The following is a 115,343-nucleotide window of genomic DNA, read 5'->3' as shown; positions in this document are numbered from 1 at the left end:
CTCCGATGTGGCGGCGTTCATCGCGCCGAAGTCGAAGTTCGACAAGGAGGCGGAAAAGCGCAGTTTCAGCTGCTATCTGCCGGGGCGGACGCTGCCGATGCTGCCCGCCGCGCTGACCGCCCGGATCAGCCTGCAGGCCGGGCAGGTTTCCAACGCGCACACGGTGTTCCTGACGGTGGAGCGGTCAAGCGGGAAAATCCTGAGTTTCCGCCGCGCCCATACGAAGATCAAAGTCGATCACCGGCTGAACTACGAGGAGGTGCAGGAATTCATCGATCACGGCACCGCCCCGGCGGACTGGTCGAAAAATTTGCAGTCCAAACTCAAACAATTGGTCGAAATCACCCGCAAGATGCAGGCGTACCGCAAAAAGACCGAGGATTTCATCGATCTGGCGTTGCCGGAGGTGCGGATTCTGTGCGATGAAAAGACCAACAGGATCGTCGGGCTGGTCAGCAAGGTGCCGCGCGAATCCGAAAACGTGGTCGAGGAGTGCATGCTCGCGGCCAATTCGGCGGTCGGAACCCAGCTCGGCGAGATCAGTGTGGCAGGGCTGTACCGGGTCCACCCGGAGCCGGAAGCGGAAAAGATCGAGGAGTTCACCGCGAATATGCAGGAGATGTTCGGCATCACGCCGGGCGACCTTTCCAGCCGCAAGGCGTGCAACGCATTCCTGAAGAGTCTGCCGGACGATCCGAAGCGGCCGATCATCCTGAGCCAGTTGCTCCGTTCATTGCCGCGCGCGTATTATCTGGAAAAGCCCGCGCTGCACTTCGGGCTGGGGAAGGGGAGATATTGTCACTTCACAAGTCCGATCCGGCGCTATCCGGACCTGATCGTGCACCAGCAGCTGTGGAACTACGACACCGGGGCGCGGACCAGATCCACCGCGACGCTTGCCAAGGTGGCGCTGGACTGTTCGACGAAGGAAGAGAACAACGACAACGCCTACTTTGCCGCGAACGACCGGCTGAAGCTGCGCTTTTTGCAGGAGAAGCTCGAAGCGGGCGGCGACCTGACTTTCGACGGGGTGATTGCGAAGGTGACTCCGGCGGGCTTGCAACTGGATGTGAGCGAGCTGGGCATCTACGGCTTCATCCCGAATGAGCAGCTCAAGGGCAGCTCTTACAAGAACGAACACGCGCGCCGCCGGGAGGCGGAGAGCGCGGAGTGGAAGCCCGGCAAAACGATGCGGGTGCGGCTGGCGTCGATCGACTTTGTGCGGGGAAGCGCGGTGTTCGTGCCTGCCGGGCGGTGACGGGTATTCCGCGTCGGCACGTTGCCGGTCGTGGTTCCGGGGCGGAAACGCCGGTCGCCGGGGGGATTGACGCATACAGCGCCAACTTTCCGGACGGCAGGCTTTTCCCGTTCATATAACCGATGAATCCGAAAGGGGAAACTTACAATGTGGAAGAAACTTATCATCGGCCTTGCCGCCTCCGGAGCAGTTCTGCTGTTGAACGGTTGCCTGAGCGTACCGATTGTGAACCTGAAAACCGAAAGCTGTCCCTGTGGAGCGCGGAATCAGCAGGAACGGCAGGTTTCTGCCGAAGTGCTGGCGCTGATGCGGCAGGAGGCCGAGTTATTGGAGTCGCTGGCGCAGGTCAGGGAGGGGGGCTATAAAGCGGGTAACATGCCGCTGAACGAATTGCAGCAGAGCCGGTTGAATGCGGCTTTGGCGCGTCTTGCTTTCTGGCGGGCGGAACGGGGACTGCCGGAGAAGCCGGGCGCTGCGGAAGCCTGGATTGAGTTTCTGAATAAACAGGCTGTTGCAGAAGATTTGGAGACGAAATATCAGAGTGGTTCCGTTACGCAGAGCGAATTGATTCCGGTACAGGCTGCTGCGAAACATGCAGAACGCAAATTCAGGGAGCAGCCGAAAGCGGTTCGGGAAAATGTGAACTTCGTGAAAGCTGCCGACGCGTGGAAAGTCGCACCGGATATGGCGACGCTTCGGGCGATGTTCGAGGCGGAAACCGCCGCCGGCGAGCTACCGGAAGCGGAGAAGTAGCGCGTTCCGGTTGGTCTGCCGCCGAATTGTTTTTTCGCGCCTGCCCGGATATGGGAAGCCTGCCGTTTTGAAGGCAGGCGAGTCTTGTGGTCTCCGACCCTTGTGCGCTGCGGTAGGCAAGGCGTCCTTGCAGCCCGACCGGATACTTCCCGGGGGTAAGTACAGCTTATGAATCTGTCATACCCATTATTAAACCCCGGTTTTGTAATTTTTACGCAGTAAAAATACCGAACCAGGCGCCGGCACCTTGCCGGTCTGGGGGCCCGGGGGGCGAAGCGCCCCCGGCCGCCGGAGGCAGGTGTTACCGCTTATTGGCGGATGGTTTGGCGGAGAGGCCGGGGATTTTCAGCGGTTGCCGTTTCGGCGTGCTGTCGACCATCGGCTTGGCGATGAAGCGCCCTCCGGCAAGCTGGTTCAGCAGCGAACTGGGCATTTCCCGGGTGTAGCGGATACGCCGCACCTCTTTCTGGCCGCCTTCAAGCGGCTCCGCGACGATCAGCACGCCGAATTTGTCGATATTGTACCGCTTGACCAATTCGTCGCAGTAGGTTTTCTCGCGGGTGGAGAGCTTGCTGATGTCGGCGGGATAGTCGACCAGCAGCAGCACGTAATTGTTTTCGACCGGCTTGAAGGTCGGCTGCGCCAAGACGCGTTTCAGGTTGTCGCTGGTGATGTCGCCCTCTTTCAGAAACACGATCAGCAGTTGTTTTTCCTCCTTGCGCGCCTTTTCCCCCGCGGTGCTGATATCGACTTTCCAGGAGAGGCCGTAGGCCTCCTTGTCATACTGGCGCTGCATGTGGTAGATCAGCCAGTCGCCGTTGAGCCAGCACCAGTACAGGCCGACGGCGAGGACGATCAGAAAGACGCCCCAGATGATCCGTTTGACCAGAATATCCAATCCGGCGATTGTAACTCCCATTCAGCTCCTCCTTTATAATGTATATAATAGATAACATTCTGATTATTATTGTGTTACCTGAAAATCAGGCTGCATGCGGTTAATTATGGCTGATTTTTCCGGCTTTGTCAAGGGGGTGGGAGGGAATTTTTCGGAAAAAAGTGGTGTTACGGGGGATTTTCGCCGGAAAACCCCGGAAAACCAGGCTCCGCCGCTTGACTTTTCCGGCAATCGGAGGGATATTCTGCTGAATACTTTTTCCCGTAACGTAAGGCGGCGGCTTCAAGCAAAAAAGAAATTTCAGCATGGCGGACTATCACTATCTCGACGGCGTTCACGATCTCTCGCTCCCGGACTGGGGGCCTTACTCCAAAAAGTATTTCGGAATCTCCCACCTCGCCGACCGCGCCAGGGGCATGCGGTTCGACTTCACGGTGATGCCGGGCGTCTACCGGCGGCAGCTCGGGATTCCCGACGTGCTGCGGCCCGCCGGCTACCTGCCGTGGAGTGTCGCGCCCGACCTTCAGGACTACGCCTACCGCCAGCAGCTCGAAGCGAAAGACCGCATCTATGCGGATATCTCCTTCGCCCGGTGGGAGGAACACCTGCGGGTGGTCCGCTGCCGCTGCGTGAATCACGGGGTGCTGGACAGCGCTTTCGCGGTCCACTTCATCGCAAGTTTGGAGGCTCCGCCTGAAAAGACGGTCGAACCGGTCCTGCCGGAGAACTGCGTCTGGATTGATGCGCTCGACCATGTCGGGCTGAACCGGGTGAAGATGCGGCCGCAGGACGGGCTGGTGTTCGACGCGCTGCGCCGGGGCGAGCGGCGCGAATCCGGTACGGTACGGGGCGGCTGTATCGGGGGATTCGGACAGGAGGACGGGGACGTTCTGCTGCTGCCGCTTCCGGCGGGATTGCCGGAAAAGGTTGACGTGGCGCTGCGCTGCAAGGTCGCGGCGGGCGAACGGCTCGGCATTGCGCTGAACGGAGTTTCCCGCATGGCGGCCGGTACGGGCGAGTGGGAAATCGTGGAGTTCAAACAGATTCCGACTGCCGCCGGAGTGGTGGAAATCCGTTCCGCCGGAGGCGCGGAGCTGGCGGTGGACGGCGTCTCGGCCGGGAAGGGGGCGGCGGAAGTGTCGTTCATCCCCGCCCGCGAGAATGTGACGCCGGAGATTCAGCCCGGTCCGGTGCCGAACTCCCGGATGATCGGATATGAAGCCTGCAAACAGGTCTACGGTGTCTGGTGGAGTTTCGATTCCGATTTCGTGGTCCACTACCGCTCGGAGCGGATGAACGACCTGCTGCTTTACGACGATTGCATTCACCAGCCGTTCTTCGGCGGCAGCCGTCTCGGAAACGGCAGGGGGCAGGACTGGGTGGATCTGGTGATGCAGCCGCTGACTGCCGCGCCGGATGGCTGGAGCGATGTGTATGCGGTCGTCTGCGACGGCAGCCGCGAGGAGGTGGAAGCCTTCCTGCGCCGCGCCGCGGCTGAATGCGATGAACTGCCGGAGCTGGTCGCCGCGTCGCAGCGGCGCTACTGGTCGCCGGAGCCGGTCGAGATGGGGCGCAAATTCTGTTTCAGCCAGGAGCGGCTGGCGTCGGTCACGCTGACCAACGTGGTCTACCCGACCTATTTCAAGGGGCGGAATGTGCGGCATCATACGCCGGGGCGGCGCTGGAACAGCCTGTACACCTGGGACTCCGGCTTCATCGGCCTCGGATTGCTGGAGCTGGGCAAGCGTCTCGCGGTCGAAAACCTGAATGCGTACCTGACCGAACCCGGCGACGACGAATGCGCGTTTATCCATCACGGTTCGCCGGTGCCGGTGCAGTTCTATTTGTTTTCGGAGCTGGCGAACCGGACGGGAGATACGGAGCTGATCCGCTATTTCTATCCGAAACTCAAACAGTATTATGAATTTATGGCGGGCCGTTCCGCAAGTTCGACCATGCGCGGCCCGAACCGCGACGGACTGATCCGCAGCTGGGACTATTTCTACAATTCCGGCGGCTGGGACGACTATCCGCCGCAGTGGTTTGTGCGCGAAAACAACCTGCGCGATCCCGCGCCAGTGATCGGCAGCGCCCATGTGATCCGCTGCGCCCGGATTCTGGCGGCGGCAGCCCGCGAGGCCGGTTTCGATGCGGATACGGCGATGTACGAAACCGATATCGCAAGCCTTTCCATGCTGCTGCAGGAATATTCGTGGGACGGTGAGGCCGGTTATTTCAGCTATGTCCGGCACGACGCGGAGAACCGCCCCGCCGGAATCCTGCGTCATCCCCCTACCGGAACCAACTTCAATATGGGGTTGGACGGCGCCGCGCCGCTGCTGGCCGGAATCTGCACTCCCGCTCAGAAAGCCGGACTTTGGGAAAAACTGTCAAGCGAAGAACACTGCTGGACGCCTTTCGGCCTTTCGACGGTGGATCAGGCCGCGCCCTACTTCCGGCTCGACGGCTACTGGAACGGTTCGATCTGGATGCCCTATCAGTGGTTTTTCTGGAAAGCCGCGCTCGACGACGGGCAGGCCGACTTTGCATGGCGGATCGCCGAAACCGCGCTTGGAGTCTATGAGAAAGAGTGCCGCGACTCCTACGGCTGTTACGAACAGTTCAGCGTGGTGTCGGGGCGCGGCACCGGCTGGCATCACTTCTCGGCGCTGTCGGACCCGGTTCTGTGCTGGTTCGGCGCGTACTTCGTGCCGGGGCGCCTGACTGGCGGGCTTGATACGAGAATCCGCAACCTGAAAACCGGCGATGACTGCTGGTCCGCCGATATCGAAATCGACGGCCCCGCGGATGAAACCAGCACTCTGGTCGCCGTGATCGGCGGCGGCAGCTGGCGGGCGGAATTCAGCGGCAAACCGCTGCCGGTTCGCGACCGGTTCCCCGGAACGGTCGAAATCGACCTGCCGCGCGCCTCCGCCGGTTCCCTCCGCCTCCACCGTTGCTGACGGCGGAGTTTACCTCCGGCGGCCGGTGGCGCTTCGCTCCCCGGTCCCCCCGACCGGCAAGGTGCCGGTGCCGGGTACGGTTTTGAATTTTTACTGCGTAAGAATTGCAAAACCGGGGTTATCATCTATCAGTTTATTTACTCTACCGGCGGTACTTGCCACCGGAGGTAATTGTGCGCTATGCGCCCAGCTACCGGAGGTGCGATTGAAAATCAGGCCGCGTAGCGCACAAGGTCTGCCGCCCGTGAGGGCGGGCGGACCCGCCTGCCTTCAAAACGGCAGGCTTCCCATGCGATTCGCCTCCGGCGTAACGATGACGATTTTCCGGTGATCCAAAAACGGCGGCAATTTTTTTATTTGCCTCTGAAAACATAAGTGCATAAAAGGTCAATCAAGATGCGTAAAGAGTCAATGACTTCATGTTGCTTCCGATGTATAATATAAATGGAACCGGGAGCCGGAGTTTTCTGTGAAACCTTTTTTCCGTGAATGAGCGCCAAAATCTATTAACTGTTGAAAGGGATGGACTTATGTTCTGTATTGCTCCGAAGGTTGCAGGAATGCTTTTGCATGCCGTGCATTCAAATCGACATGCCGCTCTATGCGGAAGAGAGAGGCACGCGCGCGGAAAAGCGGCGATTGCCGCCGCCGTCCGGATGAACCGCCGTTCAAGGCCGGTATGTGCAAAATTCACTTTGATTGAATTGTTGATCGTGATTGCAATTATCGCGATTCTGGCGGGCATGCTGCTGCCGGCTCTGAACAAGGCGCGGGGAAAGGCGAGGGCGGCGAAATGCACTTCGAATCTGCGGCAGATCGGAACCTCATTTATGGCATATTCGGGGGATTTCGGAGATTACATGATGATCGCGGACATTCCGTCGGATGACGGCGCCGGTTACTACTCGTGGGTCAGGATTCTGTTTGACCGGGGCTATGTGCCGGGACGGTTCGACAAAAATTTCAACTCCGAACTGGGGGCGAACAATTCAAAGGGGGGAATCTTCCGCTGCAACGACCACATCGACCAGCAGCCGAGCTACGCGATCAATACGGGGATCACCGCCGGGCCGACTTCGCAGTTCTACCGGCGGAATGCCGATTCCGCCGGCAATATGATCTGTTACTTCTATAAAGTCAACCAGATCAGGCGGCCGAGCCGGTGTCTGTACGCGACCGACAGCGAGAGGGCGACGCCGAGTGCGAGCACCTATTGGACGAACCGCAAGGCGTTCCGGGATGTTCAGGACGCGATACCGGCGTTCCGCCATTCGCGGCGGTCGAATATGCTGATGGCGGACGGGCATGTGGAGTCGTACAGCCGCGGTGAAATTCCGACGATGGGGAATATACGCACCGATGATTATTTTTTCATCGCACGGGGCAATTGATTGAAACTTGATTCGATAACCGGGAGAACAATATGAAATTATGGTTGACGGTGTGCTGTTGCGTGCTGATGGCGGCGGCTTATGCGGAGATGCGGATCTACCGCCTGAGCGAGTTCGGGCCGGTCGGAACGGCCGGAGAAGCGAAAGCAGCGATCCGAAAAGCGGCGGCGGCGTTGAAAACGGGCGGGATTCTGGTGGTGGACGACGCGGTGGCGGCGGCGTTCATGCCGGAAAGCGTTCCGCAGGGACGGCTGGGGGAACCGGGCGTATTCATCATCGATCTGCGGCGGGGAAAACTGCGGATGGTTCCGCCTTCGCTGGGCTTCCGCATCCCGCAGAATCCGAACGGCTATTCGGCGTTCATGCTGGACCGGACGATCGATCAGGGAGCGATGAATGTGCACGGCCTGAATTCGATTCTGCGCATCTCGGATCAGGTCGTCAAGGGGACGACCTCCTACTTCCAGTACGTCGGGCGGACCGAAAAGACCGGTGACCCGGAAACCGTGAAGGTTCACGTCCCGACGGTCAAAGGACTGTACGCCGGGCTGGAGCTGATCGCGCAGATGGGCAAGGAGAGCGTCGCGTACAGCGAAAAAAGGTTCAGTTCGCAGTTGACCGCCCGGGTGGAGGAGATCGGGCTGGACGGTGCGACGGATCACTGGATCATCCTGCGCAAGACCGATCCCGCCGGGGCGTGGGGTGAAGTGGTCAGTTTGTTCAACAAGAGCAGCGCCAACAGCATTCTGATCAGCGAGGTGAACCACGCCGACCAGGAGAATTTCGGGACGATTTCGATCGACAAGCACGCATACGGGCAGGGGGACAATTTCGGAGTCGGCATCACCTATATGTACATGGGCAATGTGATGTCCACCCGTGCCGACGAGTGCGGCAACGCCTACACCGCGAACATCTGGCATCGGCTGAACTCCTTTATCGGCAAAGTGGAGCAGTACGATGCGAAAACCGGAATTCTGCAATACGATGCGGCGGCTTCCAACGCCGGCACGCTGGGGACCTCGCGGCCGCTGATCAACCTGAATCCGAAGAAATGGATCACCTCCGGCAAAATCGCGGTGGAGGCGAACTATTCCGAGGGCGGCGCGATCGATCCGAAAGGCTACGTGCGCGGTGTCAACACCGGCTGGACTCCGGAGATCGTCGGGCGCTTCCTTGCGGTGGACGAACCGGAGGAGTACGCGGGCAATCCGCCGAAGGGCTTCTGGAAGGGGGCGCTGAAAGGACGCAAGGTGCGCCGCTGGTGGTACATCCGCAAGTACGAAAAGGTCAACGGCGAGGATCGGCTGTGGGTGGAACGCGTCTGCTACACCGTGTCCGACAACGCGACGCCCACTCTGATCAACGAGCGGAACTACCGCCGGGAGCTGGCGTACATTATCGCTCCCGGAGCGATGGTGGCCGATGTGAGCCGGGGCTTGCCGGATATCCGCAAACACGAGTTCAAGGGCGATTCCGTGAAGCCGGGAGTTTCGCGGCTGCTGGTGCTGGCGCCGGGAAAGGACGGCGCGGCGACCTTCGCGCCCGGCGATCCGGTGGAGCAGGCGGTGGGAGCCGATCCGAGCCATCCGAACGGCTACCGGGTGCGGCACCGCGAGGCGATGCCCTCCGGTTCCGGCAACAGTTACAGCTTCTACTCGGTCAACAACGGCGCGTATCCGGTGCGGGCGGCGCTGCGCGTGGACGGTTGGCATGACCGGATGCAGGTGGCGCACCACAGCAAATATTTCCATATCATCGACGTCGGAACGAGCTGCGACTACGGTATCCGGTTCCGCGACGCCGTGAAAAAGGCGGCGCTGTATATGGAAAAGCCGGGGCACAGAATCGCGTGGAAGACCGCCTCCGGCAATGTGGCGCTTTCCGCCGTGCCCGGCGCGCTGTCGCTGAACGGCGGCGGCCTCGCGAAGGTGAAAAGCATCGCCGCGACAGAGAAGGCAGGCGCCAACCTGCGCGGGATCGACGTGAAGATTCCGGCGGGGGTGAAGAGTTTCGAGGTGAAGTTCCCGCAGGCGGAGCCGGACGGCCTCTATTCGCTGACCGTCCAACCCAACTGGCTCTGCCGCTGGGCCGTCACCGCGAAAACCGCGCAGGGTTTCACCGTGGCGTTCGATGAAGCGGCAAATTCCAACTCAACGATTGACTGGCAGATGATACGATGAAAACGATGGTGTATCCGGAGCGGCGGCTAGAAGTGCGGGCCGAATATGACCTTCTGGTGTGCGGGGCGGGAATGGCCGGCATTGCGGCGGCGGTGAACGCGGCCCGCGAGGGGCTGAAGGTCGGGATGATTGAATATTTCGGGAAGCCGGGCGGCGTGCCCGTCTCCGGGCTGCTGGGGGTGGTTTCCGGCTACGGCTGCGGCGAAGAGCGCATCACCTCGGCTTTCATGAACCGGCTGCGGGAACGCGCCGTCGCCGTCGGCGGAGTCAACGAGCGGAACGGCTATCTGATGTTCGACCCGGAGAAGCTCAACCGGATTTTGCTGGAACTGCTCGAAGAGTACGGCATTGACCTTCACTTGTACACCCGGCTTGTCGACGCCGTGCGCGAGGGGGAGGCGCTGCGGTATGCGGTGGTGGCCTCCAAGGCCGGAATGGGGGCGCTGGAAGCCGGGGTTTTCGTGGACGCCACCGGCGACGGCGATCTGGCGGCGATGGCCGGATGCCCGTTTGAAATGGGCCGGGAGTCCGACGGCAGAGTGCAGTCCTCCTCGCTGACGTTTCAGGTCAGCGGAGTGAAGGCGGCGGAGGTACCGCAGACCATGCCCGAGATGAGCGCGATCTGGCGGAGCTTCCCGCAGCAGGTCCCGATTGACCACATGGTGATCAAGTACATGCCGGAACGCAACGGATTGCTCGACGGGATCGTCAACATGACCCACATTCCGGACTGCAATTCCCTGAATCCCGCCGATCAGGTGCGCATCCGGCGGGAGGGGACCCGGCAGGCGTTCTGGATTCTGGAGTTCCTGCAAAAACATGTGCCGGGCTTTGAACACGCCTATATTTCCGCGACCGCCGAACAGCTCGGCGTGCGGGAGACCCGGCGGATTCTCGGAGATTACGTGCTGACCGAGGAGGATGTCCTCTCCGGCCGGGATTTCCCGGACGAAATCGCCCGCTGCTGCTGGGGAATCGACGTGCATAATCCGACCGGCACGCACACCGGCATCGAAAGGCCGATCCGGCGGACCTACGGCATCCCCTATCGCTGCATCACGCCGCGCGGCATCAGCAACCTTTACATCGCCGGAAGGCCCATCTCGGCCACCCACCGGGCGTTTTCATCCTCGCGCATCAACAGCACGTGCATCATGATCGGGGAGGCGGTGGGGCTGGCCGCGCCGTCGGCACTCCGGCAGCGCGACACGCGCAAGGCGGATGTCGCCGCCGTACAGGAAAAGCTGGTACGGGAGGGAACTTCGGTTCACCGCTCCGAACGCTGATGGCGCTTGCGGTACTCCTGCGGCGTCATGCCGGTCTCGCGCCTGAAGAGCCGGTGGAAGTATTCGACGCTGCCGAAACCGGCGCGCTGGGCGGCGATGCGGGCGGAAACTTCGGCCCGCTGCAGGGTGTTGATCGCATAATTCAGCCGCTGCCGGTTGACCAGTTCGGTCAGCCCGGCGTCGAAATACTCCTTCAGCAGCCGGCTGGTCCGGGATTCGCTGAGGTTCAGGAATTCCGCCAGCATCCCGAGCGTGATCCCCTTGTTGAAGTTCGTGGAGATGAACTGCTCGATCAGCGCTTTGCGCCCGGCGGGAGCCGCCGCCGGAGGCTGCTCCATGTCGCGGATGATCTCCGAAATGCAGCACGAGAGCATATAACCGAGGTTGGCGAGATGTTCCATGCCCTGCCGGTCGAGCGGGGGAAGCTGTTCCGGCACCGGGCGGGGCAGCCCTTTCGGCGTGGTGATCAGCGAATCCGGCGGCAGCGGCGCGGCGGCGCGGAACGGGCCGAGAAAAACCACGCCGCACAGCGCGCCCTCCTTCCGGACCGGCACCACCAGTTCGAGCACCTGAAACGGGCAGAGTTTGAAGAATTGCCCCGGATGGAGTTCGAGATGGCGGACCACGGCGTTCCGGTCGAACCGGATGCAGCGCTGCGTCTGCTCCGGGAACATCTTCTTCATGGACATGCAGTACCGGTTCTGGTGGAAAAGCGGCACATCCGGGATGTATTCGAGGATATGCCGGTAGAAGTCGTGAAAACAGATGCGGCATGCGCCGAGGGTTTCCACGGTTTCGAGAATGGATCTCAACTGTTTTTCCGGATCGGTTCTCATTGCTGTTTCGTATTGCGACTTTCCTGAGGGTTATGTCCGATTTGAAAGCGCAGATGAATCTCCGCACTCCAAAGGGGGCAGTCTGCCTTTTTAAATTTTTTCCGATCATTCTGGGCGAATCGCGGCCTGATTTGCAGTCCGGCAGCGTGATAAGCCAATCCAATAATCCCGGTTTTGAGATTTTTGCGCAGCAAAAAGCTCGAAACCGTACCCGGCACCGGCCCCTTGCCGGTCGGGGGGACCGGGGGACGAAGCGCCCCCGGCCGCCGGAGGCAAAGTCGTCCGGGGAGGCCCTGCCGCTTTCGCGGCAGGCGGGTCTTGCGGCCTTGCGGCCTCCAGACCTTGTGCGCTATGCGGCCTGATTTTCAATCAGGCACCGGTAGCAGGGCGCATAGCGCACAATAACCTCCGGTGGCAAGGGCACTTCGTCCCTTGACCCCGACCGGCAACGTGCCGGTGCGGTAAAATGTGCATAGAGCCAATTCAACCCATTATTAATAATCCCGGTTTTGAGATTTTTGCGCAGCAAAAAGCTCGAAACGGTACCCGGCGCCGGCACCTTGCCGGTCGGGGGGACCGGGGGGCGAAGCGCCCCCGGCCGCCGGAGGCAAAGTTCCGGCAACCGGTTTCACCGGATGACGGTGAGGTCGGCGGGCAGTTGCGGCGTGGCGCCGTGCTGCGAGCAGACGTAGGTGGCGACCAGGTTCGCGTGGCGGTTGATCACGGCGAGCGGCAGTTTTTTCAGAAGCCCGGTGATCAGCACGGCGGTGAAGGAGTCGCCCGCGCCGACGGTGTCGACCCGGCGTTCGAGCGGCGCGGCCGGTTCGTGGTTGAATTCGGTGCGGCTGCAGAGGTCCGCGCCCTCCGGGCCCCGGCTGAGGGCGACCAGCTCGATGTTGTCCGCGAGCAGCGCCGGAATCAGTTTTTCCGGGGCGATGCCGCAGATCTGCGCGAGGATCGGCAACTCTTCATCGTTGAGCTTCAGGATGTTGGCCATTTTGATGCTCTCTTTGATGATTTCGGGCGTGTACCACGGCGCGCGCAGATTCACGTCGAAAACGCGCAGGCAGCCGGGAACGGTGGAGGCGACGAATTTGCGGATCGTCTCCGCCGAAGCTCCGCGCTGTCCGAGCGAGCCGAAGCAGACCGCGTCGAGGGTGGCGGCGAAGGCTTCGAGTTCAGGCGTGAGATTCAGGTGGTCCCATGCGGAATCCGGCGCGAAACGGTAGGAGGCTTTTCCGGCGGCATCGAGCGTGACCAGCACTTCGCCGGTCGGATGGGAGTTGTATTGAATCCAGCCGGTGTCCACGCCGAGCGCGGCGATTTCGCGGACGGCGCGCTTGCCGAGCTCATCTTCGCCGACGGCGGTGACCAGTCTGGACTCCGCTCCGAACTGCGCGAGCATCGCGGCGACGTTCCCCGGAGCGCCTCCGAGGCGGTCGAGGCCGGGGAAGCGGTCGAACAACAATTCTCCAATGGCGGCGGTTTTCATTTGGTTTTACCTCCAGATCGTTTGCAGCGGCCGGAGCGTGACGGCCGCAAGCGGCCCTCCCTGCGGCACGCTGATCACAGGTTCGGGGCGGCGCTGGATCGGGAGCGGCAGCCAGAAGCGCCCTTCGGATTCAAAAAGTTCCAGCGTATTGCGGTCAAGCCACGCCCGCCAGCGCAACGGCTTTTCTGTATGCGGAAGCGGATACTCGCCCGCATTGCAGCGCAGCACTCCGGCGGCGGAGTCGATCCACAGATCGGTCCCGGCGATATTCAGCATGACGCCGTGAAGCGGCGTTTCAAACTCCAGCTCCCACAGTTCGCCGTCGGCGTTCACGGTGGAAACGTCGCGGAACTGCTGTGCTTCGCCGGCGCGCAGCAGCCGGGTTTCCGCCGCCGGATGGACCCGCAGTTCTCCGCCAACCAGCTTGAGTTCGACCGGAAGCGTCATCGACTGCGAGAACGCGTCGCCGCGGATATAGTCCTGCTGCCACGCGATATAGAGGCGGCGGTCGTCCGGCAGGTTTTTGAAGGTCTGCCCGGCATATCCCCCCTTGAGGCCGCTGCGGTGCATGAAAATTCCGGTGTGTTCCACCTGAAAACGGCCGTCGGCGATGTCGCCGACGAGGTAGTTGCCGTTGGCTTCGAGGATCGCCCAGCGGAGCTTCCCGTCAGTTTCGTCGGCGATCTGGAACAGCTCCGGGCACTCCCGGCCGCCGTTCGGAATCCGGAAGAGAGCGGTTTCGCGCCAGTTCAGCAGGTCGGCGGATTCGAGCAACGCGAAGTCGCCGCGCTCGTCGCCGAGATAGAGCGCCATCCGCCACGTGCCGGAGGCCGGGTCGAAGGCGACCGAGGGATCACGCTCCTCGCCGCCGTGCAGGTTCGGCACCACCGGATTGCGGGCGTATTTGACGACGGTTCTGCCGCCGTCGAGGCTGTAGGCGAGATTCTGGGTGAAGGGCTTTCCGGCGCAGGTGTAGAAGAACAGCAGCGGCGGAGAAGCCGGATCGACTCCGAGGCCGGTCAGATTCTGCTCGTCGACCACGGCGCAGCCGGAAAACATGGTGCCGGATTCATCCGGGTACAGCGCGATCGGCTGTTCCTGCCAGTGGATCAGGTCGGTGCCGGTCGCATGGCCCCAGTGCATCGGCCCCCAGTGGACCGCCGCCGGGTTGTGCTGGTAGAACAGATGGTAAGTCCCCTGATAAAAGCAGAGGCCGTTGGGGTCGTTGAGCCAGCCTTTGCGGCTGGAAAAGTGGAACTGCTGCCGTTCCGGTTCCTGATAGGCCATATTGAAAACTCCTTTAACGGTAGGATGACGGGGGGCGCCCGAAACGCTCCCGGAACTTCCGGGTGAAATAGGAAATATCGCTGAAGCCGCAGCTGAATGCAATTTCAGGGATGGTGAAGCTGCTGCTTTCGAGCATACTGCACGCATAGTCGAATTTGAGCTGGTTCAGATACTCCTTGAGGGTCATGCCGTAGTCCTGCCGGAAGATGGTGGAAAGGTAGTTCGGCGTGCAGCCGACCGCGCGCGCGATTTCCGGCACGTCCGGGAAACGGGTCGGGAAGTTATCCGCCAGATAATGCTTGGCCTGCCGTGAGAGTGGATTGACCGACGGGTCCGGCTCGTAAACCCGTTCCGCCGGCTGCGGCCGGTCGCGCAAATCGAGGCGCGCCTTGGCGAGCGCGGCAGCGGCGAGGGTGCGGCTGATCCGGTCTGTTTCGGCGGAATCCCCGGAGCGGGCCAGCGGCAGCGCCTTCAGGAGGTCGGCGTAAAATGCGTTGCCGTCGAGCATCAGACGCCGGCGGATGCGGGGCAGCTTGCCGTCGCGGGCGGGGCACCACGCAAGATGCAGGCTCGGCGTGCGGTCTGTCGCCATCAGCACCAGGTTGCGGAACTCCCGGCAATCCGGCGAGGTGATCTCCTCCTCATGCACCATGCCCGCCGGAACCAGCAGCAGATCGCCGGGACCGATTTCAATCTCCTGTTTCAGGAAGCGGAAGCGGCAGCGGCCCCGGACCTGCAGAAAGAGTTCACTGAACAGGTGATAGAAGCCGGTCGGAGTTTTCTCCCATCGCCCGTCGGGGCGGGGGATCAACAGCCGCCCCCTGCCGGATTGCAGCAACCCGATGAAGGCGGCGAGCGCCGGATCGAATTCCGGGTCGAGCCGGTCGTCACACCTGTCGCCGTCCGGCAGCCGGATGAAAAGTTTGTCGAGAAGCTCCATGAAAACCGTTCCGGAATCGTAGTTTTGTCCTGTCCATCCTTAAGATATTGCGGTTTCCGATAAATGCAACCCCCGGCCGTAAAAAATCGCCGGAGCCTTTGAGCCCTTCCGGTTTGCTGACGATGGCAATCAGACTGTTCCTCTCTCAGGATGGTTCATTGCTTTTGCTTCTTGATTTTGGCGGAGCCGGAAGTGTGGACCTGCAATTCCGGGGAGCCGGAGTAGAGGAGCTGTGAAGCTCCGCCGGCGCGGACTGTCAATTGCCTGGCGGCGTCGAGCTTTGCGGTGCAACTGCCGCTGAGTTGGATTTCAGCGGATTCGCAACTGCGGACGGCGGCATTGGAACAGCCGCTCTGTTCCATGAAAAGTTCCTGAAGATTGCCGCTGAAAGTGAAATTTGAGCTGCCGGAGGAGTGTACTGTCATTTTCCGGGCGGTTTCACAGTCCCGGATGGTGGCGCTGGAACAGCCGCTCTGTTCGAGATGAAGTTCCCCGATGTTGCCGTTGAAAGTGAATTCCGTGCTGCCGGAGGTGCGGACGGTGGCTTTTTCGACATTTCCGCCGAGGGTGAGCCGGGAGATGCCGCTTGCCTGAAGCTGAATTTCCGGGGCCGCAAATCCGGGAATTGAAGCGGTGGTGCTGCCGGAGAAGCTCCACTCGGTTTCCCGGGTGATTTTGCCGGTGACTTCGAGGTCGGAGATGCCGGAGAAGTTCAGTTTCTCGGGCATCTGTTTTAATTGCAGGCGCAGTTGCGGTTCCCGGCTTGGCTGCAGATTGTGTAAGGGGGTGACCTGCAACCGGCCGCTGCCGGATTTGATGGCGAGTTCCTCCAGCAGGTTTTCATCGATGACGATGGTGCATTGATTCCGGTCGGCATTCGGATCGAGCGTGATTTTCCAGTAACCTGCCGTCGTCAACCGGGAAATATCACCGGGATCGAAGGTTTTTTCTGTGATGATTCCGTTGCCGGTGATGACGGCGATGCCGCTGCAGCCGGCCAGAAAACAGCCCGCGGCGGTCACGAGGGCAAGGGCGAAAAGTTGTTTCTTCACAGTGCATTCCTTCTTTTGATGACTCGGAAATTTCCGGATGTCTGCCAATGTACCATACGGAACCGGTAATTACAAGCAGCATGATTGTTTTTTTCAGTCAGCGGCCCAGTGCGACGGTCACCAATCCTGCCAGCAGGAGAATGAGCCCGGTCAGTTCGGGACGGGTGATGCGTTCTTTGAGAATCAGTACGCCGAGCAGTACGCCGACCGGCAGGCTCATCTGGCGGAACGCCTGCACGAAACTGACGTTGGTGACTTCGCCCATCGCCAGCATCACCAGAATATAGGCGGCTGCCGCCGCGACTCCGCCGGCATAAGGCTCCCAATGGCGGAACAGCTCGCGGTTGAAGTCGGCCCGGTTGCGTTTCCGTACCAGAATGGAGAGGCTCAACAGTGAAAACAGCACCAGTTCGCGCAGATTGCTGTAGGCGACGGCTCCGGCAACCCGGCCCGTATGGCCGTATTCGTTGACCAGCCGGATGCCTTCGCTGTCGAAGATGGTATAGCCGGTGGTGCCGAGCGCCGCGAGCAGCACGCCGCCGAGGGCGGGATTCAGGTAGTTGGAGAGCCGGAAGCCGGAGAATTTTTTCAGCGGCATCAGCAGGCAGCCGAGGAAGATCAGCCCCATCCCGCCGAGGGCGGCGGCGGAGGGGCGCAGCCCGATTCCGAAGACGACCGTGACCAGTGCGGTCAGCAGCACCGGCACCGCCCGCGCCAGCGGATAGGCGAAGGAGACGCCGCTGTGCCGGTACGCGATCGAAAGCCCGGTCGAACAGAGCGCCCCTGAAGCGCCGCCGCAGAATACATAGATATAGAATCTTGCGGGCAAGGCGCCGTAGTCTACTCCCGCATAGAGCGCCGGGATCAGCGTCGCGAGGAACGCGGAGCCGGAAACCAGCAGGAAAAGCGCCGGCACCGGATTGCGGCTCTTGGCGAGGAAGTGCCAGCCGGCATGCAGCAGCACCGACAGCAGGATCAGGAAGAAGGCGGTGACGGTCATGGTGAAAGATACTCCGTGATTGTTTGATCATATTATATCCTAAAATAGAAGCGGAAAACCGGAAAACAAGCGGGCGTTTATTGCTTTTTTCCGGAAAAAATCGCTCCGATCATTTTTATTGACCGTTCGATCATAAAACGGCTTGCATTTTGTTCCCGGCGGCGTATACTATACTTTGAAAAAAGGAGGATGCCGAATGAAGGCTGCGGAACGGGAAGCGGAAATCCTGCGCTATCTGGATACTCATGAGTTTATGGCGACCGAAACCGCGATGGCGTTGTTCCGGGCCAGTCCGGCCACGGTACGGCGGGATTTCAACCATCTGGCGGAGGGGCACATCGTGCGCCGGGTCAGGGGGGGAGTGCGGAGCATTCCGGCGGAGGTCGGCCAGTCGATCCCGTTTTCGCTGCGGGAGCAGTGGTTTGCCCGGGAGAAAGCGCGGCTGGCGGAAAAGGCGATGGAGTTCATCGCGCCCGGTTCCGTGACTTTCCTGCACGGCGGCTCCACCACCAATTCGATGGCGAACCTGTGGAAGGACGGCTGCGTGATCACCGATTCGATCGGCTTTTGCGAGCTGCTGGGCCGCCGTTTCCCGGCGGGGGAGGGCGGTCCTCAGGTGATCCTGGCCGGAGGTGCGCTCGACCTGAAGGCCGGGGTGGTGATGGGCAGCCGCACCGAACGGATTCTGAATCAGTACCATGCGGATGCCGTCGTGTTTTCGGCGCGCGGACTGGATGAGGAGGGGTGTCTGGATACCAACGACGACGCGGCGGGCTGCATCCGCGCGATGATCGACCACGCCTCGCTGGTGATCCTGCTGGCGGACCGCAGCAAGTTCGGAAGTCCGGCGATGGCGCGGGTGGTCTCTTGGAACCGTATCGATATCCTGATCGCGGCGGCGACGCCGGAAAATCGCGAGGAATTGCGGCGGATCGCCCGGCTCGGCGTCCGGGTTGTTCCGATCGGGGCTTGAAAACGGGATTTCCGGTGATATACTGAATCAATCACACAACATCAATTACATAATACCGCAGGGGGAAACTATGACGGTTATCAGGAATTTCAGGCGGATTCTGCACGGCGGCGACTACAATCCCGACCAGTGGCTGCACGTGCCGGGGACGGTCGACCGGGATTTCGAGCTGATGGACGAGGCGCACTGCAACACGTTTTCGGTGGCGATCTTCTCGTGGGCGCAGCTGGAGCCGGAGCCGGACCGGTTTGAATTCGGCTGGCTCGACGATATTTTCGAACGTTGCGGAAAAAGCGGCAAAAAACTTTTTCTCGCGACTCCCTCTGCATCGAAGCCGGCGTGGCTGGCGCAGCGGTGGCCGGACAGCTGCCGCATGGACCGGGACGGGACGCGGCAGCGGTGGGGCGTGCGGCAGAACAGCTGCTTTGCCTCGCCCGGTTTCCGGGAGCGGGTCCGGCTCATCAACCGCAAGCTGGCCGAACGGTATGCGGATCATCCGGCGCTCGGCGGCTGGCACATCAGCAATGAATACCACGGCGAATGTGCGTGCGAACTCTGCCGGAACCGGTTTTACGATTACCTGAAACAGCGGTACGGCACACTGGAGAAGCTCAATCAGGTGTACTGGTCCGCGTTCTGGGGGCACACCTTCACCGACTGGAAGCAGGTGGAGCCTTTCGACCACTCGATGGACGCGGCGGCGCTGGACTGGCGGCGTTTCTGCTCGGATGCGGTCGTGGAGTTCTTCCGAATGGAGATCGACGCGGTGCGGGAGTTTTCGGATGCGCCGGTGACCACCAATATGATGGGGCTGTTCCCGACGCTGGATTACTGGAAATTCGCGCCGCTGTGCGACTTCATCTGCGACGACTGCTACCCGACCTGGTACGACGGCGACACGGAGCGGGAGGCGGCCTGGCTGTCGCTGCTGCACGACATGCACTACACGATGCTGGACAAGCCGTTCGTGATGATGGAGTCCTGCCCCGGCATCCCGAACTACAAGCCCTATCCGAAGCTGCGCCGCCCCGGCGAATTCGAGCGCGAGATGCTGTTGGCGCTCGGCCACGGCGCGGACGGCACCTTGTACTTCCAGTGGCGCAAGGGGCGGAACAACTGCGAAAAATTCCACGGCGCGGTGGTCGGCCACGACGGCACGGACCGGACCATGGTGTTCCGGCAGGTCGCCGCCTACGGCGAGAAGCTCGAACGGATCGCCGGGCTGGCCGACGCGGCAAAAAAGCCCGAGGCGGCGGTCGTCTACGACTGGGAATCCAACTGGGCCTTCGAGCAGTGCAACTGCGCGGGCGGCAAGGAGGTCAAGCAGTGGGACGCAACGGCGATCAGCCACTACCGCGCGCTGTGGAATTGCAACATCGACCTCGCCGTGATCGACAGCGAACAGGATTTCAGCCGGTATAAGCTGCTGGTCGCGCCGATGCTGTTTATGTTCAAGCCGGGTGTGCTGGAGCGGTTCCGGAGCTTTGTGGAGCAGGGCGGCACGCTGGTGGCAACCTACTTTTCCGGCTACGTCGATGAAAACAACGGCTGTTTCCTCGGAGGCAATCCGGGCGGGGCGGCGGGACGCGAATTGTTCGGCGTCTGGAGCGAGGATTTCGACGGCCTGCAGCCGACGACGCGGCAGAGCATCGTGTGGAAGGGCAAATCCTATCCGGTCACGGATTACGCGGAGCTGCTCCACGCCGAAGGCGCGGAGGTTGAAGCGGTCTACGGCGACGATTTCTATGCGGGAACTCCGGCGGTGACCCGCAAGCGGGCAGGGAAGGGGAACGTGATCTATCTGGGAGCGCGTACCGGCATGGAGTTCCTGAACGACTTCTACGGGGCTTTGCTGAAAGAATCCGGCGTCGAGCCGGTGCTGGCCGGCCTGCCGGAGACGGTCCGGGCGGCGCGGCGCAGCGCGGTTTCCGGCGGCGACTACTTTTTCCTGTACAATCTGAGCGGGAAAGAGCAGCCGGTGAAGCTGCCGGAAGCGATGGAGGATGTCTGGAACGGCGGCGGAGCGGCGGACACCGTGACGCTGCCGCCCAACGGCGCCACGGTGCTGTACCGGGCGTGATGCCGTAAGGTGCATCACGCGGCTGCGGATGGAGGCGGAGCGAATCAGGCGCTCCGCCTCTTTTTCTCTCTTTTTTCATTTTACCCTTGACATTCGCATTGAGTTTTGGTATAATTAATATTGAACAAACGTTTGTTCTGGTGGACGGTTCCACCCGGTATTTTTTTGAAGCAGATGGAACAAGCGTTTGTTCCATCGGAAACTTTTCAAGGAACAGAGGTCATGACCACGCTGAAAGATGTTGCAAAGGCTGTCGGCTGCGATGTTTCCACGGTGTCGCGGGTGTTGAACGGCCGTCCGAACCGGGTCAGCGGGGAGAATCGCAGCCGGATCCGGGAGGCGGCGCTCCGCCTCGGCTATGTCGCGAACCGCACCGCCAGTTCGCTGGCTTCCGGCGTGACGCGGACGGTGGGGCTGCTGATCCCGAATGTGTTCGACGGGGTCTATGCCGAATATATCGAAACGCTTGATCTCGAACTCTCCGCGGCGGGTTACGCGTTGCGTCCCTTCATCTGCCACAACCGGCCCGAAAAGGAGAATACGGCGCTGGATGCGCTGCTGCACCACGAGGTTGACGCGATGATCGCGATGTACCACAACGCCGAACGGTGCGCGGCCCAGTATGAAGTGATCCGGCGCAACGGCCTGCCGCTGATTTTCCGCAGCAACGTTCCGGAGGTCGACGGGGTGTTCGACTGTGTGCTGCTGGACATCGACGCGGGCTATCGGGCGCTGGCGGAGCACCTGATCGAACGCGGCTGCCGCAAAATCGGCGTGGTCGGCGGCTGCGCCGACGCATTGCAGGAAGGCAGGGCGGGAGCCGGGGCGGATTTTTTCCGGGCCGCGCTGCAAAAAGCCGGATTGGCGGCGGATTCCCGGAATGCGGTGGCTTGCGAGGATTCGCAGGAGGCGGCTTACCGGGCGGTGCTGGAACGGCTGAAGAAGGAGCCGGATGCGTTTGACGGCCTGATCGTCCACAACATCAACAAGGTGTTCGGCTGCTGCCGGGCGGTCGGCGACGCCGGGCTGTCCATTCCGGGGCAGGTGAAGGTCGCGACGATCAGCGATCTGGCCCTCTGCCGTCTTTATTCGGTGCCGCTGACCGTGTGGGCGCAGCCGGTGCCGGAAATCTGCCGCGCGCTGGTGGACCTGACCCTGGCCCGGCTGCGGGAACCGGACGCGCCCTGCCGCACCGTGAAATTCCATTCGACTTTGCTCGCCCGCGAAAGCACACAACCTACCCACGAAAGGAAGTAGCGATGAAACAAACCGGAACATACTTTACATTGATTGAATTATTGGTGGTGATAGCGATCATCGCAGTTCTGGCGGCGATGCTTCTGCCGGCGCTGAACAAGGCCAGGGATCGTGCCAAGGCGGTTAGCTGCCTCTCCAACAAGAAGCAGGTTCTGCTCGCGGAAAGTTCTTATGCCTCCGACTACAACGGCCACATCGTGATGAAAACGCAGATCGGCACAAGTTTCATCCCGTTCAATGTTCTGCTTACAAACATGTCCTATGACGCCCGGAATCTGCTCGGAAAAGCCTATGTGCCGTGGGCGGTGATGACCTGTCCCGCCAACAACGTGCCCGTGGAGTATGACATGGCGGTTCCGCAGCAGCGCTACTGGGGCAGTTACGGCGCCTGGATGAACAATTCGGCCAACGCGGACTGCTCCCGTATCGCCGCATTTGGCAACTGCTGGGCGCAGGGAGCGGGAAATCTGATGATCACGATCGTTTCCCACAAGGTGAAAAATCCAAGCGGATTCTTCTATCTGGCCGACACCGTCAGCACGATCGACAGCGGCGGTGAATACCGCTTCGGGAAAGGGTATTACGAGTGGGCTCCGGATTATCTCAAGGCGCAGGACAGACCCTATTCCGGCATCTGGCTGGCGCACTCCAATCGGTGCGTGGTCGGCTTCGTGGATGGCCATGCGGAAAGCTTGGGCGGCCCGGAACTGGTCGATTCCCAGGTGAACGTCGACGTCTACTACACCAGTTCGCTCACGCGCGTCGTGGCGAAAAACCACTGAGGAAAATCATGAAACAATTTGTCTGCCGCCTCCTTGTCTGCTTTTCGCCGCTTCTGCTCGCCGGTGCGGACTGGGCCGAAACAATCCGGCCGGTTCTCGCCGGCAAGGTAAAATATCTCAAACTGGAGAAGAAGATCTACCGCGCCGACCGGCGGACTACGATCACCGGTCTGAAGGATGTCACCATCGACGGCAACGGCGCCACGCTGCTGATGAGCCGGAAAGATCATATTTTCAAGATTGAGGACTGCACCAACTTCACTCTGCGCAATTTGACGCTTGATTTCGATCCGATGATTTTCACCCAGGTGAGAATCACCCGCGTTTCCGCCGACGGCAGAGACATCGAGTTCGAGGTAGAAAAAGGATTTCCGGATCTGGTTCCGGATCTGATTGCCAGCGAGAGTCTCGAAGTCTACCTGCCGGACGGTACGCTTCGCACTGACCTGGGGCGTCTTTCCGGGAAACCGGAGATCATCACGCCGCGTCGCGGCAGAATGCGGGTCCGGCTTTCCGGAAACGCCTCTCCCCGCATCGGCGACCGCATTCCCATCGGGCGGCGCTTCGCCAATGTCATCCAGACCGTCGGCGGCCGGGGGCATACGTTTGAAAACCTCACTATTCACGGCAGCGGCTGTTTTGCCATCGGCATGCGCTACAGCGCCGGAGACGACCGGATCCTCCGCTGCCGCGTGATTCCCGGGCCCCGGCCGGAAGGAGCGGAAACCGACCGCATCCGCTCCACCAACGGCGACGGATTCAACATCTCCTTCGCCAGAAACTATCCGCACATCATCGGATGCGAAATCCGGAACAGCAACGATGACTCCATCAACTTTCACGCGGGAGCGGTCATGCGGCTGATTCCGCTGGATAAGGGGAACGGGGCCTTCCGGATCATCCGCCCCTTCGCCGCGTCGTCGGAGCGGATGATCGCGCTCTTCCCGCCGGGGGATACCGCGCTGCTTCTGCGCCGCGACCTCGGCTTCGCGCCGGTCGGCAAGGTCAAAATCATCGCCTGCGCGGAATCGGATTACCAGGCGACAATGGAGGAACTGGCCGCCGGCTTCGACCGGGCGAAGTATAAATCGAAACATCAGTGGATTCCCACTGCGTATGAGATCCGACTCGATACCGGCACTCTGCCGCTGGACGGCGATTTCTATTTGCAGCCGCTCCCCAACGGCCGTTCCTTCCGGATTGCGGACAACTATTTTCACGACCACCGGGCCCGCGGCATGCGCATCATGGTGCCGGACGGGGTCATTGAGAACAACACCATCGAACGGGTCACCGATGCGGCAATCTCGCTCGGGGCGGAGTTCGAATACTGGAACGAGGCCGGCTGGGTGGAGAACGTCTTCATCCGTAACAACGTGATCCGCAATGTCGGCAAGGCCTCAATCCCGCGCGGGGATTCCTACGTCTGCGGCGCTATCTGCAGTTTCGTCCATCTCAAGGACTACCGGAAGATTCCCCGGGGGCACGCCCGGATCTTTATTCTGAACAATCGGATCAGCGACTCTCCCGGAGCCGGAATCGCCCTCTGTGCTGCCCGGGATTCGGTCATCTCCGGCAATATCATCAACAATACGGCATATGGCGCGACGGTTCCCGGCAGCCGGTTCGGATTCCGCGGCCTCAAGCCAGTCTGGCTGATCGAAAGCGAAGGGGTCACCGGGAAAAACATCGTTGACGGAAAAGAGTGGAACGTCGGAGAACAGAAATGAGACGGATTTTTCATACCCTTTTGTCCGGGGGTCTCCTGCTGCCGCTGTTCCTCTCCGGAGCGGAGATCATTTACGTCAACAATCTCATTGGCAGTGACGACGGGGACGGCTCCCGCGAACGCCCCTACGCGACCCTCTATAAAGCGTGCCGGGAGGTTCCGGTTTCCGGCCGGATCGAAGTGGCTGACACCGGAAAACCGTATCAGATGCCTTACAAAAGCGCCGATGTCTCCAAAAGTTACGGATACCGGCTGCTCCGGGGAGGTACGCAGGAGAAACCGCTGATTGTCGAGGGCAACGGCGCTACGATCAGCGGGCTGGCGGTTGTTCCGGCGGAGGCATGGAACGCAGTTCCCGGCACCATGCTTCACTCGCTTCCGTTCTACCCGATGAGCAACCGGCTCAAAAACGACAAAACGATCAATCACTGGCTGGAGGTGCCGCGCATCTGGTTCGTCGACGGCAAGGCCGCGCCGAACTGCCGCGACCGGGAGACTCTGCTGAAGATGCCGGGCGGGTTTCAGTGGGACAAGGCGGAGAAAATGGTCTATTTTCACCTCCCGGCGGGGAAGCGGCTTGAGGAACTCCGGATCGAACTCCCGGCCAATTACGGATTCTACATTCACGCGAGCCATACGATCGTGCGCAACTTCAACTGCATCTTCAGCGTGAACGACGGCTTCGATGCGGACGGTTCTCCACAGAACAGCAGCTATATCAACTGTCTGGCCTACGACAACTGCGGACAAGGCTTCTCCTGTCACAGGACCAGTTCTATGCGTTACATCGGCTGCGGAGCCATCCGCTGTGCGTCGAGCAATGTCTGCAACGTCAACCATTCACACGCGGAGTACGTCGACTGCGTTTTTCTCGACAATGCGTTCGAGAGCAACGTCTCGCTGTACGACGAAGCGACCGCGCGATTCGTCAACTGCTTCCTTTCCGGCGGCAGTTCGGATGAGCCTATCGTGCAGGAACACGCCTCGCAGCTCACCTTTATCCACTGTGTAATTCAGGGAAACAGGGAATTACCGCTTTTGCGCGGACGCGGCGGGAGTGTGAATTTTTATCAATGCACGATTTCTCAGGCGCGTTATCTGTCCGATTTTTCACCGCGTTGGAGCGCTTTCTGTGCGGCAATGGAAAAAAGTATTATCTTTAACATGAAAAATGCTATTGCGAAACTTCCTGTTGCTCCTTATCCCCGTATTCAGTTTTCCGACAATCGTTTTTCTTTCCCCATTTACATATACGATGGAAAGGCAGAGAAAATCGGCAGCCCGATATTGCAGAAACTCCGGATCGACGTAAGTTCACATTGTGAAGATTTTTATCCGGATGGTTTGCGAAAAGCGGAAATTTTTTCCGGAAACGGTTATGGTGCCCGAAAACTTTCACCGGTCGTAAAAAAGATTTATGATCGTTTGATAAATTTTACGGCAACGCCTGCAGGGCTTGTTCTCGTTGCTGCAGAGTAAAGTTTGGAAGTTCATGTCAGGGATAAAAGGAGCTGCAGGAAACATGAAAATTTCATTGGATAGGGTGCTGCGGTGCATATACGGAAATATTCGTCGGCACGCCGGGGGACGGGCAGGTATGGGCCGGACTCTGCGATGTGACCGACACTCCGTACCCGGCGATGGTGGAGGCGTCGCGCCGGCTTGGCGGGCGGTTGTATCAGGAACGGCTTTCCGCCGTCCCGGCAGGAAAATAAACATAATCTTCAGAAGGAAAACAGAGTATCATGCAATTCAACTGGACGAAACTTTCGCCGGACGACGGGCACTATTTCTTCGGTTACTACGACCGCTGCCCGTGGGACGGCTCCGAGCGGTATCACCTTGCACTCAAAGTCGGGCAGTGCGAACGGCTGCCGCTTCCCGGTGAAACCGCCGAAATCGGGCTGCTCGACCGGGAAAATCCGGGGACATTCACGCCGGTTGCGACCACCCGCGCATGGTGCCACCAGCAGGGGAGCATGACGCTGTGGCTGAAAGATCGCCCGGGCTGCTTCTGTTACAACGATATCGACGAGGCCGGCCGGGTCGTGACCCGGATTTATCAGCTCGGCAGAGGGGTGATTCGGACCGTTTTTCCCGCCTTCTACGCGATCAGCCCGGACGGGCGTTGGGCGGTCAGTCTGAACTTCGCCCGGATTCCGCGCCGCGGCTACAGCTATGCCGAAGCGTACCTGCCCGCCGAACGCCATCCGGACCCCGACTCCGAGGGGATCACCCTGATCGATCTCGACACCTTTGAAAGCCGCCTGATCGTCAGCTACCGGAGAATGATGGAGCTTCACCCGTGCCGCTATGAGCTGGACGAACTCTATCTGTGGCTGAACCACGCAATCTTCAACTGCGATTCGACCAGACTGCTGTGGCTGTTCCGCCAGTGTCAGGACGAGCGCCGCCCGCGTTGGAAAACCTTTATGTACACCAGCAATCTCGACGGCGGAGAATTGCGCTGTCCGCTGCCGGATTTCTACTGGCACGGGATGATTTCCCACCAGATCTGGGGACGCACGCCGAATGAGATCCTGATCGACGCCAACTGGCGCGGAAAAGGTTCCGAGTACCTTGTATTCGACGAACGCGAGCTGCCGTTGCGGGCTGAACGGATTTCAGCGGGGCAGGGGCCGATGGGGCACCTGGTCTTTTCTCCGGACGGCCGGACGATGCTGGCCGATACCTACCCGGATGCGGACGGCCGCCAGTATCTGGCGCTGGTGGAGGCCGCGACCGGGAAGCTGGTCCGGCTGGGGAGCTTTCTCCACCGGCAGCCGGCCGGCACCCCCGGAGATGTGCGCTGCGATCTGCATCCGCGCTGGTCGCAAAGCGGGCGGTTCGTGACGGTCGACAGCATCGACGACGGGCGGCGGGGCGTTTACCTGCTGGAACTGCCGCCGAAAGTCGACTTTTCATCGATCTGAGTTTCAAGGGGATCCGGGATTTCGCCTTTGGCGAGCAAGGCGCTTCGAAAGGAGCGAAATCCCCGATCCGGGCGGGTCAGCGGCCGAGCGCCGCTTTTACAGCGTCGACGGTTGCGTCGATCACCTGCGGCTTGTTCGCGTAGGTGCCGCGGATGCCGTAGTGGTCGAAAAGCTCATCCTTGTGATAGCCGATCACCGCATCCGGGTCCTTCAGCACATTGCCGGTCAAGATGCCGACCACGTGCGCTTCGGGATCGATCACACCGGCGTCGACCAGCTTTTTCGCTCCGGCTACCGAGCAGCAGCTCGCCGGTTCCGCGCCGATTCCGGCCGCATCGACCATCGCTTTCGCGTCCATGATCTCCTGCTCGGTCACGGATTCGACCACGCCGTTGCACCATTCGAGGCCACGCAGGGACTTTTCCCACGAAACCGGGTTGCCGATCTTGATCGCTGTCGCGATGGTTTCGGGGTTTTTGACCGCTTCGTAGGGGGTATGGTTCTTCCACATCTTGTAGAGCGGGGCGGAACCGGCGGCCTGAATCACCGCGATACGCGGAATCTTGTCGATGATGCCGAGGTCGTACAGCTCCTTCATGCCCTTGGAGAGCGCGGTGTTGTTGCCGAGGTTGCCTCCCGGAATCACGAACCAGTCCGGCACCTGCCAGTCGAGCTGCTGGAGCACTTCAAAGCCGATCGCCTTCTGCCCTTCGATCCGGAACGGGTTGATCGAGTTGAGCAAATAGATGTTCAATTCGTGGCAGACCTGCTGGACCAGCGCCATCGCATCGTCGAAGTTGCCGCGGATCTGCAGCGTTTTGCCGCCGAAGGCGAGCGCCTGGGCGAGCTTGCCGTACGCGATCTTGCCTTCGGGGATGAAGATCACCGAACTGAGTCCGGAAACCGCCGCGTAGCTGGCCATCGATGCACTGGTGTTGCCGGTGCTGGCGCAGGCGACGGTTTTCGCTCCGTAGAATCTGGCGGCGGTGGTGCCGCAGGTCATGCCGCGATCCTTGAAGCTGCCGGTGGGGTTTTCGCCCTCATGCTTGAGCTGGAAGTGCCTGAGCCCGGCGTAGACGCCCGCCTTGCCCGCGTCGTAGAGGCGGGTGTTGCCCTCCTGCCGGGTTACGATCTGATCGTCAGGCAGGTCGAAAATAAGCTCTTTATAGCGCCAGACGCCCGAACTGGTCGCGCCGCGCTTCAGGCCCCAGCGGGAGTCCCACAGGGCCTTGAGTTCGCCGCCGTCGACCTCCGAGAGGTCGCGGACGAGGTCGAGAATGCCGCCGCAGTCACAGTTGTACCGCACCTTGGAGAGGTCGTAGGTCTTATGACAGCGGACGCATTCCAGATGAGCTTCGAGCTTTTTCATGATAAATTCCAATTCCTTCAGGTAAAAGAGTTAAATCGCGCGTTATAATTTACATGCGATCCGCTTTTTTGAAAGGAGCGGAACGGGTTTTTATCACACTTTTTGTGGAAAATTGGTTAAAAAAAGCGAAACAACCGGATGATTATTTGAAAAAGCGGATTATATTATTGAATGAGGGCGGGAGTAACGAAGATAATTTTGTTTGGTCGTTTTTATTATGCAGAAGATTATGTTGAGCGGTAAGATCCATACCGCGAGGTTGACGGCGTGCCTGCTGGATTACGAGGGCAGTCTGGAGATCGATCCCGAGCTGCTGGCCGAGGCGGGCATCCTGCCGTACGAAAAAATTCTGGTGGTGAACCGCAACAACGGCGAACGGCTTGAAACCTATGCGATTCCGGGAGAACCGGGCAGCAAGGTATTCTGCCTGAACGGGCCTGCCGCCCATCGCGGCAAGGTGGGGGATGTGGTGACGATCATGGCGTTTTCGGTCTGTACGCTGGAAGAGGCCGCGGTGATCGCTCCGACTGTGATCGTACTGAATGAAAAAAATGAGATCGTGATGCGCAAGGGCCGTGCCCGGCGCTGAACGGCACAGGGGATGCGGCTTTGAAGCGGGCAGGGAAAAAATCCGGGCAGGCGCTGATGGAATACGTGATCATGCTGGCGCTCTGTACGGTATTGACCCTCGCTTTCATCGCGTTGTTTCGAGGGGCGTCGAAGAACGGGCGCCGTTTGATTGATCTGGTCAGTTTCGACCTTCCGTAATAATTGAGGAATCGGCGCCGTGAAGGGCGGGCGTCTGAATAACACAGGAGGAAGCGGTTATGTTGATTCGTGGCAAACGGCTGAAGCGCCGTCGCGGACAGGCGTTGATGGAGTATGTGATTCTGATCGCGGTGGTGGCGCTCGCGGCGCTCTTTGTGCTGGCGAGCTTCAGCGATCGTCTGCGCGACATGATTTCCGGCATCACCACGACGCTGGGCGGCGAGAAGGCCGCCAACGCCGACCAGACCAGCGTGGACATCATCCAGAACCTCAGCAGCGAAGGGTTGGATGCGAACGGCAATTGAGCATCGGCGTAACGAAAGCTCCCGCGCGAAAGACGTGCGGGAGTTTTTTTTTATTGTCCGACAGCCTGCGGAATCAGCGGGGATTCAGCAGATTCATGCTCAGGGGATCGCCGAGTTCGCAGAGCCGGATGTTTTTCAGCGCCGCCAGCGCGATGCGGCGACAGGCTTCCCGGGTGCTGCTGCCGATATGGGGCGTCATGATCATGTTGGGGAGGGTGCGCAGGTCCTTGCCGGAGGGAGCGTAAGGCTCCTGCCGGAAAACATCCGATACCGCGCCGCCGATCCGGCCGGAAAGCAGTGCGTCATAGAGCGCGGCTTCGTCGACCACGCTGCCCCGGGCGGTGTTGATCAGCCAGGAACCGGGTTTCATTTGTTTCAGCCGCCCGGCGGAAACGTAATTGAGGTTTTCCGGGGAGCCGGGGATGTGGAGGGAGACGAAATCGGCGTCGGCCACCGCGTCACTCCAATTTTTCACGAAGCGGTCGGCGGGGCAGTCGGGGCGGGGAGCGGAGCGGATCACGCCGGTCACGCTCATTCCGAAACCGTTTTTGGCGATGGCGGCGACCCGGCTGCCGATAGCGCCGCAGCCGATTACGGCCAGTGTCTTGCCGGCGAGTTCGCAGCCGGTTTGGGGCTGCCAGAGCCCGTTGCGGCAGTCGTCGGCCGCGGCGATGAATTGACGCGCCGCCAGCAGGATCATGCCGATGGCGCACTCCGCGACGGATTGTTCGAGTGCGCCGGGCGTGTTGGTGCAGTAGATGCCCTTTTCGGCGGCGCGCGGGAGGTTGATGTTGTCGCAGCCGATGCCGAAGCGGGCGATCACGCCGCCTTTCGGAACCGCGTCGTACAGCTCGTTCCGGTACGGGGCGCCGCCGACGATCACGTATTTCGCGTGCTTTTCGCGGACCAGGCGCGCCAGTTCCGGTTCGGATTCGGGGGCGGGAAAGCATTGAAAGCCCTCCGCATGTTCAAAGACTTCGCGTACCTTGTCGTACTGCGGCTGCGTGACCAATACCGTTATCATGAATCTGCTCCTGATGTTTCTGTCATACCCTACATGCGAACCGGAAAAAAGCAAATCCGCTCCCCGGAAAGGGAAAAATTATCCGTTTTTTCCGGTTCCTCTCTTGACATTCCCGTTGTTTTGCTGTATAATTGAAATTGTAATCTAAAAATAGATTATCGCTTTCCTCCGGCAGTCGGGAAGGCGCGGACCATTCATGAGGAGATCCGATGATTTTCGGACAGAATCTGGGCAGACAGACCGAGAAGGCCAAGCAGGGCATCCTGCGCTATATCTGGGACCGGAAGCTGCGCGAAGGGGATAAAATCCCTTCGCAGACCGAGCTTTGCCGCCATCTGCAGATCGGCTGCGCCACGCTGGACCGCGCGGTCAAGGCGCTGGTGCAGGACGGGGTGCTGGAGGCGCGCCGCCGGGTAGGGGTATTCGTGCGCAACGCGAAGCCGGAGGGGCTGCCGGGGCGTTCGATCGGCATCGTGGGGCTGTTGCTGGATGCCCCTCACATGTTCAACTGGAGCCTCGCCTATGCGGTGCAGGATGCGCTGCAGAAAAACGGCTGCGAATGCACGATGTTCCCGTTCCGGGAGGAGTACCGCGACACGCCGGAGTTTTCGGACTTCCCCGGCCTTGAATACGCGGTTTCGCAGAAGCTGGTGCACGGGCTGATCAGCATCTCCGACTTCTATGCGGAGAAACTGCTGCCCGGTCTGGATGAAGCCGGGCTGAAGGTCTGTTTTTGCGGGCCTCCGTCGCATGTGGAATCCGGGATTTTCCTGGATTCGGTCGGTTTCATGATCCGGGGGCTGGACGAACTGCGGGAGGCCGGATACCGGATGCCGCGCATCCTGATCGGTCCCGGCCCGCTGCGCTGTTTCAGCCTTCCGCGCCTTGCGGAATATCTGGCGGGCTGGCCGGAGTGCCCGGTGCCGCTTGACGCGATGTACCTCGAAGGCTACGGGCTTGAAAGCGGCCATCGGCTCGCCGACGCGTTCCTGCGGATGCCGCCGGAGCGGAGGCCGGACAGCGTGGTGATCGGCGACGACATCATCGCGCAGGGCTTTTTTTCGGAGCTGGTCCGGGAGCAGGGGAGGCGGATCGACTATCTGCCGCCCGCCGTCTGTCTGCGCAACCGCAAGGCGCCGATCGACTTCCCGTGCCGGGAGGTGATCGACTACGAGATCGACAGCCGGGAGCTGGCCGAAGGCGCGGTCGAACAGCTGCTGAACCGTCTGCGCGGCGCGGAAAGCGTCCCGTCGCTGCGCTGGATTCCGCCGTTGCGTCTCACGCCGGAAAGCGTTCAGCTGAAACCGGCTGCGAATCGCGATTAATTTGAATTTTTTATAGTTTCCCTATTGACATTTCGTTTTGAGTATGGTATAATTATAATGTAATCCAAAATTGGATTAAGCGTGCCGGACTGCCCTTCGGGTGCGCGTTTCAAACAAGTGAAAGTTGTTTTTCCATGAAATCTTCAAGTACACTCTTCAACGGGAAGGATGAGAAAATGAAACGTGTCAGCCATTTTACATTGATTGAGCTTCTGGTTACTGAAACTTGTCAAATCTGCAATTCCTTTCCATATTCCGCTCTGCGCGAAAGAGAGGGGTTCGGGGGAGAGAAAGCGGCGACTTGTGCCGCATCTCTCCCCGTACCAACCAATCTGAACATCTCACTTATTCCCTGCAAGCTCTCACGCCTCCGCCAATGCTCTGCAAGCGGCAGGTCGGAGCAAAAACGTGAAGTTGTTTTTCCGCAGAAAAGCGGGAAGACAACTTCACGTTATTGCGGATCTTCTTCCCACTGCCGACCGACCGCGTCTTTGCACTGCACCGCCCCCTACCCGGCACCGGCACCTTGCCGGACGCAGGGTGCGCGGGGGGCGGCGGATACGCCCCCCGCATACCGCCATGTAAGGCCGTTTACCCTTATAGAGCTGCTCGTTGTGATTGCAATCATTGCGATACTGGCGGCGATGCTGCTGCCCGCCCTGAATCAGGCACGGGATAAAGCACGGGCGATCACTTGCATCAACAACAAAAAACAGCATGGATTAATGCTGTCGATGTATGCGACAGATTATAAGACGGTCGGCGTGCCCAGGGTTTCATGGCCGATTCCATTTGTGCGTGCCGGGTATATTACCGTGGAGGGGCACTCCGGCAACGATGTCACGGAAGCACAGATCGTGAACAGTTTCGGTGAGATTGCAAATCTTCATTGTCCCAACGCGCTTCCGAGAACTTCAAGCATGTACAACATCACCGGCATGTTTCATATGAATTTTCTTTATAACCTGAATATCGGAGTTTCCTGGGCCTACTCAAGCGATGAATACGGCTGGTGGTATCAATGGGACATCACAAGACATCCCGCTCCCGCCCGGCAGCCGGTTTTCGCAGATTCCATCAATGTGAACATGGACAGCTGGACTTCCGGACCGGCTCAGGTATCCGGCGAGGAGATGGCCGACCATCTGGTATTCAATATGAATGCCATTGCATTGCGCCACAATCACAGTTCCGCGGTAACGTTTCTTGACGGCTCCGCAAAATTGGTCATGATGAATAATATGAGGGATTTTTACACATCGCAGAATGTCTGTTATGAGGCAAACGGGGTCAAAATAAATCTGTATTGATTCAGTCTGCTGTGTGACACGAAAATTGTCAAGGGGATTGCCCTGTCCGCGAATGCGCTTTCAAGGGAAAACAGAGAGCGGCCCCCGACATTCCTGAAGTTAAAATTTGGAACATCCGGATGAAAAATGAACTTATTCACTGCTTTCAAGAAAAAATCTCTGATATTGCTTTGTCTCGGAACTGTACTGAGTGTCTGTGCCGGGGATGATGTCCCTGAACAGGCTGTCGATATTGCCGGAATCGCGGTCGCCGATCCGATTGTCCTGAAACCGGGAGTCCCCGGAGTCCAGCCCGGCCGGAAAATGGTTTTCGCACACACGGTGCCGTGGCACAATTTATATAACAGCCAGCTCCGGGTCGACGGGTATCATGAAGTCGCCTTGAAACCGGATGCGACATTGATCGAAAGCGCCAAGCGGGAAATTGCCATGGCGCAGGCTGTCGGCATCGACGGTTTTTTCATGGACATCGGGACGGCGGATCAGATGTCTTTTGCCGACTGCTACCTTGAGGCGGCAAAAGGCACGTCCTTTCTGGTGGGGTTCTGTTTCGACATCCCGCCGCTTGATGGGGAAGCGGGAATTCAGCTGAGTGTTGACTCCACGGAAAAAATTGTGAAGAATCTGGGGAATCATCCCAATTTCCCCAAAATCGGCAACAAGTATATTTTCTTCAGCTTTTCGGGCGCCTGGCGGCACTCGCCTGAGAAAATCGCCGAAATCAAGAGACGTCTGAAGGCGAAAGGAATCGAGATCTACTATGTCCTGCACAGGGAAACGGCGGAATGGCGTTCCAATGTGGAAAAAATGGTCGAGGGGACTTATATCGATCCTTATGGTGAAGTCTGCGACAGTTTTTATCCGTTCATGTTTTCCTCGCGGGCGTGGAATGACCGCGGTGAACCGGAAGGTGTTCATCGGAAAGAATTCGTCGCGCTTCGCAACGCACTGGCCCGGTTCAACAAGAAACCGGTGGCGACAATCACGCCGGGATATCGCGGAAACTGGCTGGAAGATCTGGGACATTACGGATATGTTCCTTTCCGCGGATATGATAAAATCTGGGATTGCTTTCATGCTTTCAAGCCGGATGAGGTCGATTGGCTGAATATTGCAACCTGGAATGACATCGGCGAAACTCCCATTTTCCCGCGCACGTTTGATTTCGGAGCTTCCGCCGAAGTAATGGAGGCTTTCATTGACCAGTACTTCAGGCAGAATCCCGCTCCGAAGCAATCGGAACCCAGAGTTTATTTCGCCGCAAACAGGGAATATCTGGCGGGAACCGTCATCCGCCTGACTGCGCTTTCAACTCCCATTCAAGCGCAGGGCAAAGTCATGATTTCCGGCCGGCTGCTGAACAACAACGGTGAAGAAGTCCGGAAACTTCAGAGCAAGAAACTGAACATGAATGATTTTGACCGCTGTGAATGGCTTATTCCTTCCGGTCCTCTTGCGGTTTCCCATGCGATATTTCCGGAGATCACGCTGACCTGGAATTATGACGGACAGACAAAAACGTCCACACGAAAGCTGCCTGCCGTTCTGCTGCGTACTCCCTGGATTCAGAACTGGAGCATTCAGAGAAGCGCGTTTCATAACCTGACCGAAGTGAAAGCTGATTTTGAAGTCAGGCAGGATGCGAATCTTGTAACTGCCAAAGTGAAATTCAGATCGCCTGAAAAAATTGCGCGCGCAATGCTCTTCCGCAACGACAGGATGGTTGCCGATTTTACTGCCGATTCGCAAAGCTGCTTATTGAATCTGACTGTTTATCCCAAGCATACGTCCGCCCGTTTCGAGCTGAAGATTAAAAACGGTAAGATCCTCGGCCTGAAGCGGGAACATGGGTTCAACCTCGACATGGACAAAGTCGATTGGGGACCGCAGCACCTGCGGCTGGCTCCTTATGCCATGGGAGCCTATGGTACTCAGATGGATGCAACCCCCGAAACAGTTTTTGAAGTTTATCACAACGATCAACTGATCGGTTCCGCTCCGGCGGCGGAACTGCTGAAGAACCGGCAGCTCGTTATCGGGGCCGATCAGGAATGCCGTTTTGAATTCAACGATTGGAACAATCACGCTGTCTTTGCCGGGAACGGGTTGCCTGATCAGACCGAACTGACCGTCAGGTTTTATTCGCGCCCTTCGCATGAAAGCGATGTCTACCACATCAATTTTCTGACCGTCGAAGGTAAAAATGCCTGCACCAAGTTCCTGACTCCGTTCGGCAAAGAGACATTCGTCCGTATGAATCTTCTGGAAACCTATTTCAGCCAGGAGGCGACCCTTGACAATATGGGATATTACGCGGATGTCCCCCGCACGAATAAAGTTAAAACGTTCAGGGTGAATTCGCATGTTCTCAGGGAAGGCTCCTGGAATTTCGATAACGGGGGGGAAGATGCTCTTGGGGACCGTCCGTTGACCTATCCCTTTGAACAACTGCTGAAACCGGAAGGGCCGGACGGAAGCAATTGTCTGGTGTTCACCAAAGGAAGTGAGACGATGCTGCGCCGCCGTGTTTCGCCGTTGGCCAATTGCGTTCTGGAGTTCAGCCTTTATCTGGATAAGATTCCGGAAGATTCCAGACTGATCATGTCCGGCAACGGGCATGTCTGCCAGGGCGGGTTCTTCGTCCGGATCCAGAGCGACGGGAAGCTGCGCATCGGGCGTTACGGCGATCAGAGCTATGTGCTTTCCGAGAAACCTGTCAGCACTGGAGTCTGGCATTCCGTCAAGTTCGTTTTTGACGAAAAAAGCGGTACCTTGTTCATTGACGGGGTCAAAGAAGGGAAAAGCCGCTTCGCACCCTACCGGGATTTTCGGAACTTCTTTTTCACGCTGGGCGACAAGGAGAACGGCTTTGAGGGAAAAATTGATAATTTGAAAATCTCGAACTGTACGAAAAACGATGGCAAGTGACCTGGAAACAAGGCCCTGATGTGATGCGCCTTATTGCAAATACGACATATAGAACGGATAACAATACGGATTATTAACCAGTGAAGAGCTGAATTCCTGAACCGGTTCAGCTCTCCTTAAAAGGATTTGCCGATGAAGACAAAAACTGCAGCAACGGTTTGCGATGCTTTGCCGTGGGCACAGCAGATGCGCGATGCCGCCACTCCGGATGCGCTGAAAGCCGACCGTTTTGTTTCATTCCATGAAACTTCTCCCGGTATGCTGGAGCTCTCTGCCGGTGATACCACGCTGAAATTGAACTCGAAAAATCTGCAGGTGACGTTGCAGAAAGCCGGTCATGCATTTGTTCTGCGCACTCCGGACGATGCGGCGGCAAGACTGCGGGATGGTTCGGAGCATATAATAAAGCTCACCGACGCCGGGTCTGTTGCGATCTCAACCGAACAATGGGCCGGAATTTTCGGGATCAGATTATCCCTGTCCGGTTTTTCCGTCGGCGGCCGGTCTGCGGATTTGAAAGTCATTCTCTTTGCCGGTCTGGATTACGCGACCGGCGATGCGGTGTTTGAACTGCGACCGGTGGAAGAGGATACCGCGCTGCGACTGGCCAGCTGGCCCGGTGCGTTCGCGGGCGACGATGTCGATGCGACGATCGTGCCGCATACATCGGGACTGATGATCCCCCGGAATTGGCCGAAAGTAATCGACGCGCCTTATGCCGACTGCGGGAAAATCGGACTGGCTTACGGCCTTTCTCTATATATGCCATGGTGGGGCGTGACCCGCGGCGGCAAGTCGGCGATGCTGATCTTCGAAACTCCGGATGATGCGGGAATCCAGCTTTATCATTCGCCGGAAAACGGAACCACCGTTTCTCCCAAATGGATTCATTCCCTCGGAAAAATGAATTATACCCGGCGCGCCCGGCTTAAACTGGTCGACGGGAACTATGTCGCCATGGCCAGGACATATCGCAGGATCGCTCAGGAAAACGGAACGTTCCGTTCAACTGCGGACAAAATCGCCGAGCTTCCCAGGCTCGCCCGGCTGATCGGTTCACCGATCTTCCATGTGACGGCACGCCAGTACAACGTGCGGAGCGGAACGGATACGCTCTTCATCCCCTATGCCGAGCTGATTGAAAAGTTCGAACGCATTCAGCGGAAGTTCGGGCTCAGGAAGGCATACATTCATGTCGACGGCATCGGTTACCGGGGCTATGACAATCTTGAGCCGGATCAGATTCCGGTGGGAGAGAAAGCCGGCGGCAAGGAAGGTCTGAAAAAATTCCTCGCTTTCGCCCGTGAAAATGACTACATCGTGGTTTATCATCAGCAGTACCGCGATATGTATCTTGATGCTCCAAGTTACAACAAGGAGCTGCTGCTGTTGCGCGAAGACGGAACTCACCACATCGAAGACAGCTGGGCCGGGGGCGCCAACGCGCTGGTCTGTACGACCCGTTCACTGGACTATGTCAGGCGAAACAACACTTACCTCAGGGAAATTGGCGCGGCTCCCGACGGCTGTTATCTGGATGTATTTTCCGCTGTTTCCGGTGATGAATGCTACCATCATGAACACAGGATGACACGTTCCGACTCCTTCAGGCTCCGTCGGGCCTGCTTTGATTATATCCGCCGGAATTTCGGCATCGTCAGTTCGGAAGAAGCCGCCGACTGGACTGTCCGCACCCTGCATCTGGTTCACCATACCACCTGGGCGGTCAATCCGGAGTATGAGAATTTCGCGATACCGCTGCCGCTTTATGCTCTGGTTTATCATGATGCGATGATCGTACCGTTTGAAACCGGACGCCGGCGCGGTTCGTACTATTATTCGAAGCACGACATCCCGTTCCTGCACGCGCTGATTTCCGCCGGCATGCCCTATCTGTCGGTGGACGCTTCCGCCGAGGATGTCGAGGCGGCAGGGATTGTTGCGGAATTGCACGGGCGGGTCGCATTGCTGGAGATGACCGATCACAGGCAGCTGTCTCCGGACGGGCGCTGTCAGCAGGCTGTCTATGCCGACGGCACGGTTGTCACCGCCGACCAGAATTCCGGTGACTGGAGCATCTCATATCCCGGAAAGACGATGCGCGGCAATGCGCTGAACTGGAGCGTCGAAACAGAGTGGAACAATTGACGGACAACCGGATAAGAGGATGGAATATGAAATTCATGGTTTGCGGTTCAGGGGATGCTGTCGGGATTCCGGGGCTGTTCTGCCGTTGCCCGGTCTGCGTATCGGCGCGTGAAAATGGCGGAAAGGAGCGCCGTTCCCGCACCGGATATCTGCTGGGCGATGCGGTGAAGTTCGATTTCGGCCCCGATACAGCGATGCAGGCGCGCGAGCTGGGATTCGACCTGACGAAACTCAGGCGGATCTTCATCACCCACAGCCACTCCGACCACTTCGGCGCGGAGGAGCTGTGGAATCAGACACTTGGGGTTTCCGCGCCGGAACAAATCGTGACCCTCTACGGCAACACCGAAGTGTTGAAGCAGCTTGCGCCGTACCGGAATTTCGGTATCACGCTGCAAACGCAATTGCTCCGTTCCGGCGAAACCGTATCGTTCGACGGGATCCGGGTGACGGCGATTGCGACCGACCACATCCCCACCGAGGAGTGTCTGATGTATCTGATTGAAACTCCGGGAAAAAACGTATTGATCGCCAATGACAGCGACCGCTTCCCCGAATCGGCGTTCGCATTGCTGAAAAACCGCCGGGTCGACCACATCTTCATCGATGCGACCTGGGGCGTGGAGCACCGCGAACACCAGGGCCACATGGGTCTCCCGGCCATCCGTGAAATCGTCGCGCGTCTGCGGCGGCAAAACACGCTCACGCCGGAATCGCACATCTGGGCGGTTCACGTCTCCCATCTCGCCGCTCCGTTGCCCTGCACGAAATTTCCCGCCGCATTGGACGACAATCCATGCATGGAGTGGTCATACGACGGATTGACCGTCGATCTCGTCTGATATCCACGCAAAATCCCAACGAGCATACACGGAAAAGAGTTTCAGCTTCTGCTCGGTTGAAATATATCGCATTTTTAAGATGACTAGTGCGGATGGTTCCTGCTCGTTCCGATGGGAGCGAAATCCCCAATACTTTTATGGGCAAGGTGGGGGGGACTTGAACCGCGAGGGTTGAGCGTGTATTTTATCTGCCGGAGGATACGGCGGATTATGAATCTTACATCGGCAAATGCGGAGCGGCTGACGGCGGCGTGCGTATTGAGCGTGGTCGGCGGTTTTCTGGATATCTACACGTACCTTTACCGGGGGAAGGTGTTTGCGAATGCGGTGACCGGCAACATGGTGCTGTGCGGGTTTCACCTGGCGCACCGGGAGTGGCTGGCAAGTTCGAGATACGTGCTGGCGATCCTGTTCTATGCGCTGGGGATTTTCATTGCGGAAATCGTGCATCGCAAGCTGCCGGCGTTTCGGCGGGTCACGTGGCACCAGTGCGTGATTTTGCTGGAACTGGTCTGCCTGGCGCCGGTCTGCTTCATTCCATACGGAGAGTTCGACTTCATTGTGAATGCGTTGATTTCGTTCGTGTGCGCACTGCAGGTGCAGACGTTCCGCCGGGTGCAGGGATTGCCGTTCGCTTCGACGATGTGTACCGGAAACCTCCGCAGCGGCACGGAGGCGCTGTTTCACTGCTGCTTCGACCGGAAGCGCGAGGAGCTGCATAAGGCGCTGCACTACTACGGCGTGATCGTCTGCTTCATCTTCGGAGCCGCCGCCGGGGCGCTGCTTCTGCACGGGTTCGGACACTACGTCTTTCTGCTGGCTCCGGCCGGTCTGGGCGCGGTTTTTTTCCTGATCACGCCGCCGCGCGAGCTGGCCTCGTGGCGGCGCAGATTCCGCGGCCTGCTGAAACGGCGATAAGTTTACTGTTGCACCGCGGTGAAAAAGAGGCGCGGGAAGTGGAAGATGATTTCGCCGTTTTTCCGAAGCGGATACCGTTCCGTGATCCGGCGTAGGATTTCCGCCTCGAACGCTTCTTTCTTCGCCCCGGAGAGCGCGGCCAGATAGGGGCGCAGACCGGTGCCGCGATACCATTCGAGCAGCGCCTGATGGGAGGGCATGCGCTGGAAGTAAACCGTTTCCCACAGATGGAATTCCGGCGACAGCTCCGCCAGCAGGTCGAAGTAGTCGTCGGGCGGCAATGAGTACAGGATGCGCGGCGCGGGGAACAAGGGCTTCCACTCCGGTTCCGCGACCAGTTCGCGGATGATCCGGTGGACCGGCGCGTCGAAGTTGTTCGGAATCTGCACCGCCATCACGCCGCCGGGCGCGAGCTGCCCCATCATATTGCGCAGCAGCCGCGGATGATCCGGCACCCACTGGATGCAGGCGTTGGAAAAGACCACGTCGTAACTGCCGCCGAGTTCCGCGAAGTCGCCGGTCGCGTCGAACAGCCGGAACTCCAGCGCCGGATAATCCCGCCGGGCGGCTTCGATCATATTGGCTGAATTGTCGACGCCGAGGATGTGCGCTCCGGGGAAACGTTCCGCCAGCACCCGGGTGCTGTTGCCGGGGCCGCAGCCGAGGTCGAGAACCCGTTTCGGCGCTTCAAGTTCAATCCGGTTCGCGAGGTCGATCGCGGCCCGGCTCCGCTCTTTCTCGAATTTCAGATATTGCGTGGAATCCCATTCCGCCATGATGTGCTGTTCCTCCTCCATTGCTGCCATTGCTGTAATATGCCATCGATTCCACGAAATGCAACAGGAATTATTGAGCAGAATTTGACGAAATCTCAGGGCGGGAACGGGGGGAACGAATCCTGCGGAATCCGCCGGGGAAGATCAGTTCCCCTGATAGAGCGGGTAACGGTATTTGTCCGCCTCGGTGATCTCCCGCATCACCCGGCAGGGGACGCCGACGGCGACCACGTTGGCGGGAATGGACTTGGAAACTACGCTTCCGGCTCCGATGATGGAGTTGTCGCCGATGGTCACGCCGGCCAGGACGGTCGTTCCCGCCCCGATCCAGACGTTGTCGCCGACGGTGATCGGCTTGGCGATCTCCAGTCCGGCCTTGCGCTGTTCCGGATCGACGGGATGCTCGGCGGTCGTGAAGCAGCAGTTCGGAGCGATGAACACATGGTTCCCGAACGTCACTCTGGCGCCGTCGGTGATGATCAGGTTGTGGTTGGAGTAAAAGTAATCCCCGACGGAGATGTTGTATCCGTAATCGCACCAGAAGGGCGGAGTGAAGATCACGTTTTCCCCCATCTGCCCCAGCAGTTCGGCGAGGATGCGGCGCTGCGCCTCCCGGTCGTTGGGATTCAGCTGGTTATACTTGTAGCATTTGTCCTTGCATTTGCTGATTTCCGCTTCAAAGGCGGGATTGTAACACCCCTGAAACAGACAATTGATCGGAACGACCGGTTTATCATTCATCGTGTGAGGCTCCTGCTTGGAAAAATGTGTTTGCCGGATTCAATTGAAAAACAACAGGAAGTCAGTTTTGGGAAAAACGGGGAGATGAAAATACCGGAACACTGACCGGAAATTGTTGTAAGTTATTGGCGGAGAGAGAGGGATTCGAACCCTCGGTGACTTGCGCCACGGCGGTTTTCAAGACCGCTGCCTTAAACCACTCGACCATCTCTCCGGATGTGAATTGCTAAATATTGCGCCTGAAACCGTTTTTTTCAAGCGCAATATTTATTTTTGCCGGGATTATTTACCGGTGATGCTCTTCAGCAGCAGGTCGGTCACCGATTTCGCGAACGCGGCGGGATCGGGCAGGGGACTGCCTTCGGTCAGCAGCGCCTGGTCGAACAGCACTTTGGCGTAGGCCGTCAGCTCCGGAGCCTTGTCGTTCTTCAGATAGATGTCGAACAACCCTTCGATCAGCGGATGCTTCGGATTGAGTTCGAGGATGCGCTTGCTCTCCGGCACCTCCTGGTGCATCGCTTTGAAGAGACGTTCCAAGTGCGGGCTCAGCGCGTTGCCTTCGGTGATCAGGCAGCACGGGCTGTCGGTCAGCCGCGCCGAAAAGCGCACTTCGCTGACCTTGTCGCCCAGCGCGGTCTTCAGGAATTCCACCAGCTTGGCGAACTTCTCCTGCGCCGCTTTCAGCGTCTCCGCCGCGCCTTCGACTTCAAAGTCGCCCTTCGCGATCGACTTGAAGTTCTTCTTCTGGTACTGGAACATCGACTGCATCACCCAGTCGTCGATCGGGTCGGTCATGAACAGCACGTCGTACCCCTTGCTGCGGAAGTATTCCAGCGCCGGAGAGGAAGCGACCGATTCGCGCTTGTCGCCGGTGATGAAATAGATCTCCTTCTGGGATTCCGGCATCGCCTTCACATAGTCGTCGAGGGTGATCATCTTGCCGGCCTCGGTGTTCATGGATTCGTACATCACGAGATCCTTGAGCTTTTCGGCATTCGCGAAGTCGGTGTGCAGCCCCTCTTTCAGGATGCGGCCGAACTCCTTGAAGAACTTTTCATAGCTTTCGCGGTCGGTTTCGAGCAGTTTCTTCAATTCGCTGAGCACCTTGGTCGTCACGGTCTTTTCGATCTTGGCGAGGTGCGGGTTCTCCTGCAGGATTTCACGCGACACGTTCAGCGGCAGGTCGTTGGAATCCACCACGCCGCACACGAAGCGCAGGTAATCCGGGAGCAGCTGCTTGCACTCGTCGGTGATGAACACCCGCTTCACATAGAGCTGCAGCCCCTTCTTCTGGATGTCCGGCATCAGCAGATTGAACGGCGCCTCCTTCGGCAGGAACAGCAGCGCCTTGAATTCGCTGACGCCCTCCGCCGAAATGTGGATCGCCTTCAAATAATCGGTGCCGCCGAAGTTCGACAGATGCGAATAGAAGCTCTTGTACTCCTCCTCGGTGATTTCGGAGGGTTTCCGCAGCCAGATCGCCTTCTGCGAGTTGAGCACCTTGTCGGTGACGGTTTCGGTCTTGTCGTCGTTGACCTTGACCTCGGGCAGGATGATCGGGTATTCGATGAAGTCGGAATACTTCTTCACGATGCCGCTGATCTTCCAGCTTTCCAGATACTGTTCGGCGTCGCCTTTCAGATAGAGCTTGATTTCGGTGCCCGGCTCCTCCTTCGCGGCGGAGTCAAGCTCGTATTCGCCCTCTCCGTTGCTGGTCCAGCGGACCGCCGGGGCGTCGGAACCGGCCTTCTTTGTAGTCAGCTCCACCTTTTCGGCCACCATGAACGCCGAATAGAAACCGACGCCGAACTGGCCGATCAGCTCCGGCAGGTTCTCCTTGTCGCCCTTTTCCTCAAGCATCTGCAGAAAGGCTTTGGTGCCGCTCTTGGCGATGGTGCCGACGTTTTCGACGACCTCCTCCTCGGTCATGCCGATGCCGTTGTCGGTGATGGTCAGGGTTTTGTTCGGCTTGTCGATCGCGAGGCGGATCTCCCACTTTTTCGCGAGTTCGGGCCTGGTCAGGCTTTCAAAACGCACCTTGTCGATCGCGTCGGCGGCGTTGGCCACCAGTTCGCGCAGGAAAATATCGCGGTTGGAGTACAGCGAATGAATCATCAGATTCAGCAGCTGGCGTACTTCCGTCTTGAACTCTTTTTTCTGTCCCATAACAATAAAACCTCCTTGTGTAGTAAATGATATTGACGTTCCTGCCGGAACCGGATTCCAGATCCGGATTTCTGATATTCTATCATGCACAGAAAACAGGTTTCCGCCCGGAACATTTCAGGAATATAATTTTTTTTACCGAAAATTCAAGTCAAATCCGCTTCAGGCGTTGGAAAAATAATAAAATTGCGCTATAATTTACGGAATGGCATTATTTTGCGGAATTCCGGCGCTCCGGGGGAGGTGGGAATTCCGCGGTACTTTACAGAGCCGGCGCAGGCCGGACGGCGAAAGCCGTCCCGCCGAGGCCGAGAAATTCGGGAATGAGGGACTCATGAGCGAACAAGTTGACAATCTCCAATCCAATCGGCCCGTCGTCGTCGGAATTCCCGACGCGCTCCGGGATCTCCTGCATCAGCGCGAAGCGGTTTGCGCGGAGCTGGAACAACTGCCGTCGAAGGTGGTGGAGGATTATCCTGCCGAAATCGGGCGGCTGACCGCCGCGTTTCACGCTTTGCCGCTCCCTCCTCCCGAATATGCGGAAATTCTGGACAAGCGGTTCGCGGAAGCCGTGCAGGCCGCTGAAACCGCTGCCGCCGAAAACGAAGCGAAGCTCAAAGCGCGCGCCGCGAAGCTGGAGGCCGCCGCCGCTGTGACGGGCGAACTCGACGCGCTGATCGCCGCCGGCGACCTGGCGACGCTCGGCGAAGCGGAGGCGCTGGAACGCAAATGGAACGATATCGTGAATGCGGTCGGTGCCGACGCGGTGGATGCCGCCGGATTTGAAGCGAAGTTCCGGCCGCTCAAGGAGAAGCTGGATGCGGAAGCCGCTGCCGACCGGGAGAAGGCGGAAAAGGCGCTGAAGCTGGCGGAGGAGTTCACCGCCCTGACCGCCGGCGAGGATATGAATCTGCTGCATGACCGCAAAACCGAAATCGAGATCGAATATGCGGCGCTCGGGCGCGTTCCCAAGCAGGCCGCCGACCGTTATGTCGACGCGCTGCACAAAGCCGCGGCCCGGCTGGCGATGCACTATGAGACGCTCGACCTCGCCCGCTGGGAGAGCTACACGCACAAACTGGACCTCTGCGCCGAGCTGGACAAGCTCAACGCGGTGCCGGACAGCGAACTGCCCAAAGCGGCCAGGGCATTGCACGAACTGCGCGAGAAGTGGAAGAACCTCGGCGGTGTGCCCAAAGTCAAGAACGAAGAAATCAACACCCGTTATCTGGAGGCCACCCGCGCGCTTCAGCACCGGGTCGACGAGTATTTCGCGCAGCGCCGCCAGGAGCAGAAGCAGGCGGCCCTGACCAAGCAGGGGCTCTGCGAGCAGGCGGCCAAACTGGCCGATTCGACCGAGTGGAATGTGACCAGCGAGGCGTTCAAGACCCTGCAGGCGGCATGGAAGACGATTCCGCACGCCGGAGCGGCGGAAAAAACGCTTTACGCCAACTTCCGGGCTTCGGCGGACAAATTCTTCGGCGCGCGCAGCGCCTATTTCGACGAGCGCAACCGCAAGTTCGATGCGATCGCCGAAAAGAAACGCGCGCTGATTGCGGAAGCTGAAACACTGGCCGAGCAGTCCGGCGAACAGGCGGTCCGGCGCGCCAAGCAGCTCCGGGCCGAATATCAGAGCGCCGGTGCCGCCGGCCGGGCGGAGCCGGAACTCGCGGCGAAATTCAACGCCGCGATGGACAAATTCTTCTCCGGCTGCCGTGAGGCGTTCGCGGGGCGCGAGAACCGCAGCCGCGAATTGATCGCGGAGCTGGAACAACTTGGAACGGCGATCTCCGAACCGGGCGCGGCGGAGAAACGGTATCACGAGATTCAGCGCGAATTGCGCGAGCTGGCCTGCCGCCGGACTTTCGATCAGGAGAAGAAGGCGTGCGCCAGGTTCGAGCAGGCGCTCTCCGGCGCTCGCAAACGGGTGCTGGTCGACAAGCTGACGCTTGCCAAGACGGTGGCCCGTCCGCTGGCGGCCGCGTTTTCGGCGCTGAAGCGCGGCGAAACGGTCGACGAAGCATCGCTGGCGGTGGAGCATCTCGACCGCTTCGGGAAGCTGAACAGCGCGGCGCAGTTGCTGAAAAGCGCCATCGCCGGAGATGCGAAGGCGCTGGAGAGGCTCGAAAAGCAGGCCGCAGCGGCGGAAGCCGACCAGAACCGGATCTGTTCCGAGCTGGAAAAGCTGGTCGGCGTGAAGCAGGAGCCGGAGGAAGCCGCTCCGGCGCTCGACCTTGCCGCCGAGCTGCAGGCCGCCATCGCCGGGAACTTCGCGAAATCGAGTGCCCGGGCGGTGGAGAAGGTGGTCGACCCGAAGCAGCTGCTCAGCGAGTACCTGAATACGGGGCTGGTGGATGCCGAAACGCTGGAGCGTTCGTTTGAGCGGTTCGACAACGCCTATGGTAAATTGCGTTAACAACATCCTTTGTTGAAAGAGGTTATAAAATGAGTAAAGTCAGAGTCGCAGTTTTCGGCGCATCGGGTTATGCGGGCGAGGAACTGCTCCGTATCCTGTTGCGCCACCCCAACGCGGAAGTGGTCGCGATCACCTCCCGCAAAAACGCCGGCGAGCCGGTGTCCACGGTGTTTCCGCGCTTCACCGGCGCTCCGCTGACCTTCGTGGAGCCGAAGGTGGATGAGATCGCCGCGAAGTGCGATGCCGCGATCCTCGCACTGCCGCACGGGCTGGCGACCGAATACGCGATTCCGCTGTTGAAGGCGGGCGTGAAGGTGTTCGACATTTCCGCCGACTTCCGGCTCAAGAGCGCCGCGAAGTACAAGGAGTATTACAAGGTGGACCATCCGGCTCCGGAACTGCTCGCCAAGGCGGTCTACGGCCTGCCGGAGCGTTACCGCGATCAGCTCCGCACCGCCGATCTCGTCGCGTGCGCGGGGTGCTATCCGACCAGTTCGATCCTGCCGACCGCGCCGCTGCTGGCGGCGAAGCTGGTCAAGCCGACCGGTATCGCGGTGGTCAGTTGCTCCGGCGTGACCGGGGCGGGACGCAAGGTTGACCTGCCGTATATCTTCCCGGAGTGCAACGAGAGCCTGAAAGCCTACGGCGTCGTCGGCCACCGCCACCTGCCGGAAATCGAGCAGGAGATGGCGTTCGCAGCGGGCGTGCCGGAGATGGCGATCAACTTCATCCCGCACCTTGCTCCGATGAACCGCTGCATCAATTCGACGATCCTGATGGATGCCGCCGACGGCTGCACGCTGGAAAAAATCGGCGAAGTCTATGAACAGGCTTACGGCAAGGAGCAGTTCGTGCGGATTCTTCCCGCGAAGCGTTGCGCCGACACCAAATACGTGTCGATGACCAACACCTGCGAAATCGGTTACAACCTCGATCCGCACACCAACAAGGTGATCGTGACTTCGGTGATCGACAACCTGACCAAGGGCGCGTCGGGACAGGCGGTGCAGTGCATGAACATCCGCTTCGGCCTCGATGAAGCCGCCGGCCTGATCTGACCCCGGGGAGTGCAGACAAGAGTTCAGGGGAGAGCATGGTTGCCCGTGCTTCTCCCCTGATTTTTTGCCGCTTGAACCATTCAACGCAGCCTGGTGTGCGTAGATTCGTCTCCGCGTTCAGGCCGGACGTGAGCCGGTCTGTAAACTTGTGGTGAAATGCGGTCAAACGAGCACAGCGGCACTTCGCGCCGGCGATTACTCTTTTTCTTTCTTTTCGGTCAACTGCCGCAGGATTTCCCGGTCGAACTCCCGGAAGGGGCCGAGGGCGGTTCCGGCTTTCGTGTCATGGAACCAGTTGGTCAGCAGCCATGCGGGAACCGCCGCGATCACCGCGCCGGGCAGGTAGAAGGGCAGACCAATCTGGTGTCGACGTTTATACATATTCCGTGTTATCCTGAACTTGAAGGAATGGAGTGGTATGGCGCTATTTCTCTTAATGATTACCGGATATCGGCTGGAGAGCACGGAAACCGTGAAAAATGAAGAGGAAGCGGCGGCAGCATCTTGCATCAGACCGGTTGACCGGGTACATTAATGCAAATGAAATTTTTGATTCAAGCATGGAGTTGCGATGTTCGGATTTTATCGTCTGGCGGCGGCTGTCCCGGTGATCCGGGTGGCGGATGTCGAGTTCAACCTTTCTCAAATGCTGGAGTGCTACCGCGAAGCGTGCGTGAAACAGGCGGCGGCGGTCGTGTTCCCGGAACTTTCCGTGACCGGCTACTCCTGCGGCGACCTGTTTTTTCAGGAACGACTGCTGGAGCGGGCCGAGTCCGCGGCGGCCGGGTTCGCGAAGGCCACGGCAGGGCAGGGGACCGTCGCGATCTTCGGATTCCCGCTGAAGTTCGGCGAAGGCATCTACAACGTCGCCGCCGTCGCGCAGAACGGGATGATCCGGGGGCTGGTCCCTAAGTCGCTGCTGCCGAATTACCGGGAGTTCTACGAAAAGCGCCATTTCCGTTCCGGCGCGAAGGTTGCGGGCGAACTGGTGCGGATCGACCGGCGGCCGGTGCCGTTCGGCTCCGATCTGTGGTTCGACGGCGGACGCGGCTTCCGGTTCGCGGTCGAGCTTTGCGAGGACCTGTGGGGGGTGCGTCCGCCGTCGTCCGGCCTGGCCCTGGCCGGGGCGCGGGCGATCTTCAACCTCTCCGCCGGAACCGAACTCGCCTCCAAGGCCGCCTACCGCCGCGATCTGGTGAAACAGCAGAGCGCCCGCTGTCTTGCCGCCTATGTGCTGGCTTCGGCGGGGGTGCATGAATCCACCTCCGACGTGGTGTTCGGCGGCCATGCACTGATCGCCGACAACGGGCGGCTCGCGGCGGAAAACCGCCGGTTCGACCGCGGCAATTCGGTGATTTACGCCGACGTGGACTTCGGGCGGCTCGGCGCGGCGCGCTGTTCGGAAAGTTCCTTCAACGACAATGAACCGCTCGACCGCGTCTACCGCAGGGTTGAGCTGGAGGAGGCCGCCGGTTCGCCGGACCTCGAATTCGCGTACAATCCGCCCCGGCCCTTCGTACCGGAAGGGGCGGCGGACCGCCGTGAACGCTGCCTCGAAATCTTCGACATCCAGTGCGCCGGCCTCGCGAAGCGGATTGAACATACCCATGCGAAAACCATGGTGATCGGCATTTCCGGCGGGCTGGATTCGACGCTGGCGCTGCTGGTCGCGGCGGAGTGCTGCAAACTGCTCGGCCGCCCGGCTTCGGACATCGCCGCATTCACCATGCCCGGCTTCGGCACTACCGGCCGCACCTACAACAACGCGGTGAAACTCTGCAAACTGCTCGGCGTGACGCTGCGCGAGGTCGATATCAGGCCCGCCTGTCTGCGCCACTTCGAGGATATCGGCCACGATCCGGCGGTGCTCGACACCGCCTACGAAAACGTGCAGGCGCGCGAGCGGACCCAGATTCTGATGGATGTCGCGAACAAATCCGGCGGGATGGTGGTCGGTACCGGCGACCTCTCCGAAATCGCGCTCGGCTGGAGCACCTACAACGGCGACCACATGTCGATGTACGCGGTGAACTGTTCGATTCCGAAAACCCTGATCCGTTTCCTGATCGAAACCACCGCGGAGCGGGCCGAACCGGAGCTGGCGGCGGTGTTGCGCGACGTGATCGACACCCCGGTCAGCCCCGAGCTGCTGCCCGCCGCCGAGGACGGCACGATCAACCAGAAAACCGAGGACCTGATCGGCCCCTACGAGCTGCACGACTTCTTTCTGTACCACTTCATCAAGTACGGCGCGGAGCCGGAGAAGATCCGCTTCCTGGCTGAAGCGGCGTTCGAGGGGAGTTATCCGGCGGAGCTGATCGACCGGACGCTGGCGACTTTCCTGCGCCGCTTCTTCCAGCAGCAGTTCAAGCGCAACTGCATTCCGGACGGGCCGAAGGTCGGCACCATTTCGCTGTCGCCGCGCGGCGACTGGCGGATGCCCGCCGACGCTTCGTTCGCCGCCTGGCGCTGATCAGCGGAACTGCAGTTTGACTTCCTGCCGGAGCCGGACGAGCGCGACCCGGATTTTCGCGACCGCTTCGCAGAATTCGGTGATTTTGCTCTTCATGTTTTCGTCCTGCCGCGCGTTCCGGTCGCCGCTGGACCGGCGGATCTGCTTCAGGCTCCGGTTCACCTGATCGTTGAGCCAGTTTTCATAGGCGTCCGGATCGACCGTGGAGAGGGAGGCGGTTTTCTTGTCGGCCTTGCGCTTGCCCTGCCGGGACTGGAGCCGCTGGAACTCCCGGTCGTAGGCGGTCATGCCGGTCGCGGGAATCCGCACCGTGTAGCAGCTCGCCATCGAACGCTTCACATCCTCGTCGAACATGCGCTGCAATTTCATCATCTCTCCGGCGGTGTTGGGCTCAAACCGGATGCCCTGCCGGCTCAATTCGCGCTGGATATCCCGGCAGGTCCCCATTGTTTCGCGCAGCAGTTCCTTGGTCTGCTTGTGGTAATCGGAGTCGGGAGAACGGGCCAAAGCCGGCCAGAAGCGCGGTTCGAGCTTATCCAGCTGCTCCCCGAGCGTGTCGAGAAGATCGGCGCCGGAGAGCAGCGCCCCGGCCGTCAGCAGAATCGTCAACAATACAGTTCGCAACACCTTCGGCATTTGCCGCCTCCTTCCGCCGTGCTTCACGGCCGCCTGTTATTTTTCGAGTGCGCTTCCAAGCCGTTTCGCCACCTTCGCGGCGATTTCGGCGGCCTGTCCTTCCTGATAGTTGAGCTGGCGCCAGTTCCAGTGGAAACCGTCTTCGACGCCGCGCGGCACCACGTGCAAATGGGCGTGGGGCACCACCTGGCCGGCGGCCGTCCCATCGGCCAGATGCAGGTTGAAAGCGTCGTAATCCAGCTCCCGCCGCAGGGCGATGCCGATCCGCGAACCGATATGGAACATCCGTCCCGCCGTCGCCTCGGGGATCGTGGAGCTGGACTCGTGGTGTTCCTTCGGGATCACCAGCGTATGCCCGAAGTTGATCGGGCCGATGTCCAGAAACGCCAGCACCAGCTCGTCTTCGTAAATTTTGACCGCCGGAATTTCACCGGCCGCGATTTTGCAGAAAATACAATTGCCCATACCGTCTACCTCCGTTCTGAAATTACCACGCTTCCGTGATGCCGGCAACCACATTTTTCGCCGCGGCGTAGGCGGCCTGCCGGATACCGTTGCGCCGTCCGATCTCCTGGTCCGCGCCGGTCTGGAAATCGGCGGAACCGCTGGCTTTGCGCGCGGTGAGCAGCGGCTTGGCCTGTCCCGGAATCACCACGGAATATTCGATGAGCAGCGAAACCCGCCACTGGTTCGGCACGTCGAAGTCGTTGCTTTTGGTCGCCCACGAGATTTCGGAGAAATTCACGCCCAGCACCCGTGCGTACACGATACAGTCCGCCTTGCTCATATCCACCAGCTTCAGCGAACCGTCGGTCATGAAAGCCTCGCAGAGCAGCCCGCGCACTTCGGCGGAAACGTTGTAGGCGATGGTTTCATTGACCACCGGCGCGACCGCGACGGTCCGGATCTGCGGGTGCATCAGCGATCCGACCCGGTAGCCGCAGCCGGACACGCAGGCCAGCAGCAGCGTCAACATCATCAATGCGGCAACTCTCATTCGCTTTTCTCCTTATCCTGTTCGTCCGGCAGATGCACGCTGAAGACCGGCAGCAGGAAGCGGCGGTCACTGTCGCCGGGGGCGATCAGCAGTTGCGAGGCCTCCGCCGGAATCGGGCGGGTCCGGTAGTGGGGCAGCCGCCCCTCCGGCTTTTCCCGGAAATCCTCCGGCACGAAAGTGCTGTCCAGCTTCACGAGCAGCCGCTCGGAGGCGTCCGCCGACGTGGTGTCGGGATAATCCTTCAGCACCTGGGCGAGGTAGCGTTCGGAGGCCTCCTTGCGCCCGGCGCGTTCATAGTATTCAGCCAGCTCGTAGAGCCGTCCCGCCTGGATGTCGCGGGAGCGGACCATGCGCACTTTGACCCACGGCGCTTCGGGCGCATCCGGGTACTTCTCCAGAAAGGTCTTGAACAATTCGTAGGATTCACGGTTGTACGCCCCGTCGCCGTCGCCGCGCCGGGAGAGCTCGTACAGGCCGTTGGCCAGCGCCAGATACGCGTAACGGCACGCCTTCGCATCCGGGAAATCCCGGATGATGATCCGCAGTTGTTCCAGCGACTCTTTGACCTTTCCCTTCTGGTCGAAGAGATAGGCCAGCCGCAGCCGCGCTTCCGGGGCGGATTCCGCGAACGGCGCCCGGTCCAGCGCCTTTTCAAACACTTCGATGCTCTTGTCGTCGCCGACCAGCCACGGAATCCAGCGCAGCGACCAGAACGCGAGGTCCCGCTTGCCCTGATAATAGGCGTCGGCGATCTCGTATTCCCGCTTCACCAGCTCCACGAAGTCGGCGTATTCCGGGAAACGCTCCATCAGCGACTCGATCGCCTCGAACTCCTTGTAGAGCAGCCTGCACATCCGCCATGCGCCGATCTGCGCCCGGATCGAGTTCGCCTTGATGGCCGGGGAATCCGCCTCGATTTCAGCGGCTTCGAACTTGTCGCCCGCCGCCTTGTAATCCTTTGCCTGATAGAGTGCCAGACCTTCACGATAGGCATCGTCGGCCGATTTATCGTCGGCGGCAAGCGGCAGCGCCAGCAGAAATGCGGCGGCAAGCATCAGAAGTTTTGATTTATCCACCAAACAATCCTCGGGTTTCGCCGGCGCTTTCAACCGGCCTGGTTGTTACATCAATTTCAGGCCGGGCAGGTCCTGCACGTCGATGAAGCCCTGCACCACGCCGCCGTCGTCCACGACCACGATGTCATCCACATGGCGGGTTTCCAGAGTTTTAAGCACTTCGACCGCAAGCTGTTCCGCCTTTACAGTGACCGGCTTCGGAGTCATCACTTCGCTCATCAGACGCTCCAGCACCGACATATCCTTTTCGCACCAGCGGCGGAAGTCGCCGTCGGTGAAAATGCCGAGCAGCCGGTTGTCCGGGGCGACCACGATCGCGGAGCCGCAGCGGGCATGGCTCATGCGGTAAAGCGCGTCGCGCACCTTCGCCTCCGGCGGGACGATCGCGGTATGTTCAAGGTCGCGCATGATGTCCATCGCGCGCAGCGTCACCATCCTGCCGATCGCGCCGCCCGGATGGAGCCGGCCGTAGTCGGACTTGGTGAATCCCTGCCGGTCCAGCAGCACCATCGCCAGCGCGTCGCCGAGTGCGAGCAGCGCCGTGGTGGTGGTGGTCGGAGCGAGGTTGAACGGGCACGCCTCCTGCGGCACCGGCATTTCCACGACCAGATCGCTCATGCGTCCGAGAGTCGAACCGGCGGAGGCCGTGATGGCGGCAAGCTGCACGCCGAGCCGCTTGGCCGGATTCAGCACCACGAGCAGCTCCTCGGTTTCGCCGCTGTAGGAGAGGGCGATCAGCAGGTCATGCTTCTGGATCATGCCGAGGTCGCCGTGGCGGGCCTCCACCGGGTGCATGAATACCGACGGCGAGCCGACGCTGGACAGCGTCGCCGCGATCTTCTTGCCGATATAGCCGCTCTTGCCGATGCCGGTGAAGATCAGCTTGCCTTCGTTGGAGAGCGTCTCCATACAGCGGGCGACCAGCTCTTCGAAGGAGCCGTTCAGGTTGTCGCGAACCGCCTGCAGCCCTTCGATCTCGGTGTCGAACACCTCGCGGGCGCGTTCCAGAACCGTCTTAGTCATCGTTTCCATCTCCCGGAAGACCGTCAGAGCCGGCAGGAGCGGATATCCGTCACGATAATGCCGCGGGCGCCGATTTCATACAGTTCGTCCATGATGCCGTTGCACTGCTTGCAGAGCACCATCGCCTTGACCGCGACCCAGTCCGGATTGGAGAGCGGCGAAACGGTCGGGGCTTCGATGCCCGGAGTGATCCGGCAGGCGGCTTCGACGCTGGCGCGCGGAATGTCGTATTCGATCATCGCATAGGTGCGCGCCACCAGAATCCCCTTGATCCGGGCGACCAGCTTGTGCACTTCGGGGCGGTCGGCCAGCTCGGCGGAACGGCTGACCAGCACTGCTTCGGAGTGCAGCATCGGTTCGCCGATCACCGCCAGCCCCGCCTCTTTCAGCGTCGCGCCGGATTCGACCACGTCGGCGATCGCATCCGCGACACCGAGCCGGATCGAAATCTCCACCGCTCCGTCCAGTTTCACGATCGGGCACTTCAGGCCGAACTTTTCCAGATTCTGCCGCAGCAGTTCGGGGTAGGAGGTCGCGATGCGCAGACCGTCCAGCTTTTCGACGGTCAACCCGGAATCCTTCGGCACCGCGAAGCAGAAGCGGGAGCGGCCGAATTCCAGCGGCATCACCTCGGTGACGGCGGCGCCGGAATCCATTTCGAGGTCGCGGCCGGTGATGCCGAGGTCCAGCACGCCGTTGCCGACGTAGAGCGCGATGTCGCGCGGGCGCAGGAAGACGAAGTCGATCTCGTTGGCCTGGTCACGGACGATCAGTTCACGGCCGGAGCGGGAGCAGCGGTATCCCGCCTCCTGGAGCAGACGGACGGCGTCCTCGGAGAGGGCGCCCTTATTCGGAATTGCCATTTGAAGCATATTGAACGTTCCTTACAGAATGAATCGCAGCCGGATGGAACCGGTTTTACAGATATTTGTAGATGTCTTCGAGTTCGAGATCGTTGGCGATCATCATCACCTGAAGATGATAGAGCAGCTGGGAGATTTCCTCGGCGGTCTTTTCACGGCCTTCGTATTCCGCGGCCATCCAGACCTCGCCGGCCTCTTCCACGACCTTTTTGCCGATGAAATGTTTGCCGCGGGCGAGTTCCTTCACGGTTCCGGAAGCGGGATCATTGGCTGCGGCTTTGGCTTTCAGTTCCACAAACAATCCGTCAAAAGTTTTCATGGCCTCTCTCAATCGTAAAAATAATAGTGATCTGTGAACTAAAATACATGTTAATATAGCGCCTGATCCGAAAAAAGCCAGTTCCGCAGTCCTGCATCCCGGAAAAAGCATAAAAAAAATACAATTTTTCTGTTTTTTCCGAAAATCCGCTTGCATTTTTCCCGAATTGCGTCATATTAAAAAGCACATCAGGCACCCGTAGCTCAGTCGGTAGAGCAAATGACTCTTAATCATTGGGTCCACAGTTCGAATCTGTGCGGGTGTACCATTAAAAACTCAGCCTCGCGAAAGCGGGGCTTATTTTTTAATGTGCGCCGGCACGGATGGCGAAGGTGAAACCTGAGCCGCGGCACGAAGTGACGCTCGAACAGGTTCGACGGCGAAGCCGAGCACGAGCGCAGCGAGGGCAATCTGTGCGGGTGTACCATTAAAAACTCAGCCTCGCGAAAGCGGGGCTTTATTTTTTGTGGATGAGAGGACTATTTCCGGGGTGATTCGCCGCCGGCGGCAGTAGAAATCTCCGCCAGAAGCATACTGGCCGGTTCGCAGTGGCAGACGTTCGGATACTCCTCTTGAATGTAGTTCCGGACGATTCCGGCGGCCGCCGCGCCGGAAATCGAACTCTTTTCCAAAACTGCCGGCAATTCTTCCAGCAGTTGGGTTCTGCCGTTGTCGCTCATTCGGATATGGCTGCGTGTGGCGGAGTGCCGGACATCGCAAAACAGCCACCCCGAAATCAACCCCACCGCCGCCAGCCATGCCGGAAACCAGATCGCCGTGCGCTTCCAGCTGTTTTTCATTTTGAGAGCGCTGAATGCGACAATGGCGCAGACAATTCCGACATACAGCACGGCATCCGGCAATTGCGGCGGCAGGAACTCTTTGCATTTGCGTTCCCATACTCCGGCGGCGACTTCCGCTTCCATTTGTTTCGCCGCCTGAACGGGGTGTTCCGACCGTTCCAGAAGTTCGGCGAGGTATCCGAAGAAATCCGTCCGGTACAAGTTGACCGGCTCTGAATTGAAAGCTCCCTGAAAGGCTCCGAGCATGGCGATTCCGCCGACCGGCACTGTGCTGAATCCCGCCAGCAGCAGCCACAGCCAACAGCATTTCCACCCGATTGCCAAACCGCACAGAAAGGCGATGCCGCAGGCGACCCCGATCAGAGGTATTCCCAGAACTATCAATAGATCCATTGTTCTTTTCCGGTTTCAGTTGCTTTGTTTCAGCAGACGGGGCTTACAGCCCTGCTGCCTGATTGGGGGAATCGGGGAAGCCTGCCGCTTTTGCGGCAGGCGGGTCTGCAGCCCTGCGGTTTGCAGACCTTGTGCGCTACGCGGCCTGATTTGCAATCAGGCACCGGTAGCTGGGCGCAGTAGCGCACAAGCGTTTTCGACGACAAGGGCACTTCGTCCCTTGACCCCGACCGGCAACGTGCCGGTGCGAAGTGCTGCCGATAGAGCTGGCCCTGCTTGTGAGTAATAACCGGGGGGGGACGAAGCGCCCCCGGCCGCCGGAGGCATTCCCGCCTTATCTGGCGAGGGAGGCTCTGGCGTCTTCGACCAGCTTCATGAAGCGTTTGCCGTATTCGATGTAGTTGTCCATGCGCTCGACGGCGTTCTGCGCGGCGTTTTCTTCATGGAAAACCAGCTTCATGTGCGGTTCCATCGAGAAACCGCCGTCATAGCCGTTCTTCAGCAGGTCGGTCACGATCCGGACCACATCGCCTTCGCCTTCTCCGGGGAAGGTGAACTCGGCCTTGTTGAAGCCGCCGTTTTCACTGCGGCCCTTGAAGATCGCATCCTTGATATGGACGTAGTGGATAAACTCCCTGACGTTGCGGTAGAACTCCCACGAACTCTGCACCTTGTCCAGCGCGTCCCCTTCGCTGCGGTCGAAGTTCAGCACCGGGTTGCCGGTGTCGAAAACAAGTTTGAAGTTCGGGGACTTCACGTTGTCGAGCAGCTTGAGGGTGTGCTTCCAGGACATGCCGCCGTAGTTGTTGCAGTTTTCGTGCAGATAGAGGATGTCGGCTTCCTCGCACATCCTGACCAGGGCGTTGACCTTGCGGAACACGTTTTCCTCGATCTCCTTATCCCAGGCGGGGCGTTCCCACAGCGCTTTGAAACTCATGCCGCGGATCATTTTGCAGTTGAGCCGCTTCATGCGCGCGATCGCGCGTTTGAGCTGTTCGGCGGTCTTCTGGAAATCCTCCTCCTTGAGCGGGTCCCAGCCCCAGTTCGCTACCGCGCTGCCGAAGCAGTTGACCATCACGCCGGCTTCTTCCAGCTTCGCGACCGCCTCCTCGAATTTGTCTTCGGGCAGATCATGGATGTTGGTGCCGTCGATCGCGCGCGATTCGATATACTTCCAGCCCAGCGCCTTGGTCGCCTTGATCTGTCCGTCGAGGCCGACGGAGGCCTCATCCGCAAAACCGGTGTAATACATAGTCCTGTTCCTCTGAATAAAAAGTTGGCTTGAAACTGTTTCTTGCGGTATAATGTAGCCGCGTTCCAATGAAAATCAACCCGCCGGAGCGGATAAACCTGAAGAAACTGATCCGGCTGAAAAGCCGTGGAGAGGAAATTTTCAAAAAACAAGTTAGACAAACCTAATTATCGATTTGCAATTTTCTTTTCCCCGGATATATTAGAAGGCAACATCAAATCAAACCATTTTTCACCATTTCAGCAAAACGGCAATGGTTGCATAATTGAAATTAGGCAAGGCTAATTTGCTGAGGAAAGGACAATCTTCAATGAAACGGCTTCTCGTTTTTGCAACAGCGGTATCGGCGCTTCTGGCTGTCGGCGCGGAGGTGCCGGAACCGGTCAAACCTTTTGTGAAGGAGGCTGAACGGGTATTTCCGGAAGCGGGGGAATTCACCCTGCTCAAGCCGGGCGTTTATCAGGTGCGCGACGGCAATTCCAATGTGCTCGGTTCGCTGTATCTGGAAACCATCGGCGATTCCGAACGGCAGTTCGGCTATGCCGGGACCATCGAAATCGCGGTGCTGTTCGACAAGGAACAGCGCGTGGCCGGAGTCCTGATCGGCAAAAATCAGGAAACCCCCTCCTTCCTGAACCGGGTCCGCGCCGCCAGGTTTCTCGAAAGCTGGAACAAGCTCAAGATGAATGAAATCCCCGGCAAGGAGGTCGATTTCGTGACCGGAGCCACCTACAGCAGCTCCGCAATCCATGCCGGAGTCCGCAAGCTCGCCGAATCCTACCTGAAAATGGCGGAAGATGAAAAGAAGGTTCCGGTCGCTCCGGCCGCCGCCGCTCCGGCTGTTCCGAAAAGCCCGGAAGTGATTCAGCTGGAACGGCGCATCGCGATGCTTCAGCGGATCGTGTCAGGCAGTCAGGTGCTGCTCAAGCAGTTGCAGGAGCGCAAGGAGGACGAATTGAAACTGCGGCTGATCGCCGCGCTGGAGGGGCCGGAAGCGGCGCAGAAGTTCGCTAAAGAGAACAAGCTGATGTTCTTCAACCATCCCGGCCGCGGCGGAAAGAAAAGTCCGGTGACGCTGGCGGCGGAGAAGTACAAGGCTTCCAAATCCGAAGCCGACCTGCAGGCGTTGAAAGCGGCGATTCTCGCCAATTATGAACGGATGCTCCAGACTGTTCCCCCTCACAATGCCGAACAGGAGAAGGCGCTGGAGGCCGTCAAAGCCCGGCTGGCGATGGTCCTGAAACAAGGCGGAGCGAAAGCTCCGGCGGCAGCGGCTTCCGCTCCGGGGAAGATGAAATTCCGCAGCCCCGAGGCGCAGGAGCAGGAGGAAAAGATTGCGAAGCTGGCTGCTGCCTACCGGCAGAACCGCGATCCGCAGGTACTCGGACAGTTGCGCAAAGAGGTGACCCGCCAGCTGGTACAGGGCACTCTCGCGATGTCCGCTGCGATCGAAAAGAAAGAACAGGAGACTGCGCGCCTGAAGGACCACCTTGCCGAATTCACCAGAGATCCCGACGCGGTGATTCAGAAACGGCTTGATGCACTGACCAAGTGAAAAAAAAAGAAGAATATTCAAATATAATATAGTGAATCTTATTAACACAATTACCATTATGGGACATTAGAGAAAAATGAGGTACAAAAATTTTACTCTTATTGAGCTGCTCGTCGTGATCGCCATCATCGCGATTCTGGCCGGGATGCTGCTGCCGGCGCTCAACCAGGCGCGGGAAAAGGGAATTTCCGCCTCCTGCGTGGGGCGGCTGAAGTCGATCGGACAGGCGGATTCGCTCTATTCTGCCGATTATGAATTCATTTCACCGGCCCGGCAGTATCTGATGGGCGGTTCCGGCACTTACTGGTGCGGAGTATCGAATGGCAGTTCTTCCGGCAGTGGCGACTCCATCGACTTCACCGCCGACGGATACCTGACTCCCTACCTGAAGAAATCCGGCAATGCCGATCAGGAAATCATGCGGGAGCTTTCCTCTAATGTGTTCATCTGTCCGCATGCTTCCGTCGCCGGAATGCTGACTGGCCAGAAGATTACGGCGGCCAACGGCGGCGGCTATGGCGTCAACCGGAAGGTTCACGGCGTCTTTGAAATGTGGTCTGGTCGACCTGCTTCTTCTACCTATGGTCTAAAGCGTCCGGGACGCATCAAGAATCCCTCCGCCGTGGTCGGTTACGGGGACTCCGCAACCAGCGACGCCGGCAAGCTCAAGGTCAACAACCTGATCAGCTGCAACAAGGTGCATTTCCGGCACAGCGGGCAGGGGAACTTCGCTTTCGCCGACGGGCACGTCGGCTCCCGCACCGGTTTCTACACCCATGCCGGCGGCACGATGGGAACCGCGAACGCCGATCCGGTCAATCACATCGGCTGCCTGGATGCCGATGAAAATGACGAAGGTACGGCGGAAAGCCTGTACGGAGAATAATGGCAATCGGGAGGAACGGCAATGAAAAAAGCGGTATTGATTGCGGCACTGGTGATCGGCGGCCTGGCGATGGTGTGGGCCGTCAATGTGAAGAAAACGCCGGATAACATTCCGACGGAGGTGGAGGCTTCCGCCGCCGAGCAGGCGGAACTGAAGCAGGCGTTCGACGCAATTGCGGAGGCCTATGATAAAAACCGTACCGGCACGCTGGAACGCTTTTTCGGCCTGACCCGGAAAGAACGCGAGGCCATCCGGTGCATGGAGGGACAGGACCCCGTCAAATCCAGCCTCGAACTGCTCCGGGAGCATGGCCGGAAACTTTCGGTGACCGATGTGAAATACATCGCCGTCGAACATGTTCCGTCCCGCTTCTACATCACCGGCAGGCTGAACGGAGAACAGCCGGTCCGGTTCGTACTCAACAAACACTCCAAAGGTTACCGGCTGGTCGGGATCGCAAAGTACGATCCGGCCGAATAAAAAACGCCTTTTCCCTGTGAGGAAGAAGAACGGGCCCCCCTTGCCCCCGCCTTCTTCCTTTTTTGTTTGTTCACAAATATCGAAATTTTTTTCAAAAAAGATTTGCTTTTTTCAACTTTCTTTGTCATAATTATAATACAGGTATTAAACACCGGAGATGAATATGCTTGATGAATTGGTCCATAAACCGGTCCGGAAAAAAGCGGTCTACGACAGGATGCTGAATGAAATCCGGCAGGCGATCCGCAGCGGCCAGTTGCCGCCCAGAAGCCGGATTCTGTCCGAACCGGAGCTTTGCGAACGGTACTGCATCAGCCGGGTTTCGGTGCGCACCGCGCTGGCGAAGCTGGAAAAGGACGGCCTGATCGTCAAGAAGAACGGCCTCGGCTCTTTTGTCTGCGACCCCGCCGATCCGGCTTTTTCGCCCGCGCAGGAGTTGAACGATGTCGCAATCAACCTGACCGAGATGAATTTCAACGTCAGCTGGTATTACACCAAAATCTATCAGGCGGCGGCGGCGACCGCTCCGCAATGCCGGGTGAAGCTTTCGCTGGTCAGTGAAATTTCCGCCGCGCTGTTGAAGCCGAACCACTGGAAAGGGCTGCTGGCGCTGAATACCGATGAAAACGCCGAGCTTGAAGCGATCGCGCGGCAGGGGATTGAGGTGATTTTGTTCAACCGCATTTCCCATCATCCCGATCTTGCGTCGGTTTACGTCGATTATTATGAGGAGTCACTCCGGGCGGTCCGCAGCCTGCGGGAACGCGGTTGCCGGAAAATCGCGCTGATCACTCCCAATGACGGCACCAGCAGCAGCGTCGCGCGTATCGGCGGCTACCTGAAAGCGGTCGATCGCAGTTTCCCGGAGCCGGAGCTGTTCTGCAGTCTGGTGCAGGACCGGCCCGACGCGGAATATACGGCGGTGATCACCGAATATCTGAAGTCGCACCGGCCGGATGCGGTCTATATTCCGTTCGGCGCCCATTTCCTGCCGTTCGCGGCGGCGGCTCATCAGTTGAATATCCGGATCCCGGAAGATATGGCCGTGATCAGCTTCGACGATATCGGGGAGATGCGCAACTTCTGCGGTTTCCCGTTCGGCTACGTGAAAATGCCGCTGGCGCAGATGGCGGAGGATGCGATCCGGTATCTTTCTGAAAAAATCATCAGGAGAAACGCCGTCCCGGTCCTGAAACGGCGCTACCCGGCCACCCTCGAATTCAGTAACTGACGCATTGGAAAAGAGAACGTTCCGCGATACGAATAATACAGGTATGAAATACAGGAGCTTGAAATGAATCACCGGAAGATGACAGGATGGATCGGCGCCGGGTTGCTGGCGGCGACATGTGCGGCGGCGCCGGTGGGCGTCCGGCCGGAGACGATGCGGGAGGGGACCGTGACCGGTTCCGACGGACGCCGGGGACTGGTCACCGGCAAGGTCGAGGCCGCGGAGGGGTTGGACGGCGGCTGCGGCTTCCTGCTGAAGGGGCCTGACGCGCGGATCGAGCTTCCCTATCCGGGCAACCCGGAAACCGTCGCTTTCGAGGCGTGGGTCAGGCTGCCGGAAAAGGCGGTCTTTTGCCACATCGCCCGGCGGCGCGGCAAGAACAACCAGTGGCAGTTCTTTGCGGCCCCCGCCGGCAACGGCGAATATCTGCTCTACGGCATGACCTGGAAGAAGTCCGACGGCAAGGAAAACTTCGTCGGCAGAAGTTCGGTCCGGCTGCAGGGCGGCAGGCTTCACCATGTCGCGATGGAGCTTGACGGGGCCAGCTACGGCAAGCTTTTCATTGACGGACAGGAGGTGTGCTCGGAGGTGCCGCCGGATGCGCTGCGTTCCGGGTCGAGTCCGCTGACCCTCGGCGGCGGCAAGGCGGGAGAAGCGGGCGACCTGTTTTTGCAGGATCCGGTCATCTATGATTCAAAGCTGCCGGAAAACTGGCAGCGCCGGGTGCGCGAACAGCTTTATCCGTGGGAGAGGAAGTTCACTCCGGCCGAAGTGATGAATTTTTCCGCGCCCGGCGCATGGCTGACCGCTCCGGTGGAGCTGCTCGACTCCATGCCGGAGGGAGAGATGTGGTCCGCGAAAAGCCGGTTCGGCAACGATCCGGGCAAGCGGATCGAGGCGAAAACGATGCGGGAGCTGGCGACCGGCGCCCGCCCGGAGGCCGGAGGGTTGCGCTGGAACCGCCACCCGATGTATCCGACGCTGCATGCGGCGCAGGTTCCGGCGGATTGGAGCAGACAGCCGGCGGTTTCGCTGAAACTCACCTCGAAGGAGGCGACCGGAGAAACGGTCTGGCTCGCTTTTTCCGCCGATTCAAAACAGACTCCGTACCGGGACTTTTACCGTTTCCCGTTCGCGGTCAACTTCACCGGGGAAAAGACGATCACGGTCAGCCGCGACAAATTTGAAACGGTCGGGGAGCCGGCGGGCTGGGACAAGGTGGACGGCGCGTGGTTCTTCACGAAAGTTGCCGGTGCGCAGCCCCATCCGGCGACCGATCTGACGCTCAAAGAGTTGCGTCCATCGGCGGAACCGGATAACAGCGCGGAGTTTCCGGGGGAAATCCGGCAGGAGAAAGACGCCGACGGCTTTGTCTTTAAAATGAACAAGCGCGAATATCAGCGCGCCTATTTGAATCATCCCTATCCCGAAACCCGGGGGGAGCAGCCGGTGCACGCCCCCTACGCCCACCAGTATTATCAGGCTGCCGAGCGGGCGCTTTTCGACTACTGCCCGGACTTCCTGCCCGGCTTCGTCAGCTACGGGCCGGACGGCAGGGGCTATATCCACTCCGGCGATCTGGTTCAGTTCCGGGGCGAAGACGGCAAATGGCAATACACCGATCTGGTTCCCATCCTGAAACAGTGGGCGAAGGAGCAGGGTTGGCCGGGATTGCAGCTCAGCTGGGGCCAGTCGCTCGGCGAAAAGGCGATCCGCTACGATAACGACGGCGACTTCTATTTGCTGGTACCGGTCGAAAAACTCGACGCCGACGGTAAAAATGTCGACTGGCACACCCGGACCACGCTGCTGCTGCATTCCCGCGACCGGATGAGGAGCTTCGAGGTCCACCGGCTGCCGGGGCGGCTCGCGACGTTTGAAAAGCTCGACGGGCATAACCGGGACTGCCTGAAGCGCCCGCCGGTGATCCTGCTCGGCGATTACAGCTACTTCCGGGACGCAGATCCGGCCGGGTATCTGCTGACTCCTTCCAAAAAGGCCGACGGTTCCCTCGACCTCGGCAAGCCGGTCAAGTACGCCGAATTCGCGATCTCCCCGGATCAGCACTCCGGCGGCGGCAATCTGGCGATTACCCGCGGCGACAAGGTGTTCATCGTCTTCGGCGTCGCTTCGGTCAACGCGATCGCGATGCAGGATGTGAAAGGCGCGAAACAGACGGTCATACCGCCGATTCCACCCGATCATCCCGGCCTGAAACTGAGCTATCAGCAGCAGCGCAGCGGCAAGACCTTCACCGAATACAGCAAAAACGGCACGCCGACTTTCATCATCGAATACGATTTGAAAACCGGCAGGCTCGGCGAACCGCGCTATCTGCTCTCCGGCGGAGCGCACGACGACGGCCACAACTGGCCGGCGATCACGGCGGACAGCCGCGGCATCCTGCATGTGATTGCGAACGGCCACCACAATCCGGTCGCTTACACCCACAGTCTGGAGCCGGACAATCCCTACGGCCCGTGGAGCGCCCCGGAATATGTGAAGCCCGGCAAATCGACGCCGTTTCTGTCCTATGCGACGCTGAACTGCGACAAAAACGACACGCTGTACACCATTCACCGCAGCACCACCGACGTGTACAACAACCACCTCGGCCTCTATGTAAAACCGGCGGGCCAACCGTGGCAGGGCGAGGAGGTGCTGGTCACGCCGTACCGGTACATGTACAAGGTCTGGGGGCACAAGGCGATCTACAATCCGGCGACGGGCGGAATCACGCTCGGATTTTACTCGCACTCGTCGATGAAGCAATTGATGCTCGATCAGTATTGGTTCGATATCTTCCAGTACCCGGATGAGGAGAAAGCGTACCGGGGCGGCAAAAGCGATATCGGCCTCCCGGAGGGGAACAAGTGCAAGATGTACGTCGGCCCGGCGGCGGAACTGACGCTGCTCACTTTCGATCCCGATGCGAAACAGTGGAAGCTGACTGTCGGAAAGGATTTGAAATAGTAGGCGAGGGGGTATAAAGGCTGAGCCGCCTTTACGCGGCGCACAATAAGCGTGGCAAGCGCCGGTAAAGGCCGAGTTGCTTTTACGCGGCGCACAATAAGCGCGGCAAGCGCCGCGAACGAATGTGAGGGAATTACTTGCGGCAGCAAGTAACGAGGAACGATAGTGACGAAGCCGAACGTAGTGAGCGAAGCCTCCCTGGCGTAGTGAGCGCAGCGAACGTTGAAGGGTTGGCGGGCGCAGCCCGACAAGTAAGGGGCGCTAGCCCCGCCGCGAATGGGAGTGCTTCGCAAGTCAACGGGAGTTCCGAGGCGAGCGGGGAGGTCCGGACGGGCGATCGTGCGCGCCGCAGGCGGGCAGGCCTTGAAAAAGGCCCTCCGGAGCCATCCGCAGTTCAAAGCGCAACCAGTTTGTGGCTTGTAACGATACGGAAAGGCGAATTAAGCATAAGCATCATTATATGATATATGCGACTTGAAAGCGGAGCTGAAGCTTACTCCCGCTCTGCGGGAGCAAGCCCTTCGGGCTCCGCACTCCAAGGTTGACCTCGGACGGCATCGGGCCGGGTAAGCAAACATAACATCAGATTGGAACCGTAGCCTTTATGACCAACAAACCAGACATGATTGATGACGGAGGGAAAAATGAAAAAATGTATCTTTACCTTAATTGAGCTGCTCGTTGTGATTGCGATCATCGCGATTCTCGCGGCGATGCTGCTGCCTGCCTTGAACAAGGCGCGGGAGCGGGCGGGGGCGGCAAACTGCGTCAGCAACCTCAAACAGGTCGGCAGCGCCACGCTGATGTACTGCAACGACAACGACGACGTGCTGATGCCGCAGGAGATTCCGAATGCTCAGGGGAAACTCAAACAGTGGTCGGTGCGGCTGGCGCTGGACAATTCGCTTTCCGGCAAGGTGTTCGCCTGCCCGATGATGCCGAACGACAAGTACGGAATCCGTAAAATGACGCGCAAGGACTGGCAGAATGCCTGGGACGATCCGGGCGCCAACTACAACGGGGGCCGTTACGTCCATTACGGGATGAACCGGATGATTCAGCGGACGGATTCCTCCGGCAGCCGGGGCAAGATGACGCGGGCGGTCAGCCCGTCGAAGCTGCTGCTGTTCGCGGACGCCTACTCCGCCAAATGGATGGAGGACGGTTTCTTCATGCTCTGGTCGAATTTTCAGGTTACGACGGACGACCTCGGATTTATCGACGGCCGCCACAGTTTCGCGAGCAACGTCTGCTATGCCGACGGCCATGTCGCGCCGAAATTCACCGGCGTACAGGTGAGCCGCCACTCCTACGGCACCGGCATCAACCCGTATGTGCGGGAGTTCTACAGCAACGGCGACAAGGACGTGCTGTGGAACATCAACAGCAGGTGACGGCGGTGAAACTACGACTGTTCCCGGCGCTGCTCGCACTGGCTTTCTCCTGCGGCGCCGCGCCGGATAAGCTCAAGCTGGATATGGCGGAGTTCCGCTCGGTCAGCCCGGAGCTTCTGCGGGCGATGGCGGAAAAGAACCTCACCGAACAGGACCTCTGGTCCAATCAGGAGTTTTCCAGCCGGGAATGGCGGTTGCCGCACAAATCGCCGGCGGAGTTCGACCGGGGAGTCCGGGAGGGGTTCTGGCGCGATATGCACCGCAATCCCACCCTTGCGCTGACCGGCCTCAAGCTGGATTGGACGGGGTGCCGCGCGATCCGGGTCCGGCTTGAATCCGCACTGAAAAGCAACAATGTGATCACGCTGGCGTTCCGGTCGGACAACCCGGAGGCGAAGGGGCGCGGCTACCTCTGTTTTGAAATTCCGCTGGACTTCACCGGCGAAAAGGAGCTGGAACTGGATTTCGCCGATGCGCGCCCGATCAACCGCCCCGCCGGATGGGATCGGATTTCCGGCGTCTATCTCTTTGCCAAAGCCGGCGGACACCACCCCAATCCTTACGCAGCGGTGCGGCTCATGGAAATCAGCCCGGTTCCGGGCAGGGCGGAGATTCCCGCCGCGAAGCCGGAGCTGTATCAGGTCAGGCTGACCGACCGTCCCACCCCGAATCTGAACCATTCGTGGCCGGAGGACCGGGCGGACGGGCCGGTCGTAACCGGTGACCGCTTCATCAGCTACGGCCATCACAGCCGGGCCGAGCGCGATCTTTATGCGTGGTATCCTCGTTACAATCCGGGCTATGTGAGTTTTTCACCGGAGGGCAGGGCGTATATCGCGGCGGGAGAACTGATCCAGTACCTCGACGGAAGCGACTGGCGGGCGGTTTCGCTGCGGCCCCATCTGGAAAAGTGGGCGAAGGAACAGGGCCGGGCCGGGCTTTACCACAACTGGGGGGCACAGGGCGGCGAGCCGGTGATCCGGTTCGACCGCGACGGCAACGCCTATGTGCTGGCGCAGGTGGAGGCGCTCAACGGCTCCGGCAGGCGGTACGACTGGCGCACCCGCACCGCGCTGCTGCTCTTTTCGCCCGACCGCTTTAAAACCTTCCGGGTCTACCGGCTGCCGCTGCCGATCGCGGGCTTTGAAAAGCTCGACGGCAATAATCCGGCGGCGCTGGACCGCCCGCCGGTGATCCTGCTCTCGGATTACGGATATTTCGACGCGGGCTACCGGGGGCTTAAGTTCCTGCTGCCGAAGCGGAACGGTGACACGCTGGAGCTGGGGGAACCGGTCGAGATCTCCGAAGCGGCGATCGGCTGCAACTATCACTCCGGCGACGGCAACATCGTGCTTTCCACCCCGGACAAGCTGTTCGTGATCTGGGGCTGGTTGCTTGAATACCGGCCGGGCAGCAGGTGGTGCGGGGCCATTCTTGAGGAGTTGAAAAAACTCCATCCCGGCGAAACCGATCCCGCAAAACTCTGGACGGTCGACAATCTGGCGAAGACCCGGTACGGCCGTTCGCTGCCCGCGTCGTTTCCGGGGCCGGATGCGCCGGAGAGGAATATGCGGTTCGATTCCCAGTACCATCATCCGTTTCACTCCCGCTTCAACCCGGCGGACAGCCGGAACGGGGTGCCGACCTTTATCACGACTTACGACCTGAAAACCGGACGGAAAAGCGAACCGGTCTATATCGGCTCCGCCGGTTCCGGGCTGGACGGCCACAACTGGGGCGCGATCAGCTTCGATCCGCAGGGATATATCGAAGTGATCGTGAACGGGCACCACAATCCGACGCTGTACACCCGGTCGAAGCAGCCGTATTCGGCGGAGGCGTTCGAGCCGGTCCGCTTCATCCGCCCCGAACAGGGGCAGGAGCGGTGCAGCTACGGGTCGCTGAACTGCGGCACCGACGGCACGCTGTACAGTTTCCACCGCTCCAGCACCGGCGTCTACAACAACCGGCTGGTGATGTTCCGCAAGAAACCCGGGCAACCGTGGGAACCGGCCCGCACTATTGTCGCCCCATCCAAGCTGCTCTACCACAGCTGGATGCACAAGGTCGCGATCAATCCGCGCAACAACTTCCTCTATCTGACCTATCTCGCGGTGCCGCCGCAGTCGTTCTGGCCGCCGGACTATTATGAGACGATGCGCTTCATCTACCCGGAGCTGGAGGAGACGCTGCCTTATTCCGGCTCCGCCGGGCGAATGACACTGAAACCGGTCCGCCACTGGGAGTCGTGGGAAGCCGGCGGCATGGTGCAGCTGCGCGGCGGCGAACCGGTGATCCTGGTTTCAAAGGACAACGGCGAAAGCTGGAGTCTCGCCCGCACCGGAGACTTCCGATGAGCAAAGGCAGGACATGGCGCAACGGCACGCTGGTCTACACGGCCGGAGGACTGGCCGTGCTGTTTCTGTGGCTGATGTGGGGGGATTTCGCGTATTCGATGAAGGACCGGGCGACCGGGACGGTGGCGGCGCTGATGCTCAAGAAGTTCGACGTGTCGGATTTTCTGTTCGGCATCATCATGATCTCCTTCCCGAACTTCACGAACATCTTCCTGTGCCCGATCGTCAGCTACCGTTCCGACCGCCATCGAGGCCGGTTCGGGCGGCGCATCCCGTATTTGCTGCTGACCACCCCGTTCATCGTAATCGGGCTGGCCGGATTGGGGTTCACGCCGCTTCTGGCGAGGCTGATCCGGCAGGCCGTCGGCGCGGAACATATCTCCTATAACCTGACGGCGCTGCTGGTTTTCTGCTTTTTCTGGATCATCCTCGACTTCGGAACCACGCTGGCCGGCGCGATCTTCAACGCATTGGCGACCGACGTGGTGCCGACGGAGTTTCTCGGGCGCTTTTTCGCGATGTTCCGCGCCGTCAGCCTCGGCTGCGCATTTCTTTTCAATTACTTCGTGATGGGCTACGCCGAAACCCACGCGCTGGTAATCTTCCTCGGCCTCGCGGCGCTTTACGGGATCGGCCTGTTCAGCATCTGCCTGAAGGTCAAAGAGGGCGAATATCCGCCGCCGGAAGCGGAAACCTCCGGCCCCCCGACTGTGAAGAGCGCGGTCAAGACCTACTTCCGTGAGTGCTTCTCGCTGCCCTATTACCGCTGGGTGATCATGGCGTCGGTGGTGTCTGGCTTCTCGGTGGTCCCCTTTAACATCTACGGGATCTTTTACGCCAAAAGCCTCAATATGGATATGGATTTCTACGGCAAGGTCAGTTCGCTGATCTGCCTGGTCTCCTTTGTGCTGAGCTTCTTCCTCGGCTGGTTCTCCGACCGCTTCCACCCGATCCGCACCGGCATGGTTTCCATGGCGCTTCAAACCGTAATCCTCTTTATCGGCGGCCGGATCGCCACCACCGAATCGGTTTTCGCCTGGCTGTTTCTGGTTCAGGGCATTTCGATCATGAGCTACAACACTCTGATGGCGTCCTATGCGCCGCGCCTGTTTCCCCGCGAATATTTCGCGCAGTTCAATTCCGCGATGATGCTGATCAACGCGCTCGCCAGCGTGATCGGCGCGCCGCTGGTCGGCAAATTCCTCGATCTTACCGGCAACCATTACCCCCACCTTTTCACCATCGGCGGCGTGATCGGTCTTTGCGGGCTGGGCTGTTTCGTGATGGTCTATCGCGGTTATCAGCGTTACGGAGGCGATTCCGGCTATATCGCTCCTGCTCCGACCGTCTGACCCTTGGGGATTTCGCTCCTTTCGGAGCGAGCAGGGCGCTTCGCCCCTGCACCCCGACCGGCAAGGTGCCGGTGCCGGGTACTTAGATCCGGGAAAGGCGTACCGCCTTTCCCTCCAGGGGGGAGACTCTACTGTGGACAGGCAAGCGGGTACCTGAGCGGCACACCGCTCCGGTCGGCGCAAAGCCTGCTTTTTTGCAGGCTTTAGGCACTCCCTGCGCCTGCTGCCGCCGGAGGTCACGCACGGAACGGCCAGATGCTGACCGGATGATGTGAAATTACCCTCATGGAGGCTGAACTCTACCTGTCCTTATGATAAAGGCAAGGTTTGGTAAGGTTCGTACTCAAAGATATGCTTGCCGGTGATATGACAATTGCATTGTTGCCTGACCTTGCTTTGCGTATATCGGCAGATCAATTCTTATCAGCCTCCATCAGGGTATCTGTCTGTTACATGGTTAGCATCTGGAGGTTCCGCGCGTGACCTCCGGCGGCAGCAGGCGTAGGGAGTGCCTAAAGCCTGCAAAAAAGCAGGCTTTGCGCCGACCGGAGCGGTGTGCCGCTCCTGTACAACCACGCCTGTCTCTACCGGAGCCTCCCCCACCCGGAGGGAAAGGCGGTACGCCTTTCCCGGATCTAAGTACCCGACGCCGGCACCTTGCCGGTCGGGGTGCAGGGGCGAAGCGCCCTGCTCGCTCCGAAAGGAGCGAAATCCCCGAGAGACGTTATTTCAGGAAGAGTTCGATCACCGGAACCTCGGTGCCCTGCGGCAGCAGCACCGGCAGTTCCAGCGTGAGCGCATTGTCGGGCGTGGTGCTGTTGAGATTGGAGTGAACCTCATTGACGGCTTCGCGGCGTCTGATTTCGCTGCCGTCGGCGAGGAGTTGGGCGTATTTGACCTTGCCGGCGAGGTTCGGCAGGTGGACGTGCTTGAAAGGCCACGCGAAACAGTGCAGATAGAGGCGGTTGGTTTCCGGATTGTAGGTGTAGCGGCAGTCCGGTGGGGCGGGGAACCCGGCGGGAGCCGCTCCGCAGCCGTAGATGGAGCGTGAATTGTACTTCATCCAGTCGGCATAACCGGCGAGCCGTTCCATCGCGCGGGCGTCGATGTAGCCGCGCGAGGTGGGGCCGACGTTCATCAGCAGATTGCCGCCGCGCGAGACGTGGTTGACCAGCATTTCGATGCACATTTTGACGCTCTTCCAGCTGGTTTCGTCGCGGAAGTAGCCCCAGGAGCCGGAGAAGGTCTGGCAGCCTTCCCAGACGGCGGGCTTGCCTTCCTCGTCGACCATTCCGTGATCCGGCGTGAACTGTTCGGGAGTCAGGATATCGCCGGAGCCGGGCAGGTCGAGGCGGTTGTCGACGATGATGCCGGGCTGGAGCTTGCGCACGAGCCGGATCAGCTCTTCGGATTCCCAGTCCAGATGGCCCTTGCCGTTTTCACCCGGATAGCTGAAGTCGAACCACAGCACATCGATCTTGCCGTAATTGGTCAGCAGTTCGGTGACCTGGTCGCGCATGTATTTTGCATAACGCTTCATGTCGCGGCCCTTGTTGAACTCCCCGGCGGAAATCTTGTTGCGCATCGGGTGGATCTTATCCAGCGTGAAATCGGGGTGGTGCCAGTCGATCAGCGAGTAGTAGAAGCCGACCCGGATGCCTTCCGCCCGGAAGGCGTCCACCACTTCGCGCAGCAGGTCGCGCCCGGCGGGGGTGTTGGTGACTTTGTAATCGGTGTATTTCGTGTCCCAGAGGCAGAAGCCTTCATGGTGCTTGGTGGTGATCACGAAGTATTTCATGCCGGCTTCGCGGGCGGCGCGGGCCCACGCCTTCGGGTCGAAGAGATCGGGATCGAAAAGGTCGAAATAAATCCGGTAATCCCCGTCGCTGATCTCCTCGGTATGGCGGATCCATTCGTGACGCGCCGGCATAGAGTAAAGCCCCCAGTGGATGAACATGCCGAAACGGTCGTGAGTGAACCACGCGGTATCGCCTTTGCCGTAATTTCCCATCTTTTGCTCCTTGTGTGGTGTTGATTTCAGGATTTTCGGGCTATATTAAACATAAGGAGCGATATGAAGATTTTCAATTGGAACTCTATGAATAAAAGTTGATTTTTTATGAATAAAATCATCGATGGCCGGTATGGAATCCGGATGGAGACGATCCATCTGGTCCGCCTGCAGCCGCTGTGGAACGGGATGCGCCTGACCGGACACCACTGGCGGCTCTATGTGCATGACGCTCCCGGAGCCGGAGTTGTGGTGAACGGGGAAAAGCTGGAATTGTCGCCGGGATTCGCCTGGCTGCTGCCGCCGCACGGCGACCTGCCGGCGTGGTGTGAAAATCCGGTGCTGAACCAGCTCTATTTGCACTTCGAAGTCGCCCGGCTCACCGGCAGCCGCCGGACTCCGGCCAGCGCGGTTCCGCTGGACCCGGTGCTGACAGTGCTGGCGCGGGAGCTGAAGGAACAGCTGGATTCACAGGCTCCGGCCCTGATCCTGACCGCGACGGCGCTGGCGGCGGCGGCCCTGGCCCGGCTGCCCGGCGACGCCTGGGATGAACTCGGCCCGGACCGGGAGATTGAGGAGCTGTGCGAATCGCTGCGCCACACGCTGGCGCAGGAGCTGACCGTCACTGATCTCGCCCGGCGGCTCGGAATGCCGGTCAATGCGTTCATCCGCCGTTTTCAGGCCGGAACCGGCAGCACGCCCTACCAGTACCTGACCAATCTGCGCTATACCCGCGCGGCGCGGCTGCTGGAGGAAGGCGAGCTGTCGATCGACGATATCTGCGAAGCGGTCGGCGTGAAGGACCGCTTTCACTTTTCACGGATGTTCAAGCGGCTGCACGGACTTTCCCCGGCGGCCTACCGCCGGGGTTATCGCCCGCGTTAATCCATCGCGACGGCTCCGCCGCCGCCTGAAAGCTCCCCGGCGTCGCCGCCCCGGCCGAACTCCGGCGGATTCACGGTCAGCGTGCCGGCCGCGCCGCCCTTTTCAAAGTCGAAGTTGAAGCCGAGCAGCTTTACCGGGTAATCGAGTCTGCGGTCCTGATTGCCGCCGTAGATGACCAGCCCTTTCCCGGCAGGGAAGCAGGAGAGGTCGAAGTGCGCCGTCGCCCCGGCTCCGGGCCGCACCTTCAGTTGCCGCTTGAGCTGGAAAGTTTCGCCCTTCGCATCCTGCACCAGGAAGCTCACCGCACGGATGCCGCTGCCCTCGGGGCGGAAAGTTACGGCGACCGTCTCCGGCCAGCTCTTCTCATCCTTCGCCAGCACCGGATGCCGGGTCGAGAAGAGCGAAGCGTAGCCGCGTCCTTCCGGCGTGTGCCGGATCACCGCTTCGGTGTCGCCGGTGCCGCGCAGCAGTTCATATCCGCTGCCGTAAACCGTCCACGCGCCCGGCTCCCAGCGCGGCGCGGGGGCGGTGATCTCATACGGCTTGAGCAGGATTGAACCGTCCGGTTTCGCATTTCGCAGCTCGAAGTTGAAGCCGAGCAGCCGCACCGGGAAATCCACCTTGCCGTTGCCGCCGCGGTGGACGATCACACCCTTTTGCAGCACTCCCGCCGCATTAAAGCGCAGGGTTTTCCACTCGTTTTCCGGCAGCTTCAGATTCTGCTTGAGCTGGAAGGTCTCGCCGTTCCGGTCGAGGAACAGCAGATTGACCGCGAACACCTCCGCGCCCGAAACCCGCACCGGAATCGCCACGTCCCGTTCCAGTTCCGCCGCATCGGCGGCGAACTGCTTCGGCGTACGCAAGTAGAATGTGACCACGTTCGCGTGTTCCTTGTCCCAGCCGATGCGGAGCTGCCTGCCGCCGTCGGCGGCGGCCAGTTTGAACCCTTTGGCATAGGTGATCCAGTCACGGAGCGAAAGCGTTTTTTCCACCGCGCGGAATCCCGCCGTGTCGGAGAACTCCATGCCTCCAGCGCTCTCGAACACCGCGTCGATATAGAAGAGCTGCCCCGGTTTCGCGCTGCGCGGCACCGGCACGGTGAAACTGCCTTCTCCCATGCCGTCAGCCGGAATTTCGAGCGGAACCGCCGCCGGGCGGACCGCCCACGGCCATTCGCGCCAATTGCTTTTCGGGATCAGCCGCAGGGTGCCTTTGAGCGGCTCGGATTTGAGGTTGTAGACGTGTACCCGGACCGTTTCCGGCATTCCCGCGGTCAGGTCGAGCGTCACGCCGGACATCAGGTCGCAGGAGCGCGATTTGCGGTTCGGCAGAATCCGCACCTTCGCCGCCGGAAGCGGCCGCGCCGGAACCGCATGGGCGGTCGCGACCGTTTCAAGCTCCGGGGTGAGCGCGCCGCGCACGAAGACCGGGTATTCATCGACCGGAATTTCGACCGCCCCATTCTTCACCGGCAGCTTCGACGCGCCGCCGGAGAGGTCGAACACTTCGACGCTGTCGCCGGAAGCGGCCACCCTGACCGGCTGCGCCGGTTTGATCAGGTCGAGGAACGGCGTTTCATACCGGCCGTAGCCGTAGGGATCGTTGCGCCAGAAGGTCAGCACGTCGCGCCCGTCGGCGTCTTTGAACGCCAGTCCGGCGATTTCACCGACTTTCATCGAATGTCCCTTCACGAAACCGGAGAACCGGGCGCGTCCCAGCAGCTTCGCGGCGGCGCGGAAGCCGGCGATGGCCGGTTTGGGCCGCCCGAAGCGGTCGAGCATGCCGAACTCCTCCTCAAGCGAATCGACCGGGACGTCGCGGAAGTTGTAGGGCAGCACCTTGCTCGCGCCGAACGCCATGCCGCCAGCCATCACCTTCGGCTGGTGGACCGCCTGATAGCGGCGCACTTCGTCGAGGGTGCGCACCGGAATCAGGTGCATGGAGTTGTAGGTGCAGCCGCCGATTTCGGTCAGCCAGACCGGTTTCGCCGGAATCCCGGCGGCCTGCTTCCAGCCGTTCAGCTCGCGCATCTTGCCGGAAATGCCCCAGAACATCGGCACGTAAAAGCCGTAGATATGGCTCGCGATCGAGTCGCAGAACTCTCCGCCTTTCACCCGGAGCACCGGACCGTGGATCGCGTTGAGGTCGCCCGCCATCACGTTGCACTCCGGATCGGCGAGCTTGGCCGCCTTGTACCCGGCCTTCAGCGCCTGCGCGTAATCCTCCGGCAGGCAGTTCCAGTAGGTCGGCTCGTTGCCGAACTCCCAGTCGCGCACGATGCCGCGGTGGGCGCTGACCAGATTGTAGACCTGTTCGGCGTACCAGGCGTAGTCCGCCGGAATCCCGTGTTTCTCCCATTTGGCCGCCAGTTCGGGAAATTCGGCGCGGTTCGCCGCGATTTTGTCATAGCTGTTGATGCCGGAGGAGGTGATGATCGCGAGCGGATTCAGCCCCGCTTCGCGGATGCGGCGCAGCACGCTCTGCGAACCGCCGATGTCATTGTAGGAGACGTCCACGCGCACGTTGCTGACACCGAGGCGGCGCAGCAGGTCGAAGTCGAACTCCTCGAAACTGAACCGCCGTTCCCGCCGCGTGACATGGCAGGTGAAGCCGAAGTTTCCCTCCGCGCCGTTGTCGGCGGGGTCGTACATTACCGCCAGCGGAAGCCGCTGGGATTGCCGGTTGAAAAGCGGGTCTTCCGGGGTGATCAGCAGTTCGTAATAGCCGTCCTTTTCCGGCAGTTTCACCGTAAGCTCGGTCACGCCGGTTTTCAGCTCGGGATTCAGCCGCTCCGACCGGACCGGGCGGTTTGCGAAGTCGCGCAGCTCCAGCCGGAACGCCGCGTTGCGCATCGGCCCGTCGTTGCGGATGCGCAGCTTCGCCGGTTCGGAGCGGTCGAAAAAGAAGTTGTTGCGCCGGTTCAGCCGGTCGCCGAACTGCAGCGGCGCGGTCGCCGCGACCCGGAAGCCGCTTTCGGCACGCCCCTCGTACTCCGGCTGCTGCCAGAGGCGCGCCGTGTTCAGCGAAGCGGCGTCGGAACTTTTGTCGTCCGCCCCGAGCACGAAAGGAGCGCCCGCGTAGAACTTGTTTTCCATGTGCTCGCGCAGCCCGGAAGCGTGGCCGGAAATCCCGTAGTGCGACGTTTCGTCGCGCGTTTCCGGCGTCAGCTCGCGGTAGTTCCCGTTGCCGTCGTACCAGCCCGCCTTGAAAAACTCGTGCATGTCGGGCAGATACCAGACCCGCGCCGCGTCGGGGAAGGTCAGGTCGCGGTAGCCGACGATCGCTTCATGGACTTTGCCGTTTTCGCGGGGACGCTTCGCAATCACATAGGCGCCCTTCGCCGGATCACCGGTGGTCAGGTAGTTGCAGTAGCGTGCGGCGTTGACCCGGCTTACGAAGTTTACGCCGGAGTTTTCGCTGCCGGGCTGCGGCGCATAGCTCCACGCGCCTTCTTTGCCGGAGCGAGCGATCTTCATGCGTTCATCGAAGAGACGGTGCGGATCGCCTTTGGCGGCGCAGGCGTTCAGGAATCCGGCGTATTCGGCGTTGGAGACCTCGTTTTTCCCGATCCGGTACGGATAACCGACGCCGCCGCGCGGATACGGGTTCGGCACTTCATGGAAAAAGACCTTTTTGCCGGGATTGCCGGCGTCGCCGATCGTGACCAGCTCCGGCGCGGCGGCAAGGGTACAGCCGGCGGTCAGCATGCAAAGGGCGAAAAATATTCTGTCTGTCATGGATCGGCACTCCCCGGTCTTAAAATTTCGTCGCATTTTTCTTGTCCCACAGATTCGTTCCCCACCAGACGTAACCGGTGCTGGGAAACTGGTCGCCGAGCCATTTGTTGTTCCACATGCCGGGCCGCTGCTGCACCGCGGCCACGTGGCCGTCGAGGAAAGCCATGTTCATACTGTTGCCGTGCTCGAAACGCAGTTGCTTGGTGTAGACGTTCTGGATGCGGAACCACTCCCACTGGCCGAGATAGGTGTTGGTTTCCAGCACGGTCGGGCAGAGGGTGGGATACTTGATTTTCCCCGGCCGCACCACCACATGAAATTCAGCCGGCCCGTCCTGATGGTGGCGGATGATGCCGGTGTTGGCGCCGTAGCCGCCGGTTCCGTCGATCTCCTTGCCGCCGGTCATTTTCATGCGCCGTCCGGGGCAATCCCACAGTTTGCTTCTGGTCCGTTCGGTCATGGAGGAGAACAACGTGTGTTTACCGCCCAGATAGAGGCTGTCGAGCTTGCCGTGCCACTGTTCCTTACCGGCCCACGACCACGGCGGCACCGCCAGCGGCAGTACTCCGAAGTCGTTCGTGTAGAAGCTGATCGCCGAAGCGATCTGTTTCAGGTTGCCGCGGCAGGAGGCGGCATATCCCATTGAACGCGCCTTGTTCAACGCAGGCAGCAGCATCGCCGCCAGAATCGCGATGATGGCTATTACTACGAGCAGTTCGATTAAAGTAAAAATCCGTTTCATTGTGACCAACCTCCTATTTGATCCGGTTTAAATCCTTGATGCTCTCACGTTCAATCAGCCGATGCGGGAAAAAGATATTATGTTTTGTCGGAGTCCGGCAGCCCAACGCGATTTCGACCGCCGCGCAGCTCATCGCCTGATAATCCGGCGTGACCACCGTCAGGCCGGGATCGAGGTAACGGTACAACGAGCGTTCCCCTTCGCCGATCACGCTGATATCCTCCGGCACTTTCAGGCCCAGTTCGCGCAGCGCCCTGATCGCGACCAGCGCTCCGCCGCTCGACTTGTAGGCCAGCGCCGTCAGTCCGAGCCGCCGGATCGCGTCGATGCTGCTGCGGGTCTGGGCGATTGCCGCATCCAGCGCATTTTCCCACGACCGGATCGTCGCGCTGAAGATTTGCTCCGGGCCGAATTCAACTCCGGCGCGTTTCAGCGCCGCTCCGAATGCTTTCAGATGCAGGTCGGTGTATTCGCTGCGCGGTTCGTTGCGGATGTACCCGATTCGGCGGTGGCCGCGCCGCACCAGAACTTCGGCCATTTTTTCGGCGCAGTCCGCCCCGTCCGGCGAGAGCACATAGACGTTATCCGGCAGGAAATCGGAGTAGAAGAACATGCTGTCGACCGCCACCACCCGCATCGGCAGCCTGCCGAGCGCCTCAAGCTGTTCGCGGTCCATCCGGTCGGAGCCGAACAGCAGAACCAGCCCGGCGCAATCCGTCCGGGACTGAACGAGGTTCAGGATCGTTTCGGTGGGGGTATCCGGATAAATCTTGCAGTCGAGCAGGTTGCAGCCGTGCTGGCGGGTGTACTGCGCGATCATGTGAATGGTGTTCCAGATATTTTCATCCGGATAGTCGTTATAGGCGAAGGCAAGGCACTTCCGGCCGGATTCCGGCTCCGCTTCGAGCCGCGCGACTTCGCGGCTGGACCGGGCGGCGACGATCCCGGCCCCCTGGCGGCGCACGATCACCTTGGCGTGCTCCAGCTCCGAAAGCGCCCGGTTCACCGTCACGAGCGAAACATTGAACCGGCGCATCAGTTCGCGCACCGTCGGCATGCGCGTCGCCGATTCCGGCTTGACCGCCTCCGCCTCAAGGTAACTTCTGATCTGCTCGTATTTCAGCTGCGCCATAAAAACAATCTCCGACAAGAAAAAAAAGTGAACCAGTGTTGCGATACAATTATATTATGATACATTTGACCGGAAAAGTCAAGCTGTTTTCAAAGAAAACGTGAAAAATTTCCGGTTTTCCCACAGGCAGGCTCTCTCACATTTGTTCACGGCGCACAACAAGCGCGGTCAGCGCCGCGAACGGCGGCAAGGTGCCGCTGCCGGGTGCGCGCTCTACGCCCTTCGGGGTCGCGCGGGCGGCAAGGTGCCGCTGCCGGGTGCGCACGCCAATGCCCCTGCGGGGGGCGTGCGGGCAGCCAGTACAGGCAAAGCATCAGTCGGTCTGCATATCACTTACGCGGCGCACAACAAGCGCGGTCAACGCCGCGAACGAATGTGAGGGAATTACTTGCCCTTGGCAAGTAACGAGGAACGGTAGTAACGAAGCCGAACGCAGTGAGCGAAGCCCCTCTGGCGTAGTGAGCGCAGCGAACGATGAAGAGTTGACGGGCGCAGCCCGGCAAGTAAGCGGCGAAGCCGCGCCCGCGAGCGGAAGTGCCTTGCAACCGGACCGGCCTCCGCCACCGGCGAGGGGGTCCGGGGGACGTGCGCGACGTCCCCCGGAGCCATCCGCAGGCCGCCAATCCTGTGCTTACTACCCTCCGGGCACCATGCCTGTTCTTGCGCTTCAAAGTTGTTACCCTCCGGGCGCCATGTCTGTTCTTGCGGCAATGACGAGCCAACCATAAAACTGACGCACGACTGGAAAGCGAAGATGAATCTCCGCACTCCAAGGCTGCTGCCCGGCTTTTTTGGGGGGCGGCCGGAATTTTTCCTTTTTTTCCCGGAAGCCTCTTGACAAATCAGGAGGACTTTGTCATAATATAGCTATAAGCGTAAGACAGCTATAAGCGACAGGAGGATGAGGTGAGCGCCAATCTGCCCAATAAATATAACCGGATCGCGGAGCAGTTGAGGAAGCGGATCGAATCGGGGGAACTTTCCGGCACGCTGCCGGGCGTGAAACAGCTGGCGCTGGATTACGATGTCAATTTCATGACCGTGAACAAGGCGATCAATCAGCTTGAAGCGGAGAATCTGGTCTACCGGATTTCGCGCAAGGGTACTTATGTGAGGAAACAGCGGAATGTGGTGCTGGCGTTCTGCGACCCGAATCCGCATCTGCTGGAGGCATCGTTTTACGGTCCGCTGGTTTCGGCGGTGCAGAGCAGTTTGAACCGCTGCAACTGCTTTATGATCTTTGAAAATCTTTACGGGCGCTCCAGCCGGAGCATGACTTCGCTGGCGCAGCGGGTGGACGGGATGATCCTGACTTCCGGGGTCGGCACTCCGTTTCTGGAGGCTATGGAAGGGAAACCCTGTATCCGGGTGATGGGCGTGACCGATCCGGGGTGCCGGTTTGACCATATCTCCTACGATTCGGCGAAAGTGGGGCGGATCGCGGCGGAGTATTTGGCCGGACGCGGCCACCGGCGGATCGGTTTTCTGGGATATGCCCACTCCGATCTGTTCCGGGAACGCTTCGAGAGCTTCCGGCAGGCGTTGCGGGAGCGGGATATCGTGCTGTGGGAGCCGCCCCCGGCCCCGCGGTTCAGCAATGAGTTGCTGACGAAGCAGCTGGAAGCGTGGCTGGCCGAAAAGGAGCGCCCGACCGGCGTATTCTGTTCGACCGACTACGAGGCGGGTTTCTGCTGCAACTTCCTGTACGAACACGGTTTGAAGCCGCAGCGGGACTTGGATATCATCGGCTGTAACAACGATATTTTCGGTTCGATGATGATGCCGCAGGCGTTGCCGGCTTCGATCGAGCTGTGCAGCGCCGAAATCGGCCGGCAGGCCGCGGTATTGCTGCTCGACCGGATCAACGGGCTGGAAGCGCCGCGGGTGGTGCGCAAGTTCGCGCCGCGGCTGGTGCCGCCCGAAGAGTACGGGCGGCGCATCTTGAGGGGACGGATCAATGCACCGGAAAAACAGGGAGAATGGAATGCGTAAGTATCTGATTGCGGGGATGGCGATGCTGGCCGCCGCCGCGCTGTTCTGCGGCTGTCGCACCGGAGAGCGGGCGGAGGTCCCCGAATGGCGGGGAAAAGCGCCGGGAACCGCATATCTGGGGGATGACGTGCTGTGGCGTCCCCGTGAAAACCTGATCTTTCACATGATGGATCAGCAGGGGAGCGGGTTTAAACTGCGCTTCACGGTCCGCGACCTGAATACCTACGTTCACGCGCCCGCCCCGGTGTTCTTTCAGGTCGTCGGGCCGGACGACCGGATTCTGGCCCGCGCTTTTCTGGAGGATGACGGCGTGACCGGCGGCGATTTCGCGCGGCAGGACGGCCACTACGATCCCTACGCGGACTTTCGCTACCGGCAGTTTCACCGCGCCAACTCTCCGGGCGGAGTTCCGCCGGAAAAGGAGCGTTCGCCCTATCTCGAACACCCGGAAAAACTGCCGTTCCGGGTCGTCGAGCTGGAGGTTCCGGCGGATGGCCCCGGACTTTACCGTGTGCTGGTCACCGGGCGTTACGATCACTTCATTTCGATGACTCCGGACCGGCCGATTCCGACCGGCATCCACCCCGGCACCGGGCCTTTGAATCTGGCGGGGAACCATCTGGAAAAGAGTTTCTTCTACCTGCCGGATACGCCGGGGGATGTGGCGCTGGCGCTGAGCGAGGAGACGCTGCCGTATGCCGGGAAACTGGCGCTGCGCGACGGAGAGGGCAGGCTGATCCGGGAGGCGGAAGCGGACGGCTTTTACACTTTCCTGTTCTTCGACGACCTGGAAAAGGGCCGGGTCTATCAGCTGGATATCGCCAATGCGAATGCCGGGATGGGCCTGCACGGAGCCGGTTTCCCGTTCGTTTTCGCCCCCGACGCCGAAACCGCGAAGCTGCTGGCGGGCGGGCTGAAATTCGACAGCCGGAAGCGGTACGGTTTCCATGATTACGTCGCGACGCTGAACCGGTGGCGCGACGGCGTGAAGCCGGAGGAACTGGCGGCGGAGGTCGCGTTTCCCCCGGAAATCGGAAAGCTGGTGCTGAAAGGCAGGGAGAACCGTAAAATTGCCGTCGGCGAAGTAGCTGCGCTGCTCGCAAAGCAGAATCTCGATCCGTCCGGCCCGGATTACGGCGCGTTCCCGGCGGTGAAGAAAGGGCCGAAGCTGGTGAACCTGCTGGAAATCGCGGCGGGCGAACCGGCGGAGGGGAAGAATCCGTATTACGGCCACCCGGCGCTGATCCGGCGGCTGCTGCTGGCGCGGATTCCGCAACTGGTGAAGCTGTCGGCGGCGTACCGCTTCGACGGCAGCGACCTCGGATTCCGCAAGCCGGAGAGGGCCGGTTATTTTACGGCGGGGAGCCGTTCCAACTGGTACGGGCTCGGGCTGGACGCCGAACATGTGTCGTCGCTGCTCGCGGCCAAAGAACATGCCGCCGCCGCGCTGCCCGCCGAAGTGCTGGAGGCGTGGAAAACGCCGTACCGGCTGTGGGCTTCCGGGCGTTTCAATATGCACGCCGGGGAGGTCGCGAACCAGTGGGGCTACAACGCCAATATCTTAATGCAGATCGCCGAGGCGCTGGACGATCCGGCGATCGCCGCCGAAATCCGCCGCTTCCAGCGGCTGGTCACGACGGTCGGATTGTACGGGAGGGTGAATCCCGATGCGACGCCCTTCGACAAAAAGCGGGGAAAACTGGATACGGACTGCGGGCTGACCCCCTCCGGCTACATGCCTGAACAGCTCGGCTTCGACGGTGAATACACCTGCGAGCAGACGATGCTCTGGGGCTGGATCTGGCGGAAATTCCCGGACGATTCGACCGTGAAATGGTTCAATGCGTTCAATACGCTCAAAACCCACCTGACGCTGCCGAAAGGGGCCGAAGCGCCGCAGGTCACGTTCAGCCAGACCTGTTCGCCGACCGACCTCAATTTCCGCACCCGCTACATGACCCACAAGAACCACCAGCCGCCGGAGATGATCGGCAAAGTGGACTATCTCGACCTCTGGTTTCCGCAGAAAGGACGCAAGAGCGCGAAGCCGTGGCCCTGCCTCGAAACGGCGGAGTTCGTGCGGGTGATCGACGACAAGTTCTTTTTCATGAACTCGGGGGATTTCTATGCGATCCTGTACGGCGGGCCGCGCGAACCGCGCTGGTCGAACTGGGGTGCGGAGAGCTTGCGCGGCGATTCGCTGAACTTCGACGGGCCGAACGGGATGGGCTACGGCGGCTGGGGGACCGCGAACAAGCCGGGCGGGATTTCGGCGCTCTATCTGCGCGGCGTCGGCCCGGTGGTTTTCGGGCAGAATCACTCCGTGATGGATTCGGACACCGTCTGGGGGCGCGCGAAGCAGCCGCTGTTCGCGGCGTGGCGCCGGGAGGATTGCGACCCGCGCATCTTCGCGGCCTGTTACGCGCAGCCCGAAGTCACGTTCGACGCGGCGGCGAAGCGGTACAGGCTGACCGAAAAAATTCCGTATGTGCCGCTGGAGGTGAACCGCACCATTTCGTTTGCGCCCGATACGGTCCGGGTGGAGGCGGGCGTGCGGGCTCTGGAGGATTTCTCCGGCGCGGAACTGAACTGGTCGCTGCCGTTCTTCGCGGACAACCGCCGGGTGCTGGCGGGGCAGGGGGGAAAATTCCGGGCGCTGGAAATCCCGGAGCCGCAGGTGACTCCGTCGCGCCCCCGCTTCCCTGACGCGGCGCTGGAAAAGGCGCGCTGCACGGCTCCGGGATTCAGGGCCGACGCAATCCGGCTGCTGGACCGGCACGGGGAAAAGGGCGTTGAAGTGAAATTCGATGCTCCCGGCGAATTCCGGCTGCTGAATCCGATCCGCTACCGGGAGGTTGCCCCCGCCGGAGGCGCGCTGATGCGCAAGCTGCCCGCGGAGCTGAAAAAGGGGGAAGAAGTGAAATTCGGGTACACGATAACGGCATGGAGGAGTGAAGGAAAATGAGACGATTCGGGGTACTTCTGATGGCGGGGCTGGCCGCGCTGCTCGGCGCGGCGGAGCTGGATGTGAATATCCACCCGCTCGGCGGCAACGTGCGGGGCTTCGGCGTATTGGCGGAATATCCGGCGGGCGGGCCGAAGCGGCTGAAACTGGTACGGACCACCCGTCCCGGCGGCGACAAGGCCGGACCGGATTACTATTGGGGCTGGCCGAACCTCTGCTCCTTGCGGATTTTCGATCCCGCCGGGAAACTGGTGAAGTTCGTTGATCTCGGCAAACAGTCCGAAGCGGTGAAAAGCTACGAAGTGGAACTTCCGGCAGGGCCTGCCGGAGTGTGGCGCTTTTCGGTTGCGAACGGCTCCAACGACCGTTACCGGATCGAATTTCCCGACACGCCGGTCTGGGGTGTGCGCGGTGAAATGGCGCTCGGCGTCGGCAAACAGTTCCCGAAGGAGTTGTATTTGTACGTGCCGGAGAGTGCGGAGCTGCTGATCTGTGAGAGCTTCGGCAACGCCGCGCCGGAGTTCGAGGCTGATGGCAGGCCGCTGGAGGGAGAACTGAAAAAACTTGGACGGAGCTGGAAACGCCTCGTCCCGGATATTCCCAGAGGCGGGACCGTCAGGGTGAAACTCGGCCGGATGAGCGGCAAGGCGTTCGCGATCGACGGCATGCCCGGACTGCTCTGCCCGACTCCGGAAGCCGCCGCGAAACTGAAGGGCGGCCTGGTCGAGGAGTCCGGCGTGCTGGTCGCCGGGCCGCTTCAGGCGCGGGCGCGGCGGCTGGTCGCCGGATTCAAGCCGGAGGATTTTGAACTGAATCTCGACTTCCCTGACAAAGTTCCGGCTGACCTCAAAAATCCGCAGCTGGAGGCGGTGCTGTACGGCAAATACGGCGCGAGCGGCATGCTGATCCCTGCTTCCAGACTCCAGATCACCGATCCGGCCGGCCGCTGGTGCGGCGCATTGATCGCTCCCGAAAAACGCGGAGAACTGTCGGAGCGGAATAATTTCCTCGCCAACCGCCAGCGGGCCTATTTCGATGCGGCGGCGCTGGCGGGCCTTGCGACGATTCCGGCGAAACTGAACGCCGCCTACCGCAGCCGGGCCGTCGTGAACCGTGCCGTGATCGCGGCATTCCACAACTTCATCCACATGCAGGGGGACGACCTGCTGCGCGAGGGGGATTTCCGCAACACCAACTATCCGGTCTCCCACGCCTTTTTCGCCTATGCGGCGCTGGCGCAGGCGCTGGCCGACCTGCGCGATCTGCTCACCCCGGAACAGCGCGAAATCTGGAGCGAGGCGCTGACCGCCGCCGGGGACAAACTGGTCGCCTACATGGCCTACGAATCGAATCAGTGGGCGCACATGATGTACGGTCATCTGAACACCTATGCGGCGACCGGCGAGGAACGGTTCCGGGGATACTTCGAGACGCTGATGAACGCCTATCTGGACAACACCTTCGGCCCCGCCTCGAAGCACGGCCAGCACCCTGCCGGCTACTTCCTTGAAGAATACGGGCCGGACGGCAACTACGACCAGCTCAATTCCTTCTGCGTGGTCGCCTCCTACTACAAATACCGCAACTTGCCGGGGGCCGATCCGGTTCTGGTGGAGAAACTCCGCCGGGGAATCGAAAAGGACCTGCAATTCAAAAGCTGCTACTGGCTGGTGCAGCCCGACGGCGGAATCTGTTCGCCGAATGCGCTCAACTGCCGCACCGACGGCAATCTGGCCAGCCCGAGCTGGCCGGGCGACTACATCGCCGGCATGGAGTTCGACCTCGGCTATACCCGCTTCCTGATGAACAGGATGCCGGAAAGCGGTCCGGGGCAGGCTGCCACTTTCGGCCATATCGTCAACTCCGACGAGTGGGCGCGGCGGCTGCTGGAACGCGAGGTTCCGGCGAAGGGGAACTACTGGAAGGATCGCGGCACCTTCGGCAGCATCTGGATCAGCGATGTCTACAATGCCTACCGGATGCCGCGCAAGGCGAAACCGGTGCAGCCGCCCTGTCTGCGGGAACAGTTTTTCAAGATGTTTCCGGGCCAGATCGCATGGAAGGAGGGAAACCTCTACGGACTGGTATTCTACGATGTGGAGGGAGCCAATCCGAAGCAGGAACTGGCGGGGATCACTTCGGGCGGGCCGCTGGCGCTCTGGACTCCCGAAGCCGGGACCGCATTGGCCGGAGTGCGCAACGGCAGGAAAAATAAGGTCGAAACTCCGGATGACGTGACGTGGAGCACCGTGACCGGCACGCTGCCCGGCGGGAGGTTTTTCGCCGGAGGCAAGGAGCGCAACGCGGTCCGGGAGATCGAGCCGGGCAGGGCGTATGAAATCACCGGCACGCTGCGGAACGATGCCGGAAAAATCGCATGGAACTACCGGTGGAGCGCCGGTAAGCTGACGCTGACCGTGAAGCTGACGGAGTCGAAGCTGACGGCTCCGGCGCTGAACCTGCCGTTCGTCGATCATAAGGGGGAGACGGAGATGGCGCTCGCCGCCCCCGGAATTTTCCGGTACCGGCGGGGAACGGGAACGGTGACGCTGGCGTATCCCGCCTCGCTGCAGGCGGAGTTGAGCGGAGTGCTGAAAACCGGCGGTGCGCCGGTACGGATGCTGCGCATTCCGTTTCCCACTGACGGCGTGCTGGAATTGGTGTTTCAGGCGGGGCGGAAATAGGTTGATTGAAGTGTGAAATCTGCCAATGCAGGCACGGCAATTTCGTATAATGCCGGCGGCAAGGTGCCGCTGCCAAGTGCGCGCTCTACGCCCTTCGGGGTCGCGCGGCGGCTAACACTGGCAGGCATTGGTTGGTCGGCAAAGCCATTTATACAGTATAGTAGGCCAAGTGGCCATTTACGCGGTGCATTAAGTAAGGCTATGCCGCCTTTTACGCGGCGCACAACAAGCGCGGTCAGCGCCGCGAACGGCGGCAAGGTGCCGCTGCCGGGTGCGCACGCCAATGCCCCTTCGGGGGGGCGTGCGGCGACTGGCACAGGTGAGCATTGGTTGGTCTCCATGACCATTTACGCGGCGCACAATAAGCGCGGTCAGCGCCGCGAACGAATGTGAGGGAATTATTTTGCGGCAGCAAAATAACGAGGAACGATAGTGACGAAGCCGAACGTAGAGAGCGAAGCCCCTTCGGCGTAGTGAGCGTAGCGAACGGTGAGAAGTTGGCGGGCGCAGCCCGACAAGTAAGGGGCGCTAGCCCCGCCCGCGAATGGGAGTGCTTCGCAAGTCAACAGGAGTTCCGAGGCGAGCGGGGAGGTCCGGAGGGCGATTGGCCCTCCGGAGCCATCCGCATAAGACATAACAACCAGTTTGTGGCCTGTAATGATACGGAAAGTCAAACTAAACTTAAGTATAATTACATGATCACATGAGATTGGAAAGCGGAGATGAATCTCCGCACTCCAAGGTTGACATCGGACGGCATCGGGCCGGACAAGTAAACATGGCATTTGAGTTGTTGCCTGTAATGGCCTTTGAAAAAAGCATAGCCGATTAAAACGGAGGTAAAAATGCGTAATAAGCTAAAGGAGAAGCAAATGCAACAAGAGAAATGCGTCCGGCACATTAATATACCCAGCATTATGCACCGGAATTTTACGCTTATTGAGCTGCTCGTTGTAATAGCGATCATTGCGATTCTTGCGGCGATGCTGCTGCCCGCCCTGAATAAGGCGCGGGACCAGGCGCTGAAAACGCAGTGCGCCAGCAATCTGCGCCAGCTCGGTACGGGATTGAAAGGATATCTGAACGATTTCGCCGACTGGATGCCCAATACAAACGGCACCAGCTATGAAGCGGGAAGCGGCCACTCGGGAGATTACAGGATTGTGTTGCGCAAGTATTATCTGGGAGGAACGCAGGAATTATGGAAGGCGGACAATACCCAGCAGGAGTGTGCTCTTGAACATTGCGGAAAAGATCCCGGCGTGCTGAATAAACAGGGAGAGGATGCCCGGATGAGTTTTTCGATCGTTTCGGTCATCTACCCGATTACACCGCCGGCGGCGGGACGGATTATCCGGAACCGGGTCACAGCCTACCGCCACCCTTCCGGTACTCCGATGTGGTGGGACAACGACTTCATGACCAGCGCCGGTGTTTACGGGGAGGTAAAATGGTGGAGCCAGGCATTGCTGTACAGCCGTCACGGCCGGGATCTGAATTTCTGGTTCCTCGACGGACACGTCGCATCCCGCTCCGGCATCGACAAGGATATGCTCTGGGCCGTTCACAGTCAGTCCGGGAAGAAAATCGACTGATCTGCCGGGGAGCTATTTCTCCTTGTACTTTTCCACGAGCGTGGCGGCGAGATTCACACAGGCGGGGCAGGGGAATTTGACCTCGCCTTTCAGCTCCTTGCAGGTCAGGGCGCCTTCGGTTCGGGCGGCAAACTCGCTGCAGAGTTCCGCGAATTTCCGGTCGTCGCCGAGCAGGGCCTTCGCAGCGTAGAGTGCGCCGCAAAGGCCTTCGGGAGCGCGGCCGCCGCCGAAAGCCTTGAATTCGGCGATCTGTGCGGCGGGGGCGTCGAAGTATTTCAATACGGACTGGGCGCAGTTGAGGTTATCTTCGGCATGAAAGAAATCGGAGGCCTGTTTCATTTTTCTTCCTGTTGATCCTGGGTTGCTTCTTCAATAAGGGGCGGTTCAGTCATCGCCGGACCGGCAACCGGTTCCGGCGGCGGGAACAGGTCGAATTCCGGCGTGAGACGGGCGAGGAATTCGAGGCTGAAATAACGGTCGAATACATGGATCGGCAGCAGGACCACCGTTCCGACGAAAGGAATCATCAGCGGAATCGCCAGAATGCAGCAGGTCAGACAGACGGCGCTGACGATCGCGATGCCGAACAGCAGGAAGATCAGGGTGTGCATCAGGATGAATTTGATGAACTGCCCCGGAGCCTGCCGGAGAAATCGGTTGAAAAGGTGCAGCCCTTCGCTGAACCCGCACCGGCGGCGATACATGATCGGCGGCACGAAGGTTCCGGCCAGCCACAGATACAGGCCGATCAGCCCGATGGCAAGAGCGTACACCGCTCCCCCGATCAGCAGCTCCTGAAAGTGAAGCGGAAGTGCCTCATGGGCGGCGGCGGAGGCTTTGATCCAGCGGAAAAACGGGAGCAGTACCGATATCATCAGCAGCAGACTGGCCAGTACAAACATCAGGCTGATCAGGAACCAGCCCTTGAAGAAGGAGTTCCCTTCGCGGCGGTACTCCCGCCACGGCGCTTTGATTTCGGCGCAGTTGCGCACGGTGTTGTGAAGCCACATGAATTCAAAACGTCCGCGCAGCCAGAGCAGGACCACGGCGATGGCGATGCCGAACAGCACCAGAACAGCGATCAATGAAAGAACGAGCGTGACGGTCGCCGGTTCCCAGTGAAAAGTGCGGCACATCCGGTCGAAGAAAGAGCCGTCGGTTCCGTTGAGCAGCTGGTCGAGCTTTGGCCAGAAACTGTCAGCTCCGCCGGAATGCACGGTGCCCGAGGAGTGCGTTTTGCCGGTGGGAAAGTTTCCGCTGCCGCCGCTGCTTCCGCTGGAACAGGAGATAACCCAGATACAGAAGCCCCATGTGATCCACTTGGTCAGATCGAACGGACGAAAAAGAACCTGAACCATGCGTTTCCAGGCGGCGCTGACGGCTTCTCCGATCGTGACGGGATTGCAATTCATAAGCTGGTCTCCTGTTTTTGTCATAAGATAGTTTTCAACCGCGCGATAATCAAGCCGGAGGAGCGAAAAGAGGCGGATTTCATGAATATTATTCGGATTGAGGCGACAGGGGATTGGAACGGATGAATTCATTACGGGCGTCTTCCGCTTGTTTCAGCCTTTGCCGGACAAGCCGGACTTCTTCCTGTGGAATGGCTCCCGCTTCATATTGTGCATGGAATGCACTGTAGAGCTGTTTCAATATATTGCAACGTTCTTCCAAAGCCTGACGGCGGCGGGAGAGATACTCCGCTTGCGGCAGATAAGGTTTCAGAAGTTCGAGATGGATCAGTTCCGTATTGAGAGCTGTTTCATGGGCAGCCAGAACTTCATCCAGCGACAAGGCGCCGGCTTTATATTTTTCCTGTTGCATTTGCAGGAGCTGTGAAAACGCGTCATGGCGTTCGTTGGTCAGCTTTTGCAGCAAGCCCGAATAACTCTCGGCAGGGAAATGGGGGCGCAGGAGTTTCAGGCGGTTCAGATCGGCGGTCAATTCTGCCGCTCGCGCGGCGGCAAGAGTTTCCAGTGAAACTCGGCCTCTATGGTATTCACGGTTGTTTTCCAGCCATATCCGTGCGGTCCGGAGGCGTTCCGCATACAGCGTTTCCAATGTTTTGCGGGTTTGCGCCGGAAGATTTTCAGGTATGGCGGAGATGTATTCCGCCGCCCGCTTTTCACACTCAGCCTGAAGCGGCGTCCGGAACTGTGCTGCTTCTTCCGACCCGATTCCGGCAATCTCAAGGAGCAGGGTTACTGTGTTGGCCGGATTGAACTGCCACGGCGCATGTTGGAGAAAGAACTTGATATCGCTTTCTGGATGGGTGAGGTAACCGTAATTCGGAACTGTTTTCTCGCGGGCAACCGAAAATTCAATCAGTGGAACCGGCTGGTCGGGCAGTAGTTCCGCCGAGAGAGAGTACAGCCCGAAACTTTCCGGCGCAGCTTGGATATACCCTTCAAACGGCAGGCGTGCTTCTTTTATTGTCACAAGGCCGAAATAATTGATGTCCAGAATCTTTGGATTGTCATGCCGTTTCAGGACGCGGGGTATGGAAAAATAGAGGTCAGTCGGTTTTTCACGGAGATCGAAGACGCGTCCTGATGAACCGCCGGATTCATTACCCTGTCTGATATACAGCCTGGCCTTGTCGAATGGAAAGTCCGGGGAATAGGTGATAGTCCAGTGAAAGGTACAGGCTCCGATTTCCGAAAATTTCCAGTCACTTTCTAAACGCAGATAGGGGAAAATCGGTTTTTCCGTGGCTTCGAGCCGACAGAGTGCTGTGAGCAGAAACAATAAAATAATATATTTCATAAAAACTTCCCTTGTTTCCCGGATTGGGAACACAATAACACTTCTTCGGTGCATAGTCAAGGGGAAACATGAAAAACTCCCGCCGGAAACCGGTTTGCGGCGGGAGGCTGCGGAAAAGCGGGATCAGTCGCCGGTGCGCGGCAGTTTCCGGACGAAGAGCGGCGCATCCGATTGCTCCGCGCCCTGCCGGGCGAAGCCGGCGAGATAACGGCGGCCGTCCGGCAGGGTGACCGCCGCGCACCGGGCGGCCGGGCTTTCGAGCAATTCCGATTCCGGCGGTTCGGCGCCTGGTTTCGTCACGGCCAGCACCGTCAGGAAAACCGCCTCCTTTGCCGGAGCCGTGGCGGCGGTGAGGTGGTAGTTGTCCACCATGTAGTCGCGTTTCTGTTCGCCGACCGGGGGATCGAACCGGTCGGTCTGCCGGAAAAACGGTGAGGCGGGCAGCAGGAACCGCGTATTCAATATCGCCTTGGGGCGGGTGATCGTGACGGTGTTCCGGGCCGTGTCGATTTTCATTTCATCCAGCGCGTGAAGCCAATATTCGTAGGAGTGGGCTTCGGGAGCCGCGAGAATGTCGTGAATCACGAAGACTCCGGCGGCTTTCAGGAAAATGATCTGCCGGGCGGCGCGGGTCAGCGCTCCGCCGTAGGCGGGGGCCGCTTCCGCCGACAACAGCGTGAAGTCAGGCGTGTCCTCGAAAAACGTGATCCTGCCTGTCGCCTTCCAGCCGTTGACCTGTCCTTTGCCGCCATCATAGGTGATGCCGCATTTGGCGCGGGTGGCGCGGGTGTAGTTGCTGTGATGCGGCGAGGCGTAATAGTTGTAGTAGCCGGTCGCGATGGCCAGCGGTTCCCCGAAAGCCTCGATCGCGAAGGTGTTCTGGTCGCGGTGGCCGTGGGAGACCGCGCCGAAGGGGCTGGAACGGAATTTCATCCCGATATGATTGTCGCCGTCGGTGAGCGTATTGCGCAGCGCCGCCAGCCCGACGTCCGCGAAAAGGCGGGAAGTGGGCAGCTCCGACGGCGGCTCCGCCTGAAAATCGTCCTTGCCCGCAAACAGGTTCAGCAGCGTGAGGCCCGGCTTGAAGCCGGCGGCTTCGGCGTAATACTTCAGGCGGGGATCGCGGTTCAGTAATGCGAAATTGTACATCATGCCGCCGTACCACCTCATATTGATCGCCGCGTAGCCGTCGCCGAACACCTGACGCCGGGTGAACGGCGGCGAGCTGTAATACAAATAGTAGGGCGTGTTGCGGAAAAACGGTTTCCGGCCGAGGTCGACGCCGGTCGCGTTGCGCAGCGCCACCACGAAGTTCAGGATGAAATCCATATAGGAGACCCAGTAGTGGGTTCCCTCGTTCCAGCCGCCGTCTTCGCCGCCCCAGCAGGGATAGGCTCCGTAGTAGATGCGGACTGCGTAATCCAGCCATTCTTTCGCCTCCGGGTGTTCCGGCGCGAGCGAAATCGCGGCTTCGCCGAGGAAGCCGACCATGCGCCCTGCGTGGCTTTCATAGGGGCGGTTGTCGAATCGGCGTTCCGTCAGGTAGCGGAACAGGTCACGGCCCCGTTCGAGCATCACCGTTTCGACGGCCCGGCGTTCCTCCGGCGTGCATATCGGATAGATCCAGTCGTAGGCGCGTACGCCGCGCATCATCATCCACATCGCGGGTTCGTCGTTGTGGAAGAGGTTGGTGGAACCTTTCGGATCCCAGCCGAAGAAGGTCAGCAAACGCCGTCTGGCCTCGCGGCCGCACGCTTCGTCGCCGGTCAGCAGATAGGCGAGCGCCGCGCGTTCCATCTTGTCCATCGGCGGGCGGGTGGTGCGGAAGATCGTCGCGTAGAGCGCGCCCCAGCGGTCCTTGCCGAGGAAAGGCGGCTCCGCGATGATCTCCTCGCCGGAGAACTTATGCACCTCCCGGACCAGCCGGTCGGCCTGCGGCTTCAGGTCGCCCTCCTGTGCGCGGCGGCGCAGCTCGGCGAGGACGCCCGGCGGCACGAACAGCCGGGGACGGGCGGCCGGGATACGTCCGGCCCAGCCCGGTTCAGGATAGGGAAATGCGGCGGCGTCCGGCGCGATCGAAAAGGCGCGCGTCCGGCTCCAGCGGACCCCCTCCGGCTGTTCCACGCCGTACCGCCAGAACCATTTCCCCGGTTTCAGCGGTTCGGACGGGACTTCGATCCGCCACCTGAGATTCCGCGCCTGATAGGCCAACTGTGAAAATTCCGGGTCGGCCGCAACTTGAAGGCGGTAGCGCACGGCATCGCCGCCGGCGGGCAGCCACCGGAAAGCGGGCGGATTCACCTGCATGGTTTCACCGTCGCCCGGCTGGTACGGCAGGTTTTCCCCGGCGACCGGTTCGCGGTCGAGTTCGGGAGGGGCGGCGGCTTCCGCCGGAAGAAGCGGCAGAGCGATTGCGGCGGAGAGGGCGATTGAACGCCATGCGAGGCAAAGGCGGTTGAGTTGAAGTTTCATTGTGATTTCCTTTTTCAATAGAACATTCCCAGATAGAACATCTGGGTGTCGCGGTTGCTCCAGTCGAAAGTCGGCATATAGCCGCGCCGGTATTCGACATGGCCGTCGAGGAACGTCACGTTGCGGCCGTCGCTGTGCGGATTGGGCAGCAGCGTGGTGGTGTTGTAAATCCATGTGTTCGGCGTCTGGTTCAGCGAACGGTCCATCGTCCAGTAGCCGTCGGCGAACAGAAAGAGGCCGGAGGGACGGCGGAAGCGGGTCATTTTGCCGGTCTGCTGGCCGGTCACGTCCGCATACCCGGCGACCAGCACTTTGAAGCCGCTGCCGAGGTCGCCGTCGGTGGTCCGGTTGATTCCGTAACCGCTCCAGACCTTGCCGGCGGCGGACCAGCCAAGCGAACGGTAGGTCTCCGGCGGCGTGGCCGGGCAGGTGTACTCGCGCGGATATTGCTCAGCTGCCGAATCGTCGGCACCGATGTTCTGCAGGTCCGGCCTGCCGACATACGGGCCGAGCGAATTGTACCAGCTCCACACCGGGCTCCAGCGGATTCCGTACAGCGCCGGGACGATATAATCCGTCGCGTCGGTTGCGTACATCTGGGCCGCCGTGCCGATCTGTTTGAGATTGCTGCCGCAGGAGGCCTGCCGGCCCTTGTCGCGCGCTTTCTGCAGTGCGGGCAGCAGCATGCTCGCCAGAATGGCGATGATGGATATTACTACGAGCAGCTCAATCAGCGTAAATCTTGCGATGGTCGGCCTTAAATGGCGGTATGCGGGGGGCGTATCCGCCGCCCCCCGCGCCCCCTGCGTCCGGCAAGGTGCCGGTGCCGGGTACGGGACGGTCGACGGGCGGAGGCGCGGTCGGCCGGCAGGGAAGGAAGAGCCGCAATAACGTGAAGTTGTCTTCCCGCTTTTTTGCGGAAAGGCAACTTCACGTTTTTGCTCCGACTTGCCGCTTGCAGAGCATTGGCTAAGACGTGAGAACTTGCGGAGAATGAGAGAGATGCTTAGATTGCCTGGTACGGGGAGAGACGCGGCGCTCCCCGCCGCTTTCTCTCCCCCGACCCCCTCGCTTTTACGCAGAGCGGCAGCCGTGGAGTGATTGTATATTTTACCAGTTGTGTTCACGAGCAGCTCAATCAAAGTGAACCTGCGTCCGGCGGGGGGAGTTTCGTTTCGTGTCGGATTCATGGCATTCCTTTCTGTGTCGAAAAAGTTGTGGCAGTTTCCGGGATTTTTCATTGGGCCGGCTCCCTGCCGCACTGCTCCTGCGTCATGGTGCGGAAGCGGGCGGCGTCGATGCAGTTCGACAGCTCCCGGCCGGAGAAAAAACAATGGAACCGGTCGAGAATGTAGGGCACGTAACGTTCGCGGCCGCAACCGGCTCCGGAGTGGGGCGTCAGAATGGCGCCGGGGAGCGCGTACCACGGGGAGTCCGGGGGCAGGGGCTCCTCTTCAAATACGTCGAGGATGGCGGAGAGCCGCCCCGACCGGACTTCCCGGAACAGGGCTTCGTTGTCGATCAGCCGGGCGCGGCCGGGATTGATCACGGTGGAACCGTCCTTCAGCAGCGCCAGCCGGGCGGCGTCCAGCTTACGGCAGTTGCGCGGAGTCATTCCGGCGAGGCAGACGAGAAGGTCGCTGCGCCGCAGGAGCTCGTCGAAGCAGGAAGCCTTTTCCGCGCCTGCCGCCCGGATTTCGCCGGAGTCGGCGTGCTCGGAAAATACGAGGATGCCGCCGGTGCGGAATACGGAGAGCTTCTTCAGCAGTGCGCGGGTGATGTCTCCCATGCCCCAGAGGCCGATCGCCAGCTTCCCGAGATCGGGGAACCCGGCGTTCTTCGTCCAGTCGCAGCGTTCGCCCGGACGGAACTTCGCATACTGCGTCAGGCGCCGCTGGGCGATCAGGAGCATCATCACGCACCACTCCGAAAGCGTCTCCGCCATGACCGGGTTGGCGGTCACCACCCTGACGGCGGTGCGGTAGGTCGAGTCATCGGTGACGGCGGCGGCGGAACCGGCGGCATGGCCGACGATTGCGAGCCGGGGCGCGCGGGCCAGCAGCTCCGCCGTGCAGACCGGGGAACCCCAGGAGGTGATGACTCCGTCGTATTCCGGCAGCAGTTGCGGCCAGGTTTCCGCCGGAAGGTCGCGGTCACGGGCCGGGATTGCGACTTCAAAACCGTACCGTGCGGCTTTTTCATCGCATTCCGCGCTCCACAGCGCCCGGATCAGCCGGGAGTTGCCGTTCATGAACAGGATTTTCTTGTGCGGCGGCGGCGAGGCCGGGCGTTTTTCGGGAATGGATTTCATATCGTTTCCTTTGCCTGGTATTGACGGGGTGAACAGCCGAAACGCTGGCGGAACAAACGGCTGAAATAACTCAGCGAACGGAAGCCGCAGGCGTCGGCGACCTGCTTGCAGCGGTGTCCGGCGGCGAGCATCTGACCGGCCCGCTGGAGCCTTCGCCGGATCAGGTATTCCCCGATCGGAATCTTTTCCACTTCGGTAAAAACGGCGTTCAGGTGGTTGGGGTGCAGATTCAGCTGCCGGGCCAGCATCGGCAGGTTGAAGTCGGGGTTCCAGATGTTCTGTTCGATCAGGATGCGGACTTTTTCGGCGTTCTTTTCCTTGCGCCCCATCTCGAACGGGGTGAAGTACTCCGGGTAGCCGAGGGTCAGGCAGTTCATCAGCAGCGAGTGGACTGCGACCTCCAGCGCGAACCCCGTCCTGCTTTTTTCCCGCAGCCCGATCGCGAGGTTGAGCTGCTTGAGCAGCACCGCGCTGTTGCTGTCGGAGAGCGGGATCACCCGGTAGGGGCGGGCGGCGGCCTGCGGGTCGAAAAAGTGGTCGAAGGGAACCGTGCAGGACTCCCGGCGGCTGTTTTCCAGCGTGAAGATGATGCAGCTGTGCTCCACGCCGTCGCCGTCGGTGCGGAAATCGTGGGGAAACTCCGGCTGGATGATGATCAGCGAGTTCAGCGGACAGCGGACCGGCGCCCGGTCCGGGACCAGAAGCTCGCAGTTCCCCTGCGTGACCAGGATCAGGTGGTATGCGGGATGGCGGTGCATGAAAAGCCCCTCATGATAGAAGAAGCGCCGGTGCAGTTCGACGATCTTCAGCCGGTGGGCGTCGCCGCCCGGATGAAATTGCAGAATCATACCTCTCCCGATTGATACTTTTCAACGGTTTGACAATCTGGCCGTTTTCCCGGTTCCTGTTTTAAATATAGCGGTACGTGGTGAATTCTCAATGATAATATTGCAAGAAAAGTTGCAGAATTCAAAGTTCGAAGCCGGATGGGCTGCCGGCGTTCAACAGGGGAGGGCGGGCAGCCGGAAGGCGACGGTTTCCACGGCGGCTTCGACCGGCTCCGAGGCGCCGTAGCCGAGGCGGCGCAGCCGTTCCACGGTGGCTTCGACCAGCTCCTCGGGGGCGCTGGCTCCGGCGCTGACGCCGATGTCCTGTGACGGATCGAGCGGAGGCAGCTCCTGCGGGCCGTCGATCAGGAAAGCGCGCGCTCCGGCCTGTTCCGCGATTTCACGCAGGCGGTTGGAGTTGGAGCTGCGCGGGGAACCGATGATCAGGATCGTCCGGCAGCGCGCCGCCAGCTGCCGCACCGCTTTCTGGCGGTTGGTGGTCGCATAGCAGACGCCGGGGCCGCTTTCCAGCTGCGGCCAGCGGTTCCGGAGGGCGGCGAGCACCTCATCCACCGCTTCGAGGTTCAGCGTGGTCTGGGAGAGGGCGCGGACCGGCGTTCCTGCGGGCAGTTCGGGCAGGCCGGGCACCTCGGCGGCTCCGGAGATCACATGAACCGTGCCTCCTGCCGGAACCCTGCCGAGCACCCCTTCGACTTCGGGGTGGCCGCGGTGCCCGATCAGGATCAGCACTTCGCCGGGGCGGAAACTCTTCGACGCGGCGGATTGCAGCGATTTCACCAGCGGGCAGGTCGCGTCGACTGTGCGCAGGCTGCGGCGCCGGGCCTCCTCCTCGACCGCGGCGGAGACGCCGTGGGCGCTGAAGAGCAGCACCGCCCCTTCCGGGACCTCCGCCAGCGTTTCGGCGAAGATCACGCCGCGCTCCTTCAGGCGGTTCACGATGAAGTTGTTGTGCACGATCTCATGCAGCACGTAGACCGGGGCGGGAGCGGATTTCAGCACCGCTTCGACCGTGTCGAGGGCGCGCCGGACTCCCGCACACATGCCGTGGGGCCGGGCGATGAAGATTTTTCGTTGATTGTCCATCTTTTCAGTATAGCCCGCAACGGAAATTTTTTCAAGCTGAAGTGAGCCGGAAAAAAACGGATTTTTTCCGGTTTCAGCATTGAAATCCCGGTAAAAAAATGTAGTTTATACAGTTGACGCAGCCACAGGTGAAAACCGGTCGGGCGGGATGTTGTGAAGGATACCTGTTTCGACGGTTTTACTGCCTGTGTTTTTTTATGGAGCGATCATGGACCGCATCCGTCATTTTCAGTTTTTTTAGAAAAAAGGCAAGTGAATGGAAAATCAAGTAAGCGAAGTTTCGGCTTCGGTCCAGCATGCGGTCGGCAGTCTCGGCCTTGATGCAGGTGACCGGTACATGCTGTGGATCGGCATCGTCATCTACGTTGCGGTGCTGATCGGTATCGGGATGTGGTCCAGCCGGAAGGTCAAGGGGATGAATGACTTTCTGGTGGCCGGGCGGAGGCTTCCGCTGTGGATGGCCACCGCAACGCTGCTGGCGACCTGGTTCGGCGCGGGGTCGAGCATGGGAGTGGCGGCGACCGTCTACTCCGACGGCATCGGCGCGGTGCTGGCCGACCCGTTCGGAGCGTCGCTTAGCCTGATCCTGTCGGGTATCTTCATCGTCGGATTGCTGCGGCGGCTGAAGTGCCTGACCGTCACCGACATCGTAGAACGCAAATACGGCAAGTGGGCAGGGGTCTACACTTCCTTGTGGATGATCCCGGTCTACATCGGCTGGCTCGGCGCGCAGTTGCTCGGCATGGGCACGATCCTGCACGTCCTGACCGGCATGAGCGTGACGGCCGGCACGCTGATCGGCGCGGTCGTGGTGCTGATTTACACCTTTGCCGGCGGCATGTGGGCGGTCACCCTGACCGATGTGGTGCAGGTTTCGCTGATCGTGGCCGGTCTTTTCCTGATCGTGCCCGGTGCGGTCGGTCTGGCCGGGGGCTGGGAGGCCGTGGCCGAACGGCTGAATCCGCAGGATCTGTCGCTGTGGATCCGGACCGAGGGCGGCGCGGCCCCCACCGCGAATGACTGGGTTTATTATGTCGGCTGCTGGATCGTGATGGGCCTCGGCTGTACGGTCGGGCAGGACCTGGTGCAGCGTTCGCTGGCGAGCCGCAACGAGAAGATCGCGGTGTCGAGCGCGGTGATGTCCGGCTTCTTCTACGCCGCGATCGGGCTGGTGCCGATCACGATCGGTTTCACCGCCCGCTTCGTGCTGGCGCAGCACGGCGTCACCACGGAAGCCATGGGGACCGACCTCGACAATCAGGTGCTGCCGCGCATGGCGGTGATCGTGCTCGGCGGGATGCATCCCCTGATCCTGACGGTGTTTCTGGCGGCGTTGATTTCGGCGATCATGAGCTCGGCGGACAGTTCGCTGCTGGCCGGTTCCTCGCTGCTCTGCAACAATGTGATCGGTTCGATCTGGTCCCGCCTCAGCGACCAGAAGCTGCTGATGCTGACCCGCGTCGCCACGGTGGCGCTGACCGTGATCGCCTGTTATCTCGCGCTGAATGTGGAGAGCATCTACAAACTGATGATCAACAGCTGGGCTTCGCAGCTGGTGATTATTTTCGTGCCGGTGATCACCGCATTGTACGTGCCGAAGGCGACCAAGAACGCCGCGTGGGCGACGATGGCGGTTTCGACCGGCGTATGGCTGGCCTATACGTTCGTGAACGCCTCCGGGACCGGCATGAGCTTTACCGAGCTGATGAACAGCGACGTGCTCGACCGGGCGCTGACCTGCGGCGCGGTCTACGGCTTCCTCGCCGGAATCGTCGCTTTCATCTGCTGCTATATGGGCGAACGGATTCCGCACCTCGTGCTGGACCAGCCCGACGAAGATTACGAATAGGCGCGGCGAATGGAACCGGTACGGCTGGATCGGATCGGAGTGGCCGAAGCCGCGCGGCTGGCGGCGGAGGCGTTGAAACGTCCCGGCGCGGTGCTGCTGCTGCCGACGGAGACGGTTTACGGGCTGGTCTGCCGGGCGGACGATGCGGCGGCCGTCGCGAAAATCTACGACCTGAAGGACCGTGACCGCAGCAAATTGCTGGGGTGGTTCGTCGGCGACTGGCGCAAGCTCGCGGAGTACGGTGTGGAGCTGGAGGGGCTGCCGTCGGAGCTGGCGGAAAAATACTGCCCGGGCCCGATCACGATCATCGCGCGCAAAAAGGCGGGCGGCACACTCGGTTTCCGGGTGCCGGATTATCCGCTGATCCTTGAAATCCTGAAACTGGCCGGTGTGCCGCTGGCGCAGACCAGCGCGAACCACTCCGGCCATCCCAATGCGCTCAGCGTGAAGGCGGCGCTGGCGGAGCTTTCCGGCGACGTGGAGCTGGCGGTGGACGGCGGCGATATCCCGCCGGACGCGCAAGGCTCCACGGTGGTGGACGCCACCGGGAACGCTGTGCGGGTGCTGCGGCCCGGTCCGATCAGCTTCTGACTGTTTCCGCCGTCCAGAGCGGAACGCGCCGGCGGCAGGCGTCGGCGATTTCGACGGCTTCGAGGGAGAGTTCGAGATCGTTTTCCGGCGGGAAGCCCTCCCGGAGCCGTTCGATGAAACGGCAGTTCTCCTGATAGTATCCGGCCAGGTAAAACTCCTCGCGGTCGAACTCATGGGCCGGAGGCGCTTCGATCCGCAGCAGCTTTCCGCCCCGGTACACGAAAATGCGGCCGGGAAAATCGCATCCGCCGCCGGGCGGGACGGATTCGACGCTCACGGTCAGGCTCCGGGTATTCAGGGTGAAACGCTCCAGCGCCGCTCCGGTGGAAGGGCAGAAGGAGAGCTGCACCGAGCTGCCGCCGGTCATCGTGCCGGTCAGGAAGAAGTTGCAGATTTTTCCCGCATCGCGTTCCAGCTCCTGATAGTGGAAATCGACCCGGGCATAGCGGCTGCCGGAGAGGTGGCGCACCGCGTCGATGCCGTGGACCGCTGTGGTCGAAAAATCGGCGTCGAACCGTTCGCTGCGGTAGAAGTCGCAGCGGATATGTTCCAGTTTTTCCTTCGGCGCTTCCTGTTTCAGGAGTTCCATGCCCCGTGTGAGCAGCGGGGAGCAGCGGCGGTTGAAGGCGACCATCGCCGGGGCGTTGCCCTGCTGTGAAGCGCGGATCAGCGCGGTGATTTCGGCGCGGTTCCGGCCCGGCGGCTTTTCCAGCATCGCCGGGTAGCCCGCCGCGAGCACCGCGGAACCGACCGCGGCGGTCGCAGTGACCGGAGTGAGCAGGACCACGCCGTCGGGGCGTTCGGAGTCGAGCATTTCACGGAAATCGGTGTACCAGTTCCGGCAGCCGGTGGCGGCGGCGAAGGTTTTCGCCCGCTCAGCGTCGAGGTCGCAGACCGCCGCCAGTTCCATCGCCGGATCGCGCTGCGCCAGCGCCCGCAGTACGGGACCGTGCATGAATCCGGCGAAAAAACCGGCTCCGATCGTGCAGATTCTGATTTTTTTCATCTTGATTCCTCTGGAAAATTCAAATATTTTACTTCACCTGATTGATCCCCGACGGCCTGCCAGGAAAATACCTGTCGGCCGGACAAACACGGACAGACACGGAGGCGTCGGCGCCTTGCCGGCCCCCGGGGGCAAAGTCCCGTCAGCGGGAGTCGACCTCGGGGGCGCGGTAGTCGGAGATACCGCCGTGCCGCACGAAACTCCGGTAGAGCGCCAGCCCCGCGAGCACCGACGCGAAGGCGGCGACCGAGGCGAGCAGATAGGTCAGCGTGTACCGGTGGTTCAGCAGGTCGAGCACTTTCCCGAGAACCATGATCAGCAGCACAGAAAAGAATGAGACCAGCAGTGCTCCCGCTGAGGCGAACTGGGCGAATTTGGCTTTCGGCAGCAGCCGCAAGCCGAGTGAGGCGGAGACGGTCAGATAGGTGCCGACCAGTACACTGTGGGCGGTGAAGAACCACGCGAAGCGGGCCTGATTGGTGATCAGCACCCCTGCCAGCAGTGTTTCGATGCAGTACAGGCCCATCACCGCGATGGTCAGCCGCAGCGGGTGGCAGCGGTCGGCGAGCACGCCGAGGAAATAGGCGAGGGCCAGTGAAACCAGATAGACGTAGGCGTTGTACTTGCCGTAATCGCCCATGTCCACGCCGAGATTTTTGGCGTGGAAGAGGCTGAAGGCGTTGACCGGCAGGATGGTGAGCCAGCAGAGCGTGTTGAAGGTGTAGTACCATAGATAGTGCGGGTTGCTGTAACATTCCTGAAAGTAGGTTTTGACGGCGTGGAGCGCACCGGGATGGCGGGTGTCCCGTTCCGGCTCCGGGTACTCCCCTTCGCGCACCTTGCAGCACATGACTGTGAAACCGAGGAAGTTGATCACGCCGAGCGAGAAGAACAGGATGGCGCTGTGCGATTCGGCGTGCCCGAAGAGCCAGTAGTTGAAGAGGATTCCGGCGGTCAGGCTGACCGCGCGGAAGAGTCCGTAGAACCGTCCGAGAAACTCCGGCGGCACCACGTCGTTGACCAGCGCGGAGAACATCACGCCGCTGATCACCGCCGCGAATTCAAACACCGTCCAGAAGAAGCCGAGAAAGACCAGGATGCAGCGGTCCGTTCCGAAACCGGTGAGAGCGTGCAGCCAGTTTCCCAGCTCGACGCTGACGCCCAATCCGAAAAGCGCTCCCGTCGCGACCGGCGTGGCGAAGAAAAGGTACGGAATCCGCCGCCCCCATCTGCTCCGGGTGCGGTCGGACCGGTAGCTGATGACCGGGCCGAGGATAAAGCCGAGCGCACCGGGCAGCGCGGTGATCATCACCGCATTCAGGAAGTCCGATGCGCCGTGCGTCTTGAACATCAGCTGCACGATCTGGAAGATCGACCGTTCCCGGAGCGACCACGCGAAATCTCCCGTCAGCAGCAGGAAGAACAGCGAGATCACGCCGGAGAGGGTGTAGACGAGCGTGCCGTTCCGCCAGACTTTCTGACTGCACGGATTGCGAAGCTCACGCAGGAAAACCGGCATTACTCCGCTCCGTTCCCCGGTTCCGCGACTTCGAGCCGGACGCCGCCTTTGCGGATCAGCTTCACCTTGCGGACCTTGCGGCCGTTGCGGACCGTGATCACATCATCGGCGATCCGAGCGGAGAAATCGGCGGTTCCGCCTTTCGGCGCGGCATACAGCACGGTTACGAACAGCGTGGATTTTGCGGGCACGGTGTTGCGCTGCGTGACCACTCCGGTCTTGCGCGGCGCGGTGGCCCGGTCGATCAGCCGCACGTCGGCGATTTCGTAGGTGAGTTCGCCGTCGCGGGGCTGCAGGGCGCGGATCTGGAGTTCACCGCGCCTGCCGCCGAACATCGCGCTCTTGCCGGAGGCCTTGCCCGGCAGCAGCGAATGATACCGGGTTTCAAAGGTCGAGGGACGGTCGGCGGCAAGCTCGTCGGCGATCACGAAGCAGTCGGGCTTCAGGAACAGGATGTGCCGCCGGAACCGGGTCAGGCCGCTTTCGGGGCGGTAGGCCGCGGTGGCGTCCCCGACCGTGTAGTCATAGGCGTCGTGCGATTCGGCGCGCAGGATCTCCGGCTTGAGCTTGTGCTTGTAGAAGTCGGTAGTGTCGAGCCACTGGCGGTCGTCGCCGCGCTGGCCGACGCCGTTGACCGTCAGGGTGTTCTCCTGGGAGGTCAGTTTGTAGCAGTAGTCGGAGTTGATCAGCATCAGCTCGCCCGCAGCGAACAGCGAGACCGCGCCGACATCGGGATGGACGTGGCCGTCGCCCTGCGCGGTGCTGAAATTCTTCAGCGCCTCGGTTCCGGCCGGAGTGCCGCAGCGGAAGATCATCACCGCCTCGTTGCCGTCCCAGCCGGAGCGCATCAGCACCTTGCCGACCTGCGGATAATAAGCGAAGGCCGGAAGCGGGGCGGAGGAGGGCTTCACGCCGGATTTCCGCGCCTGATGCAAGTAGAGCAGCGACAGGTACTCGTGGGCGCGGCAGAAGTTGTCGATCGCGTCGACCTTGTCCGCGAAGGCGAGGTAGTCGCCGCGCCTGTACTCCGCCGCCAGCTTCCGGGCGGGACCGGTCGGGATGAAGAAGTCGCGCTGCCGGGTATCGCCGAAGGAGATCAGCGAATGGTCCAGCCGCTGCCGGCCGCCGGGCATCTTCTGGATGACCCAGTGTTTCCGCGGGATGGAGGACTGGATGCGGAAATCCATGGTTTTCGCCAGCCAGCCGCAGTCGCGGTAGCAGTCGTCTCCGAATTCGGCGCGCACCAGATCGGCGTAGATCAGCAGATGGCCCAGCGTATACTGGGAGTAGCCGATTCCCTCGTAGTCGCCGCCGTCCGCCGGCTGGTTGGCGAGGAAGTTTTTCATCCAGCCCCGCGCCGCGTCGGCCCAGACTGCGGTTTCGGGCAGGTCGCCATGGAATGCGACGGCGGCGGCCATCAGCCCGGTACAGGTCACGCAGCCGTGATTGTTCATCGCCTGATTGGCCCAGGTCCACCGCTTGTAGAGGATGCGCCGCGCGAAATCCCCGGCCCGGAAGCGGACCACTTCACGCATCCGGGTTTTCAGTTCCGGCGCCAGCTCGTCGTACATCCAGTCGTAGGCGAGCGCCAGTCCGAGCAGCAGATGGCCGGTCACCAGGTCGCTGTTGGTCCAGTAAGGGCGGTCGCCGTCCCAGATGCGGTAGTCCACGATCCGGTCGATGTATTCCGAAGCGGTTTTCACATAACGTTTGTCGCCGGTCGCGCCGTAAAGGATCGCCAGCATCGCCAGACGGTTGCCGTCCTCGCGCTTGATCTCTCCGACTTTCTCCTCTTTCGGAACGCCTCCGGCGATTTCGGCTTCATACCGGGTCACGTAACGGGCGAGCAGCGCGGCCATCGCCGGGTCCTGTTTGACGGCGGAACGCAGTTCCGCCTGATCCTGTGCGGAAGCCAGCAGCCGGGGACGGGCTGCGGAGCGGAACGTCGCCGGGGTGCGCCCCAGCCGCTTCGCGTTTTCCGCCAGCGCCTCCGGGCTGCGGGAAACCGCCTTGAGCACGTCGTTGAAGTCGAACAATACGTCGTAACAGGCGATATCGCGCACCTCCAGCGGCAGCTTGCCGCCGATGCGGACGGTTCCGGCCGGAGCGCCGAGCCGGGCCTTGCCCTCGCCGGCGAACTGGCCGTCGAAATGGAACTGCACCTTGTCGGGGGAGTAGCCGACCGACAGCAGCGTCCAATGGCCGTCGGGCGCTTCGCCCCGTCCGTTCAGCCGTCCGTCCGCCGTTTCCGCGCCGGGAATGCCGGTCAGCCAGACCGGCCGCCGGGCTTCCCGGCCGGTAGTCAGCATCATTTTGCCGAACGGAAACTTCAGCAGCGGGCCTCCGCCGCCCGCCGAGGTGCGCACCCGCACCGACAGCGTGCCGGAGGGCGGCAGCAGCGCCGCATCCATCACGAGTGTTTCACCGGGGGCAAGACGCAGCACGCCGCCGGATTGCGCCTGCGCAACCGTCCTGCGGCCGCCGTCTGCGGTTTCGATCCACAGTTGCGGCGAGGTGACTTCGGCGGAGAAATCAAATTCCGTTTTCGGCACGAGCGGCTTGGAAGCCGTGTCGCGGACCTCCGGCAATGCGGCGGCGGCAGTGAGTGCCGCTCCGGCCGCGAACATCATCATCAGTTTTTTCATGACATAAGTTCCTTTCAAAATCAGCGGAGGTCCCAGTAGTTTTCCATCACGGAGTTCCAGGCGGCGAAGGGGAAGCTGTTCGCGCCGTAGACCGAACCCAGATTCGGCATCGGGGTTCCGGGCGACATCGCCATCTGCATGCGTTCGCCGGTCACATGGCCATCCACCCAGAGTACATTCACATTGCCGCCGTGACGGCCCATCGGCCGTCCGCCCCAGGTCTGTTCCATATCTTCCACGGTGAAATATCCTCCGCTGAGTTCCGCGGCGGCGGTGGAGCCGGTGTCGACCATGCAGATGGTTTTGGTGGGCTGTTTCACCTTGCCGGTCTTGGCCGGAGCGCCCAGGGCAAGGCCCGCAATGGGAGTGCCGCCGTTGCGTTCCGAACTGCCGAGGTTGCGGTAGTTGTAGCCGTAATCGACATAGGCGTATCGGCTGTAGTTCGGATAAGTCATCACCGCAGTCGGGTTGGAGGCCATCAGCTCCCGCCGTTCGGGCCGGTTGTCGCCGGCGGCTTCCGGGCAGAGTACGTGCTTGATGTTCGGCAGATATCCGGCCTGTCCGAACAGGCTGATCCAGCGCCAATTGGTGCTGTCATAAATGTGGGGAACGAAAAAATCGTCGTTGTCGGAGTTGTAGAACGAGCTCATCGTGCCGAGCTGTTTGAGGTTGTTGGAGCAGGTGGACTGTCGCGCGACCATCCGGGCCTTGTTCAGCGCCGGCAACAGCATCGCCGCCAGAATCGCGATAATCGCGATTACGACCAGCAATTCAATCAAGGTAAACTGTTTGGAAAGCCCTGTCGATTTCGGTGATGCGATTTGATGTTCCATTTTGGTTCCTCCGGTATATTTTCCTGCTGTGCTATAAATTATACTTGAAAAAAATGATAAAAACAATAGTAAAATACTCATGGTTTTGACAATTTTCTCAGATATGCTATAGCAAAGCAACTCAGGGAGGCATTTTTCGATGATGAATCCGCAGATTACGGTGGAGGCGGACGGTGAGAGCTGGTTTCTGGAACTGGAACCCAACCGGCTGCACCATTCGCGTTTCACGCAGGAGCACCATTTCCCGCTGCATACGCATCCTGCCTACCACCTGATTCTGGTGGACCGGCGCGGCTGTACGCTGCATATTCCGCAGTTGACGCCGGTGGAGTGCCCGGTCCGTTCGCTGCTGCTGCTGAATCCGGAGGTGCCGCACCGGTTCACCTTCGGCGCGCGGGATTGTGAGCACAGCTCGTTCATCTGGCGGTTCCGCAGCCGTGACGGGCGGTATTGGCTCAAGCCGCTGCAACTGTTGGACGGCCGGCGGGAGGAGCCGCCGCGCCCCTATCTGCTGAAGGTGCTGTCGCCGGTTCAGGCGTCGGCTTATATGCGGATGCACCGCGAAGCGGAGAGTTATCTGCATGCGCGCAGCGGATTCGTGACTTCACTGAAGCTGTTCCGGCTCTGGACGCTCGGGATGGAACTGCTGTCGGAGGATTACTGGATGCATGAGGTGATCTCCTCGGATTCCGGCGATTTCCTGATCGAACGGATCTACCGGCTGATCGAGGACAATTTCTGTTACCCGTGGCTGAGCGTCTCCTATCTGGCTGACGAATTGGGCAAGAACGCCAACTATCTGAATACCGTCTTTTCCGCCCGGGAGGGAATCGGCATCGGTCAGGCGATCCGCAACCGGCGTCTGGAACAGGCCAAAGTGATGCTCGAAAGCACCAGCTGGCGGATCAGGGAGATCAGCGAACAGTGCGGCTTCACCCGCCAGAACTATTTCACGCAGGCGTTCCGCCGCAGCACCGGCCTCACGCCGCTGGAGTACCGCCGCCGGACCGGCGCCCGTCCTGAAGCTGCCCGATAGAAGATAGCGGGGATTTCGATCCTGCCGGCGCAGAATCCCCTTATCCGTCGCGGGCTTCGCGTTCGGCGGCGCGCCAGAGGCGGATCGCTTCAAGGAAGAGGGGGACAACGGTGGCGGCCTTTACCGGACCGATTCCGTTGATTTCCATCGCTTCCTGCACGGTCAGCGGCTGGCGTTCCGCGAATTCGGCCAGCGCTGCGTTGGAGAGCACCTGAAAGGCCGGGACGCCGCGCTGTTCAGCCAGCCGGGCACGGACTGCTTTCAAAGCGTCGTAGAGCGCGTGATGCTCCATTCGGGCGACTCTGGTTTCGGTGCGGCGGATGGCGCTTGTATCCGGACTTTCGCGGCGGCGGCGTCCCCGGATCGGTTCCTCCGGCACGTCGAGTTCGGCCCGGGCGTGGCCGGCCAACACCTCCATGCCGTGCGGGGCCAGTTCCAGACAGGGGTAGTCGCCGCGCTCGATCCGGCCGATGCAGCGGCAGCCTTCAAGGGATTTGATGTATTTCATCACCTGATTCTGGCGCAGCTGCGAGAGTGCGCCGAACCAGCGGCTGTGGTGCAGGTTGCGGTTCACCAGCTCCGCGCTTCTGGCTCCGGCCAGAATCTGGCTGATCTTGCCTGCGCCGAATCTTCCGTCGAAGTCGCCGATACAGCCGAGGATCACCTGAATGATCTCCTGCTCGCCTGCCGATGGGGCGCGCCTGACCGCGAGGCCGGTTTCGCGGCAGTTGTCGCAGCTGCCGCAGCTCCAGCCGTCGGTGGATTCGCCGAAGTAGGAGATCAGGCAGGCCTGGCGGCATTTGCGGGCGGTTGCGTAGCTGATCACTTCGCCGAGGCGGTTCAGCTCGAACTCCCGTTTGCGGTTCATCGCCTCGTAGTCCAGCTCGACTTCGGCCAGCTCCGGGTGGAGCAGTTCGGTGCTGCGGCCGGAGAACGGAATGTTCCACGACAGGCACTCTCCGTTCAATGCGTTCAGTACCCGGCGGGTCTGCTCCGGGTTCAGTCCGGCGACGTTTGCAAGCTCCTCGACCGTGTAGTTGCCCGGCTGCCGGAGTTGCGCGCCGTAGTGTTTCACTACCCGGCTGACGAAGCGGGAACGCTGGGTGTTTTCCAGCTGGTTCAGCAGCCGCAGTTCTTCGAGATCGCCGGTGAACTGCATCACTCCCCGGCTGCTCTGACGGTAGCCGCGCGCGATCATGCCGGCCTTTTCGAGAATGCCCATCGCTGCGGAGAGCTGGTTTTCGGATTTCGCGTCTTCGACGCCGGGAAGCAGTTCGCCGAGGGTGACTTCGATCACGCGCGACTTGCGTTCGACGGCGGTGCGGCGCAGCTCGCGGTAGAGCTGCTGGACCACCTCCGGCGGCGGATTGCTCAGGTCGATCAGGAACTCCTGCACATAGCGGTCGCGGTAGGCGTAGAGCAGAATGCAGTCGGCGGCTTCGCCGTCGCGCCCGGCGCGCCCGGCCTCCTGATAGTAGGCTTCGAGCGAACCGGGCAAATTGAAGTGGATCACCTGCCGCACGTCGGGGCGGTCGATGCCCATGCCGAAGGCGTTGGTCGCGGCCAGCACCGGACAGGGATCGTTCATGAACCGGTCTTGCGCCTCGGTGCGGTCGGCGTCGGGCATGCCGGCGTGGTAGCCGGTCACGCCGAATTCCTCGACCAGCTGTTCGACTCCCTTGCGGGTGGAAGCGTAGATGATGGTCGGGCATTTGCGCGCGAGCAGCTTGCGGATCGCCGCGAACTTGCTCGCGTCCGACGAACAGTTGACCACCTGAAACGACAGGTTGGGCCGCTTGAAGCCCGCCACGCACAGCTCCATGCCGGGGCGGTGCAGCTGGGTGCGGATGTCCTCGCGGACGTGCGGCGTCGCGGTTGCGGTGAAAGCGCACACCTGCGGAATGTTGAACTGGTCGATCACTTCGCCGAGCCGCCAGTAGGAGGGGCGGAAATCGTGTCCCCACTGGCTGATGCAGTGCGCTTCGTCGATCACCATCGTGGACGGCGGAGTGTGTAAAATGAAGTTGCGGAAGAAATCGGTCTGAAACCGTTCCGGCGCCACATAGAGCAGCTTGAGCTCCCCGGCGGCGGCGCGGTCGACGATCCGGCACTGTTCGCCGAAGGAGACGGTGCTGTTGATGAAAGCCGCCGGAATCTGTTTTTCGATCAGCGCGTCCACCTGGTCCTTCATCAGCGAAATCAGCGGCGACACCACGATGCCGTAACCGGGGCGCAGCAGCAATGGCAGCTGGTAGCAGAGCGATTTGCCTGCGCCGGTCGGCATGATCACGCAGAGGTCGCGGCCGGAGAGCATGGCCGACACGATCTCCTCCTGATGGTCGAGGAATCCTTCGAAACCGAAATACTGTTTCAGCGCCTCCCGGGCGCCATATTTTTCGGTTGTTTGCATTGTTCTACCTTTTCATCGGTGTATTGTAACGGATTGACCGCCTGATCTGCCTCTCGTCGTTCCAGAACGCGGTGAGGTCGGCCGACAGCCGTTTCAGGTCGACGGTGCCGAGCGCCGCCTTTTGCGCCGTCTCGGGGTTCCGGGTCTTGCTGAAAGTGAGATAATACCGGGACATGATGCCGGCGTACTCCTTTTGGCCGTTGGCCGGAGCACCCTTGAGCAGATAGTAGACCAGAGCGTTGGCGAGCAGGTAGTTGCGGTCCCGGGTTTCCCGATTGTAAAACTGTTCGCGGTTCATCCGGATCAGTTCATCGAGGTCGTACTTTTTTTTGAAGGCGAAGAGCCGCGCGAGGCGGCGTTTCAATGGATCGGGCAGGCCGACCAAGCTGGTGGCCCCCCGGAATTCGATCCCTTCGAAAAATTCGGCGCACCCCTCGTTGAACCAGAGCGGGAAGTGCAGTTCGCCGGAGGCGTAGTGGAGATACTGGTGGAACCCCTCGTGGAATGCGATCTTCGCGATCGCTTCGCGCTGTCTCTCTTCCGAAGCGTCCCAGCTCAGCGGCGAAATCACCAGTTCCCGGCGAGCCGGCTGCCAGACGCCGCCGGTCCACTCCATTTCGCCGCCGACGTAACGGGTGTATTCGTCGCGGTCGTTGAAGATGCGGACCACGCTGACTTCGTTGATTCTGACCTGCGGCGGAAACCAGCTCATAAAGCAGTTGCGGGCGCGTTCGATTTCGCGGCGCAGCCGCTCCATGCCGCGCCGGTCGGTCTGGTTGGAGACGAAAATATAGTTCGGGCTCTCCAGATACCACCAGCCGGAGAGGTTGCGGATATTGCGGATCACCCGTTCCCGGCTGGCCTGCATCGTTTCGGAGCCGGCGGCTGTATTCCGGTTCAGCCTCCGCACCGTCGCGGAAGCGTCGGGACGGAAAAATTCCACCGAATCGGCCAATTGCCCGGCCGCCTTGCGGAACTGCCCGGCGTCGCGCGCCGCGGCGGAGGTGACCAGCAGCAGGAATTTGCGGTTCTCCTCGCGGCTGGGCCAGATCAGGAACGCGGCGGTGTTCTGGGCGTCTTTCCCGGAAAACACCACTTCGCGGACGGTTCTCCCGAGCGGCGAGCTGTCAAGCTCCTTCAGGGAAACCGCTTCCATGCCGGTGAAGCGCCCGGCCCAGCCGAGCAGCGCCGCCTCATCCCATTTGCCCGGAGGCTGCGCCGTGTTGAAAAGCCGGGTCGCTTCGTCCTCGGAAACCGCCTTTTCATCGGGCGGCGGCTGGGTGATTGCGGCAAGCAGCACGGTTCCGGCATCGCCGCTCCAGACACCGGCGGTTTCCCGGTGCCGCCACAGTTCGACGGCGCTGAACAGCTTCGCCTGGTCCGCCCGGCGGGTCCAGCGGACGGCCGGGAGCGGCAGCGGGGCAGGGGTGAAGTCCCGGAAAATCCGCAGCTTTATTCCCACGCCCGGCAGCGTTTCCGTCGGACCGGGACGCAATTGCGCCGGAGCCGCGAACAGTGCGGAGCTTAAAAGAGCCGCCGCCAGCAGGAGGTGCTTTTTCATCTTGCCTTTCCGAATTGTTCAGGAAAAAGACACCTCCGGTTGCGACAATGCCCCCGCAGGTGTCGGATTTTCCGGAGGGACAGCGTTACCGGTCAACGCGCGCGCCGGCTCCCTTCATCAGCTTTTTCACCTCATCCAGCGTTGCCATCGAGGTGTCGCCGGGGGTGGTCATCGCCAGCGCGCCGTGAGCCGCGCCGTAGTTGACCGCCTGCTCGACGTCGCCGGTGGTCATCAGTCCGTAGATCAGGCCGGAGGCGAAGCTGTCGCCGCCGCCGACGCGGTCGAAGATTTCGAGGTTCGGGCGGTGGACCGCCTCGGCGAACTTGCCGTCCTTCCACGCGATCGCGCCCCAGTCGTTGACCGTCGCGGTCTTGACCGCGCGCAGCGTGGTCGCGACCACCTGGAAATTCGGATAGGTCTTGACCGCTTCCTCGATCATCGCGCGGAAGCTGGCGGTATCGAGCTTGGAGAGATTCGCATCGACGCCTTTGACCTCCAGCCCGAGGCAGGCGGTGAAGTCCTCCTCATTGCCGATCATCACGTCGACATATTTCGCGAGTTCGCGGTTCACTTCGCGGGCCCGCTCCACGCCGCCGATGCTTTTCCACAGGCTCGGACGGTAGTTCAGGTCGTAGCTGGTGACGGTGCCGTACTTCTTGGCGGTCTTGAGCGCCTCAATCACCACATCGGGGGTGGTGTCGGAGAGCGCCGCGAAGATGCCGCCGGTATGGAAATGGCGCACTCCCTGTTTGCCGAAGATCTCCTCCCAGTCGATATCGCCGGCCTTGAGCTGGCTCACGGCGGTGTTGCCGCGGTCGGAGCAGCTCTTGGCGCCCCGGATGCCGAAGCCGCGCTCGACGAAGTTGAGTCCGTTGCGGACGGTACGGCCGATGCCGTCGTAGGGGACCCACTTCACATAGGAGGTGTCCACGCCGCCCTGCAGAATGAAGTCTTCGACCAGACGGCCGACCGCGTTGTCCGCAAAGGCGGTGACCACCGCGGTACGCAGCCCGAAGCAGCGGCGCAGGCCGCGCGCGACGTTGTACTCGCCGCCGCCTTCCCATACGTCGAAAGTGCGGGTGGTGTGGATCCGGCCGCAGCCGGGATCGAGGCGGAGCATGATTTCGCCGAGGCTCACTTCGTCGAAACGGCACGATTCAGCGGATTTGTATTGCAGCATTGTTTACTTCCCTTCCTTGAGCGCGACCGCCTGTTTGACGGTTTCGCGGATTTTGTCCCAGTTGCCCGCAGCGATATCGTCGGCCTTGCCGAGCCAGGTGCCGCCGACTGCGACGACTTCCTTGATCGCGAGATATTCCTGCACATTGGCGGTGGTCACGCCTCCGGTCGGCATGAAACGCACGCCGAGGTGTTTATAGGGGGCGATGATCGACTTGAGCATCTTGGTGCCGCCCGCGGCTTCCGCCGGGAAGAATTTCAGGAACCTGCAGCCGAGGTCCATCGCCTGTTCGACTTCGGAGGGGGTGCAGACGCCGGGAGCGAACGCGAAATCGCTGTCGACCGCCGTCCGGACGGTTTTCGGATTGAAACCGGGGGCAACCGCGAATTTCGCACCCGCGTCGAAGGCGCGCTTGAGGTCGCAGGTGTTCAGGATGGTGCCCGCTCCGAGGTAGAGGCCCGGAAATTCTTTGGCCGCCGCGCGGATGATCGACTCCGCCGCCTGGGTGCGGAAGGTGATTTCCGCGGCGGGCAGGCCGCATTCCGCGAGGATTTCGCACATCTTGAGGCCGCTGGTCAGGTCGTTGAGCACCAGGACCGGAACGATCCGGATTTTGCCCAGTTCGGTGACCACCTGTTCGGTTTTCAACGTAAAACTCATCTGTCACTCCTGTTGGTTCGTTGTGAGTAATCGTCCTTGCTATAGTATACGGTCAAAACGGCGAATATGCAAGTTTTTTCCGGCAGTGGAATGAAAAGGTTTCTTGAAATCTCGGCGTTCTGCCGTTTGCATTCCCGGTGAAGAGAGCTATACTTAAAAGCAAGGCAATATACGCGAAACAGAGGAGGGATTTGCGATGAATAACGGAATTCTCGGAAAGTGGATCGCCGCGCCGGAAACGGATCGCGGCTTCGGTTCGGAACGCTGCGACAGTGCGCCGCATTTCCGGCGGGAGTTTGAATATGAAGAAAAATTCGAACACGGCCGGGTATCGATCAGCGGGCTGGGATTCTACGAGCTGTACCTGAACGGCCGCAAGGTCGGGGACCGCGTCCTCGATCCGGCGGTCAGCGACTATCTGAAGCATGTGCGTTTCGTGACGCTCGACATCACCGATTACCTGCGTCCCGGCCGCAACACCGTCGGCGTGATCCTCGGCAACGGCTGGTACAATCCCAATACGGCGGAGGTGTGGAATTTCCTGACGGCGCCGTGGCGCGACTGTCCGAAGTTCGCGCTGAAGTTGGAAATCGACGGCAGGACCGTGCTCGAATCCGATGAGACCTGGCGGGTCGGCAAGGGGCCGATCGTTTTCAATGCGCTGCGCAACGGTGAATTCTACGACGCCCGGCTCGAAGTGCCCGGCTGGACCGGCGACCGTTTCGACGATTCGGCGTGGCCGCACGCGGTCAGGATCGCGCCGCCCGGCGGTGAGCCGGTCGAGCAAAAGCAGCCGCCGTGCCGGGTGCTCGGCACCTTCCCGGCGGTTCCGACCGGGAAGTTCGATGTGTACGACACGAAGCAGAACATGGCCGGCTGGGCCCGGATCACCGTCGAGGGCGAGGCCGGGGCGGAGGTCACGCTGCGCTATGCGGAACGGCTGACGCCGGAGGGGGACCTCTCCGCCGAATCTCAGGATGTATTCGTCAAATCCGGCGAATTCCAGACCGACAGATACATCCTCAAGGGCGGCGGCGTCGAAATCTGGGAGCCGCGTTTCACCTACCACGGTTTCCAGTTCATCAAAGCGACCGTCTCCGGCAACGCCGCGATCAGAAAGATCGAGGCGCGCATGGTCGGGACCGCGTTCGATTCGGTCGGCAGAATCACGATGTCCGAACCCGACCTGAACCGGCTTCAGGCGATGACCCGCTGGGCCTACCGCTCGAACTATGTCGGCATTCCGACCGACTGCCCGCACCGCGAGAAGAACGGCTGGACCGGCGATGCGATGCTGGCCGCCGAAACCGGTCTTTTCAACTTCGATCCGGCGGCGAGCTATCTGGAGTGGCTGCAGATTCTGGCGGACAATCAGCGTCCGAGCGGCCAGCTCTCCGGCATCGCTCCTTCCGGCGGCTGGGGGTTCAACTGGGGCAGCGGCCCGGCGTGGGACAGCGTGCTGCTGTCGATGCCCGCGGACATCTATCTGCACACCGGCGACGACACCGCGATCCGGTGCTTCTACGACGCGATGAAGCGCTATCTGGATTACTGTGAATCGATGGCGACGGATCATATCGTCTTTTTCGGACTCGGCGACTGGTGCCACCCTGACCGCGAGAAGATGTGTCCGGTCGAAATCACCTCCACCGGTTACTATTACATGGATGCGCAGCTGCTTTCGGAGTTCGCCCGGATCCTCGGCAGGCCGGAGGACGAAAAGAGGTACGGCATGCTCGCCGAAGCGATCAAGAAGGCGTTCAACGCCCGCTTCCTCCGCAAAAACGGCCGTTACGGGACCGGCAGCGGCATCGGCGAATTCACCGCCACCGGCTGCGCGCTCTATCATGACCTGGTGCCGGGCGAATACAAACAGCCGGCGGTGGAGTTCCTCGCCGAACACGCCCGCAGGATCAACTGCGCGTGCGACTTCGGCATTCTCGGCGCGAAGTACATCCCCCGTGTGCTGGCCGAATACGGCCATGCGGAGCTGGCGCTGAAGTTCTTCACCCGTCACGAATTTCCGGGCTGGGCGTACTGGATCGACCTCGGTATGACCACCCTCGGCGAGAACTGGACAGGAAACAATTCGCGGAACCATATCATGTTCGGCGACCTCAGCGCGTGGTTCTACCGCTATCTCGGCGGTTTCCGACATGAGTGGGAGCGGCCGGGATACCGTCATCTGCGGGTGCGCCCGTTCCCGGTGATCGCCTCCTGCATCGCCGAATACCGCGGTTATGTTTCGGATTGGAAGGTGGAGGACGGCGAATTCGTGATCCAGCTCTCCGTCCCCTCCGGCTGCACCGCGACTCTCGCGATGCCGGACGGTTCGGTCTTCGAACTCGAATCCGGGCGCTATCAGCGCAGCTGCCGCCTGCCGTAAACCGGGATTCCGCACCCGGCAGCGCGAAGCGCCCGACCGGGTGCGGAATTTCGAATATTCTGTCCGGGTTGATTTTTCCGCTGGAAAATATGAAAAAACGTCAATACAGTCCCAGGCTTGCAGTCGTTTATTATTTCCGTGCTTCCACCCGGTGCGCTTTCAGCCCGTTTGTTGTCCAGCGGAATACGCTGTATGTGGAAATCTTAGTCGGCGGGGCTGTCTGTTATGAAGGAAATACATATCGGCGCGGTACTGTATTCTGTCATGCCGCCGGGGATATGACGCTTCACGATTTTCCGAAAAATCAACCTTACCGGGTTCTTCTGCTGCTGTTTGAGAACTATGACCGCAAGAAGTGGAATCTTCCTCATATCGGACAGTGGCGCCACCTTGCTTCACTGGATTCGTTTGTTCATGACGCTCTGGAGGATTTTCATCTTAAAACAGACCCGGAACTGCTGGCGGAATATCTGTTTACTTCGCTGCGCCAGAATCTGCTTGTTGTCCCGGATATAACAGTGGATCGCAGAGCGGAGCTGGCCAGAGAGATATTTGTTGTAAGGGATAAGCTCGAACATCTGGATGAAGATATCAACTGGCAAGAATTTTCGCTGGTCCGCGCCGGATACAGCCCCGTTTACCTCAGAACGTTCTTCAAGGAGCAGTTCAATATCCCGCCTTACCAATATCGGCTCCGTTACCGGATACAGACCGCATGCAAGTTGCTGGTTGAAAGCACATTGAGTATCCGGGAGATCTCGGAGAAAACCCGTTTCAGGAATCTGGAAACGTTTTATCGCGCTTTTAAGAAACAGACCGGCACAACTCCCGCGCAATACCGCCGGAAGAATTCTTCCCATCAGTGAAGCCCCCTCCGGGCACAGCCGGCCCGATTGCGGAAAATGAATTGACTTTTTTTAATATTTTTAAAGACACTTATTTGTTTTTGTCAATTTAAAAAAAAGAAATTTGCAGTATAATTAAAATAAAAAAAATGGACGGCAACTGCGGCATAACCGGGAAAGTTATGGGAAAGGAGAGAAACAGTGGACTTTCTCGAAATTTATGATTTCCATTACGATTGATTCAATAATAAGAATTCAAGTTTTCCTGTTTTTTTGAACTGCTCCCGCGAATCGAGAGAAGTTCCTGAATTTATTGTGCCGACCTTGATTGAAAAAAACACGAATTTTT

General features: G+C 60.4%; 85 protein-coding genes and 2 tRNA genes (1 of these 87 running past the window's edge). 44 read left to right on the top strand and 43 right to left on the bottom strand.

The window, feature by feature from the left end:
* Positions 1 to 1,258 carry the 3' portion of a ribonuclease R family protein gene (locus C8D82_RS06480; RefSeq protein WP_116883464.1) on the top strand. 725 nt of this gene lie to the left of the window's left edge, so the window shows 1,258 of its 1,983 coding nt (coding positions 726–1,983); its start codon lies beyond the left edge, outside the window; it ends in the stop codon at positions 1,256 to 1,258.
* Positions 1,259 to 1,405: 147 nt separating this feature from the next.
* Positions 1,406 to 2,011 carry a hypothetical protein gene (locus tag C8D82_RS06475; RefSeq protein ID WP_116883463.1) on the top strand — a complete coding sequence of 202 codons (606 nt, stop codon included), beginning with the start codon at positions 1,406 to 1,408 and terminating at the stop codon, positions 2,009 to 2,011.
* A 301-nt stretch (positions 2,012 to 2,312) separates the two neighbouring features.
* On the opposite strand, the gene C8D82_RS06470 is transcribed toward C8D82_RS06475, so the two are convergent.
* Complete coding sequence (locus C8D82_RS06470) at positions 2,313 to 2,930, bottom strand: thioredoxin domain-containing protein (protein WP_116883462.1); 618 nt, start codon at positions 2,928 to 2,930, stop codon at positions 2,313 to 2,315.
* Positions 2,931 to 3,214: 284 nt separating this feature from the next.
* Between C8D82_RS06470 and C8D82_RS06460 the strand changes: the two genes are divergently transcribed.
* From C8D82_RS06460 to C8D82_RS06445, 4 genes are all read left to right on the top strand, one after another.
* Positions 3,215 to 5,872, top strand: a complete 2,658-nt coding sequence (locus C8D82_RS06460; RefSeq protein ID WP_116883460.1) for an MGH1-like glycoside hydrolase domain-containing protein — start codon at positions 3,215 to 3,217, stop codon at positions 5,870 to 5,872.
* A 656-nt stretch (positions 5,873 to 6,528) separates the two neighbouring features.
* Positions 6,529 to 7,263, top strand: coding sequence for a prepilin-type N-terminal cleavage/methylation domain-containing protein (locus tag C8D82_RS06455; RefSeq protein WP_116883459.1), 735 nt, complete (start codon positions 6,529 to 6,531; stop codon positions 7,261 to 7,263).
* Positions 7,264 to 7,295: 32 nt separating this feature from the next.
* Positions 7,296 to 9,446, top strand: a complete 2,151-nt coding sequence (locus C8D82_RS06450; protein ID WP_116883458.1) for a hypothetical protein — start codon at positions 7,296 to 7,298, stop codon at positions 9,444 to 9,446.
* Complete coding sequence (locus tag C8D82_RS06445; RefSeq protein ID WP_116883457.1) at positions 9,443 to 10,732, top strand: FAD-dependent oxidoreductase; 1,290 nt, start codon at positions 9,443 to 9,445, stop codon at positions 10,730 to 10,732. The genes C8D82_RS06450 and C8D82_RS06445 overlap by 4 nt, the downstream gene beginning before the upstream one ends.
* On the opposite strand, the gene C8D82_RS06440 is transcribed toward C8D82_RS06445, so the two are convergent.
* The 6 genes from C8D82_RS06440 to C8D82_RS06410 all read right to left on the bottom strand — a co-directional run bounded on the left by C8D82_RS06440 (position 10,714) and on the right by C8D82_RS06410 (position 17,339).
* The gene (locus C8D82_RS06440; protein WP_116883456.1) at positions 10,714 to 11,568 is read right to left on the bottom strand and encodes a helix-turn-helix transcriptional regulator; all 855 of its coding nucleotides are present in this window, start codon (positions 11,566 to 11,568) and stop codon (positions 10,714 to 10,716) included. The genes C8D82_RS06445 and C8D82_RS06440 overlap by 19 nt on opposite strands.
* A 628-nt stretch (positions 11,569 to 12,196) precedes the next feature.
* Positions 12,197 to 13,060 carry a carbohydrate kinase family protein gene (locus tag C8D82_RS06430; protein WP_116883454.1) on the bottom strand — a complete coding sequence of 288 codons (864 nt, stop codon included), beginning with the start codon at positions 13,058 to 13,060 and terminating at the stop codon, positions 12,197 to 12,199.
* Between the two features lie 6 nt (positions 13,061 to 13,066).
* Positions 13,067 to 14,347 (bottom strand): glycoside hydrolase family 32 protein, encoded by a 1,281-nt coding sequence (locus C8D82_RS06425; RefSeq protein ID WP_116883453.1) that lies wholly within the window; start codon positions 14,345 to 14,347, stop codon positions 13,067 to 13,069.
* 13 nt (positions 14,348 to 14,360) lie between these two features.
* Positions 14,361 to 15,287 carry a helix-turn-helix domain-containing protein gene (locus tag C8D82_RS06420; RefSeq protein ID WP_116883452.1) on the bottom strand — a complete coding sequence of 309 codons (927 nt, stop codon included), beginning with the start codon at positions 15,285 to 15,287 and terminating at the stop codon, positions 14,361 to 14,363.
* Between the two features lie 155 nt (positions 15,288 to 15,442).
* Positions 15,443 to 16,339, bottom strand: coding sequence for a GIN domain-containing protein (locus C8D82_RS06415; protein WP_147835794.1), 897 nt, complete (start codon positions 16,337 to 16,339; stop codon positions 15,443 to 15,445).
* Positions 16,340 to 16,436: 97 nt separating this feature from the next.
* On the bottom strand, positions 16,437 to 17,339 hold the full coding sequence (locus C8D82_RS06410) for an EamA family transporter (RefSeq protein WP_116883450.1): 903 nt from the start codon (positions 17,337 to 17,339) through the stop codon (positions 16,437 to 16,439).
* Between the two features lie 196 nt (positions 17,340 to 17,535).
* Between C8D82_RS06410 and C8D82_RS06405 the strand changes: the two genes are divergently transcribed.
* From C8D82_RS06405 to C8D82_RS06375, 7 genes are all read left to right on the top strand, one after another.
* Complete coding sequence (locus C8D82_RS06405; protein ID WP_116883449.1) at positions 17,536 to 18,312, top strand: DeoR/GlpR family DNA-binding transcription regulator; 777 nt, start codon at positions 17,536 to 17,538, stop codon at positions 18,310 to 18,312.
* 70 nt (positions 18,313 to 18,382) lie between these two features.
* Entirely contained in the window at positions 18,383 to 20,392 is a 2,010-nt protein-coding gene (locus C8D82_RS06400) for a beta-galactosidase (protein ID WP_116883448.1), read from the top strand.
* A 222-nt stretch (positions 20,393 to 20,614) separates the two neighbouring features.
* On the top strand, positions 20,615 to 21,649 hold the full coding sequence (locus tag C8D82_RS06395) for a LacI family DNA-binding transcriptional regulator (RefSeq protein ID WP_147835519.1): 1,035 nt from the start codon (positions 20,615 to 20,617) through the stop codon (positions 21,647 to 21,649).
* Between the two features lie 2 nt (positions 21,650 to 21,651).
* Entirely contained in the window at positions 21,652 to 22,431 is a 780-nt protein-coding gene (locus tag C8D82_RS06390; protein ID WP_116883446.1) for a type II secretion system protein, read from the top strand.
* 8 nt (positions 22,432 to 22,439) lie between these two features.
* Positions 22,440 to 24,161 carry a right-handed parallel beta-helix repeat-containing protein gene (locus C8D82_RS06385; protein WP_116883445.1) on the top strand — a complete coding sequence of 574 codons (1,722 nt, stop codon included), beginning with the start codon at positions 22,440 to 22,442 and terminating at the stop codon, positions 24,159 to 24,161.
* Positions 24,162 to 24,523: 362 nt separating this feature from the next.
* Positions 24,524 to 25,639, top strand: coding sequence for a hypothetical protein (locus C8D82_RS06380; protein ID WP_207776074.1), 1,116 nt, complete (start codon positions 24,524 to 24,526; stop codon positions 25,637 to 25,639).
* A gap of 266 nt (positions 25,640 to 25,905) precedes the next feature.
* A complete protein-coding gene (locus C8D82_RS06375; RefSeq protein WP_116883443.1) occupies positions 25,906 to 27,093 on the top strand; it encodes a TolB family protein in 1,188 nt (395 codons plus the stop codon).
* Between the two features lie 76 nt (positions 27,094 to 27,169).
* On the opposite strand, the gene thrC is transcribed toward C8D82_RS06375, so the two are convergent.
* The gene (gene thrC, locus C8D82_RS06370) at positions 27,170 to 28,462 is read right to left on the bottom strand and encodes a threonine synthase (RefSeq protein WP_116883442.1); all 1,293 of its coding nucleotides are present in this window, start codon (positions 28,460 to 28,462) and stop codon (positions 27,170 to 27,172) included.
* A gap of 217 nt (positions 28,463 to 28,679) precedes the next feature.
* Between thrC and panD the strand changes: the two genes are divergently transcribed.
* The 3 genes from panD to C8D82_RS06360 are packed head-to-tail and all read left to right on the top strand — an operon-like array spanning position 28,680 to position 29,535.
* Positions 28,680 to 29,051, top strand: coding sequence for an aspartate 1-decarboxylase (gene panD / locus C8D82_RS06365; protein WP_116883441.1), 372 nt, complete (start codon positions 28,680 to 28,682; stop codon positions 29,049 to 29,051).
* A gap of 56 nt (positions 29,052 to 29,107) precedes the next feature.
* Entirely contained in the window at positions 29,108 to 29,230 is a 123-nt protein-coding gene (locus C8D82_RS22090) for a hypothetical protein (RefSeq protein ID WP_276743934.1), read from the top strand.
* Between the two features lie 59 nt (positions 29,231 to 29,289).
* Positions 29,290 to 29,535, top strand: a complete 246-nt coding sequence (locus C8D82_RS06360) for a hypothetical protein (protein WP_116883440.1) — start codon at positions 29,290 to 29,292, stop codon at positions 29,533 to 29,535.
* 73 nt (positions 29,536 to 29,608) lie between these two features.
* On the opposite strand, the gene C8D82_RS06355 is transcribed toward C8D82_RS06360, so the two are convergent.
* Positions 29,609 to 30,559, bottom strand: coding sequence for an NAD(P)-dependent oxidoreductase (locus C8D82_RS06355; protein ID WP_116883439.1), 951 nt, complete (start codon positions 30,557 to 30,559; stop codon positions 29,609 to 29,611).
* Between the two features lie 209 nt (positions 30,560 to 30,768).
* On the opposite strand from C8D82_RS06355, the gene C8D82_RS06350 reads away from it, so the two are divergent.
* From C8D82_RS06350 to C8D82_RS06325, 6 genes are all read left to right on the top strand, one after another.
* On the top strand, positions 30,769 to 31,884 hold the full coding sequence (locus tag C8D82_RS06350) for a GntR family transcriptional regulator (RefSeq protein WP_116883438.1): 1,116 nt from the start codon (positions 30,769 to 30,771) through the stop codon (positions 31,882 to 31,884).
* Positions 31,885 to 32,018: 134 nt separating this feature from the next.
* Complete coding sequence (locus tag C8D82_RS22280; RefSeq protein ID WP_420882995.1) at positions 32,019 to 33,194, top strand: prepilin-type N-terminal cleavage/methylation domain-containing protein; 1,176 nt, start codon at positions 32,019 to 32,021, stop codon at positions 33,192 to 33,194.
* Positions 33,195 to 33,320: 126 nt separating this feature from the next.
* The gene (locus tag C8D82_RS06340; RefSeq protein ID WP_116883436.1) at positions 33,321 to 36,122 is read left to right on the top strand and encodes an endo-1,3-alpha-glucanase family glycosylhydrolase; all 2,802 of its coding nucleotides are present in this window, start codon (positions 33,321 to 33,323) and stop codon (positions 36,120 to 36,122) included.
* Positions 36,123 to 36,254: 132 nt separating this feature from the next.
* Entirely contained in the window at positions 36,255 to 38,270 is a 2,016-nt protein-coding gene (locus C8D82_RS06335; RefSeq protein WP_133245090.1) for a DUF5696 domain-containing protein, read from the top strand.
* 26 nt (positions 38,271 to 38,296) lie between these two features.
* The gene (locus C8D82_RS06330; RefSeq protein WP_116883434.1) at positions 38,297 to 39,112 is read left to right on the top strand and encodes an MBL fold metallo-hydrolase; all 816 of its coding nucleotides are present in this window, start codon (positions 38,297 to 38,299) and stop codon (positions 39,110 to 39,112) included.
* A gap of 210 nt (positions 39,113 to 39,322) precedes the next feature.
* Complete coding sequence (locus C8D82_RS06325) at positions 39,323 to 40,030, top strand: YoaK family protein (protein WP_165832872.1); 708 nt, start codon at positions 39,323 to 39,325, stop codon at positions 40,028 to 40,030.
* A gap of 2 nt (positions 40,031 to 40,032) precedes the next feature.
* Here the strand turns inward: C8D82_RS06325 and C8D82_RS06320 are convergent, their stop codons facing one another.
* From C8D82_RS06320 to htpG, 4 genes are all read right to left on the bottom strand, one after another.
* Positions 40,033 to 40,806, bottom strand: coding sequence for a methyltransferase domain-containing protein (locus C8D82_RS06320; RefSeq protein WP_116883505.1), 774 nt, complete (start codon positions 40,804 to 40,806; stop codon positions 40,033 to 40,035).
* 144 nt (positions 40,807 to 40,950) lie between these two features.
* Complete coding sequence (locus C8D82_RS06315) at positions 40,951 to 41,547, bottom strand: sugar O-acetyltransferase (protein WP_116883432.1); 597 nt, start codon at positions 41,545 to 41,547, stop codon at positions 40,951 to 40,953.
* Between the two features lie 126 nt (positions 41,548 to 41,673).
* Positions 41,674 to 41,761: transfer RNA gene (locus C8D82_RS06310), tRNA-Ser, on the bottom strand.
* Positions 41,762 to 41,829: 68 nt separating this feature from the next.
* Entirely contained in the window at positions 41,830 to 43,713 is a 1,884-nt protein-coding gene (gene htpG / locus C8D82_RS06305; RefSeq protein ID WP_116883431.1) for a molecular chaperone HtpG, read from the bottom strand.
* A gap of 334 nt (positions 43,714 to 44,047) precedes the next feature.
* Here htpG and C8D82_RS06300 point away from each other — a divergent pair, with 334 nt between their 5' ends.
* Together C8D82_RS06300 and argC are read left to right on the top strand one after the other, a co-directional pair.
* Positions 44,048 to 46,129, top strand: coding sequence for a DUF349 domain-containing protein (locus C8D82_RS06300; RefSeq protein ID WP_165832871.1), 2,082 nt, complete (start codon positions 44,048 to 44,050; stop codon positions 46,127 to 46,129).
* Positions 46,130 to 46,158: 29 nt separating this feature from the next.
* Positions 46,159 to 47,187 carry an N-acetyl-gamma-glutamyl-phosphate reductase gene (gene argC, locus C8D82_RS06295; RefSeq protein ID WP_116883429.1) on the top strand — a complete coding sequence of 343 codons (1,029 nt, stop codon included), beginning with the start codon at positions 46,159 to 46,161 and terminating at the stop codon, positions 47,185 to 47,187.
* A 195-nt stretch (positions 47,188 to 47,382) separates the two neighbouring features.
* On the opposite strand, the gene C8D82_RS06290 is transcribed toward argC, so the two are convergent.
* Positions 47,383 to 47,568 (bottom strand): hypothetical protein, encoded by a 186-nt coding sequence (locus C8D82_RS06290; protein WP_116883428.1) that lies wholly within the window; start codon positions 47,566 to 47,568, stop codon positions 47,383 to 47,385.
* A 190-nt stretch (positions 47,569 to 47,758) separates the two neighbouring features.
* Between C8D82_RS06290 and C8D82_RS06285 the strand changes: the two genes are divergently transcribed.
* Positions 47,759 to 49,660, top strand: coding sequence for an NAD(+) synthase (locus C8D82_RS06285; RefSeq protein WP_116883427.1), 1,902 nt, complete (start codon positions 47,759 to 47,761; stop codon positions 49,658 to 49,660).
* On the opposite strand, the gene C8D82_RS06280 is transcribed toward C8D82_RS06285, so the two are convergent.
* The 7 genes from C8D82_RS06280 to C8D82_RS06250 are packed head-to-tail and all read right to left on the bottom strand — an operon-like array spanning position 49,661 to position 54,574.
* A complete protein-coding gene (locus C8D82_RS06280) occupies positions 49,661 to 50,296 on the bottom strand; it encodes a hypothetical protein (RefSeq protein ID WP_116883426.1) in 636 nt (211 codons plus the stop codon).
* A 36-nt stretch (positions 50,297 to 50,332) separates the two neighbouring features.
* On the bottom strand, positions 50,333 to 50,761 hold the full coding sequence (locus C8D82_RS06275) for an HIT family protein (protein WP_165832870.1): 429 nt from the start codon (positions 50,759 to 50,761) through the stop codon (positions 50,333 to 50,335).
* Between the two features lie 22 nt (positions 50,762 to 50,783).
* Entirely contained in the window at positions 50,784 to 51,293 is a 510-nt protein-coding gene (locus C8D82_RS06270) for an LPS assembly lipoprotein LptE (protein WP_116883424.1), read from the bottom strand.
* Positions 51,290 to 52,369, bottom strand: coding sequence for an outer membrane protein assembly factor BamD (locus C8D82_RS06265; protein ID WP_133245089.1), 1,080 nt, complete (start codon positions 52,367 to 52,369; stop codon positions 51,290 to 51,292). The genes C8D82_RS06270 and C8D82_RS06265 overlap by 4 nt, the downstream gene beginning before the upstream one ends.
* Positions 52,370 to 52,414: 45 nt before the next feature.
* Positions 52,415 to 53,392, bottom strand: a complete 978-nt coding sequence (locus C8D82_RS06260; RefSeq protein ID WP_165832869.1) for a KpsF/GutQ family sugar-phosphate isomerase — start codon at positions 53,390 to 53,392, stop codon at positions 52,415 to 52,417.
* 23 nt (positions 53,393 to 53,415) lie between these two features.
* Positions 53,416 to 54,264, bottom strand: a complete 849-nt coding sequence (hisG, locus tag C8D82_RS06255) for an ATP phosphoribosyltransferase (protein WP_116883421.1) — start codon at positions 54,262 to 54,264, stop codon at positions 53,416 to 53,418.
* A 46-nt stretch (positions 54,265 to 54,310) separates the two neighbouring features.
* A complete protein-coding gene (locus C8D82_RS06250; protein WP_116883420.1) occupies positions 54,311 to 54,574 on the bottom strand; it encodes a phosphoribosyl-ATP diphosphatase in 264 nt (87 codons plus the stop codon).
* A 192-nt stretch (positions 54,575 to 54,766) separates the two neighbouring features.
* Here C8D82_RS06250 and C8D82_RS06245 point away from each other — a divergent pair.
* A tRNA-Lys gene (locus C8D82_RS06245) sits at positions 54,767 to 54,842 on the top strand.
* A 211-nt stretch (positions 54,843 to 55,053) separates the two neighbouring features.
* Here the strand turns inward: C8D82_RS06245 and C8D82_RS06240 are convergent.
* Positions 55,054 to 55,770, bottom strand: a complete 717-nt coding sequence (locus C8D82_RS06240) for a hypothetical protein (protein ID WP_116883419.1) — start codon at positions 55,768 to 55,770, stop codon at positions 55,054 to 55,056.
* Between the two features lie 334 nt (positions 55,771 to 56,104).
* Complete coding sequence (locus C8D82_RS06235) at positions 56,105 to 57,022, bottom strand: sugar phosphate isomerase/epimerase family protein (protein WP_116883418.1); 918 nt, start codon at positions 57,020 to 57,022, stop codon at positions 56,105 to 56,107.
* 310 nt (positions 57,023 to 57,332) lie between these two features.
* Here C8D82_RS06235 and C8D82_RS06230 point away from each other — a divergent pair, with 310 nt between their 5' ends.
* The 8 genes from C8D82_RS06230 (at position 57,333) to C8D82_RS06195 (ending at position 69,250) form a co-directional block, all read left to right on the top strand.
* On the top strand, positions 57,333 to 58,577 hold the full coding sequence (locus C8D82_RS06230; RefSeq protein ID WP_116883417.1) for an FMN-binding protein: 1,245 nt from the start codon (positions 57,333 to 57,335) through the stop codon (positions 58,575 to 58,577).
* A gap of 76 nt (positions 58,578 to 58,653) precedes the next feature.
* A complete protein-coding gene (locus C8D82_RS06225; RefSeq protein ID WP_116883416.1) occupies positions 58,654 to 59,463 on the top strand; it encodes a prepilin-type N-terminal cleavage/methylation domain-containing protein in 810 nt (269 codons plus the stop codon).
* Positions 59,464 to 59,484: 21 nt separating this feature from the next.
* Positions 59,485 to 59,943 carry a hypothetical protein gene (locus C8D82_RS06220; RefSeq protein WP_116883415.1) on the top strand — a complete coding sequence of 153 codons (459 nt, stop codon included), beginning with the start codon at positions 59,485 to 59,487 and terminating at the stop codon, positions 59,941 to 59,943.
* 163 nt (positions 59,944 to 60,106) lie between these two features.
* A complete protein-coding gene (locus tag C8D82_RS06215) occupies positions 60,107 to 61,174 on the top strand; it encodes a GntR family transcriptional regulator (RefSeq protein ID WP_165832868.1) in 1,068 nt (355 codons plus the stop codon).
* A 63-nt stretch (positions 61,175 to 61,237) separates the two neighbouring features.
* A complete protein-coding gene (locus C8D82_RS06210; protein WP_116883413.1) occupies positions 61,238 to 64,147 on the top strand; it encodes a LamG-like jellyroll fold domain-containing protein in 2,910 nt (969 codons plus the stop codon).
* A gap of 644 nt (positions 64,148 to 64,791) precedes the next feature.
* Positions 64,792 to 65,541 carry a prepilin-type N-terminal cleavage/methylation domain-containing protein gene (locus tag C8D82_RS06205; RefSeq protein WP_116883412.1) on the top strand — a complete coding sequence of 250 codons (750 nt, stop codon included), beginning with the start codon at positions 64,792 to 64,794 and terminating at the stop codon, positions 65,539 to 65,541.
* Positions 65,520 to 67,898, top strand: a complete 2,379-nt coding sequence (locus tag C8D82_RS06200) for a BNR-4 repeat-containing protein (RefSeq protein WP_133245088.1) — start codon at positions 65,520 to 65,522, stop codon at positions 67,896 to 67,898. The genes C8D82_RS06205 and C8D82_RS06200 overlap by 22 nt, the downstream gene beginning before the upstream one ends.
* On the top strand, positions 67,895 to 69,250 hold the full coding sequence (locus tag C8D82_RS06195; RefSeq protein WP_116883410.1) for an MFS transporter: 1,356 nt from the start codon (positions 67,895 to 67,897) through the stop codon (positions 69,248 to 69,250). Before C8D82_RS06200 ends, C8D82_RS06195 begins: the two co-directional genes overlap by 4 nt.
* A gap of 724 nt (positions 69,251 to 69,974) precedes the next feature.
* Here C8D82_RS06195 and C8D82_RS06190 read toward each other — a convergent pair.
* The gene (locus C8D82_RS06190) at positions 69,975 to 71,261 is read right to left on the bottom strand and encodes an alpha-L-fucosidase (protein ID WP_116883409.1); all 1,287 of its coding nucleotides are present in this window, start codon (positions 71,259 to 71,261) and stop codon (positions 69,975 to 69,977) included.
* 108 nt (positions 71,262 to 71,369) lie between these two features.
* On the opposite strand from C8D82_RS06190, the gene C8D82_RS06185 reads away from it, so the two are divergent.
* On the top strand, positions 71,370 to 72,146 hold the full coding sequence (locus C8D82_RS06185) for an AraC family transcriptional regulator (RefSeq protein ID WP_116883408.1): 777 nt from the start codon (positions 71,370 to 71,372) through the stop codon (positions 72,144 to 72,146).
* On the opposite strand, the gene C8D82_RS06180 is transcribed toward C8D82_RS06185, so the two are convergent.
* The 3 genes from C8D82_RS06180 to C8D82_RS06170 are packed head-to-tail and all read right to left on the bottom strand — an operon-like array spanning position 72,143 to position 77,757.
* A complete protein-coding gene (locus tag C8D82_RS06180) occupies positions 72,143 to 75,883 on the bottom strand; it encodes a hypothetical protein (protein WP_133245087.1) in 3,741 nt (1,246 codons plus the stop codon). The two genes, C8D82_RS06185 and C8D82_RS06180, sit on opposite strands and share 4 nt — an antisense overlap.
* A 19-nt stretch (positions 75,884 to 75,902) precedes the next feature.
* Positions 75,903 to 76,625, bottom strand: coding sequence for a prepilin-type N-terminal cleavage/methylation domain-containing protein (locus tag C8D82_RS21105; protein WP_147835381.1), 723 nt, complete (start codon positions 76,623 to 76,625; stop codon positions 75,903 to 75,905).
* Between the two features lie 13 nt (positions 76,626 to 76,638).
* Entirely contained in the window at positions 76,639 to 77,757 is a 1,119-nt protein-coding gene (locus tag C8D82_RS06170; RefSeq protein ID WP_116883406.1) for a substrate-binding domain-containing protein, read from the bottom strand.
* 906 nt (positions 77,758 to 78,663) lie between these two features.
* On the opposite strand from C8D82_RS06170, the gene C8D82_RS06165 reads away from it, so the two are divergent.
* The 4 genes from C8D82_RS06165 to C8D82_RS06150 all read left to right on the top strand — a co-directional run bounded on the left by C8D82_RS06165 (position 78,664) and on the right by C8D82_RS06150 (position 86,993).
* Entirely contained in the window at positions 78,664 to 79,749 is a 1,086-nt protein-coding gene (locus tag C8D82_RS06165) for a LacI family DNA-binding transcriptional regulator (RefSeq protein ID WP_116883405.1), read from the top strand.
* Entirely contained in the window at positions 79,742 to 82,714 is a 2,973-nt protein-coding gene (locus C8D82_RS06160; protein ID WP_116883404.1) for a hypothetical protein, read from the top strand. The genes C8D82_RS06165 and C8D82_RS06160 overlap by 8 nt, the downstream gene beginning before the upstream one ends.
* Positions 82,711 to 85,398, top strand: coding sequence for a hypothetical protein (locus C8D82_RS06155; protein ID WP_133245086.1), 2,688 nt, complete (start codon positions 82,711 to 82,713; stop codon positions 85,396 to 85,398). The genes C8D82_RS06160 and C8D82_RS06155 overlap by 4 nt, the downstream gene beginning before the upstream one ends.
* Positions 85,399 to 86,270: 872 nt before the next feature.
* A complete protein-coding gene (locus C8D82_RS06150) occupies positions 86,271 to 86,993 on the top strand; it encodes a prepilin-type N-terminal cleavage/methylation domain-containing protein (RefSeq protein ID WP_133245085.1) in 723 nt (240 codons plus the stop codon).
* Between the two features lie 12 nt (positions 86,994 to 87,005).
* Here the strand turns inward: C8D82_RS06150 and C8D82_RS06145 are convergent, their stop codons facing one another.
* From C8D82_RS06145 to ispH, 8 genes are all read right to left on the bottom strand, one after another.
* Positions 87,006 to 87,332, bottom strand: a complete 327-nt coding sequence (locus C8D82_RS06145) for a C-GCAxxG-C-C family protein (protein WP_116883402.1) — start codon at positions 87,330 to 87,332, stop codon at positions 87,006 to 87,008.
* Positions 87,329 to 88,405 carry a DUF7544 domain-containing protein gene (locus tag C8D82_RS06140; RefSeq protein ID WP_116883401.1) on the bottom strand — a complete coding sequence of 359 codons (1,077 nt, stop codon included), beginning with the start codon at positions 88,403 to 88,405 and terminating at the stop codon, positions 87,329 to 87,331. The genes C8D82_RS06145 and C8D82_RS06140 overlap by 4 nt, the downstream gene beginning before the upstream one ends.
* An 88-nt stretch (positions 88,406 to 88,493) precedes the next feature.
* On the bottom strand, positions 88,494 to 89,759 hold the full coding sequence (locus C8D82_RS06135; protein WP_116883400.1) for a hypothetical protein: 1,266 nt from the start codon (positions 89,757 to 89,759) through the stop codon (positions 88,494 to 88,496).
* A 123-nt stretch (positions 89,760 to 89,882) separates the two neighbouring features.
* Positions 89,883 to 92,231: a DUF4962 domain-containing protein gene (locus C8D82_RS06130; protein ID WP_165832866.1), complete on the bottom strand. Its 2,349-nt coding sequence runs from the start codon at positions 92,229 to 92,231 to the stop codon at positions 89,883 to 89,885.
* Positions 92,232 to 92,245: 14 nt separating this feature from the next.
* Entirely contained in the window at positions 92,246 to 93,421 is a 1,176-nt protein-coding gene (locus C8D82_RS06125; RefSeq protein WP_133245084.1) for a prepilin-type N-terminal cleavage/methylation domain-containing protein, read from the bottom strand.
* A 47-nt stretch (positions 93,422 to 93,468) separates the two neighbouring features.
* Entirely contained in the window at positions 93,469 to 94,542 is a 1,074-nt protein-coding gene (locus C8D82_RS06120; RefSeq protein ID WP_116883397.1) for a hydroxyacid dehydrogenase, read from the bottom strand.
* Positions 94,539 to 95,390, bottom strand: a complete 852-nt coding sequence (locus C8D82_RS06115) for a helix-turn-helix transcriptional regulator (protein ID WP_116883396.1) — start codon at positions 95,388 to 95,390, stop codon at positions 94,539 to 94,541. Before C8D82_RS06115 ends, C8D82_RS06120 begins: the two co-directional genes overlap by 4 nt.
* Positions 95,391 to 95,543: 153 nt before the next feature.
* Entirely contained in the window at positions 95,544 to 96,473 is a 930-nt protein-coding gene (gene ispH / locus C8D82_RS06110) for a 4-hydroxy-3-methylbut-2-enyl diphosphate reductase (RefSeq protein ID WP_116883395.1), read from the bottom strand.
* Between the two features lie 256 nt (positions 96,474 to 96,729).
* On the opposite strand from ispH, the gene C8D82_RS06105 reads away from it, so the two are divergent.
* Together C8D82_RS06105 and C8D82_RS06100 are read left to right on the top strand one after the other, a co-directional pair.
* Positions 96,730 to 98,322, top strand: a complete 1,593-nt coding sequence (locus tag C8D82_RS06105; protein WP_116883394.1) for a high affinity choline transporter 1 — start codon at positions 96,730 to 96,732, stop codon at positions 98,320 to 98,322.
* Between the two features lie 9 nt (positions 98,323 to 98,331).
* Complete coding sequence (locus tag C8D82_RS06100; RefSeq protein WP_116883393.1) at positions 98,332 to 98,913, top strand: L-threonylcarbamoyladenylate synthase; 582 nt, start codon at positions 98,332 to 98,334, stop codon at positions 98,911 to 98,913.
* Here C8D82_RS06100 and C8D82_RS06095 read toward each other — a convergent pair.
* The 4 genes from C8D82_RS06095 to C8D82_RS21100 all read right to left on the bottom strand — a co-directional run bounded on the left by C8D82_RS06095 (position 98,903) and on the right by C8D82_RS21100 (position 104,916).
* Positions 98,903 to 99,919: a Gfo/Idh/MocA family protein gene (locus C8D82_RS06095; protein WP_116883392.1), complete on the bottom strand. Its 1,017-nt coding sequence runs from the start codon at positions 99,917 to 99,919 to the stop codon at positions 98,903 to 98,905. The genes C8D82_RS06100 and C8D82_RS06095 overlap by 11 nt on opposite strands.
* 142 nt (positions 99,920 to 100,061) lie before the next feature.
* On the bottom strand, positions 100,062 to 101,438 hold the full coding sequence (locus tag C8D82_RS06090) for an MFS transporter (RefSeq protein WP_116883391.1): 1,377 nt from the start codon (positions 101,436 to 101,438) through the stop codon (positions 100,062 to 100,064).
* Positions 101,438 to 104,083, bottom strand: coding sequence for a DUF4962 domain-containing protein (locus C8D82_RS06085; RefSeq protein WP_116883390.1), 2,646 nt, complete (start codon positions 104,081 to 104,083; stop codon positions 101,438 to 101,440). The genes C8D82_RS06090 and C8D82_RS06085 overlap by 1 nt, the downstream gene beginning before the upstream one ends.
* Before the next feature lie 20 nt (positions 104,084 to 104,103).
* Positions 104,104 to 104,916, bottom strand: coding sequence for a prepilin-type N-terminal cleavage/methylation domain-containing protein (locus C8D82_RS21100; protein ID WP_147836768.1), 813 nt, complete (start codon positions 104,914 to 104,916; stop codon positions 104,104 to 104,106).
* 139 nt (positions 104,917 to 105,055) lie between these two features.
* Between C8D82_RS21100 and C8D82_RS06075 the strand changes: the two genes are divergently transcribed.
* Positions 105,056 to 105,952 carry a helix-turn-helix transcriptional regulator gene (locus C8D82_RS06075; RefSeq protein ID WP_116883389.1) on the top strand — a complete coding sequence of 299 codons (897 nt, stop codon included), beginning with the start codon at positions 105,056 to 105,058 and terminating at the stop codon, positions 105,950 to 105,952.
* A gap of 40 nt (positions 105,953 to 105,992) precedes the next feature.
* Here C8D82_RS06075 and C8D82_RS06070 read toward each other — a convergent pair whose 3' ends face one another.
* From C8D82_RS06070 to eda, 4 genes are all read right to left on the bottom strand, one after another.
* A complete protein-coding gene (locus tag C8D82_RS06070; protein WP_116883388.1) occupies positions 105,993 to 108,362 on the bottom strand; it encodes a RecQ family ATP-dependent DNA helicase in 2,370 nt (789 codons plus the stop codon).
* 4 nt (positions 108,363 to 108,366) lie between these two features.
* A complete protein-coding gene (locus tag C8D82_RS06065; RefSeq protein WP_116883387.1) occupies positions 108,367 to 109,923 on the bottom strand; it encodes a DUF1570 domain-containing protein in 1,557 nt (518 codons plus the stop codon).
* Between the two features lie 85 nt (positions 109,924 to 110,008).
* Positions 110,009 to 111,103, bottom strand: a complete 1,095-nt coding sequence (locus C8D82_RS06060) for a sugar kinase (RefSeq protein WP_116883386.1) — start codon at positions 111,101 to 111,103, stop codon at positions 110,009 to 110,011.
* 3 nt (positions 111,104 to 111,106) lie between these two features.
* Positions 111,107 to 111,763 (bottom strand): bifunctional 4-hydroxy-2-oxoglutarate aldolase/2-dehydro-3-deoxy-phosphogluconate aldolase, encoded by a 657-nt coding sequence (gene eda, locus C8D82_RS06055; protein WP_116883385.1) that lies wholly within the window; start codon positions 111,761 to 111,763, stop codon positions 111,107 to 111,109.
* A gap of 196 nt (positions 111,764 to 111,959) precedes the next feature.
* On the opposite strand from eda, the gene C8D82_RS06050 reads away from it, so the two are divergent.
* Positions 111,960 to 114,149 carry an alpha-L-rhamnosidase gene (locus C8D82_RS06050; RefSeq protein WP_116883384.1) on the top strand — a complete coding sequence of 730 codons (2,190 nt, stop codon included), beginning with the start codon at positions 111,960 to 111,962 and terminating at the stop codon, positions 114,147 to 114,149.
* A gap of 89 nt (positions 114,150 to 114,238) precedes the next feature.
* The gene (locus C8D82_RS06045) at positions 114,239 to 115,015 is read left to right on the top strand and encodes a helix-turn-helix domain-containing protein (protein ID WP_133245083.1); all 777 of its coding nucleotides are present in this window, start codon (positions 114,239 to 114,241) and stop codon (positions 115,013 to 115,015) included.
* Positions 115,016 to 115,343: the final 328 nt, after the last annotated feature.

Source organism: Victivallis vadensis, assembly GCF_003096415.1.
Taxonomy (GTDB): domain Bacteria; phylum Verrucomicrobiota; class Lentisphaeria; order Victivallales; family Victivallaceae; genus Victivallis; species Victivallis vadensis.
Note: the sequence above shows the minus strand (reverse complement) of the source record. Positions and strands in the feature narration are given on the sequence as shown.

What these genes read in the sequence shown, in the direction of transcription:
- C8D82_RS06400 (WP_116883448.1), top strand. Translation starts at nt 18,383, where the DNA reads ATGACGGTTATCAGGAATTTCAGGCGGATTCTGCACGGCGGCGACTAC.
- C8D82_RS06235 (WP_116883418.1), bottom strand. Translation starts at nt 57,022, where the DNA reads ATGTATTACACCGGTTTTGCGGATGAGGCCTCCGTCGGCCTCGACGGA.
- C8D82_RS06170 (WP_116883406.1), bottom strand. Translation starts at nt 77,757, where the DNA reads ATGGCGCAGCTGAAATACGAGCAGATCAGAAGTTACCTTGAGGCGGAG.
- C8D82_RS06155 (WP_133245086.1), top strand. Translation starts at nt 82,711, where the DNA reads ATGAGACGATTCGGGGTACTTCTGATGGCGGGGCTGGCCGCGCTGCTC.
- C8D82_RS06355 (WP_116883439.1), bottom strand. Translation starts at nt 30,559, where the DNA reads ATGATAACGGTATTGGTCACGCAGCCGCAGTACGACAAGGTACGCGAA.
- C8D82_RS22280 (WP_420882995.1), top strand. Translation starts at nt 32,019, where the DNA reads ATGAAATCTTCAAGTACACTCTTCAACGGGAAGGATGAGAAAATGAAA.
- C8D82_RS06340 (WP_116883436.1), top strand. Translation starts at nt 33,321, where the DNA reads ATGAACTTATTCACTGCTTTCAAGAAAAAATCTCTGATATTGCTTTGT.
- C8D82_RS06140 (WP_116883401.1), bottom strand. Translation starts at nt 88,405, where the DNA reads ATGAATTGCAATCCCGTCACGATCGGAGAAGCCGTCAGCGCCGCCTGG.
- C8D82_RS06060 (WP_116883386.1), bottom strand. Translation starts at nt 111,103, where the DNA reads ATGCTGCAATACAAATCCGCTGAATCGTGCCGTTTCGACGAAGTGAGC.
- C8D82_RS06395 (WP_147835519.1), top strand. Translation starts at nt 20,615, where the DNA reads ATGACCACGCTGAAAGATGTTGCAAAGGCTGTCGGCTGCGATGTTTCC.
- eda (WP_116883385.1), bottom strand. Translation starts at nt 111,763, where the DNA reads ATGAGTTTTACGTTGAAAACCGAACAGGTGGTCACCGAACTGGGCAAA.
- C8D82_RS06430 (WP_116883454.1), bottom strand. Translation starts at nt 13,060, where the DNA reads ATGAAAACCGCCGCCATTGGAGAATTGTTGTTCGACCGCTTCCCCGGC.
- C8D82_RS06050 (WP_116883384.1), top strand. Translation starts at nt 111,960, where the DNA reads ATGAATAACGGAATTCTCGGAAAGTGGATCGCCGCGCCGGAAACGGAT.
- C8D82_RS06220 (WP_116883415.1), top strand. Translation starts at nt 59,485, where the DNA reads ATGAAAAAAGCGGTATTGATTGCGGCACTGGTGATCGGCGGCCTGGCG.
- ispH (WP_116883395.1), bottom strand. Translation starts at nt 96,473, where the DNA reads ATGGACAATCAACGAAAAATCTTCATCGCCCGGCCCCACGGCATGTGT.
- C8D82_RS06100 (WP_116883393.1), top strand. Translation starts at nt 98,332, where the DNA reads ATGGAACCGGTACGGCTGGATCGGATCGGAGTGGCCGAAGCCGCGCGG.
- C8D82_RS06290 (WP_116883428.1), bottom strand. Translation starts at nt 47,568, where the DNA reads ATGTATAAACGTCGACACCAGATTGGTCTGCCCTTCTACCTGCCCGGC.
- C8D82_RS22090 (WP_276743934.1), top strand. Translation starts at nt 29,108, where the DNA reads ATGGAATACGTGATCATGCTGGCGCTCTGTACGGTATTGACCCTCGCT.
- C8D82_RS06285 (WP_116883427.1), top strand. Translation starts at nt 47,759, where the DNA reads ATGTTCGGATTTTATCGTCTGGCGGCGGCTGTCCCGGTGATCCGGGTG.
- C8D82_RS06330 (WP_116883434.1), top strand. Translation starts at nt 38,297, where the DNA reads ATGAAATTCATGGTTTGCGGTTCAGGGGATGCTGTCGGGATTCCGGGG.
- C8D82_RS06135 (WP_116883400.1), bottom strand. Translation starts at nt 89,759, where the DNA reads ATGAAATATATTATTTTATTGTTTCTGCTCACAGCACTCTGTCGGCTC.
- C8D82_RS06325 (WP_165832872.1), top strand. Translation starts at nt 39,323, where the DNA reads ATGAATCTTACATCGGCAAATGCGGAGCGGCTGACGGCGGCGTGCGTA.
- C8D82_RS06130 (WP_165832866.1), bottom strand. Translation starts at nt 92,231, where the DNA reads ATGAAACTTCAACTCAACCGCCTTTGCCTCGCATGGCGTTCAATCGCC.
- argC (WP_116883429.1), top strand. Translation starts at nt 46,159, where the DNA reads ATGAGTAAAGTCAGAGTCGCAGTTTTCGGCGCATCGGGTTATGCGGGC.
- C8D82_RS06450 (WP_116883458.1), top strand. Translation starts at nt 7,296, where the DNA reads ATGAAATTATGGTTGACGGTGTGCTGTTGCGTGCTGATGGCGGCGGCT.
- C8D82_RS06385 (WP_116883445.1), top strand. Translation starts at nt 22,440, where the DNA reads ATGAAACAATTTGTCTGCCGCCTCCTTGTCTGCTTTTCGCCGCTTCTG.
- C8D82_RS06250 (WP_116883420.1), bottom strand. Translation starts at nt 54,574, where the DNA reads ATGAAAACTTTTGACGGATTGTTTGTGGAACTGAAAGCCAAAGCCGCA.
- C8D82_RS06280 (WP_116883426.1), bottom strand. Translation starts at nt 50,296, where the DNA reads ATGCCGAAGGTGTTGCGAACTGTATTGTTGACGATTCTGCTGACGGCC.
- C8D82_RS06075 (WP_116883389.1), top strand. Translation starts at nt 105,056, where the DNA reads ATGATGAATCCGCAGATTACGGTGGAGGCGGACGGTGAGAGCTGGTTT.
- C8D82_RS06420 (WP_116883452.1), bottom strand. Translation starts at nt 15,287, where the DNA reads ATGGAGCTTCTCGACAAACTTTTCATCCGGCTGCCGGACGGCGACAGG.
- C8D82_RS06190 (WP_116883409.1), bottom strand. Translation starts at nt 71,261, where the DNA reads ATGGGAAATTACGGCAAAGGCGATACCGCGTGGTTCACTCACGACCGT.
- C8D82_RS06185 (WP_116883408.1), top strand. Translation starts at nt 71,370, where the DNA reads ATGAATAAAATCATCGATGGCCGGTATGGAATCCGGATGGAGACGATC.
- C8D82_RS06375 (WP_116883443.1), top strand. Translation starts at nt 25,906, where the DNA reads ATGCAATTCAACTGGACGAAACTTTCGCCGGACGACGGGCACTATTTC.
- C8D82_RS06105 (WP_116883394.1), top strand. Translation starts at nt 96,730, where the DNA reads ATGGAAAATCAAGTAAGCGAAGTTTCGGCTTCGGTCCAGCATGCGGTC.
- htpG (WP_116883431.1), bottom strand. Translation starts at nt 43,713, where the DNA reads ATGGGACAGAAAAAAGAGTTCAAGACGGAAGTACGCCAGCTGCTGAAT.
- C8D82_RS06390 (WP_116883446.1), top strand. Translation starts at nt 21,652, where the DNA reads ATGAAACAAACCGGAACATACTTTACATTGATTGAATTATTGGTGGTG.
- C8D82_RS06315 (WP_116883432.1), bottom strand. Translation starts at nt 41,547, where the DNA reads ATGAATGATAAACCGGTCGTTCCGATCAATTGTCTGTTTCAGGGGTGT.
- hisG (WP_116883421.1), bottom strand. Translation starts at nt 54,264, where the DNA reads ATGCTTCAAATGGCAATTCCGAATAAGGGCGCCCTCTCCGAGGACGCC.
- C8D82_RS06380 (WP_207776074.1), top strand. Translation starts at nt 24,524, where the DNA reads ATGCTTCACTCGCTTCCGTTCTACCCGATGAGCAACCGGCTCAAAAAC.
- C8D82_RS06085 (WP_116883390.1), bottom strand. Translation starts at nt 104,083, where the DNA reads ATGAAAAAACTGATGATGATGTTCGCGGCCGGAGCGGCACTCACTGCC.
- C8D82_RS06445 (WP_116883457.1), top strand. Translation starts at nt 9,443, where the DNA reads ATGAAAACGATGGTGTATCCGGAGCGGCGGCTAGAAGTGCGGGCCGAA.
- C8D82_RS06360 (WP_116883440.1), top strand. Translation starts at nt 29,290, where the DNA reads ATGTTGATTCGTGGCAAACGGCTGAAGCGCCGTCGCGGACAGGCGTTG.
- C8D82_RS06320 (WP_116883505.1), bottom strand. Translation starts at nt 40,806, where the DNA reads ATGGCGGAATGGGATTCCACGCAATATCTGAAATTCGAGAAAGAGCGG.
- C8D82_RS06195 (WP_116883410.1), top strand. Translation starts at nt 67,895, where the DNA reads ATGAGCAAAGGCAGGACATGGCGCAACGGCACGCTGGTCTACACGGCC.
- C8D82_RS06095 (WP_116883392.1), bottom strand. Translation starts at nt 99,919, where the DNA reads ATGAAAAAAATCAGAATCTGCACGATCGGAGCCGGTTTTTTCGCCGGA.
- C8D82_RS06115 (WP_116883396.1), bottom strand. Translation starts at nt 95,390, where the DNA reads ATGATTCTGCAATTTCATCCGGGCGGCGACGCCCACCGGCTGAAGATC.
- C8D82_RS06350 (WP_116883438.1), top strand. Translation starts at nt 30,769, where the DNA reads ATGATTTTCGGACAGAATCTGGGCAGACAGACCGAGAAGGCCAAGCAG.
- C8D82_RS06260 (WP_165832869.1), bottom strand. Translation starts at nt 53,392, where the DNA reads ATGACTAAGACGGTTCTGGAACGCGCCCGCGAGGTGTTCGACACCGAG.
- C8D82_RS06475 (WP_116883463.1), top strand. Translation starts at nt 1,406, where the DNA reads ATGTGGAAGAAACTTATCATCGGCCTTGCCGCCTCCGGAGCAGTTCTG.
- C8D82_RS21105 (WP_147835381.1), bottom strand. Translation starts at nt 76,625, where the DNA reads ATGAAACGGATTTTTACTTTAATCGAACTGCTCGTAGTAATAGCCATC.
- C8D82_RS06045 (WP_133245083.1), top strand. Translation starts at nt 114,239, where the DNA reads ATGAAAAAACGTCAATACAGTCCCAGGCTTGCAGTCGTTTATTATTTC.
- C8D82_RS06090 (WP_116883391.1), bottom strand. Translation starts at nt 101,438, where the DNA reads ATGCCGGTTTTCCTGCGTGAGCTTCGCAATCCGTGCAGTCAGAAAGTC.
- C8D82_RS06240 (WP_116883419.1), bottom strand. Translation starts at nt 55,770, where the DNA reads ATGGATCTATTGATAGTTCTGGGAATACCTCTGATCGGGGTCGCCTGC.
- C8D82_RS06405 (WP_116883449.1), top strand. Translation starts at nt 17,536, where the DNA reads ATGAAGGCTGCGGAACGGGAAGCGGAAATCCTGCGCTATCTGGATACT.
- C8D82_RS06215 (WP_165832868.1), top strand. Translation starts at nt 60,107, where the DNA reads ATGCTTGATGAATTGGTCCATAAACCGGTCCGGAAAAAAGCGGTCTAC.
- C8D82_RS06070 (WP_116883388.1), bottom strand. Translation starts at nt 108,362, where the DNA reads ATGCAAACAACCGAAAAATATGGCGCCCGGGAGGCGCTGAAACAGTAT.
- C8D82_RS06300 (WP_165832871.1), top strand. Translation starts at nt 44,048, where the DNA reads ATGAGCGAACAAGTTGACAATCTCCAATCCAATCGGCCCGTCGTCGTC.
- C8D82_RS06275 (WP_165832870.1), bottom strand. Translation starts at nt 50,761, where the DNA reads ATGGGCAATTGTATTTTCTGCAAAATCGCGGCCGGTGAAATTCCGGCG.
- C8D82_RS06455 (WP_116883459.1), top strand. Translation starts at nt 6,529, where the DNA reads ATGAACCGCCGTTCAAGGCCGGTATGTGCAAAATTCACTTTGATTGAA.
- C8D82_RS06065 (WP_116883387.1), bottom strand. Translation starts at nt 109,923, where the DNA reads ATGAAAAAGCACCTCCTGCTGGCGGCGGCTCTTTTAAGCTCCGCACTG.
- C8D82_RS06460 (WP_116883460.1), top strand. Translation starts at nt 3,215, where the DNA reads ATGGCGGACTATCACTATCTCGACGGCGTTCACGATCTCTCGCTCCCG.
- C8D82_RS06335 (WP_133245090.1), top strand. Translation starts at nt 36,255, where the DNA reads ATGAAGACAAAAACTGCAGCAACGGTTTGCGATGCTTTGCCGTGGGCA.
- C8D82_RS06410 (WP_116883450.1), bottom strand. Translation starts at nt 17,339, where the DNA reads ATGACCGTCACCGCCTTCTTCCTGATCCTGCTGTCGGTGCTGCTGCAT.
- C8D82_RS06440 (WP_116883456.1), bottom strand. Translation starts at nt 11,568, where the DNA reads ATGAGAACCGATCCGGAAAAACAGTTGAGATCCATTCTCGAAACCGTG.
- C8D82_RS06125 (WP_133245084.1), bottom strand. Translation starts at nt 93,421, where the DNA reads ATGAATCCGACACGAAACGAAACTCCCCCCGCCGGACGCAGGTTCACT.
- C8D82_RS06425 (WP_116883453.1), bottom strand. Translation starts at nt 14,347, where the DNA reads ATGGCCTATCAGGAACCGGAACGGCAGCAGTTCCACTTTTCCAGCCGC.
- C8D82_RS06210 (WP_116883413.1), top strand. Translation starts at nt 61,238, where the DNA reads ATGAATCACCGGAAGATGACAGGATGGATCGGCGCCGGGTTGCTGGCG.
- C8D82_RS06470 (WP_116883462.1), bottom strand. Translation starts at nt 2,930, where the DNA reads ATGGGAGTTACAATCGCCGGATTGGATATTCTGGTCAAACGGATCATC.
- C8D82_RS06120 (WP_116883397.1), bottom strand. Translation starts at nt 94,542, where the DNA reads ATGAAATCCATTCCCGAAAAACGCCCGGCCTCGCCGCCGCCGCACAAG.
- C8D82_RS06270 (WP_116883424.1), bottom strand. Translation starts at nt 51,293, where the DNA reads ATGAGAGTTGCCGCATTGATGATGTTGACGCTGCTGCTGGCCTGCGTG.
- C8D82_RS21100 (WP_147836768.1), bottom strand. Translation starts at nt 104,916, where the DNA reads ATGGAACATCAAATCGCATCACCGAAATCGACAGGGCTTTCCAAACAG.
- C8D82_RS06205 (WP_116883412.1), top strand. Translation starts at nt 64,792, where the DNA reads ATGAAAAAATGTATCTTTACCTTAATTGAGCTGCTCGTTGTGATTGCG.
- C8D82_RS06150 (WP_133245085.1), top strand. Translation starts at nt 86,271, where the DNA reads ATGCAACAAGAGAAATGCGTCCGGCACATTAATATACCCAGCATTATG.
- thrC (WP_116883442.1), bottom strand. Translation starts at nt 28,462, where the DNA reads ATGAAAAAGCTCGAAGCTCATCTGGAATGCGTCCGCTGTCATAAGACC.
- C8D82_RS06145 (WP_116883402.1), bottom strand. Translation starts at nt 87,332, where the DNA reads ATGAAACAGGCCTCCGATTTCTTTCATGCCGAAGATAACCTCAACTGC.
- C8D82_RS06230 (WP_116883417.1), top strand. Translation starts at nt 57,333, where the DNA reads ATGAAACGGCTTCTCGTTTTTGCAACAGCGGTATCGGCGCTTCTGGCT.
- C8D82_RS06180 (WP_133245087.1), bottom strand. Translation starts at nt 75,883, where the DNA reads ATGACAGACAGAATATTTTTCGCCCTTTGCATGCTGACCGCCGGCTGT.
- panD (WP_116883441.1), top strand. Translation starts at nt 28,680, where the DNA reads ATGCAGAAGATTATGTTGAGCGGTAAGATCCATACCGCGAGGTTGACG.
- C8D82_RS06160 (WP_116883404.1), top strand. Translation starts at nt 79,742, where the DNA reads ATGCGTAAGTATCTGATTGCGGGGATGGCGATGCTGGCCGCCGCCGCG.
- C8D82_RS06225 (WP_116883416.1), top strand. Translation starts at nt 58,654, where the DNA reads ATGAGGTACAAAAATTTTACTCTTATTGAGCTGCTCGTCGTGATCGCC.